General features: G+C 58.9%; 104 protein-coding genes, 1 tRNA gene, 1 rRNA gene, 1 other RNA gene and 2 pseudogenes (1 of these 109 running past the window's edge). 46 read left to right on the forward strand and 63 right to left on the reverse strand.

What is annotated here, in order from left to right; genetic code table 11:
• Positions 1 to 403: ribosomal RNA gene (locus HY308_18855) — 16S ribosomal RNA — on the reverse strand; the annotation flags it as partial.
• A gap of 379 nt (positions 404 to 782) precedes the next feature.
• Positions 783 to 2,000, reverse strand: a complete 1,218-nt coding sequence (locus HY308_18860; protein MBI3900324.1) for a tyrosine--tRNA ligase — start codon at positions 1,998 to 2,000, stop codon at positions 783 to 785.
• 281 nt (positions 2,001 to 2,281) lie between these two features.
• Here HY308_18860 and HY308_18865 point away from each other — a divergent pair, with 281 nt between their 5' ends.
• The gene (locus HY308_18865; GenBank protein MBI3900325.1) at positions 2,282 to 3,472 is read left to right on the forward strand and encodes a M23 family metallopeptidase; all 1,191 of its coding nucleotides are present in this window, start codon (positions 2,282 to 2,284) and stop codon (positions 3,470 to 3,472) included.
• A gap of 128 nt (positions 3,473 to 3,600) precedes the next feature.
• Here the strand turns inward: HY308_18865 and erpA are convergent, their stop codons facing one another.
• From erpA to HY308_18895, 6 genes are all read right to left on the reverse strand, one after another.
• The gene (gene erpA, locus HY308_18870; protein ID MBI3900326.1) at positions 3,601 to 3,942 is read right to left on the reverse strand and encodes an iron-sulfur cluster insertion protein ErpA; all 342 of its coding nucleotides are present in this window, start codon (positions 3,940 to 3,942) and stop codon (positions 3,601 to 3,603) included.
• A 78-nt stretch (positions 3,943 to 4,020) separates the two neighbouring features.
• Positions 4,021 to 4,470, reverse strand: coding sequence for a polymer-forming cytoskeletal protein (locus HY308_18875; GenBank protein ID MBI3900327.1), 450 nt, complete (start codon positions 4,468 to 4,470; stop codon positions 4,021 to 4,023).
• Between the two features lie 37 nt (positions 4,471 to 4,507).
• Positions 4,508 to 5,206 carry a hypothetical protein gene (locus HY308_18880; GenBank protein MBI3900328.1) on the reverse strand — a complete coding sequence of 233 codons (699 nt, stop codon included), beginning with the start codon at positions 5,204 to 5,206 and terminating at the stop codon, positions 4,508 to 4,510.
• Positions 5,207 to 5,289: 83 nt separating this feature from the next.
• Positions 5,290 to 6,321, reverse strand: coding sequence for an N-acetyl-gamma-glutamyl-phosphate reductase (locus tag HY308_18885; protein ID MBI3900329.1), 1,032 nt, complete (start codon positions 6,319 to 6,321; stop codon positions 5,290 to 5,292).
• Between the two features lie 133 nt (positions 6,322 to 6,454).
• The gene (locus tag HY308_18890) at positions 6,455 to 7,051 is read right to left on the reverse strand and encodes a response regulator transcription factor (GenBank protein ID MBI3900330.1); all 597 of its coding nucleotides are present in this window, start codon (positions 7,049 to 7,051) and stop codon (positions 6,455 to 6,457) included.
• On the reverse strand, positions 7,048 to 9,027 hold the full coding sequence (locus HY308_18895) for a PAS domain S-box protein (protein MBI3900331.1): 1,980 nt from the start codon (positions 9,025 to 9,027) through the stop codon (positions 7,048 to 7,050). The genes HY308_18890 and HY308_18895 overlap by 4 nt, the downstream gene beginning before the upstream one ends.
• A 147-nt stretch (positions 9,028 to 9,174) precedes the next feature.
• On the opposite strand from HY308_18895, the gene HY308_18900 reads away from it, so the two are divergent.
• The 4 genes from HY308_18900 to HY308_18915 all read left to right on the forward strand — a co-directional run bounded on the left by HY308_18900 (position 9,175) and on the right by HY308_18915 (position 12,644).
• A complete protein-coding gene (locus HY308_18900; protein MBI3900332.1) occupies positions 9,175 to 9,417 on the forward strand; it encodes a hypothetical protein in 243 nt (80 codons plus the stop codon).
• A 102-nt stretch (positions 9,418 to 9,519) separates the two neighbouring features.
• Positions 9,520 to 10,539, forward strand: a complete 1,020-nt coding sequence (locus HY308_18905; protein MBI3900333.1) for a TRAP transporter substrate-binding protein — start codon at positions 9,520 to 9,522, stop codon at positions 10,537 to 10,539.
• 75 nt (positions 10,540 to 10,614) lie between these two features.
• Positions 10,615 to 11,250 (forward strand): TRAP transporter small permease, encoded by a 636-nt coding sequence (locus HY308_18910; protein ID MBI3900334.1) that lies wholly within the window; start codon positions 10,615 to 10,617, stop codon positions 11,248 to 11,250.
• 41 nt (positions 11,251 to 11,291) lie between these two features.
• Positions 11,292 to 12,644 carry a TRAP transporter large permease subunit gene (locus tag HY308_18915; GenBank protein MBI3900335.1) on the forward strand — a complete coding sequence of 451 codons (1,353 nt, stop codon included), beginning with the start codon at positions 11,292 to 11,294 and terminating at the stop codon, positions 12,642 to 12,644.
• Positions 12,645 to 12,703: 59 nt separating this feature from the next.
• On the opposite strand, the gene HY308_18920 is transcribed toward HY308_18915, so the two are convergent.
• The 5 genes from HY308_18920 to HY308_18940 form a co-directional block, all read right to left on the reverse strand.
• A non-coding RNA gene (locus tag HY308_18920) (RtT sRNA) lies at positions 12,704 to 12,842 on the reverse strand.
• Positions 12,843 to 12,878: 36 nt separating this feature from the next.
• A tRNA-Gln gene (locus HY308_18925) sits at positions 12,879 to 12,952 on the reverse strand.
• A gap of 95 nt (positions 12,953 to 13,047) precedes the next feature.
• Positions 13,048 to 13,443, reverse strand: coding sequence for a 30S ribosomal protein S9 (gene rpsI, locus HY308_18930; GenBank protein MBI3900336.1), 396 nt, complete (start codon positions 13,441 to 13,443; stop codon positions 13,048 to 13,050).
• Between the two features lie 20 nt (positions 13,444 to 13,463).
• The gene (gene rplM, locus HY308_18935; protein MBI3900337.1) at positions 13,464 to 13,892 is read right to left on the reverse strand and encodes a 50S ribosomal protein L13; all 429 of its coding nucleotides are present in this window, start codon (positions 13,890 to 13,892) and stop codon (positions 13,464 to 13,466) included.
• A gap of 276 nt (positions 13,893 to 14,168) precedes the next feature.
• The gene (locus HY308_18940; protein MBI3900338.1) at positions 14,169 to 14,480 is read right to left on the reverse strand and encodes an NAD(P)H-dependent oxidoreductase subunit E; all 312 of its coding nucleotides are present in this window, start codon (positions 14,478 to 14,480) and stop codon (positions 14,169 to 14,171) included.
• 86 nt (positions 14,481 to 14,566) lie between these two features.
• Here HY308_18940 and coq7 point away from each other — a divergent pair, with 86 nt between their 5' ends.
• Positions 14,567 to 15,214 carry a 2-polyprenyl-3-methyl-6-methoxy-1,4-benzoquinone monooxygenase gene (coq7, locus tag HY308_18945; GenBank protein MBI3900339.1) on the forward strand — a complete coding sequence of 216 codons (648 nt, stop codon included), beginning with the start codon at positions 14,567 to 14,569 and terminating at the stop codon, positions 15,212 to 15,214.
• Here the strand turns inward: coq7 and HY308_18950 are convergent.
• Both HY308_18950 and HY308_18955 read right to left on the reverse strand, forming a co-directional pair.
• Positions 15,211 to 16,872 carry a DUF885 domain-containing protein gene (locus HY308_18950; protein MBI3900340.1) on the reverse strand — a complete coding sequence of 554 codons (1,662 nt, stop codon included), beginning with the start codon at positions 16,870 to 16,872 and terminating at the stop codon, positions 15,211 to 15,213. The two genes, coq7 and HY308_18950, sit on opposite strands and share 4 nt — an antisense overlap.
• Positions 16,869 to 17,288, reverse strand: a complete 420-nt coding sequence (locus tag HY308_18955; GenBank protein ID MBI3900341.1) for an OsmC family protein — start codon at positions 17,286 to 17,288, stop codon at positions 16,869 to 16,871. The genes HY308_18950 and HY308_18955 overlap by 4 nt, the downstream gene beginning before the upstream one ends.
• Before the next feature lie 99 nt (positions 17,289 to 17,387).
• On the opposite strand from HY308_18955, the gene HY308_18960 reads away from it, so the two are divergent.
• On the forward strand, positions 17,388 to 18,299 hold the full coding sequence (locus HY308_18960) for a tetratricopeptide repeat protein (GenBank protein MBI3900342.1): 912 nt from the start codon (positions 17,388 to 17,390) through the stop codon (positions 18,297 to 18,299).
• A 629-nt stretch (positions 18,300 to 18,928) separates the two neighbouring features.
• Here the strand turns inward: HY308_18960 and trpD are convergent.
• The 6 genes from trpD to rpe all read right to left on the reverse strand — a co-directional run bounded on the left by trpD (position 18,929) and on the right by rpe (position 24,921).
• Entirely contained in the window at positions 18,929 to 19,954 is a 1,026-nt protein-coding gene (trpD, locus tag HY308_18965) for an anthranilate phosphoribosyltransferase (GenBank protein ID MBI3900343.1), read from the reverse strand.
• A gap of 59 nt (positions 19,955 to 20,013) precedes the next feature.
• Positions 20,014 to 21,255 (reverse strand): multidrug effflux MFS transporter, encoded by a 1,242-nt coding sequence (locus HY308_18970; GenBank protein ID MBI3900344.1) that lies wholly within the window; start codon positions 21,253 to 21,255, stop codon positions 20,014 to 20,016.
• Between the two features lie 6 nt (positions 21,256 to 21,261).
• Positions 21,262 to 21,834: an aminodeoxychorismate/anthranilate synthase component II gene (locus HY308_18975; GenBank protein ID MBI3900345.1), complete on the reverse strand. Its 573-nt coding sequence runs from the start codon at positions 21,832 to 21,834 to the stop codon at positions 21,262 to 21,264.
• Positions 21,834 to 23,336, reverse strand: coding sequence for an anthranilate synthase component I (locus HY308_18980; protein MBI3900346.1), 1,503 nt, complete (start codon positions 23,334 to 23,336; stop codon positions 21,834 to 21,836). The genes HY308_18975 and HY308_18980 overlap by 1 nt, the downstream gene beginning before the upstream one ends.
• 103 nt (positions 23,337 to 23,439) lie before the next feature.
• The gene (locus tag HY308_18985) at positions 23,440 to 24,129 is read right to left on the reverse strand and encodes a phosphoglycolate phosphatase (GenBank protein ID MBI3900347.1); all 690 of its coding nucleotides are present in this window, start codon (positions 24,127 to 24,129) and stop codon (positions 23,440 to 23,442) included.
• 90 nt (positions 24,130 to 24,219) lie between these two features.
• Entirely contained in the window at positions 24,220 to 24,921 is a 702-nt protein-coding gene (gene rpe / locus HY308_18990) for a ribulose-phosphate 3-epimerase (protein ID MBI3900348.1), read from the reverse strand.
• Positions 24,922 to 25,076: 155 nt separating this feature from the next.
• Here rpe and HY308_18995 point away from each other — a divergent pair, with 155 nt between their 5' ends.
• Positions 25,077 to 25,676, forward strand: a complete 600-nt coding sequence (locus HY308_18995; GenBank protein ID MBI3900349.1) for an isoprenylcysteine carboxylmethyltransferase family protein — start codon at positions 25,077 to 25,079, stop codon at positions 25,674 to 25,676.
• A 10-nt stretch (positions 25,677 to 25,686) separates the two neighbouring features.
• Positions 25,687 to 26,361 carry a hypothetical protein gene (locus HY308_19000; protein MBI3900350.1) on the forward strand — a complete coding sequence of 225 codons (675 nt, stop codon included), beginning with the start codon at positions 25,687 to 25,689 and terminating at the stop codon, positions 26,359 to 26,361.
• On the opposite strand, the gene HY308_19005 is transcribed toward HY308_19000, so the two are convergent.
• From HY308_19005 to HY308_19030, 6 genes and pseudogenes are all read right to left on the reverse strand, one after another.
• Positions 26,362 to 26,574, reverse strand: a complete 213-nt coding sequence (locus HY308_19005; protein MBI3900351.1) for a nuclear receptor NHR-99 — start codon at positions 26,572 to 26,574, stop codon at positions 26,362 to 26,364.
• A 19-nt stretch (positions 26,575 to 26,593) separates the two neighbouring features.
• On the reverse strand, positions 26,594 to 27,379 hold the full coding sequence (locus HY308_19010) for a hypothetical protein (protein MBI3900352.1): 786 nt from the start codon (positions 27,377 to 27,379) through the stop codon (positions 26,594 to 26,596).
• Between the two features lie 65 nt (positions 27,380 to 27,444).
• Positions 27,445 to 28,942: pseudogene (locus tag HY308_19015) on the reverse strand (phosphoketolase family protein).
• Between the two features lie 257 nt (positions 28,943 to 29,199).
• On the reverse strand, positions 29,200 to 29,649 hold the full coding sequence (locus HY308_19020) for a cytochrome c (GenBank protein MBI3900353.1): 450 nt from the start codon (positions 29,647 to 29,649) through the stop codon (positions 29,200 to 29,202).
• Between the two features lie 70 nt (positions 29,650 to 29,719).
• A complete protein-coding gene (locus HY308_19025; GenBank protein ID MBI3900354.1) occupies positions 29,720 to 30,604 on the reverse strand; it encodes a phosphoribosylaminoimidazolesuccinocarboxamide synthase in 885 nt (294 codons plus the stop codon).
• Between the two features lie 92 nt (positions 30,605 to 30,696).
• Positions 30,697 to 31,641, reverse strand: coding sequence for an NADP-dependent oxidoreductase (locus tag HY308_19030; protein ID MBI3900355.1), 945 nt, complete (start codon positions 31,639 to 31,641; stop codon positions 30,697 to 30,699).
• A 162-nt stretch (positions 31,642 to 31,803) separates the two neighbouring features.
• On the opposite strand from HY308_19030, the gene cysC reads away from it, so the two are divergent.
• On the forward strand, positions 31,804 to 32,343 hold the full coding sequence (cysC, locus tag HY308_19035) for an adenylyl-sulfate kinase (GenBank protein ID MBI3900356.1): 540 nt from the start codon (positions 31,804 to 31,806) through the stop codon (positions 32,341 to 32,343).
• Positions 32,344 to 32,351: 8 nt separating this feature from the next.
• Positions 32,352 to 33,065, forward strand: coding sequence for a phosphoadenylyl-sulfate reductase (locus HY308_19040; GenBank protein ID MBI3900357.1), 714 nt, complete (start codon positions 32,352 to 32,354; stop codon positions 33,063 to 33,065).
• A gap of 11 nt (positions 33,066 to 33,076) precedes the next feature.
• On the opposite strand, the gene HY308_19045 is transcribed toward HY308_19040, so the two are convergent.
• Positions 33,077 to 33,646: a hypothetical protein gene (locus HY308_19045; protein ID MBI3900358.1), complete on the reverse strand. Its 570-nt coding sequence runs from the start codon at positions 33,644 to 33,646 to the stop codon at positions 33,077 to 33,079.
• Positions 33,647 to 33,844: 198 nt separating this feature from the next.
• Positions 33,845 to 34,912: a fructose-bisphosphate aldolase class II gene (locus tag HY308_19050; GenBank protein ID MBI3900359.1), complete on the reverse strand. Its 1,068-nt coding sequence runs from the start codon at positions 34,910 to 34,912 to the stop codon at positions 33,845 to 33,847.
• A 234-nt stretch (positions 34,913 to 35,146) separates the two neighbouring features.
• On the opposite strand from HY308_19050, the gene HY308_19055 reads away from it, so the two are divergent.
• Positions 35,147 to 36,172, forward strand: coding sequence for a fructose-bisphosphate aldolase class I (locus HY308_19055; GenBank protein ID MBI3900360.1), 1,026 nt, complete (start codon positions 35,147 to 35,149; stop codon positions 36,170 to 36,172).
• Positions 36,173 to 36,191: 19 nt separating this feature from the next.
• On the opposite strand, the gene HY308_19060 is transcribed toward HY308_19055, so the two are convergent.
• The 5 genes from HY308_19060 to tkt all read right to left on the reverse strand — a co-directional run bounded on the left by HY308_19060 (position 36,192) and on the right by tkt (position 42,664).
• On the reverse strand, positions 36,192 to 36,725 hold the full coding sequence (locus tag HY308_19060) for a hypothetical protein (protein MBI3900361.1): 534 nt from the start codon (positions 36,723 to 36,725) through the stop codon (positions 36,192 to 36,194).
• A complete protein-coding gene (pyk, locus tag HY308_19065; GenBank protein ID MBI3900362.1) occupies positions 36,700 to 38,139 on the reverse strand; it encodes a pyruvate kinase in 1,440 nt (479 codons plus the stop codon). Before pyk ends, HY308_19060 begins: the two co-directional genes overlap by 26 nt.
• A gap of 63 nt (positions 38,140 to 38,202) precedes the next feature.
• Positions 38,203 to 39,384, reverse strand: a complete 1,182-nt coding sequence (locus HY308_19070; protein MBI3900363.1) for a phosphoglycerate kinase — start codon at positions 39,382 to 39,384, stop codon at positions 38,203 to 38,205.
• A 212-nt stretch (positions 39,385 to 39,596) separates the two neighbouring features.
• Positions 39,597 to 40,595: a type I glyceraldehyde-3-phosphate dehydrogenase gene (gene gap / locus HY308_19075; protein ID MBI3900364.1), complete on the reverse strand. Its 999-nt coding sequence runs from the start codon at positions 40,593 to 40,595 to the stop codon at positions 39,597 to 39,599.
• A 32-nt stretch (positions 40,596 to 40,627) separates the two neighbouring features.
• Positions 40,628 to 42,664, reverse strand: coding sequence for a transketolase (tkt, locus tag HY308_19080; GenBank protein ID MBI3900365.1), 2,037 nt, complete (start codon positions 42,662 to 42,664; stop codon positions 40,628 to 40,630).
• Between the two features lie 252 nt (positions 42,665 to 42,916).
• Here tkt and hyfB point away from each other — a divergent pair, with 252 nt between their 5' ends.
• The 6 genes from hyfB to HY308_19110 all read left to right on the forward strand — a co-directional run bounded on the left by hyfB (position 42,917) and on the right by HY308_19110 (position 50,116).
• Complete coding sequence (gene hyfB / locus HY308_19085) at positions 42,917 to 44,920, forward strand: hydrogenase 4 subunit B (protein MBI3900366.1); 2,004 nt, start codon at positions 42,917 to 42,919, stop codon at positions 44,918 to 44,920.
• The gene (locus HY308_19090; protein ID MBI3900367.1) at positions 44,917 to 45,867 is read left to right on the forward strand and encodes an NADH-quinone oxidoreductase subunit H; all 951 of its coding nucleotides are present in this window, start codon (positions 44,917 to 44,919) and stop codon (positions 45,865 to 45,867) included. The genes hyfB and HY308_19090 overlap by 4 nt, the downstream gene beginning before the upstream one ends.
• A gap of 3 nt (positions 45,868 to 45,870) precedes the next feature.
• The gene (locus HY308_19095; protein MBI3900368.1) at positions 45,871 to 46,536 is read left to right on the forward strand and encodes a formate hydrogenlyase; all 666 of its coding nucleotides are present in this window, start codon (positions 45,871 to 45,873) and stop codon (positions 46,534 to 46,536) included.
• A gap of 1 nt (position 46,537) precedes the next feature.
• Positions 46,538 to 47,989, forward strand: a complete 1,452-nt coding sequence (locus HY308_19100) for a hydrogenase 4 subunit F (protein ID MBI3900369.1) — start codon at positions 46,538 to 46,540, stop codon at positions 47,987 to 47,989.
• Positions 47,990 to 48,052: 63 nt separating this feature from the next.
• Positions 48,053 to 49,594, forward strand: coding sequence for an NADH-quinone oxidoreductase subunit C (locus HY308_19105; protein ID MBI3900370.1), 1,542 nt, complete (start codon positions 48,053 to 48,055; stop codon positions 49,592 to 49,594).
• 6 nt (positions 49,595 to 49,600) lie between these two features.
• Entirely contained in the window at positions 49,601 to 50,116 is a 516-nt protein-coding gene (locus HY308_19110) for a formate hydrogenlyase (GenBank protein ID MBI3900371.1), read from the forward strand.
• A 115-nt stretch (positions 50,117 to 50,231) separates the two neighbouring features.
• On the opposite strand, the gene HY308_19115 is transcribed toward HY308_19110, so the two are convergent.
• Positions 50,232 to 50,786 carry a thioredoxin family protein gene (locus HY308_19115; protein MBI3900372.1) on the reverse strand — a complete coding sequence of 185 codons (555 nt, stop codon included), beginning with the start codon at positions 50,784 to 50,786 and terminating at the stop codon, positions 50,232 to 50,234.
• A 107-nt stretch (positions 50,787 to 50,893) separates the two neighbouring features.
• Here HY308_19115 and HY308_19120 point away from each other — a divergent pair, with 107 nt between their 5' ends.
• The 3 genes from HY308_19120 (at position 50,894) to choX (ending at position 54,202) form a co-directional block, all read left to right on the forward strand.
• Entirely contained in the window at positions 50,894 to 51,703 is an 810-nt protein-coding gene (locus HY308_19120) for a PhnD/SsuA/transferrin family substrate-binding protein (GenBank protein ID MBI3900373.1), read from the forward strand.
• Positions 51,704 to 51,733: 30 nt separating this feature from the next.
• Positions 51,734 to 53,086 (forward strand): adenosylmethionine--8-amino-7-oxononanoate transaminase, encoded by a 1,353-nt coding sequence (locus HY308_19125; GenBank protein ID MBI3900374.1) that lies wholly within the window; start codon positions 51,734 to 51,736, stop codon positions 53,084 to 53,086.
• Between the two features lie 231 nt (positions 53,087 to 53,317).
• A complete protein-coding gene (gene choX, locus HY308_19130; protein MBI3900375.1) occupies positions 53,318 to 54,202 on the forward strand; it encodes a choline ABC transporter substrate-binding protein in 885 nt (294 codons plus the stop codon).
• A 45-nt stretch (positions 54,203 to 54,247) separates the two neighbouring features.
• On the opposite strand, the gene HY308_19135 is transcribed toward choX, so the two are convergent.
• The 7 genes from HY308_19135 to HY308_19165 form a co-directional block, all read right to left on the reverse strand.
• The gene (locus HY308_19135) at positions 54,248 to 54,709 is read right to left on the reverse strand and encodes a chemotaxis protein CheW (GenBank protein ID MBI3900376.1); all 462 of its coding nucleotides are present in this window, start codon (positions 54,707 to 54,709) and stop codon (positions 54,248 to 54,250) included.
• Positions 54,710 to 54,836: 127 nt separating this feature from the next.
• On the reverse strand, positions 54,837 to 55,280 hold the full coding sequence (locus HY308_19140; GenBank protein ID MBI3900377.1) for a hypothetical protein: 444 nt from the start codon (positions 55,278 to 55,280) through the stop codon (positions 54,837 to 54,839).
• A 29-nt stretch (positions 55,281 to 55,309) separates the two neighbouring features.
• The gene (locus tag HY308_19145; protein MBI3900378.1) at positions 55,310 to 61,093 is read right to left on the reverse strand and encodes an Hpt domain-containing protein; all 5,784 of its coding nucleotides are present in this window, start codon (positions 61,091 to 61,093) and stop codon (positions 55,310 to 55,312) included.
• 145 nt (positions 61,094 to 61,238) lie between these two features.
• Complete coding sequence (locus HY308_19150) at positions 61,239 to 63,368, reverse strand: type IV pili methyl-accepting chemotaxis transducer N-terminal domain-containing protein (protein ID MBI3900379.1); 2,130 nt, start codon at positions 63,366 to 63,368, stop codon at positions 61,239 to 61,241.
• 28 nt (positions 63,369 to 63,396) lie between these two features.
• On the reverse strand, positions 63,397 to 63,939 hold the full coding sequence (locus tag HY308_19155) for a purine-binding chemotaxis protein CheW (GenBank protein ID MBI3900380.1): 543 nt from the start codon (positions 63,937 to 63,939) through the stop codon (positions 63,397 to 63,399).
• Positions 63,939 to 64,301, reverse strand: coding sequence for a response regulator (locus tag HY308_19160; protein MBI3900381.1), 363 nt, complete (start codon positions 64,299 to 64,301; stop codon positions 63,939 to 63,941). Before HY308_19160 ends, HY308_19155 begins: the two co-directional genes overlap by 1 nt.
• Before the next feature lie 99 nt (positions 64,302 to 64,400).
• Positions 64,401 to 64,751: a response regulator gene (locus HY308_19165; GenBank protein MBI3900382.1), complete on the reverse strand. Its 351-nt coding sequence runs from the start codon at positions 64,749 to 64,751 to the stop codon at positions 64,401 to 64,403.
• A gap of 369 nt (positions 64,752 to 65,120) precedes the next feature.
• Between HY308_19165 and gshA the strand changes: the two genes are divergently transcribed.
• The 3 genes from gshA to HY308_19180 all read left to right on the forward strand — a co-directional run bounded on the left by gshA (position 65,121) and on the right by HY308_19180 (position 68,399).
• Positions 65,121 to 66,401 carry a glutamate--cysteine ligase gene (gene gshA / locus HY308_19170; protein ID MBI3900383.1) on the forward strand — a complete coding sequence of 427 codons (1,281 nt, stop codon included), beginning with the start codon at positions 65,121 to 65,123 and terminating at the stop codon, positions 66,399 to 66,401.
• A complete protein-coding gene (gene gshB, locus HY308_19175; GenBank protein MBI3900384.1) occupies positions 66,391 to 67,380 on the forward strand; it encodes a glutathione synthase in 990 nt (329 codons plus the stop codon). The genes gshA and gshB overlap by 11 nt, the downstream gene beginning before the upstream one ends.
• 134 nt (positions 67,381 to 67,514) lie before the next feature.
• Positions 67,515 to 68,399 carry an energy transducer TonB gene (locus HY308_19180; protein MBI3900385.1) on the forward strand — a complete coding sequence of 295 codons (885 nt, stop codon included), beginning with the start codon at positions 67,515 to 67,517 and terminating at the stop codon, positions 68,397 to 68,399.
• A 237-nt stretch (positions 68,400 to 68,636) separates the two neighbouring features.
• Here the strand turns inward: HY308_19180 and HY308_19185 are convergent, their stop codons facing one another.
• A complete protein-coding gene (locus HY308_19185) occupies positions 68,637 to 70,907 on the reverse strand; it encodes a hypothetical protein (GenBank protein ID MBI3900386.1) in 2,271 nt (756 codons plus the stop codon).
• Between the two features lie 195 nt (positions 70,908 to 71,102).
• Here HY308_19185 and HY308_19190 point away from each other — a divergent pair, with 195 nt between their 5' ends.
• The 6 genes from HY308_19190 (at position 71,103) to HY308_19215 (ending at position 78,443) form a co-directional block, all read left to right on the forward strand.
• Positions 71,103 to 74,459: a carbohydrate-binding protein gene (locus HY308_19190; GenBank protein ID MBI3900387.1), complete on the forward strand. Its 3,357-nt coding sequence runs from the start codon at positions 71,103 to 71,105 to the stop codon at positions 74,457 to 74,459.
• A gap of 205 nt (positions 74,460 to 74,664) precedes the next feature.
• The gene (locus tag HY308_19195; GenBank protein MBI3900388.1) at positions 74,665 to 75,228 is read left to right on the forward strand and encodes a YqgE/AlgH family protein; all 564 of its coding nucleotides are present in this window, start codon (positions 74,665 to 74,667) and stop codon (positions 75,226 to 75,228) included.
• Positions 75,207 to 75,647, forward strand: a complete 441-nt coding sequence (gene ruvX, locus HY308_19200; protein ID MBI3900389.1) for a Holliday junction resolvase RuvX — start codon at positions 75,207 to 75,209, stop codon at positions 75,645 to 75,647. The genes HY308_19195 and ruvX overlap by 22 nt, the downstream gene beginning before the upstream one ends.
• On the forward strand, positions 75,644 to 76,144 hold the full coding sequence (gene pyrR, locus HY308_19205) for a bifunctional pyr operon transcriptional regulator/uracil phosphoribosyltransferase PyrR (protein ID MBI3900390.1): 501 nt from the start codon (positions 75,644 to 75,646) through the stop codon (positions 76,142 to 76,144). Before ruvX ends, pyrR begins: the two co-directional genes overlap by 4 nt.
• Positions 76,141 to 77,133: an aspartate carbamoyltransferase catalytic subunit gene (locus HY308_19210; protein ID MBI3900391.1), complete on the forward strand. Its 993-nt coding sequence runs from the start codon at positions 76,141 to 76,143 to the stop codon at positions 77,131 to 77,133. The genes pyrR and HY308_19210 overlap by 4 nt, the downstream gene beginning before the upstream one ends.
• Positions 77,130 to 78,443: a dihydroorotase gene (locus tag HY308_19215; protein ID MBI3900392.1), complete on the forward strand. Its 1,314-nt coding sequence runs from the start codon at positions 77,130 to 77,132 to the stop codon at positions 78,441 to 78,443. Before HY308_19210 ends, HY308_19215 begins: the two co-directional genes overlap by 4 nt.
• Positions 78,444 to 78,722: 279 nt before the next feature.
• On the opposite strand, the gene HY308_19220 is transcribed toward HY308_19215, so the two are convergent.
• The 3 genes from HY308_19220 to HY308_19230 form a co-directional block, all read right to left on the reverse strand.
• The gene (locus HY308_19220; GenBank protein ID MBI3900393.1) at positions 78,723 to 79,784 is read right to left on the reverse strand and encodes a hypothetical protein; all 1,062 of its coding nucleotides are present in this window, start codon (positions 79,782 to 79,784) and stop codon (positions 78,723 to 78,725) included.
• A 128-nt stretch (positions 79,785 to 79,912) separates the two neighbouring features.
• Positions 79,913 to 81,028 carry a PilT/PilU family type 4a pilus ATPase gene (locus tag HY308_19225; GenBank protein MBI3900394.1) on the reverse strand — a complete coding sequence of 372 codons (1,116 nt, stop codon included), beginning with the start codon at positions 81,026 to 81,028 and terminating at the stop codon, positions 79,913 to 79,915.
• A gap of 2 nt (positions 81,029 to 81,030) precedes the next feature.
• Positions 81,031 to 82,107, reverse strand: a complete 1,077-nt coding sequence (locus tag HY308_19230; protein ID MBI3900395.1) for a type IV pilus twitching motility protein PilT — start codon at positions 82,105 to 82,107, stop codon at positions 81,031 to 81,033.
• Positions 82,108 to 82,243: 136 nt separating this feature from the next.
• Here HY308_19230 and HY308_19235 point away from each other — a divergent pair, with 136 nt between their 5' ends.
• From HY308_19235 to HY308_19245, 3 genes are all read left to right on the forward strand, one after another.
• Entirely contained in the window at positions 82,244 to 83,164 is a 921-nt protein-coding gene (locus tag HY308_19235) for a pyrroline-5-carboxylate reductase (protein ID MBI3900396.1), read from the forward strand.
• Positions 83,164 to 83,760 carry a YggT family protein gene (locus HY308_19240; protein ID MBI3900397.1) on the forward strand — a complete coding sequence of 199 codons (597 nt, stop codon included), beginning with the start codon at positions 83,164 to 83,166 and terminating at the stop codon, positions 83,758 to 83,760. The genes HY308_19235 and HY308_19240 overlap by 1 nt, the downstream gene beginning before the upstream one ends.
• 68 nt (positions 83,761 to 83,828) lie before the next feature.
• Complete coding sequence (locus tag HY308_19245; protein ID MBI3900398.1) at positions 83,829 to 85,814, forward strand: dynamin family protein; 1,986 nt, start codon at positions 83,829 to 83,831, stop codon at positions 85,812 to 85,814.
• Positions 85,815 to 85,825: 11 nt separating this feature from the next.
• Here the strand turns inward: HY308_19245 and HY308_19250 are convergent, their stop codons facing one another.
• Positions 85,826 to 87,184 carry an alpha/beta hydrolase gene (locus HY308_19250; GenBank protein ID MBI3900399.1) on the reverse strand — a complete coding sequence of 453 codons (1,359 nt, stop codon included), beginning with the start codon at positions 87,182 to 87,184 and terminating at the stop codon, positions 85,826 to 85,828.
• Positions 87,185 to 87,363: 179 nt separating this feature from the next.
• On the opposite strand from HY308_19250, the gene HY308_19255 reads away from it, so the two are divergent.
• Positions 87,364 to 88,926 (forward strand): MFS transporter, encoded by a 1,563-nt coding sequence (locus tag HY308_19255; protein ID MBI3900400.1) that lies wholly within the window; start codon positions 87,364 to 87,366, stop codon positions 88,924 to 88,926.
• On the opposite strand, the gene HY308_19260 is transcribed toward HY308_19255, so the two are convergent.
• From HY308_19260 to HY308_19270, 3 genes are read right to left on the reverse strand one after another with little or no spacing between them, the layout of a single operon-like run.
• Complete coding sequence (locus HY308_19260; protein MBI3900401.1) at positions 88,923 to 89,723, reverse strand: ferritin-like domain-containing protein; 801 nt, start codon at positions 89,721 to 89,723, stop codon at positions 88,923 to 88,925. The two genes, HY308_19255 and HY308_19260, sit on opposite strands and share 4 nt — an antisense overlap.
• Positions 89,724 to 89,730: 7 nt before the next feature.
• Positions 89,731 to 92,220 (reverse strand): FtsX-like permease family protein, encoded by a 2,490-nt coding sequence (locus HY308_19265; GenBank protein MBI3900402.1) that lies wholly within the window; start codon positions 92,218 to 92,220, stop codon positions 89,731 to 89,733.
• Between the two features lies 1 nt (position 92,221).
• On the reverse strand, positions 92,222 to 92,908 hold the full coding sequence (locus HY308_19270) for an ABC transporter ATP-binding protein (GenBank protein ID MBI3900403.1): 687 nt from the start codon (positions 92,906 to 92,908) through the stop codon (positions 92,222 to 92,224).
• Here HY308_19270 and HY308_19275 point away from each other — a divergent pair.
• Positions 92,907 to 93,515, forward strand: a complete 609-nt coding sequence (locus tag HY308_19275; GenBank protein MBI3900404.1) for an arylesterase — start codon at positions 92,907 to 92,909, stop codon at positions 93,513 to 93,515. The genes HY308_19270 and HY308_19275 overlap by 2 nt on opposite strands.
• 33 nt (positions 93,516 to 93,548) lie before the next feature.
• Here the strand turns inward: HY308_19275 and xth are convergent, their stop codons facing one another.
• Entirely contained in the window at positions 93,549 to 94,322 is a 774-nt protein-coding gene (gene xth, locus HY308_19280; GenBank protein ID MBI3900405.1) for an exodeoxyribonuclease III, read from the reverse strand.
• Positions 94,323 to 94,369: 47 nt separating this feature from the next.
• Between xth and pyrE the strand changes: the two genes are divergently transcribed.
• Positions 94,370 to 95,029 carry an orotate phosphoribosyltransferase gene (gene pyrE / locus HY308_19285; GenBank protein ID MBI3900406.1) on the forward strand — a complete coding sequence of 220 codons (660 nt, stop codon included), beginning with the start codon at positions 94,370 to 94,372 and terminating at the stop codon, positions 95,027 to 95,029.
• On the opposite strand, the gene HY308_19290 is transcribed toward pyrE, so the two are convergent.
• Together HY308_19290 and HY308_19295 are read right to left on the reverse strand one after the other, a co-directional pair.
• A complete protein-coding gene (locus HY308_19290; GenBank protein ID MBI3900407.1) occupies positions 95,007 to 95,405 on the reverse strand; it encodes a polymer-forming cytoskeletal protein in 399 nt (132 codons plus the stop codon). The genes pyrE and HY308_19290 overlap by 23 nt on opposite strands.
• A 60-nt stretch (positions 95,406 to 95,465) precedes the next feature.
• Complete coding sequence (locus tag HY308_19295) at positions 95,466 to 96,221, reverse strand: sulfite exporter TauE/SafE family protein (GenBank protein ID MBI3900408.1); 756 nt, start codon at positions 96,219 to 96,221, stop codon at positions 95,466 to 95,468.
• Positions 96,222 to 96,353: 132 nt separating this feature from the next.
• On the opposite strand from HY308_19295, the gene HY308_19300 reads away from it, so the two are divergent.
• Both HY308_19300 and sat read left to right on the forward strand, forming a co-directional pair.
• Positions 96,354 to 97,004, forward strand: a complete 651-nt coding sequence (locus tag HY308_19300; protein MBI3900409.1) for a hypothetical protein — start codon at positions 96,354 to 96,356, stop codon at positions 97,002 to 97,004.
• 161 nt (positions 97,005 to 97,165) lie between these two features.
• Positions 97,166 to 98,377, forward strand: a complete 1,212-nt coding sequence (gene sat / locus HY308_19305; GenBank protein MBI3900410.1) for a sulfate adenylyltransferase — start codon at positions 97,166 to 97,168, stop codon at positions 98,375 to 98,377.
• Positions 98,378 to 98,445: 68 nt separating this feature from the next.
• Here the strand turns inward: sat and HY308_19310 are convergent, their stop codons facing one another.
• A complete protein-coding gene (locus HY308_19310) occupies positions 98,446 to 99,396 on the reverse strand; it encodes a DUF2183 domain-containing protein (GenBank protein ID MBI3900411.1) in 951 nt (316 codons plus the stop codon).
• A 200-nt stretch (positions 99,397 to 99,596) separates the two neighbouring features.
• Here HY308_19310 and HY308_19315 point away from each other — a divergent pair, with 200 nt between their 5' ends.
• The 6 genes and pseudogenes from HY308_19315 (at position 99,597) to HY308_19340 (ending at position 105,826) form a co-directional block, all read left to right on the forward strand.
• Positions 99,597 to 101,018 (forward strand): circularly permuted type 2 ATP-grasp protein, encoded by a 1,422-nt coding sequence (locus tag HY308_19315; protein ID MBI3900412.1) that lies wholly within the window; start codon positions 99,597 to 99,599, stop codon positions 101,016 to 101,018.
• Between the two features lie 10 nt (positions 101,019 to 101,028).
• A complete protein-coding gene (locus HY308_19320) occupies positions 101,029 to 102,009 on the forward strand; it encodes an alpha-E domain-containing protein (protein MBI3900413.1) in 981 nt (326 codons plus the stop codon).
• A gap of 11 nt (positions 102,010 to 102,020) precedes the next feature.
• The gene (locus HY308_19325) at positions 102,021 to 102,830 is read left to right on the forward strand and encodes a transglutaminase family protein (protein ID MBI3900414.1); all 810 of its coding nucleotides are present in this window, start codon (positions 102,021 to 102,023) and stop codon (positions 102,828 to 102,830) included.
• A 142-nt stretch (positions 102,831 to 102,972) separates the two neighbouring features.
• Positions 102,973 to 103,656: pseudogene (locus HY308_19330) on the forward strand (peptidase).
• Between the two features lie 345 nt (positions 103,657 to 104,001).
• A complete protein-coding gene (locus HY308_19335) occupies positions 104,002 to 104,703 on the forward strand; it encodes an AAA family ATPase (protein MBI3900415.1) in 702 nt (233 codons plus the stop codon).
• Positions 104,704 to 104,722: 19 nt separating this feature from the next.
• On the forward strand, positions 104,723 to 105,826 hold the full coding sequence (locus HY308_19340; protein ID MBI3900416.1) for a DUF2817 domain-containing protein: 1,104 nt from the start codon (positions 104,723 to 104,725) through the stop codon (positions 105,824 to 105,826).
• 1 nt (position 105,827) lies between these two features.
• Here the strand turns inward: HY308_19340 and rarD are convergent, their stop codons facing one another.
• The 4 genes from rarD to HY308_19360 form a co-directional block, all read right to left on the reverse strand.
• Positions 105,828 to 106,748 (reverse strand): EamA family transporter RarD, encoded by a 921-nt coding sequence (gene rarD / locus HY308_19345; GenBank protein ID MBI3900417.1) that lies wholly within the window; start codon positions 106,746 to 106,748, stop codon positions 105,828 to 105,830.
• Positions 106,729 to 106,875, reverse strand: a complete 147-nt coding sequence (locus HY308_19350) for an ectoine synthase (protein ID MBI3900418.1) — start codon at positions 106,873 to 106,875, stop codon at positions 106,729 to 106,731. Before HY308_19350 ends, rarD begins: the two co-directional genes overlap by 20 nt.
• Before the next feature lie 162 nt (positions 106,876 to 107,037).
• Positions 107,038 to 107,817 carry an SDR family oxidoreductase gene (locus tag HY308_19355; protein MBI3900419.1) on the reverse strand — a complete coding sequence of 260 codons (780 nt, stop codon included), beginning with the start codon at positions 107,815 to 107,817 and terminating at the stop codon, positions 107,038 to 107,040.
• A gap of 100 nt (positions 107,818 to 107,917) precedes the next feature.
• On the reverse strand, positions 107,918 to 108,334 hold the full coding sequence (locus HY308_19360; GenBank protein ID MBI3900420.1) for a VOC family protein: 417 nt from the start codon (positions 108,332 to 108,334) through the stop codon (positions 107,918 to 107,920).
• 276 nt (positions 108,335 to 108,610) lie between these two features.
• Between HY308_19360 and gcvA the strand changes: the two genes are divergently transcribed.
• Positions 108,611 to 109,501 (forward strand): transcriptional regulator GcvA, encoded by an 891-nt coding sequence (gcvA, locus tag HY308_19365; protein ID MBI3900421.1) that lies wholly within the window; start codon positions 108,611 to 108,613, stop codon positions 109,499 to 109,501.
• 276 nt (positions 109,502 to 109,777) lie between these two features.
• Here the strand turns inward: gcvA and HY308_19370 are convergent, their stop codons facing one another.
• From HY308_19370 to HY308_19385, 4 genes are all read right to left on the reverse strand, one after another.
• Positions 109,778 to 110,287 carry a transposase gene (locus tag HY308_19370; GenBank protein ID MBI3900422.1) on the reverse strand — a complete coding sequence of 170 codons (510 nt, stop codon included), beginning with the start codon at positions 110,285 to 110,287 and terminating at the stop codon, positions 109,778 to 109,780.
• Between the two features lie 265 nt (positions 110,288 to 110,552).
• A complete protein-coding gene (locus HY308_19375) occupies positions 110,553 to 111,563 on the reverse strand; it encodes an asparaginase (protein MBI3900423.1) in 1,011 nt (336 codons plus the stop codon).
• 240 nt (positions 111,564 to 111,803) lie between these two features.
• Positions 111,804 to 113,234, reverse strand: a complete 1,431-nt coding sequence (locus tag HY308_19380) for an aspartate ammonia-lyase (GenBank protein MBI3900424.1) — start codon at positions 113,232 to 113,234, stop codon at positions 111,804 to 111,806.
• A gap of 32 nt (positions 113,235 to 113,266) precedes the next feature.
• On the reverse strand, positions 113,267 to 113,686 hold the full coding sequence (locus HY308_19385) for a YkgJ family cysteine cluster protein (protein MBI3900425.1): 420 nt from the start codon (positions 113,684 to 113,686) through the stop codon (positions 113,267 to 113,269).
• 120 nt (positions 113,687 to 113,806) lie between these two features.
• Between HY308_19385 and HY308_19390 the strand changes: the two genes are divergently transcribed.
• Positions 113,807 to 114,349, forward strand: a complete 543-nt coding sequence (locus HY308_19390) for a bacterioferritin (GenBank protein ID MBI3900426.1) — start codon at positions 113,807 to 113,809, stop codon at positions 114,347 to 114,349.
• 328 nt (positions 114,350 to 114,677) lie between these two features.
• On the opposite strand, the gene HY308_19395 is transcribed toward HY308_19390, so the two are convergent.
• Positions 114,678 to 115,343 carry the 3' end of a protein kinase gene (locus HY308_19395; GenBank protein MBI3900427.1) on the reverse strand. 795 nt of this gene lie beyond the right edge of the window, so only the last 666 of its 1,461 coding nucleotides appear in the window; the start codon falls outside the window, past its right edge; it ends in the stop codon at positions 114,678 to 114,680.

A 115,343-nucleotide genomic window follows, 5' to 3' on the forward strand; every position in this document is an offset into this window, starting at 1 on the left:
ACGCGGCATTGCTGGATCAGGGTTGCCCCCATTGTCCAATATTCCCCACTGCTGCCTCCCGTAGGAGTCTGGGCCGTGTCTCAGTCCCAGTGTGGCTGGTCGTCCTCTCAGACCAGCTACGGATCGTAGCCTTGGTAGGCTTTTACCCTACCAACTAGCTAATCCGACGCAGGCTCATCTAATAGCGCCAGGCCTTGCGGTCCCCGGCTTTTACCCTTAGGTTGTATGCGGTATTAGCCCGGCTTTCGCCGGGTTGTCCCCCACTACTAGGTAGATTCCTACGTATTACGCACCCGTCCGCCACTCTACTCGGGGTTGCCCCCTTTCGCGTGCGACTTGCATGTGTTAGGCATGCCGCCAGCGTTCAATCTGAGCCAGGATCAAACTCTCCAATTAAAAACTTTGGAGTCTCTTTCGAGACAAAAAACTGCTAAATGACCGGCCGGTTTGCACCGACCAAGTCACCTTTCATTGGATGACCAAAGGCTCGACAAAGCGCCCACACAAATTACTTGATCCGAATTTTTAAAGAGCTGCCGGCTGATTCACTTACTTGCCGGCCTTGAAGGTCGCGCATTATACGCAGCCACTTAGCTGGGTCAATGCTTTTTTACAATTTCTTTTCTACGGGGAAGATTGCCAAAGCGGACAACCAAAGCCTTTAGAAAAAACGACTTACAAGGGTTCCTGACTGAGCAGGAGTAACTACATCGAGAAAGCGATTATAAGAAACTTCGCTACGAAGGAGAAGAGAAATATGTCACTTTTATAAAATATAAAAGTTAACGCACCAACACTTTTGCAAATTTGCGTTTGCCGACTTGGACAATGTGGGTTGTACCCGCAGGAATCTCGAGTGCTGGGTCAGATAACTTCTCGCCGTCCAACCGCACGCCCCCTTGGCGAACAAGGCGAATTGCCTCGGAAGTACTTGGTACGAGGCCCGCTTCTTTTAGTAATCGCGGCATTGCGAGCTTCCCATCGACTGCCTGCAGGATCACTTCCGGCATATCGTCGGGTAATTCGTCGCGCTGAAAACGCGCAATGAAATCGCGCATTGCGTTATTTCCCGCGGATGAGCCTTTGCCTCCGTGAAATCTATTAACTATTTCCTTAGCGAGCTCAAACTTTATGTCCCGCGGGTTAGTGCCCTCATTGATGCTGCACTTCATCGCGTCGATCATTTCCGACGTCTTCTCAGACAACAACTCAAAATATCTCCACATTAATGTGTCGGAAATCGACATGATTTTTCCGAACATTTCCCCCGGCGGCTCGGTAATGCCGATGTAATTCCCGAGGGATTTCGACATCTTGTTGACGCCATCGAGGCCTTCCAGCAGCGGCATCGTCATCACGACCTGCGGCCGCTGGCCGTAGTGTTTCTGCAGCTCGCGGCCGACGAGCAAGTTAAATTTCTGATCAGTGCCGCCGAGCTCAATGTCGGCGCGGAGCGCGACCGAGTCATACCCCTGAATTAACGGATATAGAAACTCGTGGATAGCGATTGGTTGACCCGAGCTGTAGCGTTTTTGAAAATCGTCGCGTTCCAGCATCCGCGCCACCGTATGTTTAGCGGCAAGCTGAACCAAATCTGCCGCCTTCATTTCGACCATCCAGCTCGAATTGAAAACTACCGATGTTTTAGCAGGATCAAGGACTTTATAAATTTGCGCTTCATACGTGCGTGCATTGGCCAATACGTCTTCGCGCGAGAGCGGCGGCCGAGTGATGCTCTTACCGGTCGGATCGCCAATCATGCCGGTGAAATCACCAATCAGAAAAAAAACCTGATGCCCGAGTTCCTGAAATACACGCATCTTCTGCAACAACACCGTATGTCCTAAGTGCAGGTCAGGTGCTGTTGGATCAAAACCGGCCTTCACTCGCAATGGCTTACCCATCGCCAACCGCTCAAGCAATTCGCTCTCGAGCAACAGTTCGTCGGTACCGCGTTTCAATATACGCAGGGTATTTTCAGTAGAAATAATTTGGGTCATAACGCAGAAACATCGGTGGAAGCACGGCCAAGCGTATCATCGCTAGCGTTATGCGCACCATAGCAACGCATTCGTGTCAGCGGAAATCCCACACTAGTAGCTTTTGACGAGGCTCGATGCGACCGATAAATTGGCGACTCGAACGGATTTCGTACTCTATGGCGTTGCTTCAACAATTAAGAAAAAACAGGACGGGGGCGGTAAGCAATAAGAGCTCAGCGATCGCAGAACGATCACGGTTCAGTACTAGCTCACGTAAGCTCTACGCGCGCCCGCGCAAAATGTGTTTAATCGGCGCCGGCCTGTTCGCGACGTCGGTCGCGCTCGCGTCAATCCCGCTGCCCGAACCTAATGCCTTGCCAGGTATATTCGCTGCGCCAACGCTTCAGCAGTTACTGGGGCTCAGCGATATCGGTGATCAAACGTCGACCACAACGACAGAACTGGCGGAGACAGACACGACGCGCAGCGATATTCCGGTCCTTCGCCGGCAATATTGGTATCAACTTTTCCAAAATCATTCATTGGCGGTGCGAATGGATGCGGTTGGCCAACTTCAAGAACTGGTCGGCCACAACGACGCGCTCCCCAATCTGCCATTCGTGCGCACCGCCAGCAACTTGGACGCTAACGAGAGCCAACATGTCGATGTGCGCCTGGCTTATGTAACCGGTCGCATCGAAGAATCCTTCTTCGATCGTGACGATGCCAACGAACCGACCGATCCTCTGGTTCTCGAGCTCGCGAAGATATTTGGCTGGGACATCGACTTTGCGCTCGACGTCAATGCCGGTGACCGTTTCGCCGTTATTCACGAAGAAAAATACTGGCGTGGGCAAAAAATCGCTAACGGCGAGATTCTCGCCGCCGAATTTGTGAACCGAGGACAAACGTACCGCGCCATCGGTTTCCGCGGCCCGGATGGCAAGATCGCTTACTACACTCCGAGTGGCAGCAGTCTACGGCGTGCGTTCCTACGCACGCCGGTCAAATTCAGTCGAGTCACGTCGCTTTTTTCACGCTTGCGATACCACCCACTGCTAAAAATGTGGCTAGCGCATAACGGCGTCGATTATGCCGCGCCCGAAGGAACGCCGATTCATGCCACGGCGTCAGGCCGCATTACAGCGCTTGGATGGCAAACGGGGTATGGCAAAACCATCACGATCGATCATGGAAACGCGTTCAGCACGGTATATGCGCACTTATCGCGCTTTCGTACCAATCTCAAAGTTGGGCAAGAAGTTACCCAAGCCACGATCATCGGCACTGTCGGCAGCACTGGGCTCGCCACTGGACCGCATCTGCATTACGAGTTGCGCGTCGATGGTCACTATCAAGACCCTCTTACTTTCGAGTTTCCTACGGGTGAGACGATCGCGCCGGAGCTACGTGCTGACTTTCAACGCACCACCACTACCGCGCTCACTCAGCTTGATTTTGTGAGCGGTCGCAGCGTGGCTATGCGTTAAGTGGGAGAAAGGTAGTGACTAAGCGGCATTAATCCCTTGGTCGCGCCGGTATCTCTGCACGATTTATCGAGCGCCAAAGAAAAAGGAGGCGACATGCCTCCTTCTTTTATCACTGCAAGCGATTTCGCTTAGGCGTTAAACGAAGAACCGCAGCCGCAGGTTGTTTTCGCATTCGGGTTCTTGATAACGAACTGCGCACCCTCTAAACCTTCCTGATAATCAATTTCCGCGCCTACCAAGTACTGAAAACTCACCGGATCGACTAAAAACGTTACATCGTTTTTGGTGACGCGAGTGTCGTCGTCGTTGGCGGTTTCTTCGAAAGTGAAACCATACTGAAATCCGGAACAGCCGCCGCCGGAAACAAAAACGCGCAGCATCAAGTCGGGATTGTTCTCCTCGGTGATCAACTCTTTCACTTTACTGGCAGCGCTGTCGGTAAAGGTCAGCGGATCAGGCATCACGGGCATAGCGGCGGTCATGGAACACCTCAACTCATACGGTATAAAACAAATTATCGACCTCGCGCCCCGCCGGGTCAACGCAAACTATGCCTCTTCCTCGTTCATCGCGCCGCTACCGATAGGTTTTAGTCGGGCGACAGGCGCTTTTTCCCGATTGGTATCGATCGATTCGCGCAGCAAATTACCGTTAATCGCTGCCCCGCTCGCCATCTCCATGACCTTGTAGTAGACATCGCCGGTGATCTCGGCTTTAGGCTGGAGTTCGATGCGTTCAGCCGCGCGCACGGTGCCCTTGATCGTTCCATTGATGATGATATGGGGCACAGTGACATTGCCGATAATTAAGGCGTTCTCGCTCAATATCAGCGTGCTATTGCCGTCGCCTTTGGCAGTCACATTGCCTTTCAACTTGCCATCGATCCGCAAACCACCGGAAAACGTCAGGTCGCCTTTGAGCTCAGTGCGCGCGCCTACCAACGTTTCGATGGTATTGCAGGGCTTTTCGTTGTGGCTCTTGCCGAGGGGGTTCAACATCGACATCGCTGATCTCCTTGATTGGTATGTCAGATTTTTAGGCCAGCGGCCAGGGCACGCTTTGCTCGACGGGCGCGCCACTGGTAGGTGTGACATTTACCTTGATCTGCCGCGGTTTGAAGTCTTTCGGAAGCTCGAACTGTCCTTCGATGTCCTGAAAATATTTCAGGTTCACTTTCGATCCCGGCACTGTTATTACCTTGTCTTCGGCACCCAGAGCGCCGCTGATTTGGAAATTGACCGAACCGTAAATCGTTTGGTCGTGCTTGAGCGCCTGAATCAACACTAGCTTATAGCGATATTGATTGGCGCCGTTGGCCGGTTGAATGTCCAAGCTCTGCACGCGCAAGCCGCTTTTTTTGTCGGCCGGCGAGATGATGTTGCGGTAAAAATTGAGCTCTTCGCGCAGTTTGACGATCTCTTGCGCCGACGCCTTCAACGAGCGGTCCAATTCCTGGAACGCGGTTTCATCCATTTGCAGGCTGCGTTCAGCGCGGGCCAACGACGCCCGCAGCTCGTCATTCTCGGCGTTTCGCCGTTGCAGCTCTTCTTCGAGTTTTTGTTGCGCCTGCGTGGCAAAAGAACGTTCGAAGCCGGCGGTGCTGAGGCCGTGGTTGTAAAACCAGCCCGCCGCCGACACCAGCACTGTTACGCCACCGACGATGAGCAATAGCTTGGTACGCGGCAAGAGTCGCGGCTTGACCACGAGCTCCCCCGTTGCCTGACGTTTGAACATGAACCCTAAAGCCTCCCGGCGGGCGTTGATGCGGTAGAACTATCGTGAATTATAGCGGCCGTACGGCCGCCCGCCGGGCAAGCTTAGGGTAAGAGCGGAGGAAGGCCAAGACCGGAGGTTTCGTCCAGGCCGAACATGATGTTCATATTTTGAATCGCCTGACCGGCGGCGCCTTTAGTCAGATTATCGATGACCGACAACACGACGATGGTATCGCTACCTTGCGGCCGATGAACTGCGAGTCGGCAGATATTGGCGCCACGTACCGAACGCGTCTCCGGATGGCTGCCGGCGGGCATAACATCAACGAACGGCTCGTTGGCGTAACGCTGTTGGTACAGCGCCTGCAGATCGATCTGGGGATTCGTCAGGCGTGCATACAGCGTCGCGTGAATGCCGCGGATCATCGGTGTGAGATGCGGCACGAAGGTCAAACCGACCGGCTTGCCACGGACGGCGTCCAGGCCTTGGCGAATTTCCGGCAGGTGGCGGTGGCCGGCCACGCCATAAGCCTTCATGGAATCGGCAGCCTCGGCAAAAAGCGTGTGCGTCTCCGCCTTGCGACCGGCGCCGCTGACGCCAGATTTAGCATCAGCGATGAGATACGCCGCATCGACACAGCCACTTTCCAACAGCGGTAAGAACCCCAGCTGGACGGCGGTCGGATAGCAGCCGGGATTCGCTACCAAGCGTGCTTTGCGGATCTGTTCGCGATTGACCTCGGGTAAGCCATAGACCGCTTCGGCAAGCAGCTCGGGACACGCGTGCGGCATCTTGTACCATTGCTCCCACAGCTTCGAATCGCGCAGCCGAAAATCGGCGGCCAGATCGATCAGCCGGGTACCAGCAGCGAGCAACTCGCGCGCCTGCGTCATGGCAATACCGTTCGGCGTCGCCGAGAAGACGACGTCACACGTGCTCAGCTGCTTGGGATCGGGCTCGCTGAACGCAAGATCGACGTAGCCGCGCAAGCTGCCGAAGAGATCGGCGACCTTCTTACCAGCCTCGCCACGTGAAGTGATGACGGCGAGCTTGACGTGCGGGTGCACCGCCAGCAAACGCAGCAGCTCGACGCCGGTATAACCTGTTCCACCAATAATTCCGACTTTGATCATTCTTCGACTGTAACAAAAACAGGCATAAAAAAAACGGGGCTTGAAAAGCTTAAGAATGAGCCCTGAGAGATAGCCTTTTATTCATAGCGTTGTGCAGCTCTGTTTCGTTACAACAACCGCCGCCATCGAAAATTTAGGACCGCCGCGCCAGTCGCTGCGCCAACTCGACCGCTGATTTTACGCCCATCTTCTCGAACAGACGTGCGCGATGAACCTCGACCGTACGCATGGCAATGCCGAGCTCGTCGGCAATGACCTTGTTCAGTTTGCCGGCGAGGATACGATCCATCACCGCGCGCTCACGTTCCGTCAGTTGCTGCAACCGCGCCTCGACCGACGCTAGGTCAGCGCGTTCGCGGCAATTGCGCGCGTCAAGCTCGAGCGCGATGAGCACGCGGTTGACCAGTTCGTTGTCGTTGAAGGGTTTCTCGATGAAGTCGTGGGCACCGCGCTTCAACGCTGAAACTGCCATCCCGACATCGCCATGGCCGGTCAGGAAGATCACCGGCAAGCGACAATCACGCGCTTGCAACTGCTCGAATAGCTCGAGACCGGTCATACCGTCCATGCGGATATCGAGCAACAGACAACCGGCCATGCGCGCGGAATAGTCCTCTATAAACTCCTCGGCCGACTGCCATGCCAGTGCCGGTACCGCGCGCGACTTGAACAACCATAACAACGCATCGCGGATGGCAGCGTCGTCGTCGACGATATAAGCGGTGCTCATTCGACCGGCAGCCACAGGCTGAAGGTAGTGCCATTACCGTTAGCCCGTTCCTCGAACCAAAGCCGTCCATGATGCAATTCAGCGATCGACCGACAGATGTTCAGCCCCATGCCCATCCCCTCTTGCTTGGTAGAAAAGAACGGTTCGTATAATTGTGCCGCCACTGCCGGCGCGATGCCGGGACCGCGGTCACTCACACTCACACAGACGCCGCGTTCGTGCGATACCGTCGCCACGACCAGCAGGCGCTGGTCAGCGACCGTCTGCGCCATGGCATCCATCCCGTTGCGAATTAGATTCAATAACAGCTGCTCGATCATCACCTTGTCGACCTGCACCGGTGGCAGATTCGGTGCCAAATCAAGCTGCAGCCGCACGCCGCGCCAACGCGCCGCGACCTCTATCAAACCGGTGGCATCTTCCACCACCGTGTTGATCGCACAGGGCTCTTGCATCGGTTCGCGCCGGCGCACGAATTCGTGTACCCGACGAATCACTTGGCCGGCACGTTGTGCCTGCGCCACCACCTTACGCAGGGTGTGTACAACGTCGCTTTCGGCGGCCGCGGCACCGTTGCTATCGTCGAGCAAATTGAGACAACCGGTGGCGTAACTGGAGATCGCCGACAGCGGCTGGTTCAACTCGTGCGCGAGCGTCGACGCCATTTCGCCCATGGTGACCAAACGTGCGGTGAACTGCAGCTTGTCTTGCTGTTGTCGGTAACGCTCTTCCGCACGCTTGCGTTCGGTGATGTCGAGCATCGACGCCATCCAACCGTGATGCACACCGTTGGCATCGATCAGCGGTGCTTCGTAGATCAGCGCGTCGAAGCGTTCACCGTTCTTACGTTGAAAGCGCAGCTCGACCGCCTCATGCGGTGCCGTACCGGCCATGATTTGTTCGTATACCGTCAACGTCTGCGCCATTTCTTCCGGCGCCCAGTACGGCATCGGTGGCTCACGGCCAATGAGTTCGTCAGCCGACCAACCGACCATCTGACAGAACGCCGGATTGACGTAGACGATGTACCCATCGAGATCGCGCGCTCGCAAACCGGTGAGCAACGAATCCTCCATGGCCTTGCGAAAGGCGTACTCCTCGCGCAGCGCCTTCTCGGCGACATGGCGTCGTTGCACGTGCCGCTTTACAGCCCACAGGCTGACCAAGATCGCCACCGTCAGCAGCACGATCGTCATCATCAGCAATGCTGGCAACAGGCGAGTGCCATGGTGGTACGCCACCACCGCCAACGTGTAGCCCTGACCCGGTGGATCGAACGCCACTTGGTACGACAAGTCCGAGTCGCTCGTCTGCACCCGTGATTTGGAAGATAAGGTCGCGCCATTGGCATCCATCACCGATACGCGGTACTTCTCGGTGAACCACCACGGCACCATCTGATACAACAGCGCGTGTACTGAATAGACGCCGACGATGACATCGGCCGGCCGATCGTTGTAATGCGGGACAAAAATTGCGAAGCAAGGATCGTCGACGTCGAGATTAAACGGCTTGCTATAGATCGGCTTGTCGAGCTGAACGGCGCGGCGCGATGCCTCGGTAAAGACGGCGAGCGAGCGTAGCCGCTGCCGTTGATCCGGCGCCGCCGCCGGGGTAACGGACCGCAACCTGCCGATACGATCGAGCCGAACGATTTGCACCAGCCCGCTGCCGTTTTGGATCAAGGCTTGGGCGCGCGCATCGTAAGTCGGCGTCGCGCGGGTCTCGACGGTGTCGATATTGAGCAGGCGTAACTGCTCAAGGTTGCGCTCCATTTGGAATCGCAGATTCTGCTCGAGCCAGAGCACATCGCTAATCATCGTTGTGCGCTGGTCGTCGAGGTCGTTGTGATGCAGCAACCACAATAGTGCGCCGATAACGATTGGCACCAGAATCGCGGCGAGTCGCGGCAATACCCATGCCCAGCGCGGGGCACGCGGTGGCAAATTTCCGTCTACGGCGATTGCCCGACGCATGAAGACCTTGTCGTTCATGGTGCCACCCTAGCGCGCGTCTGCGGTCGCCCGCAATGTGGGACTCCACAATGGCGCTGTCTCGAACGCTCACGGACAGTTACCGGCAAGATTGAGAGCAACCGACGATAAAACCTACACTCGCAGCAGATGTACGAAGTGCAAAGACATGTAACCGTACGAAATCGTGGCTATCTCGGTTCTGCCGTGATCGCTAACAAAAATTGGTCGGATTGCCGCAATTTTTCCACTGAAGAAGAAACCACAAAGCGCTCAGATGAGCGTGCGCTTCTAAATACAACCCAAGTTCATGAGCTAACGGCAGCCGAGCGCGACGCTTGGCGTAAGGCGCTGCTGCCGGTGCATAAGGAAATGGAATCGCGTTTTAGTTAAAGGAGCTAATCGAAGCAATCTACAAAAAAGGCAAGGGGCCAGACTTACAAATTTAAATTTTGAGCTAAGTATTTTTTTATCGCAAAAACTAGGAGAAAAAATATGAATACCAGAAGACGTTTACTAACCGCTTGCGCGGCGTTGATCACCACTGCTGCATTTTCCGGCGTCGCTATTGCCGATGAACCGATTGTCATCAAGTTCAGCCACGTCGTCGCCAACGACACACCGAAAGGCAAGGCAGCACTGAAGTTCAAGGAACTGGCCGAGCAACGCACCAACGGTAAGGTGAAGGTCGAAATCTATCCGAACAGCTCGCTGTACAAAGACAAGGAAGAGCTCGAAGCGCTACAGCTCGGCGCCGTACAGATGCTGGCACCATCCCTCGCAAAGTTCGGACCCCTCGGTGTGAAAGAGTTCGAAGTATTCGACCTGCCCTACCTGTTCGACGACTACGACCATCTCCACAAAATCACCAACGGTTCGATCGGTCAGGACTTGCTGAAGAAGCTCCAGCCCAAAGGCATCCTTGGTCTGGCTTACTGGGACAACGGCTTTAAGGTGATGAGCGCCAATAAACCGCTCAAGAAGCCGGAAGACTGCAAAGGTCTGAAGTTACGTATTCAATCGTCGAAGGTATTGGACGCGCAAATGCGTGCGCTCGGCGCGATTCCGCAAGTGATGGCGTTCTCCGAGGTCTATCAAGCGCTACAAACCGGCGTTGTCGACGGCACCGAGAACCCGCCGTCGAACTTGTACACCCAGAAAATGCATGAGGTACAGAAATACGTAACCCTATCGAACCACGGTTATCTCGGTTATGCCGTCATTACCAACAAGAAGTTCTGGGACAGTCTGCCGGCTGACGTGCGCACACAACTCGACAGCGCTATCAAAGACGCCACCCGTTACGCGAATGAGACCGCCAAACAGGAAAACGATGATTCCCTCGAAGCCGTGCGCAAGTCCGGCAAGAGTCAAATCATTAGCCTAACGACCGATGAAAAACGCGAATGGAAAAAAGCGCTGATCAAGGTCCACCACGAACAGGAAGAGCGTGTCGGCAAAGAGTTGGTGCAGTCGATTTACCAGGAAACCAGCTTCGATCCGAACAAGCTGTAACTCCGTAACCAGGCCACGGCGGGAGCGCGCCGTGGCCTTTTCTTTCTGTGCCGCCAGCCGGCGGGGATACTCAATATGAAATTACTTGATCATCTGGAAGAGTGGATCATCACGTTCCTCATGGGAGCGGCCACCCTCGTTATCTTCATTGCCGTGATCCATCGCGGCTTGGCCGGACACGCACTGCCATTCGGCATTCAGGATTGGTTGATCGCACTCAACATGAGCTGGGCACAGGAGCTCTGCATCTACATGTTCGTGTGGATGGCGAAGTTCGGCGCGGCGTATGGCGTTCGCACCGGCATCCACGTCGGTGTCGATGTGCTCGTCAACCGGCTGCCCGAGGAGTGGCGCAAAAAAGCCGTTCTGCTGGCGCTGCTCTGCGGCGCACTCTTCACCGGCATCATCGGTACGCTCGGCTTACGCTTCATTTGGGAGAACGGCATGCACTACGCCGTGTTCCACGCGCTGGGTATCGATACCGGCGACCTGCCGCAAGGCCCGACCACGCCTGACCTCGAGTGGCCGACTTGGGTGGTGTACTCAGCGGTGCCGCTTGGCTCGTACTTGATGTGTTTCCGCTTCTTGCAGGTCACCTGGCACTTCATTCATACCGGCGAACTACCGAGTCACGATCATGCCCACGTTGAAGGATTAGATGATGACGATCTAACAGTCGCCGCGACTGTCGCGAAAGGAGATGCGAAATGAGCACACCAGCCGCTGCCACTACCACCCTCGCCTTCCCGCCGATGACGAAAAAGCGCTCGGCCATCTGGCTTACGCTCATTGGCGCCGCCCTATTAGCCCTTTGTTTCATGGGCAAGGTCGGCATCGTGTTTGCGTTACTGATCGCGCTCATGCTCACCGGCATTCCGGTCTCGATTGCACTCGGCCTGACCGTGCTGGCGTTTTTATTCTTGCTGACGCACGTGCCCGTCGAAGCGGTGGCGCTGAAACTTTTCACCGGCATCGAAAAATTCGAGATCATGGCGATCCCGTTTTTTATTCTCGCCGGTACCTTCCTGACACACGGCGGTGTCGCCAAACGCATGGTCGCGTTCGCTACCAGCCTGGTGGGACATTGGCATGGGGGCCTGGCGCTCGCCGGCATCATCGCCTGCGCGATGTTCGCACTGGTGTGTGGTTCCAGCGTTGCCACGGTCGTGGCGATTGGCTCGATCATCCTGCCGGCAATGGTGAAGCAGGGTTACCCAAGGCACTTTGGCGCCGGCGTGATCATCACCGCCGGTTCACTCGGCATCCTCATGCTGCCGTCGATCCCGAAAGTGATCTACGCCATCTCGACCAACACATCGATCGGCGCGTTGTTTGTCGCCGGGTTGTTTCCCGGAATACTGCTGACCATCATGCTGTGCGGCGTGACGTGGTATCTGGCAAAAAGAAATAACTACCCGCGCCTGCCCAAAGCAAGCTGGCGCCAGCGCTGGAAAGCGTTTCGCGAAAGTGTTTGGGGCCTGATGCTGGTCGTGATCATCATCGGTGGAATCTACAGCGGTATCTTCACCGCCACCGAAGCGGCGGCAATGAGCGCGGTGTATGCATTCGTGATCTCGGTGTTCGTGTACAAGGACATGCCGCTCAAGAACATACCGAAGGTGCTGATGAATTCGGCGAATTTGAGCGCCATGCTGCTGTACATCATCACCAACGCCGCGCTGTTTTCGTTCCTGATGTCGCACGAGCACATTCCGCAGGCGATGGCTGATTGGATCTTGAGCAAAGACCTTGGTCAGACGATGTTCTTGTTGTTCACGAATCTAGTATTGCTACTCGCCGGCAACGTCATGGAGCCGTCGTCGATCATTCTCATCTTCGCGCCGATCCTATTTCCCGCTGCCATGCGCCTCGGCATCGATCCGGTACACTTCGGCATCTTGATCGACGCCAACATGGAAGTCGGCCTGTGTCATCCACCGGTCGGGCTCAACCTCTACGTCGCCAGCGGTATCTCCAAGCTCAGTATCACCGAGCTGACGATGGCGGTGCTGCCCTGGCTGACGACGATGCTTGTGTTTCTGGTTATCGTCACGTACTTCCCGACCCTATCCCTGTGGCTGCCTAGAGCGTTGGGAATGATGTAACGATACCTGCTGACTACGTACACCAAATAAAAAGGCCAGCTAACGCTGGCCTCTTTATTTGGCTGGGGGACTAGGATTACTCGGCGCGTCCTGCGCCTCGCCCTTCGGGCCGACGGCGCGTTGCGCCGTCGTTCGGGATCGCTCCCGGCGATCCTCGTCGAACCCAAGGGTTCTCATCCTAGTCCCCATTAATAGCGCAAATAAAAAAGGCCAGCATCGCTGGCCTTTTTTATTTGGCTGGGGGACTAGGATTCGAACCTAGATTGAAGGAGTCAGAGTCCTCCGTCCTACCGTTAGACGATCCCCCAAGAAGGATGAAAACGATTTTATCTGCAAAGACACGAAAGACCAAAAACAAAGAGCCGCATCGCGGCTCTTTGCATTCGTACCACTCGATTCGCGTTTAACGCTTCGAGTACTGTGGACGCTTACGGGCTTTGTGCAGACCCGGCTTCTTACGCTCAACAGCGCGTGAATCGCGGGTAACAAAACCGGCCTTGCGCAACGTGCGGCGCAATTCCTCGTCAAACTTCATCAGTGCACGGGTAATACCGTGGCGAATCGCGCCGGCTTGGCCGCTTGGGCCACCGCCGCTAACGTTCACGTTCACGTCGAACCGCTCCATCATGTCGACTGCCGCGAACGGCTGACGCACGATCATGCGCGCGGTCTCGCGACCGAAGTATTGGTCGAGCGGGCGATTGTTGACAGTGATGGCGCCTTTGCCGGCGGCCAAGTGGACGCGCGCGGTGGAAGATTTGCGACGTCCGGTTCCGTAATAGGTCTGCGTTTGAGCCATGGAGGAAGTGACTTAGTTCTTTAAAGTTCGATCGGCTTCGGACCCTGCGCCGCATGACCATGCTCGGCGCCGGCGTAAACCTTAAGCTTGCGGAACATCGCGCGCCCAAGGGGATTCTTCGGCAGCATACCTTTCACGGCGTGTTCGATCACGCGCTCGGGCTGTCTTGCCTGCAGGTCGGTGAAGTTAATGCGCTTCAAACCGCTCTGATAACCGGAGTAACGGTAGTAAAACTTGTCGCCACCCTTGTCACCGGTCAAGCGGATCTTTTCCGCATTGATCACGATGATGTAATCGCCGGTGTCGATATTCGGCGTGAACTCCGGCTTATGTTTGCCACGGAGACGGCGCGCTACCTCGGTCGCTACGCGACCCAAGACTTTGTCAGCGGCATCAATAACATACCACTGGCGCCGAATGTTGCTCGGCTTGGCCCAAAAGGTTTTCATGCGAGAACAATACCCCAAAGAAGGTCGCGCATAGTACAGAATGGATTTGGTCGCTTCAAGGGGCGGATAAGTAAAAAAATAGGCGTGGCCCTTGGGACCACGCCCGAACCACCACTAGGAGGATGGAGGAGCCGTTACAAGAACGTCGCTGCAATCTTGCCAAACAACAGAAACCTGTCTTGAGAATAGCAAAGAAGATTGCGCTTTCACGTCCATAATAGCGCCGGCTGACGAACGGAAATAAAATATGCAAGTAACTGTTTCAAAGGAAAAATATCAGATTTTTAGCCGGTCGACCACACGGCCATGGAGCAAATGCTGGTCAACGATTTCGTCGATATCGCTCTCGTCGACATAGGTGTACCAAACCCCTTCCGGATATACGACCATTGCCGGCCCTTCCGAACAGCGATCAAGGCAGCCGGCATTATTGATCCGAACCTTACCCTTGCCGGCTAATCCCAGAGACTTCACTTTGGCCTTGGCATAATCGCGCAACGCCTGGGCGTTGCCGTTGGCACAACAAGCGCTTCCGTCGTCGCGCTTGTTAGTGCAAAAGAAGACATGGCAGCGATAGTAAGAAGACATGATTGATCCACGCATAACGAAGAACGGCGAGTATAGGGCAGGACGGCAGTTGCGATGAATCCTGAACGCGAGCAATCTTCGTTGACATGAAAAATATCCGCACCGTCTCGGCCGTCGACCAAGTCGTCGGCAATCTCGATCAAGCCCTCCGCCTATTATTCGGTCCAGCACCGCACGCAACGCGTGCCAATCCAGCGGCGGCACTCGCCGAAAATAATCTCGATACCAGCGAGCGCGAGCTGACCGGGCGCTTAATGCGCGTCAACCATAGCGGTGAAATTTGCGCGCAAGCGCTCTATCAAGGACAAGCCTTAACGGCGCGGCGTGCAGAAATACGCGGGAAGATGGAACAATCGGCGGCGGAAGAAAACGACCATCTCGCCTGGACCGAGATGCGTATTAACGAGCTCGGCGGTCACACGAGCTATCTCAATCCACTGTGGTACACCGGCTCGTTAACGATCGGCGCGATCGCCGGTCTTGCCGGCGATCGCTGGAGCTTAGGATTCCTGGCGGAAACCGAGCGGCAAGTCGTGCAACACTTGGAAGGTCATCTCGATCGGCTCCCGGCCACGGATAACAAGAGCCGCGCCATCATCGAACAGATGCGCGCCGATGAAAGCCGTCACGCCACAGTCGCGGTTGACGCCGGCGCCGCTGAATTACCGACAGTCGTCAAAAAACTGATGCGTCTGACCGCAAAGGTCATGACGACCACTGCGTACCGAATCTAGCCGAATACCTTCCGCCGCACTTCGTTCCATGCCGGTTCGCCGAACACCTGGCGGATGACCATAGGCGCCGCCACCGACCCCACCGAAAGCAGGCGATCGTGGAATGAACGTAGCGATGTCTGCGGCTCGGCGGTATGAATGTGGTCGCGCAACGCATTGATCAACGCCCAGCCGGTGGCATAACCGAGCGGGACGGTCGGTGAGCGCGTATACCAAGCAAGATCGGCCAATGCCTGCGAGCGCGGAAAGCCGAGCGCCGCCACCATGCGATCGGCGGCAGCGTCGAGACTCAAGCCACGTGTGTGCAACTCGATATCGAGCAACACGCGCAACGCACGCCACAACCGGTCACGTAGCAATAACAAACGACTCTCCGGGCGATCGAGAAATCCTTGCTCGTGCATGAGCTGCTCGACATACAGCGCCCAGCCTTCGTAGAACGTCGCCGATGGGTGCAACAATCGCGACAAGGTACGCGCCGCTGGATTCGCGTTCGCCGTCGCGAACTGCAAATGATGGCCGGGATAGGCTTCGTGTACGCAGGTGTGCATCAACCCAACATCGTCATGCTCGGCGAGTTGCTCGGCATCCGTCGGTGGCGTGACGTAGTAATGACCGATTTGTGCTGGATCGTTCGGCGACGGCTCGCAGTAAGCGGCAAACGGAATTTCATGACGCAAAAAGATCGGCGTCTCGACAACCTTCAACTCCTCGGTCGCCGGCAACGTCACCAAGCCCCGCGCCTCGACAAACGCACGTGCCGAGCGCATACGCTCGGTATAAACCGAGAGTAAGTTTTCCGCTGACGGATGGCTCGTTTGGATCTCGCGCACAGCGCGTACGAAGTCGGTATGACCAAAGCGCTCGCGACAAACCGCCTCGAGTTGCTGGCGCGTGCTCTCGAACAGACGTTCGCCGAAGGCATGCAATTGATCGACGCCGACGTCTAAAAAATGCCGACGGCGCAATAAACCTTCAAAATATTCGCTACCACAAGCGAAATCGCCGTGCGCAATCGGCGCCACCATGCGCTCGAGGAAATCGGCGAAGTACACCAGCGCTTCGGCCGCTTTGCCGAGATCGGCCGCCAACGACTGCCGGTTAGCGAGTGCGGCGACTTTCGGATGCCGTTCCAACGCGCGAAGAAAATCGGCACCGTGTCGCGCCGCCAACACTGCCGAGCTCACCCATAGCGGTGGAATCGACGGCGCCCTGGCTTCTAAATTCACTTGCGCGGCACCCAAATGCTCCGGGATAGCTGCCAAGCGGGCGAGCAGCGCTGCTTCGAAATTTTCGACCGGCCGGATGGTGAGCTGATAGATCGCATCGACCGGCAACCAGCGTCGCGGATCCGGTCGGCGTGATTCGACGTCGAGCAAATATTGATTTTCGAGCTGAACTGCACCGCGCAGAATCCGGTAATCCAGAAAACGATCCGGATCGAGCGCGACCGCGTTCAACTCCTCGAGCTCGACGCGCAGCTCGTCATTGAGGCAAATCAACGCGCCTTTATCCTGTTCCGAGCACGGCGTCAGCAAATGAGCATAACCGGGCACACCGACCTCGACCGCCGCCTCCGGATGAAACCGGAACCAAGTCCGGAAATAGGTCCGAACGAGCGCGTCGAACTGCAAACCGACGTCGGCCGGCGTAGTCACGGTGCCTCGATGATTTCGAAATCGTGGGTGATGGCGGCAGTCTTGCCGATCATGATCGACGCCGAGCAATACTTGGTCGCCGATAGTTCAATGGCATGCGCGACCTTGCGCGCGTCCAGCTTGCGGCCGGTAATGCGGAATTTCACGTGAATGCGGGTAAAAACCTTAGGGTCAGCCTCGGCGCGCTCGGCGTCGATGTCGGCGACGCAATCGACAACGTCTTGGCGCTGCTTGCGCAAAATATGGACCACGTCGAATGCGGTACAGCCACCCATCCCCATCAATACCACTTCCATCGGCCGCGAGCCTTTATTCTGCCCGCCCACCTCCGGCGACCCGTCCATTACAACATCATGACCACTATCCGCGCGGCCGATAAAACTGACACCGCCGCCCCATCGAATACTCGCCTTCATGTTGGCTCCCGCGAATTTTGCTCAGTATATACGGCTTGCCGGCCGCTGCCTGCGGCGCGCACAATACACGTCAATACATAACTAATTTCCGAACGTCCGATGTTGATCGAAGAGATGCTAGACGCCGCCCTTCAGCACCATTCTTCCGGCAAGCTAGAGCGCGCCGAACAACTCTGTCGGGAAGTACTGGCATACGATGCGAAGAACGGCGACGCCCAGCATTTGCTCGGTATCATCGCCTACCAATCCGGTCACTACGACACCGCTATCCAGCTCATCAGCCGCGCGATCAAATCGAGTAGCTGCACGGCGCTGTACTACAACAGCCTCGGGCTCGCGTTCCACGCCCGGCATTACTACGACGAGGCGGTTCGCGCGTTTCGCCGAGCATTGGCCATGGACCCGAATTTCGCGGAAGCGTATTGCAACGCCGGACATTCGTTGCGCTGTTGCGGCCAACGCCATTCGGCGTTGACGAGCTATCGACGCGCGATCGAACTGCAGCCGCATCTGGTGGATGCGTACAGCGGTATGGGACAAGCGCTTTATGAGATGGACCGCTTGGAAGATGCGCTTGGGGCATTGCGTCAGGCGTTGGCACTGGATCCGGAATACGCCGCCGCCCATTACGGTCTCGGCCTGCTACGTCAGCAACAGGACCGACTGGATGACGCGATCACCCACTTGCAACGGGCGATCGATCTAAAGCCGGACCACGCCGAGGCACACCGCGATTTGGGAAAGATCTTTCAACAACAGGGTAAGCCGCGCGAAGCCATCGACTGCTATCGGCGCGCCTTGGCCATCGGCGCCCGCCAACCGACGGTGCTACGCGATGAAACCGGTGTGCCGGAACAGCTCAGCCAAACGAGCGCCGGGATCGTCGGCACGCATGAAAGCCTCGCCAACCAAGAACGCGTGCACGTTGTTGCCACGCATGAGAGCGACGTCCTGCGGGACCAAGATACCGCTCTCGGTAACCACCACACGATCCTTCGGGACCATCGGTAACAACCGCAGCGTCGTATCGAGCAGTGTCTCGAACGTGCGCAAGTTGCGGTTGTTGATGCCGATCAACGGCGTCGGCAGCGCCAACGCCCGTTGCAGCTCGTCGGCATCGTGCACTTCCACCAACACCCCCAGGCCGAGCGTTTGCGCCAACATCGACAGCTCGCGCAATTCGACGTCGTTGAGCGCGGCGACGATCAGCAGGATGCAATCGGCGCCCAACGCGCGCGCCTCGTACACCTGATAAGCATCGATCGTGAAATCCTTGCGCAATACCGGCAACTGACAGGCCGCTCGTGCCTGTTGCAAGTGCTCATCGGCGCCCTGAAAAAAATCGACGTCGGTTAGCACCGACAAACAAGCGGCACCATGACGCTCGTAACTGCGAGCGATGTCAGCCGGGCGAAAATCGGCGCGCAAAATACCTTTGCTGGGCGATGCTTTTTTTATCTCAGAAATGACCGCCGCTTGGCCGGCGGCGATACGGTCGCGAATCGAGCCGACGAAATTGCGCGGCGCCGGCATTGCGCCGGCGCGCGCTTGCAGTTGTGCCAGCGATATTCGCTGCGCGCGCTCGGCGATCTCTTCGTGCTTGCGCGCGAGGATGCGGCGCAAGATGTCCGGGGTCGCACTCATGCCGGCAACAACTGCTGCGACAAGCGCGTCAGCGCCTGCAACTTAGCGCGCGCGGCACCGCTGGCGATAATCGCGAGCGCGGTCTTTACACCAGCGTCGAGCGTTGCCGCCAAACCGGCTGCATAAATGGCGGCACCGGCGTTGAGCGCGACGATATCGCGTGCTGGGCCTGCTTTATTTGCAAAGACCGACTCGATCAGCGCCAAACTTTCGACAGCGTTGGTTACCGTCAGCGTTTTGATATCCGCGCGCTTAAAGCCAAATTGTTCAGGCGTCACGGTGTACTCATGAACGAGGCCGTTACGCAGCTCGGCAACGTGCGTCGGCGCACCGATGGAAATTTCATCCAAGCCATCGGCGGCATGAACCACGAGTACGTGTTCGCTGCCCAGCTGCTTCAACACATGCGCTAGCGGCTCGACCCAAGCCTGTGCAAACACACCGATCAATTGATTCGGCGCGCCCGCCGGATTGGTCAACGGCCCGAGTAGATTGAAGATCGTGCGCACCCCCATTTCGCGACGCGGACCGATGGCGTGCTTCATCGCCGCGTGATGGCTCAGCGCAAACATGAAGCCGACACCGACTTCGTTCACGCATTGCGCGACTTGCTCCGGCGCCAGCATAATCTTCACGCCGGCCGCTTCGAGCACATCGGCACTACCGCACTTGCTCGACGCCGAGCGATTGCCGTGTTTCGCCACCTTGGCGCCGGCAGCGGCGACGACAAATGCCGACGCGGTGGAGATATTAAAAGTATGGGCGCCGTCACCGCCGGTGCCGCAGGTGTCGACCAAATGCGGGCCGCTGACATGCACGCGCGTGCACAACTCACGCATCACTTCGACAGCAGCGGCAATCTCGTCGACCGTCTCGCCTTTCATACACAAACCGATCAAAAAGCCGCCGATCTGCGCCGGCGTCGCCTGCCCGGTCATGATCGTGCGCATAACGGCACGCATATCGGCCGACGACAGATGGCGGCGTTCGGTGACGGTGCGTAAGGCAGCGGGCATGTCCATAGCGGCTTTATCAGTTGTGTACGGGTTGATCGGATTCTGTCGTGGATCGCGAAAAACGGTCAAGCCGGCGGTGCGCCGTGCGCTACCGGCGTTGGCGTGCGCCGCCGGTAACTCGACCAAAACCACAGCGACAGCGCCGCCAACACCAATGTCCCGGCGGCGAGCGACCCTAAATGCATCGATAACGGCGGTACTAAAACACCGGCAACGATCGCCATCGTCACCATTTGCACGAAGCTTTGCACCGCTGCCGCCAATCCGCGTCGGTCCGGCAGACAATCGAGCGCGAGCAGGCTCAAGTTCGGCATAGAGATCGATAGGCCGGCGGAATAAATCATCATCGGTCCGGCGACGGTCCAGATCTGCGGTGACAACCACAGCGACGCGGCTAGATTAATCACGGCGGCGGACAACATGATGCCGAAACCGATATTCACTGCTTGCTCGTGTGTATAGCGCCCGGCCAACCGACCAGAAATGAATGCACCGAACATCAAACCGCTTACCAGCGGGACGAATAAATAGCCGAACTGATCGGCACCGAAACCGAGGTGCTGATAGAGCACCGCCGGCGAAGCGGCGACATACAAAAACAATCCGCCGAAATTAACCGCCGTGCTCATTACGAGCAACATGAAGCCCTTGTTCTTGAGTGCGTGCCAATAGGCGATGGCAATAGCACGCGGATGCGCCGTTTGCCGGCCGCCGCGCTTCAGCGTTTCTGGCAACATCGATGCAGTCCACACGCACAGCCCTAACCCGAGTACTGTGAGAAACCAGAACACCGAACGCCAGCCGAACGCATCGTGCAAATAACCACCAAGGATCGGCGCGATTGCCGGCGCCGCACCAAACAGCAACATGATCTGCGACATCACCTTTTGCGCGCGCGCGCCGGAAAACGCATCGCGCACGATGGCGCGGCCGATGACGATCGGTCCGCTCGCCGCCAACCCCTGACCGATGCGCGCCAACAGCAACCCATGAATATCGGTCGCGAACACGCAGCCGATGGAGCTGATGGTGTAGAACACGAGTGCCGTCAACACCACGCGGCGTCGGCCGAACGCGTCGGACAGCGGTCCATAGACCAGCGTCATAGCGGCAAACGCGAGCAGGTACAAACTCAGCGTCTGCTGTAATTGCCAATCGGCCGCGTTGAGCTCGCGGGCGATGTCGGGGAACGACGGCAAATAAGTGTCGATCGAGAACGGCGCCAGCATCGCCAGCACGGCAATGATCAACGACAAACGAAAGCCGCGGCCGTGCTCGTCGGCGGGCGCGGAAGCTTTTGCCGTCATCGCCGATCAGCGGTTGCCGACTTTTAAAAAGTTGGCGAGCAACTCGTGGCCGTGTTGCGTCAAGATCGATTCCGGATGGAACTGCACGCCCTCGACCGGCAAGGTCTTGTGGCGCACGCCCATGATCTCGCCGTCGTCGGTCCAGGCGGTGATCTCGAGACACGACGGTAGGCTGTCGCGCTCGATTACCAGCGAGTGATAACGGGTCGCCTCGTACGGGCTCGGCAGGCCAGCGAATACGCCCTCGCCTTTGTGCTGGATCATCGACGTCTTGCCGTGCATCAACTGCTTGGCGCGAACGATACGGCCGCCGTAAGCCTGGCCGATGCTCTGGTGGCCGAGGCAGACACCCAAGATCGGAATCTTGCCGGCGAGCTTTGCGATCGTCGGTACCGACACCCCGGCTTCATTCGGCGTACACGGGCCCGGCGAGATGACGATGTGCGTCGGCTGCAGGCGCGCGATCTCGTCAACCGTGATCTGGTCGTTGCGATAGACCTGTACGTCCTGGCCGAGCTCGCCCAAATACTGCACGAGGTTGTAAGTAAACGAATCGTAATTATCGATCATCAGGAGCATCACGCACCCCCATTTAAGCCGCTGACGGCGCGCGCGACCGAACGCAGAATGGCGCGCGCCTTATTCATGGTTTCTTCCCATTCGCTCGCTGGTACCGAGTCGGCAACAATGCCGGCGCCGGCCTGAACGTACAGCGTGCCGTCTTTGATGACGGCGGTGCGAATGGCGATGGCGGTATCCATGTTGCCGCTCCAGCCGATGTAACCGACGGCGCCGGAGTAGACGCCGCGCTTCACCGGCTCAAGCTCGTCGATGATCTCCATCGCCCGAATCTTCGGTGCACCGCTGACGGTTCCCGCTGGGAAAGTGGCGCGCAGCACGTCGATCGCGTCGAGTTTGTCTTTGAGCCGGCCGACGACGTTAGAGACGATGTGCATTACGTGCGAATAGCGCTCGATCACCATGCGATCGGTGACTTGTACACTGCCGGTTTGGGCGATACGGCCGGTGTCGTTGCGACCGAGATCGATCAACATCAAATGCTCAGCGCGTTCCTTCGGGTCGGCCAACAACTCCGCGGCCAGTGCTTGATCTTCAGTTTCGTCTTTGCCACGCCGGCGCGTGCCGGCGATCGGACGCACCGTCACTGTGCCGTCTTCCAGGCGCACAAGAATTTCCGGCGACGAGCCGACGATTTGGAAGTCGCCGAGATCGACGAAGTACATGTACGGCGACGGATTGAGCGTGCGCAACGCTCGATACAGATCGAGCGGCGGTGCCGTAAACGGAATCGACAACCGCTGCGACAGCACCACTTGCATGATGTCGCCAGCACGAATGTATTCGCGCGCTTGCTCGACCGCGGCTTCGTAACGCTCGCGCGGAAACTCGGAACGGAAATCGGCTTCGTTGACCGGCTTCGCCGGCACCTCGGCTTTCGGTAACGGTATGCCATTGCGCAAGCGGCCGATTAATTCATCGAGTCGCGCATTGGCTTTGCGATAAGCGTCGTCGATCTCGGGATTCACATGAATAACGACGTACAGCTTGCCGGCCAGGTTATCGAATACCACGACCTCGTCCGACACCATCAACAAGATGTCCGGCACGCCGAGCGCATCCGGCTTGGCCACGCCGGCGAGCCGCGGCTCCATGAAGCGCACGGTTTCATAGCCGAAGTAACCGACCAGACCGCCGGTGAAACGGGGCAATCCAGCGATTTGTGGCATGCGATAACGCGCCTTGAAGCGACGCACGTATTCCAGCGGATCGGTCACGCACTCACGCTCGACGATGTCGCCGTCGCGCGTCACCGACACGTCGTGATCGCGAATAGAAAGGATGGTGCGGCTCGGCAAACCGATGATCGAATAACGCCCCCACTTCTCGCCGCCTTGCACCGACTCGAACAAATACGAGTACGGACCGCCAGCGAGCTTTAAGTAAACGCTAAGGGGAGTATCGAGATCGGCTAACACTTCCCGCGCTAGCGGGATGCGGTTAAAGCCTTGATGACGGTACTGATCGAATTCAGCTTTGCTTAATGTTGCAGTGGCCGACATGAATCACCATGAGATTACGCGTTAAACGGACGAACACTTGCGATCGCGGCCAGCGGCCACCATCGCCAAGCATTCGCTCTCCGTTCCTCGTGTCTCATGGCTTTCATGCGGTCCATAGGCGTAGATATTGGGGCACTTCGGCGAGTGAATCAACCACTAAATCGGGATTGAGCTCGCGTACGTCCTGGCCGTGGTTGTAGCCGTAGGTCACGGCGATGGCAGGCATACCGGCGGCACGTGCTGCCATTACATCGTTCGCCGAGTCGCCGATCAACGTCGCCTGTGCCGGGGGAATGTCGAAATGGCGGCAGGCGTACTGCAGCGGCGCCGGGTCGGGCTTGAGCGCCGGCACCGTATCGCCGGCGACCACCAGACCGAAATATTTCGCCAAATCCAACTGCGCCAACAACGGCAAAGTAAACCGTTCCGCCTTGTTGGTCACGCACGCCAGCGCATACCCGCGCGCCGATAATTGCTCGAGCGTCTCGATCGTTCCTGGGAACGGCCGCGTGTGGACAACGAGATTGGCCGCGTAATGTTTCTTGAACAACGCCAGCGCCTGCTCGAACAACGACGGTTCCGGTTCGCCACCCATCTCGCTGGTCAACACGCGCTTGACCAAGCGCGGCATGCCATTGCCGACCCAATCGATGATTTGCGCCAGCGGTTGTTCGGCGCGCCCCAATTCCTTCAGCATGTTGTTGACCGCGCGCGCCAAATCCGGCGCGCTGTCGACGAGCGTGCCGTCGAGATCGAAAAGAACAGCTTTTACGCGTAGCGGGAGAATCGACAAGAAATAATCTCAGAAGAAAATTAAGTAGGGTCGGCTGATCACCCCCACCCTAGCCCTCCCCCGCTTCGCGGAGGAGGGAACCGGCGGGCGTTACGTCACGATGCCGTTGGCCTTAGCGAGTTCGGCGCGTAACGCGGCGATGACGGAATCGTAACGATGGGGGTCGCCGCTTTTCTTCGCGCCGAAGACTGCGGAACCGGCGACGAATGCATCGGCGCCGGCCTCAGCGATCTTACGGATGTTATCGACCTTCACGCCACCGTCGACTTCGAGGCGAATGTCGCGGCCGCTGGCATCGATCAAACGGCGCGCCTCGCGCAACTTGGTGAGGGTCGATGGGATGAAGCTCTGGCCGGCGAAGCCGGGGTTGACCGACATGATGAGGATCATATCGATCTTGTCCATGACGTAATTCAAGTAATCGAGCGGCGTTGCCGGATTGAATACGAGCCCAGCCTTGCAACCGTGTTCACGAATCAACGACAACGAACGGTCGACATGCTCGCTGGCCTCGGGATGAAACGTGATGTAACTCGCGCCGGCGGCGGCGAAATCGGGAATAAGGCGATCGACCGGCTTTACCATCAGGTGCACGTCGATGGGGGCGGTTACGCCATGCTTACGTAACGCTTCGCATACCAGCGGGCCGATCGTGAGATTCGGCACGTAGTGATTATCCATGACATCGAAGTGGACCCAGTCGGCGCCGGCGGCCAGCACTTGCGTGACTTCCTCGCCGAGCCGGGCGAAGTCGGCCGAAAGAATCGAAGGGGCAAGCTTGTAGTCGCGCATAGGGTCGGCTCGGGACAACGTCGGCATTGCACTTTAACCGATCGGTCTCGGGTTTTCAGCCGGGCGCCGGCCGCCGCCTCTCCCGCCAGATGCCCCTATGTTAAGATTCCGCGCCCTAAACGCCCAAGCCACGATCAGCAGAGCAACCATCACCGATGCAAGCAGAATCGAAAAGCGTTACCAAACGGACCGGTCTGAAGAAATTCCTGCACGATATCGTCCACCGGCGCCATCGCTTCCGTCAGTTCCTCGGCATCGCCATTCTCATCCTGCTGACCATCGTCGGTGCGCCGACTCATCGGCCGATGTTTATCGTCGGCGCGATCCTCGCCGTGCTCGGTGTGATCGTTCGGCTGTGGGCCTCGGGCCACGTGAAGAAAGACAAGGTGCTGGCGACTACCGGACCGTACGCTTATGTGCGCCATCCGCTGTATGTCGGCAATCATTTGCTGATGTTCGGCTTCTGTCTGGCCTCCGGCTGGTGGTGGAGCTTCATCCTCTTTGTCGCGTTCAATCTGTATTTCTACCCGCAAACCATCCGCCACGAAGATCAATTGCTGGCGCGTCTATTTCCCGGTCAGTGGGAAGCCTGGAACAAACAGACGCGGGCGCTGATCCCGCGACTGACGCCGTACCAATCCGGCCAGACGTCCGAGTGGTCGTTCACCCAGAGTCTGCGTAAAAACGGTGAGCCGATCATCGCCGCGCTGTTGGTGTGGTGCTTGTATCTGCTTTATATGCGTCTGCCTGCCTAACGCTTCGACCATGACTTCCCGCCTCGATGCGGCGACAGCGCAGGCGTTGGTCGAGTGGATCGAGCGGTACACGCGCACCGGCGGCACCGCCCATGCCCGCGGTTATCAAGGCCAGACTTATTTATATGAAGCAAACGGCCAGCGACTGATCGTTAAAGTCGCGTTGGGCACCGGTGTGCGTGGTTGGTTTTCGCGCTGGACGTTGCGGCGCGAGCACAATGCGTACCAACGGCTCGACGGCTTCGCCGGCAGCCCGCCGTGTCATGGATTGCTAGGCGGGCGCTACCTCGTGCTTGACTACATCGACGGCGTGCCGCTACGCGACGCGCCGATTGCGGATCGGCAGCTCTTCTTCGACACGCTGTTGGAATACATCAAGGAACTGCACCAACGCGGTGTGGCGCACGCCGATCTCAAGCGCAAAGACAACTTATTGGTCATCGACGGTCGTCGGCCGTGCCTGATCGACTACGGCGCCGCCATCGTCCAGAAACGCGGGTTCACGCCGTTCAATCGTTTTTTCTACGACCTGGCGCGGCAATTCGATTTCAACGCGTGGGTCAAACTAAAGCATCGTTACATCGAGCAGGCGCCCGCCGCCGACCTCGCCTATTACAAGCTGACGCGCATCGAGTGGCTGGCGCGGCGGATCAAGCGGGCGTATCTCGCGATCAAGCCGCGGTAGTCATGACTTGTCGGGATCGAGATCGGGATACTGCCGAATGATCGGCGTCATGAGCTCGGTGTAAATCCGCCCCATGACTTTCCCGATCTCGCGTCGAACGGCCGATTGTTCGTCCTTGTCGGCAATGTTGTTCGCCAGTGAGGTGGCAGCGTTCAACGGACCGGTCAGCGCAACGAAATTTTTCATCAGTTGCTCTGCCGTCTTCCGGTCCATTGCAGTTACCTCGTAAGGCTCAGCGGAAGTAGATCGTCGCGAACGCGCCGATGACATCCTGACGACTTTCCGGCTGCCAGACAATCACGGAATCATCGCGCTCTTGGTCGGAGGCATCGAAGCGATAGCTATCGTAGTAGAGACCGAAACCCCAACGCGGCCGGCCGCCGGCCAAAAAGTCCATGGAGGCACGGGCAAACAGCGAGAGCCGGCCTTTGGGTTCGAGCGTCACGTCATACGAGTCGGGCAGCTCTTCGGTATAAAGCGGATACTTGAGGCCGGTACGAACGCTGAAACGTGCGGTCGGCGCGGTCCAGTAACCGCCGGCGCCGCCAACCGCATAAAACACGGTCCAGTCCTCGGTCGCCCCAGAGACGGTATCGCTGCCGTCGATCTTGCGTTTCCAGGTATCGATGCCGCCACCGGCGAACAACTCGAAACCTGAGGTGCGACCGAACCGGCGCGCCATGGTGGCGCCAAGCTGGAGACCGCTGTATTTCGTTTCCGTCTGGTAAGGCGTGCAACTACCGCTGAGGGTACACGCCTGGCCGTCGTAATCGACCGTTCCAAAATAAAGCGTGCCTTGCGCTTCCAATAGCCAACGTTGTTCCGCGAACGGCGTCCGCCAGATCGCACCGAGGTGGTATCTCGGTCCGTCCTCCTTGAGCAGACGATCGCCGTCGGCGTCGTATTCTTTCCAGGTGAAGTCCTCACGGCGCAATTGCAGCGCCACTTCGGCGGATGCTTCACCGGCGATGCCAAACACGAGCAGCACCACGCTCGCCAACGGTTTCCAATTCAACATGCAACCTCCCAATTTTTGTTCATTACGGTAGACGGCTACCGCGTAATCCTAGCACTCACCGGCGGTTATTTGGTGGGCCACTTCCAGTCCCGTACCGCCGGCATATCTTCGCCGTGACGGGTGATGTAATCGTGGTGTTCGATCAAGCGATCGCGCAGGAATTGCTTGAAGTAGGCGGCGGTCGGACTCAGGCCGGGGACGCGGTCGACGACGTCGCCGGCCAGGTGATAACGGTCGAGCTCGTTGCGCACGGCCATGTCGAACGGCGTGGTCGTGCTGCCCTCTTCCTTGTAGCCGCGTACGTGCAAATTGTCGTGATTGGTGCGGCGGTAGGTCAACCGGTGAATCAGCCAGGGGTACCCGTGGTAGGCAAAAATGATCGGCCGGTTAGCGGTGAACAACAGGTCGAAATCGCGATTCGACAAACCGTGCGGATGCTCCTCGCGCGGTTGCAGCGTCATGAGGTCGACGACGTTGATCACGCGCACGCGCAATTCCGGCAAGTGCTGACGCAATAGATCGACCGCGGCCAGCGTCTCGATCGGACGACGTGATCGATGAAACCGGGATCTTGATGCGAGAAGCCGTTGTGATCCTGGCGCCAGACATGCGACGTCAGCAAATAATTGAACGACGCAATCGCCCGCCGCCACGGCACCGTCTTGCTCACTTTCAGCCACTTCGCATGCTGGTTGAACATCGAGTCGACGATGTGCACAAACGCCTCGTAACAAGTGAACAAACCGTGGCGGCCGGTCAAGAGATAACCCTCGAGCCAACCCTGGCACATGTGCTCGGACAAAATTTCCATGTGCGACCGTTGGCGCTGAGATGATCGTCATGTGGCGCAAGCTCCGCCTGCCAAACCCGATCGGTCACCTCATACATCGCGCTCAACCGATTGGATCCGGCCTCGTCAGGAGCAACGACGCGAAAATTGACACCGTCCAGATTGCGCGCCATCACGTCGCGCAGAAATTTACCTAACTCACGCGTCGCCTCGGCGTCGCTCGCGCCCGGCTGCTCGACCGCAACCGCATAGTCGCGAACATCCGGCAATTTCAGCTCGCGCAGCAATAAACCGCCGTTAGCATGCGGATTGGTGCCGAGCCGGCGCGCACCCTTCGGCACCAATGCCATAAGCTCGGGCCGCGGCCGGCCGGCGTCGGTGAACAATTGTTCCGGCCGATAACTCTTCAACCAATTTTCCAGCAGCGCCCGATGCGCCGGATTGGTTCGCACCTCACCGAATGGAACTTGATGCGAATGCCAATGCCCTTCGACCGGCCGGCCGTCGACCTCCTTCGGCCCAGTCCAACCCTTGGGGGTACGCAGCACGATCATCGGCCACAGCGGCCGCGCCGGCTTGCCGGTACGACGCGCGGCTTGCTGAAACGCTTGGATCTCGTCGACGATCGCATCGAGCGTCGCCGCCATCTGCTCGTGTACCGCTTCCGGCTGCGAGCCTTCGACGAAGTGCGGTCGATAGCCGCAACCGAGAAAATAATCTTCAAGCTCGGTGCGGCGGACACGTGGTTCCCGTATGACTTCGCTCATCGGCATTCCCTCCTTGGGTTTTGCACATACATTCCAGGGTTAAGGGAGCGCGGTCGCCCAGGCGTGTGCTCACGGTTCGACGGCGAGCGAGCGGTTGCGTTCCCTTATCAACTGACGTCAATGTGGGAACAGCAAGGAAGCTACGACCGACGTTACTTGCGGCGATCGCTCAGCAGGTATTTCACAAGTGCGGCAATGACCAGAATGATGATTACCCAGATAAAAATAGCGCGCATACCGTCCCCAACCGTCGTTAGAAGAAATTATCCGCCGCCAGCCGCCGTCTTTTGCCACTGGGCGTATACCTCGGGCGGCCAAAGCGTTTGACACCAGGCGATCACATCGGCGATCTGCGCGTCGGTTAGGCGACCGTTCCAGACGGGCATTACCAGCTCGCCATCGCGCTTCATGCCGTCCCTAACACTGGCCATGAGCTGCGCGCGCGAGCGCTTCCAGTCGTTGCCAGTCCCGTTTAGCGGCGGCGCCGCCACCACGCCCGGTGTTTGCCAATCGGGATGCCCTTCGGCCTCGGGTCCGTGGCACTGGGCGCAATGCTCTAGGTATAGCTGTGCACCGCCGTCGAGCGACGCTAGTGATTTCATATCGCCGACGGTTAGCACGGTCGACGACTCGGAGGATGTCGGCGTCGGGTCGCGGCTGCAGGCGCAAACCCACAACCCCAACCCCACCACCACCCATACCGTTTGCTTCATCGCCTGACCCCCGCTGTTCCGTTAATCATAGTGCGGGGATTAGGGGAATTAGAAGCGCTACTGCCGACCTTTACGTGGTCAATCGGCGCAGGGCCTCGCGGTATTTTTCCGCGGTCTTGGTCAGTACGTCGGCCGGCAACTTCGGCGCCGGCGGCTTCTTGCCCCAACCCAGGCTCTCCAAATAATCACGGACATATTGCTTGTCGAAGCTCGGTGGGTTCGCGCCCGGGCGGTACTGATCGACCGGCCAGAAACGTGACGAGTCGGGCGTCAGCACTTCGTCGATCAGCGTAATGTTGCCTGGCGCATCGAGGCCGAATTCGAATTTGGTATCGGCGATGATGATGCCGCGTGTCAGTGCAAACGAAGCCGCCTCTTTATAGAGGGCGATGCTGAGCGCACGCACGCGCTCGGCGATGTCGTTACCGATAATTTGCGCGGCTTTAGCGAAGTCGATGTTTTCGTCGTGGGCGCCGACGGCCGCCTTGGTCGACGGGGTAAAAATCGGCTCGGGCAAACGATCGGCCTCGCGCAATCCCGGCGGCAGAGCGATGCCGCAGACGGTGCCGGACTTCTGATATTCCTTCCAACCGGAGCCCACCAAATAACCGCGCACGATCGCTTCGATCGGCAACGCTTTCAGCTTGCGCACGACAACGGCGCGACCTTCGACTTGCTGGCGCTCGGCGGCGTCTTGCAGCACCTGCGCCAGTGACACATCGGTCAATTGATTCGGAATGAGATGGCGCGTCCGCTCAAACCAGAAGTTCGACATCGCCGTCAACACGGTGCCTTTGCCGGGAATCGGATCCGGCAATACGACGTCGAACGCCGATAACCTGTCGGTGGTAACGATCAACATGTGCTGGTCGTCGATGTCGTAAATATCGCGCACCTTGCCGCGATGCCGCAGCGGCAAACTTTTCAGGCTCGATTCGAACAGCGCGTCGGACATGGTATCTCCTCGTTAAATTTTTGGTCGCGGTGCTGGCGCACCCGCATGGCGATTGGCGCGCATTTTAACCGACGCTTCGAGCACGACCATACTTACTTAATCCGCAATACGATCTTGCCGGCAATGTGCCGGCCACGGCTGCGCTCCTGGGCAACCGCCGCCTCTTCCAGACGCATCTCTTCCAGCCGCGGCGGTTTGATAACGCCGCGTGCCAGCAGATCGGCAATCTGGCTAAGGCGCGTGCCGTCGGGCTGGGCCGACACATAGCCGGTGCGCATTTTTCCCGCTTCGACAATATCCGGTCGATCCACGACCGACACCAACGTACCGCCGCGCTTCAATGCCCGATAGCTCTCGCGTAACACCGGCCCACCGACCGTATCCAGCACGACATCGACGCCGCCGGGTTCGCTTTTGTGCAACGCCTGCAGGAAGTTCGTGGCGGAATAATCGATCGCCTGATAAGCACCGAGCCGGCACACATAGTCGTGATTGCGCTTGCACGCGGTGGTATAGACCTTAGCGCCGATCGACCGCGCCAGCTGAATCGCCATGCCACCGACACCGCCGGCACCGCCATGGATCAACACCGTTTGCCCCGCCTGGATCTCGGCAAAATCGATCAACGCCTGCCATGCCGTCAGACCGGTCAGCGGAATCGTCGCGGCTTGCGCCAGATTGATAGTTGCCGGTACGCGCGCGACTGCCGTCACCGGCACACTTACGTACTCGGCATAGGTGCCCCATTGCACCGTCGGCTTGCGCGCGTAGGCAAAGACCCGTTCGCCAACCTTGTAACCGGTCACACCGGCGCCGAGCTGGCGCACGATCCCAGCCGCATCCCAACCCGGGATCAGCGGGAACATATGCGGCGACGATTCTCGCAGATAACCTTCGCGGACTTTCCAGTCGCTCGGATTGATGCTGGTATAGGGGAGCTCGATCAGAATCTCGTCGGCGGTAGGCGGCGGCACCGGCCGGTTCACCAGGTGGAGTTGGCCCGGTCCGCCGAACGCGTCGATCACTATCGCCTTCATGGCAGACACCTCCTCGACAGCAACTGACTTTACTGCGATGTCTTTCACAGGTCGAGATTGGGGAGACAAAACGCCCACGGAAAAACTGACGGCGAGCTCGTCTTATAAGCTTATGCTCACGAAGCGATTGACAGCAGCGCCGCCGACCGCAATGATTGCGCCATGCGTAAGGGCTTAACTCTCTGGTTCACCGGCCTATCCGGTGCAGGCAAATCCACTCTCTCCGTACCGGTGGCGGCGTTGCTTGCCGAGCACGGTCATCAAGTCGAAGTACTCGACGGCGATGAAGTGCGCACCCATCTGTCGAAAGGCCTCAGCTTTTCGAAAGAAGACCGGGACACCAATATTCGCCGCATCGGCTGGGTCGCTAAGACACTGTCGAAACACGGTATCGTCGCTATCACTGCCGCTATTTCGCCTTACCGCGAAATTCGCGACGAGGTACGCACGTCGATCGAAAAAGCCGGTGCCGGCTTTGTCGAAGTGTTCGTGACCTGCCCGATCGACGTGCTGGCCGAACGCGACGTGAAAGGCCTCTACAAAAAAGCCATTGCCGGCGAAATCAAACACTTCACCGGCGTGTCGGATCCGTACGAGCCGCCAACAAATCCCGACGTCGTCGTCGACTCTTCCAAAGAGAGCATCGACCAGAGCATCCGCAAGATCGCCGATAAGCTCAAAACGCTCGGTTACCTCGGCTGAGCTAAGCAATGCTGTTCGACCCCGACACGCTCAAGCGCAAGAGCGGGGAGCTGGAGTCCGCTTCCCCGCAGGAAATCTTGCGCTTTGCATTCGACACCTACCCGAAGATTGCGATCTCCACCGCTTTCGGCCTCGATGGTTGCGCGCTGATCGATATCGCCACCAAGATCAAGCCGGACGTGCAGGTGTTTACGATCGACACCGATTATCTGTTCGCCGAATCGCTGGCGCTACGCGATCGACTGATCGAGAAGTACCAGCTGAACTTGACGGTGCTCAAGCCGTTGTTAACGATCGAACAGCAGGCGCAGCAACACGGCGCCGATCTGTATAAATCCGATCCCGACAAGTGCTGCTCGATCCGCAAGATCGAACCCAATATACGAGCCATCGCCGGACTCGACGCCTGGATCGCTGGCCTAAGACGCGATCAGGCGAGAACGCGCGTCGACATCGACATTCTTGAACGCTACGATCATGACGACGGCACGCCGTATGTGAAGATACATCCGTTCGCCAACTGGGATCGCAAAACCATGTGGGCATATGTCATCGTCAACGAGGTTCCTTACAACCCGTTGCTCGATCAAGGCTACAAGAGTATCGGTTGCTGGCCATGCACAAAGCCGGTAGCCGAGGATGGCAACGAACGTGACGGCCGCTGGGCTGGTCAGGATAAGCTCGAGTGCGGCATACACACCTTCGCTAAACGAAAAGCATAACGTCGGGTTTACTAACCCGACGTCTCTTCTTCTGCTTTTGGCTCACCCTGCTCCTCGGTGGGCGCTGTCGGTGAATTATTTTCAGACGGCGACGTCGATGGCGACTTTGCCGATTTGACCAGCCAACCGGTAATGTCCTTGCCCAATGCTTTCGCACAACGCTCAAAAATTGAGCAAGTGCCGAACTGCATCGGATGACCTTTAGACTGGCGATTTTTGACGACCGAGCTCAGGACTTTTCCGTCGCGCTTCAATTCAGCGCGCACCGTGATCGATTTCGCGCCGGTCCACGGACCACCGCCGATACCGCCGACGTTGAGAATCGTTATAGAAAGGACCTGCCCGCTGGGAACCGGCGCGGCGCTGTCCAACCGCTCGCTCGCGGGAAACCGTTGCTTCACCTGCTCGAGGACGTGCGTATCCAATAATCCTTCGATACCACATTCCGTCCGCACTCGACCCATAACATGGGCGGTGGCGTCATATTCAGCCGCTTGGAGGTAGTACTTATCATCGGCATGGGCCAACGCAATCGACCCAAACGCCAACATCAACACTACTAAAAGCCGAAAGATCTTCAATTTCCCAACCCCTACTTAACCACCATTAGTGATGAAGCGCGTCGCCGCTGCGCGCACTATTTCAGCGCTATGTCGCCTACAAGATTTTCGACAGCGCACCACTCGTTAATTTTCAATTAATAATTGATTTGGTCAAAAAACAAGGAGCGTTGCGCGCTCCTTGTCCTTGCTGACGAACAAAAACATCGCCGACTAATTCTAATTAGTGACACGCGGATCGAGCTCGCCTTTGTCGTAGCGCTTGGTCATCGATTCCAAACCGATCGGCTTAACCTTCGGTGCCTGCCCGGCGCAACCGAACGCTTCATAACGGGCCTTGCAAATTTCCTTCATGCCCTTGGTAGCGACAGCAAGCCACTTGCGCGGATCGAACTCTTTTTTGTTCTCGTGGAAAAATTTACGCACCGCACCCGTCGATGCCATGCGTAGATCGGTGTCGATGTTGATCTTGCGCACGCCATGCTTGATGCCTTCGACGATCTCTTCCACCGGCACGCCATAGGTCTGGCCCATGTCGCCGCCGTAGGTGTTAATGATTTTGAGCCATTCCTGCGGCACCGAGCTCGAGCCATGCATCACCAGATGCGTGCTCGGAATGCGCTTATGAATTTCTTTGACGCGCTCGATCGCCAGAATGTCACCCGTCGGCGGGCGCGTGAATTTGTAAGCGCCGTGCGAGGTACCGATGGCGATGGCAAGCGCGTCGACGCGAGTCTTGCGCACGAAATCGGCAGCTTCTTGCGGATCGGTCAGCAACTGCGAGTGATCGAGCTTACCTTCGGCGCCGACACCGTCTTCTTCGCCGGCCATGCCGCTTTCGAGCGAGCCGAGACAACCGAGCTCACCTTCGACCGACACACCGCAGGCGTGCGCCATGTCGACCACGCGCCGCGTCACTTCGACGTTGTAGTCGTACACCGACGGCGTCTTGCCATCTTCTTTCAGCGAACCGTCCATCATCACCGACGAGAAACCGAGCTGAATCGAACGCTGGCATACCGCCGGCGAGGTGCCGTGGTCTTGGTGCATAACGACGGGGATCTCGGGCCACTCTTCGATCGCGGCGAGAATAAGATGGCGCAGAAACGGCGCACCGGCGTATTTGCGCGCACCGGCCGAAGCCTGCACGATCACTGGGCTTTGCGTTTCGGCGGCGGCCTCCATGATCGCGCGCATCTGCTCGAGGTTATTTACGTTAAACGCCGGCACACCGTAACCATGCTCAGCGGCATGGTCTAACAGTTGGCGCATCGATACTAAGGCCATAATTTCTCCTTCACTTAATCGACAATAGGTTTTCGAATTCGGCCCCGGGGACAAATGAACGCGCCGATAACGAGATTTTGGGCTTTCCGGGAGGGGCGACGGCGCGTAGCCTACCAACCCATATTTGCTTCTTCAAGAAATCCGCTTGCCTGGACGGCGGCGGACCGCTCTGGCTAAATCAGATTGCTCCGTAACCGACCTATTTCCCGCGTAAACCGACATGGAGGGTAGCGTATGAACATTTCCGAACTGCAGGCGACCGCTAAGGCGCTGGTTGCCAAAGGCAAGGGTCTGATCGCGATGGACGAGAGTGCGCCCACTATCGCCAAGCGCTTCCAAAAAGTCGGCATCGACGACAACGTCAACAACCGCCGGGCGTATCGCGAATTGCTGCTCAGCACGCCCGACTTAAATAAATATATCAGCGGTGCGATCCTGTTCGATGAGACTATCCGTCAATCCATGAGCGACGGTGTGCCGTTCGCTAAATATATGGAACGCCTCGGCATAATTCCCGGCATCAAGGTCGATAAAGGCACGAAGGACCTCGCTAACTTTCCCGGCGAGAAGGTGACCGAAGGCCTCGATGGGCTACGCGAGCGATTGAAGGAGTACCGTGAGATGGGTGCGCGCTTTGCCAAGTGGCGCGCCGTGATCGACATCGGTCCGGGATTGCCGACCCATTTTTGTTTGGAAGCGAACGCACATGCATTGGCGCGCTACTCGGCACTGTGCCAGGAAGCGAACATTGTGCCGATCGTCGAGCCGGAAGTGTTAATCGACGGCAATCACACCCTCGAACAATGCTACGACGCGACCTTGCATATGCTGCGTTTGACGTTCCAACAACTCGCCGAACACCACGTCGCTTTTGAAGGCGTCATTCTGAAAGCGAGCATGGTGATCTCCGGCTTAGAAGCGCCGAAGCGCGCAAGCGTCGATGAAGTCGCCGATGCAACCGTGCGCTGTCTACTCAACTCGGTACCGGCATCGCTACCCGGAATCGTGTTTCTCTCCGGTGGTCAAGGCACGGAGGAAGCAACCGCGCACTTGAACGCCATGAACGCGCGCCATCCCAATCTTCCGTGGCCGTTGACGTTCTCGTATTCGCGCGCGCTGCAACAACCGGTGATGGAAACCTGGCGCGGCAATACGGCGAACGCGGCGGCGGCACAGAAGCAGTTGCAGCGACGAACGAAATTCAATTCGTTGGCGGCTACCGGGAAGTATCAATCGCAGATGGAACGAGAAGCGGCGTAAGCGAAACAGCGGGATGAAATTATATTTTTGCTTTTAGATGCTTGCCTTTACTCGGACTGCCCACCGGGCCACGCACAAAGCGTGCGTGGCCCGGCAAAAAAGACTCTAGTCGTTTTAGCAAGTAATTAATAGCCGGACCGACCGACACAACCGGCGCTGGATCGTTGACGATGCTCCGATACCGATACGGATAGTAAACACCCGGATTCGCCGACCCGTAAGGATACTTGACGACGTGATAAGCGGTGTTGTTGCCGCTGGCGAGCTCATAGGCGTAGTAGTTGTTGTGTCCCGCGTCCGCCCACTGGTCGAAGATAAGAACATGACCGTTGTCGCCGCCGGTGCCTGGGCCGATCACGCCGAGAATATCGCCCGCCTGTAGATCTTCTTTGTTAATCCGACTGACGACGTTCGCCAAATCGATGGTGTTCATACTGCTGGCCAAATGCCACGCCATCGGTACGTAGCCGGAACAATCCGCGCAGTAATTTCTTCCCTGCGAATGCGGCAGGAATTTTTCGAAGCGATTACTCGTCGTGCAAATCGGCAACACGAATAATCTTCATCGTATTTGTACCGCCCGATTTCGACATCGGCTCGCCGATGGTGAGGATCACGAGATCGTTGTCATCGACCGCGTGACGCCGGCGCAGTTTACTGATGGCCGCCTTCATCACCGCCGCCGGATCGTCGCTACGCTCGTTGAACGACACCGGATAGACGCCGCGATACAGCGTGACCTTGCCTAGCGTATGCGGCTGCGGCGTCATCGCGTAGATAGGCACAGCCGAGCTGATGCGCGACATCCACAAAGCGGTGTTACCTGACTCCGTCAGCGCCGCGATTGCTTTTACCGGCAAATGGTTAGCAACGTACATCACCGCCATAGCAATGCCCTCATCGACCCGCTTGAACGGAACATCGCGCCGCTGGCGCAATAAATGCGCTTCTTCTTCGTGTTCGGCAACGCGGCACACACGATCCATCGCCGCTACCGCCGCCACCGGGTGCTTGCCGCTGGCCGTTTCGGCCGACAACATCACCGCGTCAGTGCCATCGAGCACGGCGTTGGCAACGTCGGAGACCTCGGCACGCGTCGGGATCGCGTTTTCGATCATCGACTCCATCATCTGCGTAGCCGTGATGGCGATCTTGTTCATGCGACGAGCCATGCGAATGATGCGCTTTTGAATCGGCGGCACAGCAGCGTCGCCAACTTCAACGGCGAGATCGCCGCGCGCGATCATGACGGCGTCGGCCGCATTGACGATTTCGGCGAGCGCGGTAACGGCCTCGGCGCGCTCGATCTTGGCGATGATGCCGCCGTGACCGCCGGCGGCGCGCAGCAACTCGCGTGCCTCGTGCACATCGGCGGCGCTACGTGGAAACGAGATCGCCAAGTAATCGGCGCCGAGAGCGGCGGCCGACTTGATGTCTTCACGATCTTTCTCGGTTAGCGCCTTCGCCGATAAGCCGCCGCCTTTGCGATTGATGCCTTTGTTGTTGCTCAGCGGGCCGCCGACGACGACATGACAGATCACGCGGTTACCGTCGACTTGATCGACCTTGAGCTCAATGCGGCCATCGTCGAGCAGCAGTGTTGCGTCCTGCTCGACGTCTTGCGGTAATGTCTTGTACGTCACACCGACGCACTCGGACGTGCCGGCATCGAGCGACATATCGGCGTCGAGCACGAACCGGCTACCTTCGACGAGTTCGATCGGGCTCTGCTGGAATTTACCGATGCGAATCTTTGGCCCCTGCAGATCGACGACGACACCGATGTAACGACCGTGCGCGTGCGCACGTTCGCGCGCGAGCTGGGCGCGGAAGGCGTGGACCGTCGGCGTGCCGTGCGAGAAATTAAGGCGGACGACGTCAACACCGGCCTCGACCAGCTTTTCCATCACCTTCGGATCGTCGGTCGCGGGACCAAGTGTGGCAACGATTTTTGTGCGTCGAAACATGGGTGCACCTTCGGGTCTTTTTCTTATATGCGGATACGCCAGCGATGCCGGCGCGTGAACGTGCTACTTCTGCGCGCGCGTCTCGAGCATCGCTACCGCCGGCAACTTCTTGCCTTCGAGAAATTCGAGAAACGCGCCGCCGCCGGTGGAGATGTACGACACTTTGTCGGCAATCTGGTATTTATCGACCGCCGCCAGCGTATCGCCGCCGCCGGCGATCGAGAACGCCGGGCTCTCGGCAATGGCGTGCGCCAATACTTTCGTACCTTCGCCAAACTGATCGAACTCGAACACGCCGACCGGACCGTTCCAGACGATGGTACCGGCGCGCTTCAACATATCGGCCAAGCGTTTCGCCGTCTCCGGGCCGATGTCGAGAATGAGCTCGTCGTCGGCCACGTCGTTCACTTTCTTAACGATAGCTCTCGCCGTCTCGCTAAACTCCTTGGCGACCACCACATCGGTCGGCACCGGAATATCGGCACCGCGCGCCTTCGCCTGGCGCATCAACTTCTTGGCGGTGTCGACCAAATCAGCTTCGCACAGCGACTTGCCGACGTTGTAACCAGCGGCGGCGATAAATGTATTGGCGATACCGCCGCCCACAATCAGTTGATCGACGACGTTCGCCAGATTTTCGAGCACAGTGAGCTTAGTCGACACCTTCGAGCCGGCGACGATCGCCACCAACGGCCGCTTCGGATTCGCCAGCGCTTTGCCGAGCGCTTCGAGCTCGTTGGCTAACAGAATGCCGGCGCTCGCCACCGGCGCATACATGCCGACGCCGTGGGTCGAGCCTTCGGCGCGATGCGCGGTGCCGAACGCGTCCATCACATACACATCGGCCAGTGCGGCGTATTTCTTCGCCAACGCTTCGTTGTTCTTCTTCTCGCCTTTGTTAAAGCGCACGTTCTCGAATAACACGACGTCGCCATTGTTGATTGCCGGTGCCTTGTCGAGATAATCCTTCACCAGCGGCACCTTCTTGCCGAGCAACTCCGACAACACATCGGCCACCGGCTGCAACGAGTTCTCCTCGCTGTATACACCCTCTTCCGGTCGCCCGAGGTGCGACATGAGCATAACCTTGGCGCCCTGCTTCATCGCGAACTCGACCGACGGCAACGACGCACGAATGCGTTGAGCGCTCGTCACTTTACCGTCTTTGACCGGCACGTTGAGGTCGGCGCGGATTAACACGCGTTTACCGGCGAGATTTAAATCAACTAATTTGATTACCGACATAAACGACCCTTTGCGAAAAGAATTACTGACACAGTTGCGCCTTACACTCTTTTTCCATGTCGGCGATAGTCTGTTTCATCTGCGCGCACTCGCCTTGTTGCGATTGCGGCGTCGGAACTGACCACAATCAAGCCCGACACTCCGACAGCCCACCAGCCAATGCGTATCCCTCCCTTCTTTGTTATTAAGCTCATCGCTGGTGGGTCCCTTTATTACTTGGCGATAACGCGCGCCATTTCCAACACTTTGCAGGAGTAGGCCCACTCGTTGTCGTACCACGACACGACTTTGACGAAGGTGCCGTCAAGCGCAATGCCGGCCTCGGCGTCGAAGATCGACGTCCGTGAATCGTCGCGGAAATCGGTCGACACGACTTTGTCTTCGGTGTAACCAAGCACGCCCTTCATCGGGCCCTCGGACGCCGCCTTCATCGCCGCACAAATCTCGGCGTAGGTCGCGTCTTTCTTCAGCTCGACGGTCAGGTCGACCACCGACACGTCTGAGGTCGGTACGCGGAACGCCATGCCGGTGAGCTTCTTGTTCAGTTCCGGAATAACGACGCCAACGGCCTTAGCGGCGCCGGTCGATGACGGGATGATGTTCTCGAGAATACCGCGGCCGCCGCGCCAATCTTTATTGGACGGACCATCGACGGTTTTCTGGGTGGCAGTCGCCGCGTGCACGGTGGTCATTAAGCCGCGCTTGATGCCGAAGTTATCGTTCAATACCTTGGCAATCGGCGCCAGGCAGTTGGTGGTGCAGGACGCATTGGAGATGATCTTCTGGCCGGCGTAGGTCTTGTCGTTCACGCCGTAGACGAACATTGCGGTGTCGTCCTTCGACGGCGCCGACATGATGACTTTCTTGGCACCGGCGGCAAGATGCGGTTCGCAGGTTTCTTTGGTCAGGAACAGGCCGGTCGATTCGACGACAACATCGGCGCCGACCTCGCCCCACTTGAGCTCGGCCGGATTTTTCACGGCGGTCAGGCGGATCTTCTTGCCGTTGACCACCAGCGTGTTGCCGTCGACCGAGACATTACCCTTGAAGCGGCCGTGTACCGAGTCGTGCGACAGCATGTAGGCCAGGTAATCCGGTTCCAGCAAGTCGTTGATGCCGACGATCTCGACATCGGGGAAATTCTGCACCGCCGCGCGGAACACCATACGGCCGATGCGGCCGAAACCATTAATGCCGACCTTGATGGTCATCTTCGTTCTCCGGAAAGTTAAGCTGTTAAACGTTACAAAATTTGTTCGACGATCTTGGCGACATGCTCGCCAGTGAAACCGAATTCCTTCATGACCGCGCCGCCCGGCGCCGATTCGCCGAAACGATCGACACCAACGACCCGGCCGGCCAAACCGACGTATTTCCACCAGAAATCGCTGATGCCGGCTTCGACCGCAACGCGCTGGGTCAGTGCCGCCGGCAATACCGATTCGCGATAGGCCGCGTCTTGCGCGTCGAACAGCGAGGTACACGGCATGGAAACCAGGCGCACTTGTCGACCTTTCGCCGTTAGCAACTTGTGCGCTTCCATCGCCACGCCGACTTCCGAGCCGGTGGCGATGATGACGACTTCCGGTTTGCCGTTCGCGGCATCGGTCAATACATAACCGCCGCGGGCGACGTTGGCGAGCGCCGCTTCGCTGCGCGCTTGGTGCGGCGTGTTCTGCCGCGTCAGGGCCAGCGCCGTCGGGCCTTTATGCTCGATCGCCGCCTGCCAAGCAGCGGCGGTCTCGACCGTATCGCACGGACGCCAAACCGTTAGGTTCGGGATGTAACGCAAGCTGGCGAGGTGCTCGACCGGCTGATGCGTCGGACCGTCTTCGCCGAGGCCGATGGAATCGTGGGTGTAAACGAAAATGCTGTGCGCCTTCATGATCGCGGCGACGCGCACTGCATTGCGTGCATAGTCGGAGAACACCAAGAACGTACCGCCAAACGGGATGAAGCCGCCGTGCAACGCCAAGCCGTTCATAATGGCCGACATGCCGAATTCGCGCACACCGTAGTAGAGATAATTACCGTCGGCGTTTTCCGAGGTGATGCCCTTAGCGCCCTTCCAGATTGTCAAATTCGATTCGGCCAAGTCGGCAGAGCCGCCGATCAGCTCGGGCAGCGCCGGTGCGTACGCATTGAGCGACTGCAGCGATGCCTTACGCGTGGCGATGGTCTCGCCCTTGCTGACGGTCGCTGTCAGATATTCCTGTGCGCGCTTGGTCCAATCGGCCGGCAACGTACCCTGCATGCGCCGTTCGAACTCGGCGGCCAATTCCGGATGGGTCTTTTTATAAGCGGCAAATTTCTCGTTCCAGGCGCGCTCAGCGGCAGCGCCGTCGGCACGCGCGTCCCACGCGCGATAAATTTCCGGCGGCACGGCGAATGGCTCGTGCGACCAGCCGAGTTGCTTGCGCGCTAAGGCGATTTCGTCCGGACCGAGCGGCGCACCGTGCGCCGACTCTTTGCCCTGCTTATTCGGCGAACCGAAACCGATGACGGTCTTGCAGCAGATCAATGTTGGCCGGCTGGTCTCGGCACGGGCATCGACGACTGCCTTCTTCACCGCATCGGCGTTATGACCATCGACATTCGGAATGACATGCCAACCGTAGGCCTCGAACCGCTTCGGTGTGTTATCGGTGAACCAGCCGACGACATGGCCGTCGATGGAAATACCGTTGTCGTCGTAGAAAGCGATGAGCTTACCGAGCTTCAAGTGTCCGGCGAGCGAACCGGCTTCGTGCGAGATGCCTTCCATCAAGCAGCCGTCACCCAAGAAAACATACGTATGATGATCGACGACGGTATGACCGTCGCGATTGAAATGCGCTGCCAGCGTCTTCTCGGCGATCGCCATACCGACCGCGTTAGCGAGACCTTGGCCGAGCGGGCCGGTGGTGGTCTCGACGCCGGGCGCAAAACCGTATTCCGGATGACCCGGGGTCCGCGAATGCAGCTGGCGGAAATTCTTGAGATCGTCGATCGACAGATCGTAACCGGTGAGGTGCAACAGACTATATAGGAGCATCGACCCATGACCGTTCGACAACACGAAGCGGTCGCGATCGGCCCACTGCGGATTCGCCGGGTTGTGCTTCAGGAATTCGTTCCACAACACTTCGGCGATGTCGGCCATGCCCATCGGCGCTCCCGGATGACCCGAGTTGGCCTTTTGCACGGCATCCATCGAGAGCGCACGAACAGCGTTGGCGATGGTACGGCGACTGATCGGGGCTTGCGCCTCGCCGGTCACGGCTTCAGATTTCACGGTCATGAGGTGTGAGTTGCCAGGTATGCCAAGGATTATTGACGGACCGACGTCGCCGCAGGCGCCGTCGAACCCAGGCCGCGAATTCTCGCTCACGGGGCTTTAGGGGGCAAGGTTCGCCACAGGCAAATGACAGTCGGACGACAGGTCGACCGACGCTCACGACTAAAGATGCGCTCGAGGGCGCGAAGCCACTAGAATGGGAGTCAATTCCATGACCGCTATTGCAGAAGCTTACTGCCGGGGCAGCGTCTATTGATGGCCGCATTGGGCTCGCCGATCGTCTGGTTTTTGGCCGTCGCCCTCTTTTGGTTCGCACTCGGCGTGCTCGGGTTGGCACGCTCGCGCAGCATTCTCTATATCGGGCGCATGCTGTTTCCGCTCGGTGCGGTCGGCGGGCTGGTGCTGGCGGCGGTGGCGTTCGGTGCGATCGCTAGTACGCCGGAAACCTTGGTTCTCCCTATCGGCCTGCCGGATCTACCGTTTCACCTACGCGCCGACGCGCTCACCTGCTTCTTCCTACTATTACTCGGCACTGTCGCCGCCGGCATCTCGATCTTCGCCGCCGGCTATTTTCGCGCCGGCACCGGTTCGACACCGGGCCTGTTGTGCCTGCAATATCATATGTTCCTGGCGAGCATGACGTTGGTGCTGTTGGCTGACGACGCCTATGCGTTCATGGTAGCGTGGGAAACGATGGCGTTGTCATCGTATTTTCTGGTGACGTCGCAGCATCGCGTGCCGGAGATCCGCCGCGCCGGATTCCTTTATTTACTCATCGCCCACGTCGGCGCTATCGCCATTCTGTTGTGCTTCGGCGTGCTCCAAGGCGGCAGCTGGCAATTCACGTTCGACGCCATGCGCACCGCTAATTTGTCGTCGACATGGGCGACGATAGCGTTCCTACTCGCCACCTTCGGCTTCGGCGCCAAGGCCGGGCTCGTGCCGCTGCACGTGTGGTTACCGGAAGCGCACCCAGCGGCGCCGTCGCCGGTGTCAGCGCTCATGAGCGGCGTGATGCTGAAGACCGCGGTTTACGGTTTATTGCGCGTCACCTTCGATCTCTTGCACGTACAGACCTGGTGGTGGGGCCTGCTACTGGTCGGGCTCGGCCTGTTTACGGCGTTGTACGGCGTTGTCTTCGCCGCCGTGCAGACCGACATGAAACGGCTGCTGGCGCACTCGTCGATCGAGAACATCGGCATCATCTTCGCCGCCGTCGGTTTGGCAATCGCGTTCGATGCCTATCAGATGCCGGAGTTGGCGGCGATCGCGCTCGCCGCCGGCCTGTTGCACTGTTTGAACCACGCTTACTTCAAGAGCCTGCTGTTCCTGGCCACCGGTTCGGTGTTGCATGCGACCGGCGAACGCAACCTCGGCAAGCTCGGCGGTCTGGCGCGGCGCATGCCATGGGTCGCCGGGCTTGCGCTCATCGGCACAGCGGCGATCGCTGGCCTGCCGCCGCTCAACGGCTTTGTGTCGGAGTGGTTGCTACTGCAGGCGTTTCTGTTTACGCCGACGGTTCCACAGCCATTTGTGAACATGCTGCTGCCGCTCGGCGCGGCGCTGCTGGTACTGACGGCGGCGCTCGCCGGCTACGTCATGGTCAAATTCTATGGCGTCATCTTCCTCGGCCAACCGCGCGAACCGAAACTGGAGCAGGCGCACGACGCCGGCCGGCTCGAACGGCTCGGGCTGTTGTGGCTCGCTGCCGGCTGCGTGCTACTTGGCGTCCTGCCGGTGCCGGTGTTCGCGCTGCTGAGCCATGTCAGCGAATTTCTTTTAGACACGCCGCTCGCGAACCACACGCCGAGCCTGTGGTTGCTGGCGCCGATATCGGCCGCGCGCGCGAGCTACAGCCCGCTGATTTTCTTCGTCAGTATCCTGCTCGTGGTGGCGATCGCATTCGTTGTCGTGCGCCGGTTGTATCACGGGCGCGTGCGCCGGGCGCCGCCGTGGGATTGCGGCTATCCGGCGCTGACGGCGCGCATGCAGGACACCGCCGAAGGATTCGGCCAGCCGATCCGGCAAATCTTCGAATCGTTCTTCCGCATGACGCGCGAGCTGCCGTCGCCGTTCGACGCACGCCCACACTATCGCGTGCAGGTCGCCGACCGCCTGTGGCACGCGCTCTATCTGCCGCTCGCCACCGCCGTGCAGCGCACCGCCGAGCTGGTCGGCAAACTACAGCACGGCCGTATCGCCACCTACCTGCTGTACAGCTTCGTGACGCTGCTGGTGTTATTGATGATCGTCCTATGAACGCGATCGATGTGCTCACGCAGGTGGTCGAGGTGCTGATCGCGATTGCGGTCGCGCCGCTGTACTTGGGCTGGGTCAATCAATGCCGCGCGTGGTTGCAGAATCGCAACGCGCCGCCGCTGCTACAGACATACCGCCTGATCCGCAAGCTGCTGCACAAAGACGCGGTGCTGGCGACACACGCGTCACCGATCTTTCGCGGCGTGCCCTATGTCCTGTTCGGCACGATGGTGCTGGTCGCCGCCATTATCCCGACGATCAGCGTCGACCTGCCGTTTGGCCGAGTGGCCGATGCCATCGCCCTGGTCGGGTTGTTCGCCACCGCCCGCGTCGCCATTGCCCTGGCGGCGATGGATATCGGCACCGCATTCGGCTCGTTAGGGGCGCGCCGCGAAATGCTGATCGGCTTCCTGGCGGAGCCGGCGTTGCTGATGGTGTTCTTCACCACCTCGTTGCTGGTCGGCAGCACGGCGCTGCCGGCGACGGTGGCGGCGCTGGTGCAACACGAACTCGCCATCTATCCGAGCCTCGCGTTCGCGGCGGTAGCCTTCCTGATGGTGCTGCTCGCCGAGAACGCGCGCATTCCGATCGACAATCCGGCGACCCACCTCGAGCTCACCATGATTCACGAGGCGATGGTGCTCGAATACTCCGCGCGCCACCTGGCACTGATCGAGTGGGCGTCAGCGCTGAAGTTATTCAACTACGCCTGCATCGGCTTCGCGCTGTTCGTACCGTGGGGTATCGCCGGTGGCGACGCGCCGGTGACGGCGTTGTTGCCGGCGACGGTATTATTGGCAGCCAAGCTGCTGGTCGCCGGCAGCGGTCTGGCGCTGATCGAGACCGTGAGTGCCAAGCTGCGTATCTTCCGCGCGCCGGAATTTCTGGCGACCGCCTTTCTGCTGGCGGTGCTGGGAATGCTCATTCGGTTGTTACTGGGGAGCTGACACATGAACCCGCTACCACTGTCGTCCCAACTCATCAACCTGCTGGCGGCGCTGCTGCTGTTGCTGTCATTCGCCATGCTAGCACAGCGGCGGATCGCGCTGCTGGTGCAATTGCTGGCGTTGCAGGGCCTGGTGCTGTTTATCTCTACGGTCGTCGTCGCCATCCGCGCCGACCAGCATCATCTTTATTATTCCGCGGCGCTGACGCTCATGCTCAAAGTTATCGTGCTGCCGTGGATCCTCTATCGCCTGATCCGGCGGCTGCACGTGCAGTGGGACATCGAGACGCTGGTGAAGATACCGACGACGATGTTGCTCGGCCTCATGCTGGTGGTGTTCGCCTTCGGCCTGGCGCAGCCAATCTCGGCGTTGGCAGTAACGGTTACGCGCAGCACGCTCGGTATCGCGTTGGCGGTGGTGCTGCTGGCGTTCCTGATGATGATCACCCGGCGCAAGGCGATCGCCCAGGTGATCGGCTTCCTGGCGATGGAAAACGGCCTGTTCTTCGCCGCCACCAGCGCCACCTACGGCATGCCGATGGTGGTCGAACTCGGTGTCGCGCTCGACGTGCTGGTCGGCGTGCTGGTGCTCGGCATCTTTCTGTTCCACATTCGCGAGCAGTTCGACAGTCTCGACCTGCAGCACCTCGAATCGCTGAAGGAACGCTGACATGGAATTACTGGTTCTGCTCGGTGTACCGTTGACCGGGGCGTTGCTGCTGCTCTTGATCGGCGGGCGCGAACACGCTCCTGAGGTCAACGTACTGGCGAGTACGGCGACGTTGGTCGCGGCGGCGGTACTGACCGTGCGCGTCATTCGCGACGGGCCGATGTTGGTGTGGAACGATCAGCTGTTCGTCGACTCGTTCAACGTTTTTCTGGTGTCACTCACCGCCCTTGTTGGCTTAACGACGGCGTTGTTCTCACGACCGTACATGCGCATTGAAGCCCTTCACGGGCGCGTCACCCACAAACGGCTGCGCCTGTATCACGGCATGTTCCAACTGTTCATGTTCACCATGCTGCTGGCGCTGCTCACCAACAACCTCGGCATCCTGTGGGTGGCGATGGAAGCGGCGACACTGTCGACGGTGCTGCTGGTATCGCTGTACCGCACGCCGCAAAGTTTAGAAGCGGCGTGGAAATATTTCATCCTGTGCGGCGTCGGTATCGCGCAAGCGCTGTTCGGCACGATCCTGCTGTACTTCGCCGCCGAGCAGCTGCCCGGCATCGAAGGCATGAGCGCGCTGCTGTGGACCCACCTGAACGACGTCAAAGGTCAACTCGAGCCGCAGATCCTCGGGCTCGCGTTCGTATTTCTGCTGGTTGGTTACGGGACCAAGGTCGGACTCGCACCGGTACACAACTGGCTGCCCGATGCGCACGCCGAAGGTCCGACACCGATCTCGGCGGTGCTGTCCGGGCTGCTGCTCAACGTCGCGTTGTACGCGGTGATCCGCTGCAAAGTGCTGGTCGAAGGCGCGTTGCAGTCGACGTTGCCGAGCCAGATGCTGATGGCCTTCGGCTTATTATCGGTGGTGCTGGCGGCGTTCTTCCTCTGGCGCCAACGCGATATCAAGCGACTGTTTGCCTACTCGTCGATCGAGCATATGGGCATCATCACCTTCGCCTTCGGTCTCGGCGGGCCGGTGGCAAACTTCGCTGGCCTGCTGCACATGACGGTGCACTCGCTCACCAAGTCGGCGATCTTCTTCGCCGTCGGTCATGCCGCACAAAAAGCCGGCACCCAAATCATGGACGACATCCGCGGCTTGGTGACGGTGAGCCCGACGGTCGGCTGGGGCTTGATGTTAGGCACACTGGCGATCCTCGGCATGCCGCCGTTCGGCGTATTCGCCAGTGAATTTCTGATTCTGACGACGGCGATGCGCGAGCAACCGTGGGCGACGCCGCTGTTGCTGCTCGCGCTCGGCGTCGCCTTTGCCGCCATCTTCAGTCGTGTGCAACCGATGGTGTTCGGCGAAACCAACGTCGCCCGGTTGCCGCACGCGCCGGCGCTGATTCCGGTGTTCGTGCATCTGGCGATCGTACTGCTGCTCGGCTTGTATATTCCGCCTTACTTGGCCGATTGGTATCGACAGGCGGCCGAGTTGATCCAATAGTGAGTCGCGCGATGGAATATTAGGTTCCTTCCCCTGAGGGGAGGAAGAATACAGGAGCAAATTCTGAATAAGACAATAGACCGTATCGCCTGGGAATCGCTGACGACCGCCGTGCCGGTGCGGCGGGCACGCGTCGACGCAGCACAATGGCGCGCATTCACCGCCGCGGTGCGCGACGCCGGCGGCCGGTTGTTAACCCTGTGGGCCAGCGATGTACGCGATCTCGCCGGCGGCTTTCTCGTGCGAGCAACGCTGCAGGATCAACAAGGATTGGCGGTGCTGGAATTGCCGCTAACCGAGTCGGCGCCGGAATATCCGACGCTCACCCCGACGTTTCCGAACACCGCGCGCATGCAGCGTGCCGCTTATGACATGATCGGTGTACGCGCTGCCGGCGACGATGCGCGTCCATGGTTGCGGCACGAAGCTTGGCCGACGAACACGTTTCCGCTACGCCGCGATTTTCCAGCAGCGCACCGTTACGACATCGGTACGCCCGCCTATCCGTTCGTGCCGGTCGAAGGCGACGGCGTGCACGAGATTCCGGTCGGGCCGGTGCATGCGGGCATCATCGAATCCGGGCATTTTCGTTTTTCGATTGTCGGCGAGAAAGTGCTGCGCCTCGAGCAGCGCTTGGGCTACGTGCACAAAGGCATCGAAAAGCGCTTCGAGTCAATGACGCTCGGCGACGGCCAGCGACTGGCGGCGCGCGTGTCCGGCGATTCGGCAGTGGCGTTTTCCTGGGCCTACTGCATGGCACTGGAAAGCCTCTGCCACACGACCCTGTCAGCACGCGCACTGTGGTTGCGCGCGTTCTGCCTCGAACGCGAGCGCATCGCCAATCATCTCGGCGATCTCGGCGCGCTCGGCAACGACGCCGGCTTCGCTGTCGGTCTGACGCAGTTCTCTTTGCTGAAGGAAAACGTATTGCAGTCGAACGTCGCCGCTTTCGGCTACCGTTACCCGATGGACTATGTCATCCCCGGCGGCGTCGCTCTCGATCTCGCCGACGATGTGCGGACGGCGCTGCTCCGTGAGGGCGAAGCGCTAGCGCGTGATGTCGCCTCGTTGCGCCGAATTTATGACGATCATACCGGCCTACAGGATCGTTTCATCGGTGCCGGCCGCGTCGAGCCGGCACTGGCGGCGCGACTCGGTCTCACCGGCCTCGCCGGTCGCGCCAGCAGTCAACTATGGGACCTGCGCTGCGATCATCCATCGGCGCCGTATAACACGCTCGGCGTACACATGGTGTCGCACCGAAGCGGCGATGTTGCCGCGCGCGTCATTGTCCGCTTCGACGAGGTCGTCGAGTCGCTGCGGTTGTGCCAGCAACTCCTGGAACAGCTTCCCGGCGGCCCGATCCACAGCGAGCTCGGTGCCACACCGGAAACCGGCTTCGGCACCGGCTGCGTCGAAGGCTGGCGCGGACCGGTTTTGATCGCACTCGACAATGCCGGCAATATTATCCGCCGCTGTCACGCGCACGATCCATCGTGGCACAACTGGCCGGTACTCGAACACGCGGTGATCGACAACATCGTTCCGGATTTCCCGTTGATCAACAAATCCTTCAACCTGTCGTACAGCGGTCACGACCTCTAGGCTGCCATGCTGCGCACACTATTTCGAATTGTCCGAACCGGAGTGGTCAGCGAACCGGCGCCGCCACCGGCGCAAGCGCTGCGTCAACGCGAGGCGCTGCAACAGGACATCCTGCGGATCATGGGTCGGGCCCTCTGTATCCGCCACGTCGATGCCGGCTCGTGCAACGGCTGTGAGCTCGAGATCCATGCGCTCAACAATCCGCGCTATAACATCGAAGGACTTGGCATTAAATTCGTCGCCAGCCCGAGACATGCGGATATGTTGCTGGTAACAGGACCGGTATCAGTCCATATGGAAGTTGCGCTGAAGCGCACTTATGAAGCGACCGCCGACCCTAAGTTGGTCATCGCCATCGGCGATTGCGGTGCCGATGGCGGCGTCTTCGGCGAGTGCTACGCCAGCCGCGGGCGCATCGCCAACGTGATTCCGGTCGACGTTGTCGTTCCCGGTTGCCCGCCAACGCCGACGGCGATACTGCAGGGCATCATTACCGCAATTACCGCTCGCGTCGGCGACTGACGCGGCTCGCCGCTGGCGACAGCGACGCCGAGTTTCCGCACTGTGTCATAAAATTTCCCGCCGCCACTAGTGTTGCGGGTCAAATGAATTAATGGCTCGCGACACTAGCGCGCGGCTACCCGCCCTTCCACTTAATCGAGCACCCCATGCTCGCCACTTGCTCCGTCGGACCACGTCCGGTCTGGGCGATCTGCTGCAGCGCTTCATATAAGTCACGCCGCGCATTCGCCACCGGTTCTTTACGCGACGCGTCGAGCCGACCGCGGTACTGCAGCTTTAGCTCTTTGTTGTAACCGAAGAAGTCCGGCGTACAAACGGCGCCGTAAGCCTTGGCGACTTCCTGCGTTTCGTCGAACACATACGGAAACGGATAGCTGTATTCGTGCGCGACTTTTTTCATTTTGTCGAACGAATCTTCCGGATAGTCCGCTGGATCGTTCGAGCTGATCGCGATCACGCCGATACCGAGCGCTTTGAGATCGTGCGTCTCGCGAATCAACCGCGCGCGCACCGCCTTCACGTACGGGCAGTGATTGCAGATGAACATCACTAGCAAACCATTGGCGCCGCGCGCGTCGTTGAGCGTCCACGTACGACCATCGACACCGGGCAGCTTGAAATCGATCGCCGGCAGGCCAAAATCGCAAATCGGTGTCTCCATCAACGCCATAACTGCTTCTCCCATCGCTGTTTCAGAACGACCTATTATGCGACTCGTCGCTACGCCGGGTCACTCGGCGTCCGCCCTCCTACCGCGGGACCGTCTATTCTTTGGTCATGGCCTTTAAAAATAGACGCCGACGGTGGGCATTTTTGCTCGCCGCGGTATTGCTGCCGGTAACGACGTTCGCCGATGAGCCGCTGGTACTGTTGCTGCAACCGCTCATGCATCACCCCGCCGAGCAAGGTTATCGCCCACTGACCCAACATTTAAAAGCACTAACCGGACACGACTGGGTCGTGCAGGCGCCGACCGAATTCGTCGTTTACTGGGAGACGCTGCGCCGCAACGCCTACGACTTGGCGCTCGATGCACCGCACTTCACCGATTATCGTGCGCGCAAATTCGGTTTTACCGTGCTCGCCAAAGTGCCGGACACGTTGAGCTACAGCCTGCTCGTGCGCGCCGACCAACGCATCGCCGACCCGACCACGCTCGCCAACAAACGCATCGTTACGCTCGGCTTCCCGCACATGGGCCCGGCGCGATTGCAGGCGATATTTCCCAATCCGCTACGACAACCTGTCGTCATCGAAACCGCCGACGCCGTTGCCGCCATCGAATCGCTGCTCAGCCAAAAAGCCGATGCCGCGCTGTTACCGGCGACCTTCGTCAGCGAACGTATGGAGCAAGGCGGCCTAACGGTTGTGTTGAGCACCGAACCGTTGCCACAGCTGGCGCTGTCAGCATCACCGCGGCTATCGAGCGCTATGCAAAACGCCATCCGCGATGGCTTTCTCGAAGCCCACAAAAACATGGGTGGCCGCAAGATGTTGCAAATCCTCGGCGTCGACCGCTTCGAACCCGCTACCGCCGAGCTCTTTTTAAATCAAGGAAACATTCTTAAAAGTTACTGGGGGTACTAACATGTCACCCGGAAACTCCGGGAACAGGCAATGAACCACCAGCAACTGATCGAGCGCGACCTGCGCGTCCTCTGGCACCCCTGTACGCAAATGCGCGACCACGAAGAAACGGCGCCGATCGCGATTCGGCGTGGTTACGGGGTGTGGCTCGAAGATTACGACGGTCGGCGTTATCTCGATGCTGTCAGCTCGTGGTGGGTAAATTTGTTCGGCCATGCAAACCCACGCATCAACAACGCCATTACCGCCCAGCTCGAACAGCTCGAACACGTCATCCTCGCCGGCTTTACGCACGAACCGGTGGTACAACTCTCCGAGCAATTAATCGAGCTGGCACCGTCGGGCTTGGCGCGCTGCTTCTATGCCTCCGACGGTTCCGGCGCGATCGAGATTGCGCTCAAGATGAGCTTCCACTACTGGCGCAATCGCGGCGAGTCGCAACGCACGCGTTACATCAACTTGAGCAACAGTTATCACGGTGAAACTCTCGGCGCGCTGGCCATGGGCGACGTGCAGCTCTACAAAGAAACTTACGAACCGCTGCTGCTCAAACCGATCACCGTACGTTCGCCCGATTGCTATTACCGCGAAGCCGGTGAATCGTGGGAGTCGTATTCGCAGCGGACGTTCGCCGAGATGGAAGCAACGTTGGCACAGCACGCGCACGAAGTTTGCGCCGTGATCATCGAACCGCTGGTGCAATGCGCCGGTTCGATGCGCATGTACCACCCGATATATCTGCAACTGCTGCGCGCTGCCTGCGATCGTTACGGTGTGCACATGATCGCCGACGAAATTGCGGTCGGCTTCGGCCGCACCGGCACCCTGTTCGCGTGCGAGCAGGCGGCGATCACTCCCGATTTTTTGTGCCTCGGCAAAGGCCTCACCGGCGGTTATCTGCCGCTATCGGTATGCCTGACCACCGACAAGATTTATCAGGCGTTCTATGCCGAATACACCGCGCGGCGCGCGTTCCTACACTCGCACTCGTACACCGGTAACCCGCTCGCTTGCGCCGCGGCGTTGGCAACGCTCTCGATCTTTCGCGACGACGATATCGTAACGCGTAACTGCATGTTGGCGGCGCACATGACGCAAGCGACAGCGCCGTTGCAAGACCATCCGCATATTGCCGAGGTGCGACAAACCGGCATGATCGTCGCCATCGAGATGGTGCAGAATAAAAAGACCGGCGAACCGTTCCCGTGGCACCAACGACGCGGGCGTGCGGTTCATCGTTATGCATTGGAACACGGCGCACTACTACGGCCGCTGGGCGACGTTGTTTACTTCATGCCACCGTACGTCATTACGCCAGAGCAAATCGATCAGCTAGCGAGAATTGCGCATGATGGGATTGAACAGACAACAAAACCGCTGTGATTCGCCACGACGGCTCAACAGCGCTCACCACCGACCGCCGCAAAGTATCAACCTCATTGCCGGCGGCGCTGTACTATTAATCGAGCAATCAGGCCGAACGAAGTGGATATCGACACACGGACAGACAGCTATCGATCAGCTGCACAACTCATAGGAGGAGATAACGATGATTTTGTTCACGCATCAGCGGTTGTCGGCAATAGGTTCGAGCATTGGTAGCCGGTGCGCGCTATGACGGAATCTCCTCAATGTCGCAAAGTGAACTTCGCCGACGTTCGTTGGGCCGATATCACGGCAACTACCTCGCTTGCATCGATCGTGCTCAAAGGGCTCGGTTATACGCCCAGCAAAACCCTCGTCTTGGTGCCGAAGGTTTTCGAGCACCTCAAGCATAAAACCTTCGACATCTTCCTCGGCTACTGGAATCCCACCATGACGCCGATCATTGAGCCTTATTTGCAAGAGGGTTCGGTGAAGCTGTTGGACATACCTAATCTGACCGGCGCCAAGTTTACGCTGGCGGTACCGACCTACGCGGTCGGTGTCGGGCTCAAAGATTTTGCCGATATCCATAAGTTCCGCGATCAGCTCGACAACAAGATATATGGGCTCGAGCCCGGTAACGACGGCAACGCGCTCCTTCGGAAAATGATCAACCACAACGATTTTGGACTGAAGGGCTTCGAGCTTGTCGAATCGAGCGAAAACTTTCTGCTGCCGACAGTAGATCGTGCCATTCAGCAAAAGAAGTTGATTGTGTTTCTCGGCTGGGCGCCGCACCCGATGAACGAGCTATTCAAGATCACCTATTTATCGGGCGGCGACAAAATCTTCGGCGCCAACTACGGCGGCGCATCGATCTACACCGTGGTATCGGCCGATTTTCTCGATCGCTGCCCGAATGTCGGGAGCTTTATGAAAAATCTGCGATTCACGGTGCCCATGGAAAACCAAGTCATGGCACTCATCGTCGACGGATACGATCCGATGGCGGCGGCTAAAGAATGGCTTAAGCAACATCACGATGTGCTGAGCCGATGGCTGAAAGGAGTGAATACCGTCGACGGCAAAAACGGACTCGTTGCCGTCAAAAGCTTTCTCGGGATAACGGGATAACGGATTCACCAACAAAGGGTCCAACAGGAAGAACAACAACGACAGCTACGGATAAAACGCCTTCCGCAATGCGTCGAAATCGGGGATCAGTAGCGTGCGCTCTTTCAGCTTGAGGCCGCTGGCGATAAAGGGCGAATCGAGCAACGCATCGTTGTCCAACGATTCGATCGATTCAGCGGTAATCGATTGTGGACGCGGTTCGCCAGCGGACAGCAGTCCGAAGAATTCCATGTCTTTAGCGCCGCGTAGCGGATAGAACACGACGATCTTGGCGCCCTCGACGTGCGACGCCACCGTTTGCCCCATCAATACCTCGAGCGACACGATCGGGACCGTCTGCAGGCGCCAACCGAATACACCGAGCAACCACGGCGGGCCACCAGGTACCGGCGATAGTGCCGCTGGATTAGTGACCTCGGCCACCGCTGCGCTCGGCAACAATAACGAAATGCCCTTCAGCGGAATCTCCAAGCTATGAATGCGCTCTTGTGTCGTACGCCGGCTCATTGGCCCACCCTTAGAAGCGCGAAGCGAACCAACTCCCCCTCTCCCCTTGCGGGAGAGGGTAAGGGGAGAGAGAGCGTAGTGCGAAGACGAAATCGCTTCAGAGGCACAGCTCGTAATATCAGTGCGCTCATACAGCCTCCCCCAGACTGCGCAAATAGGCTGCCAATACCAGCGGATCGAATATCAAGGTCACGACACTACCGTCCACCCATGCCGCGTTAAAGAAATGACCGAAGCGCGACGACTTCGGGCCGAGCGGCGTAAACGGCGCTACGTGGATGTCATTACGATTGAGCAACTGAATTTCGTCGGCGACTAAACCGACGGCTTGCGGCTTGGCTTCGATGAAGACCGCGCGCTGCCATTGCTGCGTGCGCAGCGGCTTCAGTGTCGAATCCAAGGCAAACGCCGGCCAACGCCCCTGCCGTGCCGGCCGCCAAGCGGTGACCAAGCTATCGCTATCATCGGTAACAAGCGCGTCGCGCTGCTCGATGGCCAAGCTCGCACTACCCGGCAGCAAAAAGTTGACGCCTTGAAAAGCAATGCGCAGAAATTGATTGGCGTCGGCCACCGTCGGTTATCTCGTGCGCCAGGTCGACGTCACTTTATCCGGCCTTTCGCCAGCAGCGCGTCGATGTTCTTGAACAACTCTTCTTCTTGGTACGGCTTGCTCATGTACATGTCGACGCCGAGCTCGAAGGCCTTCTGCCGATGTTTAGCGCCGGCACGCGAAGTGATCATGATGATCGGGATATGTTTCAAGCGTGCTTCCGAGCGCACGCGGCCGGTGAGCTCGTAACCGTCCATGCGCGGCATTTCGATGTCGACCAGCATGAGATCGGGCTCGGCGTTGCGCAATTGCTCGACCGCGTCGACACCGTCCTTCGCCACCATGACGTCGAAACCGCGCTTTTGCAGATGCTTGCCGGTGACTTTGCGCACAGTAAGCGAGTCGTCGACCACCATGACGATCGGACGTTCGCGAACCGGCGCCGCCGGCTCGACTGCCTGCAGCCGGCTGTGCTCGACGCGCAGCAGCATGTCTTCCGAATGCCATAAGCCGGCGATGTCCAAGATCAGCACCACGCGGCCGTCGCCCATGATGGTGGCGCCGGATACGCCTTTGATCTCTACCAGCTGCGGCCCGAGGGCTTTGATGACGATTTCGCGCGTGCCGCCGAGACCGTCGACGTGCAGTGCAACGTCGCGCGTACCGGCGCGGGCCAACAATACCGGCACTTTACGACTGCTGCGACCGCTCGGCGTGGAAGTTATGCCGAGGCGCGCACCTAAGTTCATGTACGAGTACAGCTGATCGTTATGATTCAGCAGCGGATGCTTACCCACCGACATCTTGGTGAGTTGCTCGACCGGGCACTCGATGATGTTGGCGACCGACGCGATCGGGATCGCGTACTGATGCTCACCGACATAAACCATTAGCGCCTGCGCGATCGACAACGTCAGCGGCAGGCGAATGTGGAAGGTCGTACCTTTGCCCGGCTCGGTCTTGACCACCATGCTGCCACCAAGCTGTTTCACTTCGCTATGGACGACGTCCATACCGACGCCACGGCCGGACACTTGCGTAATGGTAGCGGCGGTCGAGAAGCCGGACAGCAGCACGAACTGCAAGATGTCTTCTTCCGTAAGATTCGCGTCGACGGTAACGAGACCGCGCTCGATCGCCTTAGCGCGAATGCGGTCGAGGTTCATGCCGGCACCGTCGTCGCCGAAGCGGATGACGATTTCGCTGCCTTCTTGCGCAGTGTGGATCGTAATGCGGCCGGCCGGCGGCTTGCCGAGACTGACACGATCGGCCTCGGATTCGATGCCGTGATCCAAGCTGTTGCGGATCATGTGCTCGAACGGGCCGATCATGCGCTCCAACACTGTACGATCGATCTGCACGTCGGCGCCGGCGATATCGAGTTCGCAGCGTTTGCCGAGATCACGCGCCGTTTGCCGCACGATGTGACGCAGTCGCGCCGCTTGGGTCGAGAACTCGACCATGCGCGTGCGCATCAAGCCTTCTTGCAAATCGGTGTTGAGGCGCGCTTGTTGTTGCAAGACGGTCTCGGCCTCGCCGACGAAAGCGCCCATGTTCAATTGGATCGTCGTCAAGTCGTGCAAGCTTTCGGTCAAGCTGCGCGTCAGTTGTTGCAACTTCGAGAACCGGTCGAACTCGAGCGGATCGAAATCGACCCCCGACGTCTCGCCACTCTCGACGCGATAAAGAATTTGCGACTCGGATTGGATTTCGAGCTCGCGCAGCTGCTCGCGGAAACGCGTGACGTTGCGCCGCAGCTCGGCTAAGTTGTCGCGGAAGCCATAGATCTGCTGCTCCATGCGCGCGCGTGAGATCGACACTTCACCGGCGTAATTAACGAGGTTGTTGAGCAGGTCGGTGCGAACACGAATTTGGCCTTGCCCCTGCCCTTGGCGATCGGCACCGCGCCGATCGGCGATGCCTTCGCCTTCGGCCGGCGGCGGCGTGATGTCTTGTGCCTCGGCGGCAATTCGTACGGGTGCGGCGACTTTGGGCGTCGACGTCGGAACGGGCGTAATCGGCGCTACCGGTCGCGGCGTTGGTTCCGGCGGGCGCGCGACAACCGGCGGGGCAACAGGAGCGGCCGGAATGACCGGCGGCGGCGAGCTACGCTCGATCACCGGCTCCGGCACATCGATCAACATTTCCGGCTCGAATTCCGCGACCGGTTCGAGATCGATCTCCGACTCAGGTTCCGATGTGGATTCCGACTCGGGCTCGGTGGCGGCGGTCGGTGCCGGTTCTTCGGCCATTGGCGGTGCGGGTGCGAACACCGGCGGTTCCGCGGCACGCTCGGCGACCATAGGGCGACCGGCAGCAACGGCGTTTAACCGCTCGGTCAGCGCGTCCAAGCCAGGTTGCGGCTCGCCACTACCGATATGGCCCAACATCGACACTAATAGATCGTGCGACTCCTCTAGCAGGTCGAACAGTACCGGCCCTGGGGTAAGGGTGCGGCTTTCTACCTGCATGAGCAATGATTCGGTGATATGGCTCAGGTTACCCATATCGAGCGCCCCGGCCATGCGCGCGCCGCCTTTCAGGGTATGCAACGCGCGCTTAAGCTCCGGCAACGGGCTCATATTGTCCGGCTGTGCCCGCCACGCGCCGACCATTTGCTCGACCGTATTGAGGATGTCTGCCGCCTCTTCGCGGAAGATTTCCAATAATTCCTGGTCGATCACCGATTCGGGAACGGCGCTTATCGGCGCTGCCGGCGGCGGCGGTGCAATCGGTGTGGCAGCGATCGGCGGTGGCGCTGGTGCGACCTCGACCACTTCGTACGCCGATTCGTCATCGACTGTCGGCTCAGAGGCGCCGATCAACTCGATGCCATCGTCGGCATTATCGGCAACGACGATGTCGTCGATCTCGGCGGCGTTGATCTCCGGCGCTTCCGGCAATTCGATCGATTCGTGCTCGGCTTTCGCCGAGCGCGCAATTTGGTCGAAGCGCCCGGTCAAATCATCCGACGCCCCCATTCCGCTCGCGACCGCATCGACTAGGTCATTGACCGAACCGGTAAAACTCTCGAAGTAACCAAGATGCGCATCGACCAGCGGTAAGTGCCGCGCTTGCAGCGCGTGCAACAGTTTTTCCAGCTCGGCGCAAGCGTCGGCCATCATCGGAATGCCAAGCGAGCGTGCGTTACCTTGTAAGGTATGAATCGAACGCATCAGGCTGCCGGTCGGCAGGCCGGTGCCACCGGCGCCGCGGAATCCGGCGATTTCGGTTTGAATGCTGCGAACGTGGCCGCGCGCTTCGTTGGTGAAAATTTCCAGCAGCGGCCCATCGAGCTTGGGCAACGGCTTACTTGTCGGCGTCGCCGGCTTGGTCGAAGCACCGCGATTCTCTACTAGGTCGTGCGCACGCCGTTCCAGCGCGGCGATGTCGACATCGGGCGCCGGTCCGCCTTCGAGCTGCGCCACCATCAACGGCAGCACTGCCAGCGATTGATCGATGATTTCGAACATCATTGGCGACGTTTGGATCTTGCCGTCGCGCACGTGGTTCAGCATGTTCTCGACCGACCAGGCGAACTCGGCGATGACCGTCGCGCCGACCATGCGGCCGCTGCCTTTTAACGTGTGATAGCCACGACGCACGTCGGCGAGGGCAGTATGATTGTCCGGCTTAGCGCGCCAGCCGGGATACTCGCGACCGATATTGCCGAGCACGTCGCGCGCGTCTTCGATAAAAATCTGCAGAATTTCTTCGTCGAAATCGTCGGCCGGTGCAGCGGGCGTCGGCTTTGCGGGCGGTGGCGACGCTGGTGCGGCAGCCGGAACTGACGACGGTACCGACGCACGCTGACCGAGAGCATCGCACGAGGCACGCAGCGTAAGCCGCACTTCAGCCGACAACGCCGACGGATCTTCGGCAACCAACTCAAGCAACCGATCCATCTCCGCAACAATCTGCCGGGTACGCTCCGGATCGTGGGTCAATTGCGTCGACACGTCGGTCAGTGCATTTTGTACCGCAGCAAATGCATCGGCGGCACTCGGCTCGGCCAGCCAAGCATCGAGGGACATACGCAACGTCGTTAACGGATCGTTGCCGGCAGCACTGTGGCCACCCATCTTGCTCTGCACCGCCACACGCATTTCGCGCAGCGCGGATTCGATAAGCGGATCGAGATTCTTGCGGCCGGCACGCAGACCATCGACGTAGGCGCCGATGGTGCCGATACAAACGGCGAGGCCGTCGAGAATCGCCGAATCCGCCGTCAGCGTCTTGCGGCGGATATCTTCGACGTGTTGTCGCGTCGCCGACGTCAGCTCGACCACGCGTTCGACGCCGAGCAATACTTCCAACGCGCCTTGAATCTGGCCCAACTGCTTTGGCACGTCGTCCAAACGCTCCAACTGCGTGTTGTGCGTCGCAAAACCTTCGAGCGCTTCTTCGATCTTGGTGAGGTTCACGCCGACTTCAGTCGCGACCACACCCAGTAACTGCTTGTAGTCGCTCTCGGTCAGCTCGGCCTCGCTGACATCGATGTCCTCGACCGGTGGACCTTCGCTCGGGATGTACAACGACCGTAGCGCCACGATCGCTTGATCGATCTGGTGCTTCCAGTCGGCAACCGAACCATGGACATCGCGCGCACCGGCTTCGATCAGCACCAACGTTTCCGCCATCGGCATTGACGCCGCCGGCGGATTCTCGATCTGACCTTCGCCCAACGCCTCGCACGTCGCCAAGAATTCTTCGACCAGCCGCCGCAACAGCGGCATGCCCATCATTTCGAGCGTGCCGGCCATCTTGCGCAGCAACTCGCGTAACGGCGCGAGCGACGCTGCGTCGGTCTGTCCCGAGTCGAACGCGCTCGCCAACAAGTCTTGTGCCTGCTCGATCTCTTTGGCGAGCACGCGCGACACCGATTCCATAACCTCGGGCGAGGATTGATCATCGCCCGCGTTCGGTTCGTCGTCGATGCGACCAAGCAGCGCATCCAGGCCAAACGCCTGCTTGAGTTGACGAACCTTAGGACTGTCGGAGCCTACCTGCGCCAAGTCGAACAACACCGAACGCACCAACGCCTCGGACGAGCTACGTAACATCGACTTCTCGGCGCCGTCGACAATCTTTTTAATCTGTTGATCGACGCGCGCCAACAGCTTCTTACGTTCGGCGGTGGGTTCGAGATCGCCATCGATCATGCCCGCCAGCAAACCGCCGGCAACCCAGAATAATTGCTCGAGCACGCCCATGCCGGCCTGAAGCTGCAGCTCATCGAGCGCGCCGGCGATAGTCTGCAACGGCGGCTTGTCGTTGGTGTCGCGCAACCAGCTGAGCAACGCTCCTTGGAAGCTCGGGCGCAGTTGCCGCGCCAACGCCGCATAGTCGGCGTCGGTTAGACGCTCGCGTGGCGCCGCCGGTGTTGGCGGTCGCACGGAAAGATCGGGTTGAAAAAATTCGAGCTCGGACACCGGCTCCGCTTTGCGGGCGGCGCGCAACTCATTAAGTAAGGGTAAGTGCTTGAGCGGAACGTCGGGATAACCGACCTGCAACCGCGCCAAGTAATCGGGCAGGATGAGAATGCCGCGGGTCAGCGCTTCGAGAACTTCGTGCGACGGCTCGACCTTCTCGTCGAACACCGACTCGGCCAGCGCTTCGACCTCGCGCGCCATCATGGCGGCGCCGTCGAGTTCGACCATCAACAACGTACCGACGACTTGATGCAAATGCGTAATACAAAAGCGCAGGCGAGCGCGATCGACCGGGTTCTCGACGAATTCCTCCAAGGCGACACGCGCCTGCTTGAGGGTCTCGTCGATTTCGTTTTTGACCCAGCCGAGTGTGCTGGGGTCGACCTTTCTGAACGTGCTCATGGCAATTAGTTAAGGATCCGCATCAGCGCACCAACTCCCCCTCTCCCTCCGGGAGAGGGATGGGGTGAGGGATGCGAATGATCTTCCCGTGCCCAATTTCCCTCACCCCCAACCCCTCTCCCGGCGGGAGAGGGGAGCGAATGGCTTAAGCCGGCAGCTTGAAGCCGGCGACCGACGCCTGCAATTCGCGCGCGAGGTCGGACAACTTACCGATGGACTCGGCCGTCTGCCGCGTACCGGTCGACGTGAGACTCGTCGTCTCTTGAATCTTCGCCATACTGGTCGACACGCCGGTCGCTGCTGCCGACTGTTGATGCGCGTCGCGCGAGATCGACACAATCAGGCTCGAGAGCTGTTCCGACACCGATTCGATTTCGCCGAGCGATTGACCGGCGGCATCGGCGAGGCGCGTTGTTTCGACCACGCCGTTGGTGGCTTGCTCCATCGACGCCACCGCTTCGTTGGTGTCCGCTTGAATCGTCTTAACGAGGTCGGCGATCTGCTTGGTCGCTTCCGCCGAGCGTTCCGCGAGTCGTTGAACTTCGTCCGCGACCACCGCGAAGCCGCGGCCCGCTTCACCGGCCATGGCCGCTTGAATCGCCGCGTTCAGCGACAAGATGTTGGTTTGTTCGGCGATGTCGTTGATCAGCTCGACGATTTCACCGATCTGTTGCGACGACTCACCAAGACGCTTAATACGTTTCGCGGTCTCTTGAATCTGCTCGCGCATCGAGTCCATACCGCGGATCGTGTTCTGCACCGCCTCGGTTCCGCGCTTCGCCGTGTCGACCGAGCCGCGCGCCACTTCGGCCGCGGTTTCCGCCGACATCGCCACCTCGTTCATCGAGGTCGCCATTTCTTTCATCTTCACCGTCTGCTCGGTGATCTGCGCCGCTTGCCGCAGCGCCGCTTCGGTCAGCTCGGTCGCCGTTTGCCGCGCGTGCTCGGATGACACCGCCACCTGTTGCGACGCGTTTTTGATACGCGTTACTAGGTTGCGCATTTCGCGCACGGCGTAATTGATAGAGTCGGCGATCGCACCGGTGATTTGTTCGGTCACCTCCGGCTGAATCGTCAAGTCACCGTCGGCCAAGTCGCCCATTTCGTCGAGCAGCTTGAGAATGGCGTCCTGCGTCTGGCGGTTCTGCTCCATCGATTGTTTGGCACGTTCGCGGGCGTCGACAACCAACTTGAACGCCAACATGATCATGAACGCCAAGGAGAAGACGGCGGCGACGATCGTCGCAATCTGCAGACCGATACGGGCTTGCGCCAAAGCGGTATAGGCATCGACCAACGAGCGCGAACGCGCCAGCATCGGATCGGATAATTGGAACACCTGTTGGCTCGCGCGTTGCGACACGAACAACTCGGCGGCGCTGCCCAAAATGCCTTCGATGTGGGTATTAATTTCACCGAACACGGTCGACGCTTCGTCTAACTTCGGCTCCAACGCCTTCGGAATCGACGTGCGCAACTTGGTCTCGGTTTCTTTAAAGAGTTTGGCGTCGCGACCGAACTGGGCCGCGGCGACACCGGATTCGACACCGCCTTGCGCGTACAAGTTAACGTCCTTGGCGATACGTTGCGACAACATGCCTTGGCGGCCGGCGAGGTACAGGTTGTCCTGCTTCATGCCGGATTCGGCGCCGAGCTCGACGATTTCGTCGGAGATCGATAGCAGCAGCGGCGCCATTTGGTTAATCGCGACCACGTGATCGTGCATCGCGAACAACGCTTTTTCTTGCGACAGAATTTGGTCGACTTCGACGCGCAGGCCTTCGGTCGGGCTCGGCGTCCACATGGTGATAACTTCTTTGAGCTCGGCGTCTTGGATAGCCTGCGGGCTCGACGTGATGTTTCTGGCCGGGTCGCCGGTACTCAAGGTGTTAATGATTTGATCGAACAAGTCGCGCGACTCTTTCAGCGTCTTGAACGCGATCGGCTGACCGAGCACCGCTTCGCGCGCGTCCTTGGCGAGGCGTTGCGACAACATCAGCAGCTGCGACGATTGCTCGATGTATTTGGCTTCGAGCTCGGCTTGGCGACCGTTGGAGATCAACAACCAAACCAGGGCGAAGATCGAGAACGAGAAACCACCCAAGATGAATGGGAAGCCGGTGAATATGCTTTTGATTCGACCCAGCAGCGACGGACCGCTCTCTGCCGCCGCTTCGAATTCGGTGCTTGCCGGATCGGCAATGCGCGCATCGGCGAGGTCAATGATGTCCTCGGACGGTTGGTCGATTAAATTTTCTTTGGTTACTTTTGCCATTGTCATCTACCTCTACTCGTTATCTCTCCTACGCCGCCACATGCTTGAATGTGACGCTCTCCGCTAGCGACCTCATGTCGAACACGCTCCATAGTTGGTCGTCCCTAATGAACGCCCCGTTCAAATGCGCCATCACCGGATCTTCCATGTCAGGGAGTTTTTGCCGCTCGACGTCCTGGTCGAAGTGACGCAACCCCAATACCTCATGGACCAACAGACCGGCGTGAAGCTCGGGTATGTTCATCACCAACAAGCGGGCCTCATCATCTAAATGCACCGGCGGCTTGCCGAAGTATTCCGGCAAGTCGACGATCGTGATGAGATTCCCGCGGATGTTCGCCACCCCCTTAATCCACGGCTTGGTGCTCGGCACCCAGGTAAATTCTGGGAACGGCAGCACTTCCAACACCTCGTCGAGCTGCGTAACTAACCGCAAATCGGCAATACGAAACGCAACGCCAGACCATAAGGTCGCCGCCTGCACTTCTTGCGGCAATCCCGGAGCGTTTTGGATGCTCTCCTGTTGGATCTTGCGCAGTAGCGCAATGGGGTCTTGGCGGGTACGAGCCATTAAAGGGCCTTTAATTTCTCGATCAACACTTTTTCGTTGATCGGTTTGACCAGATAGTCCTTGGCGCCCTGACGTAGGCCCCAAGCTTTATCGGTTTCCTGTCCCTTGGTGGAACAGATGATGATCGGGATGTTCGAGGTGTCCGGGTCGCGCGTGATCGAGCGCGTGGCTTCGAAACCGCTCATGCCGGGCATAACGATGTCCATTAGAATCAGGTCGGGCTTTTCTTTCTTCGCCTTGACGATACCTTCTTCCCCGCTGGATGCCGTCGACACGGCATAGCCGTTCTTTTTGAGTAGTTCAGTTAATAGATGCGTGTCGGTCGCAGAATCGTCGACAACGAGTACGTTTTTAATGGCCATTTTCCAGCTCCACTTATTGCTGCGTTAACAGAGCGCCGCGCTCATCCGCGGTTCGCTTCGGCGCGCCTCGCGCCTGTGCACCTGCAGGTGCACATACTTCTAATGCACATACTTATTGATAACGTCGATTAATTCTTCCTGAGTGAACGGCTTATTGACGTGCTCTTGCGAGCCGGCAATGCGTCCACGCGCCCGATCGAACAAGCCATCCTTGCTGGAAAGCATGATGACCGGCGTGTCCTTGAACCGCTTATTGTTCTTGATCAATTGGCATGTCTGATAACCGTCCAACCGCGGCATCATAATGTCGACAAAAATGATGTCGGGCTGGTTGTCGGTAATCATCGACATGGCCTCAAATCCATCGGCCGCGGTAAATACCTCGAACCCGGCCTTCTTCAGCAACGCCTCCGCTGTTCGGCGAATTGTATTGCTGTCATCGATAATCATTACCTTGATACCCACGCGAGCGCACCCTTAACGAAAAATTTCCGCGGTCTCAGGCAGTCCCGACACGCAGGCCATGGGTAGGATACTGCCTGTGAAAGTAAATTCTGCAAAATTCTTCTAGACGAATGATCTTTCTAGTACAAATGCCGTGTTAAAGCTATCCCTAATTGCCCATCCCTCTACGGCACCCACAAAAACTATAGACCATGCATCGTCTTGTGCTTCGCGCAACTTCCTCCGAGACTGGATTAACTCTCTCCCGTTTCCGGTAGCGCATTTAACTGCACGAAGTATGCCACCGTTTGGTCTGCTGGTTTCGTCTCAGGCATGCAGATATCCTCTGCGCCTCTCACAGCGCGGGAAGTAATAATGGTTAAGGAATCTCATCCAGCAGTCGCGCGACTAACTAATACCGCGATTCATAGCGCCATGATCAATATCGATACCCTGCTACACGCCCAGCAAACCGTCATTGAACAGTGGTTCCACCGGCAATGGCAACGCTTACCGGCCCCTTTTTATGCGTCGGTCGACCTACGGTACGCCGACTTCAAGCTCGCGCCGATCGACACTAACCTATTTCCGGCCGGGTTCAATAATCTGCCGCTGTCGGTCTATCCGCGGGCAGCCGACGCCGTACGGGCGGAAGTGGAGAGACTCTGCCCGTCGGCACGCGGCACGGTATTAGTCCCGGAAAATCATACGCGCAATCTGTTTTACTTCGAAAATCTGGCCGCTTTGAGCGCGATCTTCACCGCCGCCGGCCTTAAGGTGCGGATGGGCTCTATGCTGCCGGAAATCACGGCGCCAATGCCGATGGCCCTGCCGTCCGGACGCGCGTTGGTATTGGAACCGCTAAAACGCACCGACAATAAGGTCCGGGTCGACGATTTTGAACCCTGCTTCGTGCTGCTCAACAACGATCTTTCGGGTGGCCGACCGGCGATTCTGGAAAACATCGACCAACCGATCGTTCCGCCGTTGGCGCTCGGTTGGAGCAGCCGGCGTAAATCCGATCATTTCGCCCATTATCGTGATATCGCTGCCGAATTCGGCAACTTGGTGGGTATCGACCCTTGGCTAATCGACCCGATCTTCCGCAATTGCGGCCAAATCGACTTTCAAAACCGCGAAGGTGAGGACTGCCTCAGCTACAACGTCGAGGCGGTACTACAGGAAGTCGGCGAGAAATACCGGCAATACGGCATCGACCGGCAACCGTTCGTGATCGTCAAAGCCGATGCCGGCACCTACGGCATGGCGATCATGACTATCACTCACCCCGATCAAGTCCGCGAGCTCAATCGTAAGCAACGAACGAAAATGGCCCATTCCAAAGAAGGACGGGCCGTTACGCAGGTGCTGGTACAGGAGGGCGTCTATACCTCCGAGACCAAAGGCACGCCGCCCGCCACCTCCGAACCGGTGATTTATATGATCGGCCCACGGGTGATCGGCGGCTTTTACCGGCTGCATGGCGAACGCGGCCCGACTGAAAATCTCAACGCCCCCGGCATGCGCTTCGAGCCGATGCCGGCCGAGCCGTCGGCCGGCGAGGCCGGTTTGTTCTATGCCTACGGCGTAACCGCGCGTCTGGCACTGCTCGCCGCCGCCCGCGAAATGCAAGCCGCCGACCGTGATGCCGCTTAAGCTCGGCGTGGTGATGGACCCGATCGGATCCATCAATTACGCCAAAGACTCCACCCTCGCCATGCTGCTCGAAGCGCAGACGCGCGGCTGGGAGCTGCATTACATCGAGCAGACCGATCTGTTTCTGCGCGGCGCCGAACCTTGCGCACGTACACGGCCGTTGACGGTACAAGCGAACGAAAAACGTTGGTACGCGCTCGGCGACGAAAAAATCCGGCCGCTGGCCGAGCTCGACGTTATTCTCATGCGCAAGGACCCGCCGTTCGACATGGAGTATGTCTACAGCACGTACCTGCTGGAGCTGGCCGAGGCGCGCGGCGTGCTCGTGGTCAATCGCCCACGAAGCTTGCGCGACGCCAACGAAAAACTGTTCGCCCTCTGGTTTCCGCAGTGCCTGCCGCCGACGTTAGTCGCGCGCGAGCCGAAACGTCTGCGCGAATTTTTGGCCGAACACAGCGACATCGTCGTCAAACCGCTCGACGGCATGGGCGGCACCTCGGTCTTTCGGTTACGTGTCGGCGACCCGAATATTTCGGTAGTACTGGAAACGATGACCGAACGCGGCCACCGGCTCGCCATGGCACAACGTTTCTTGCCGGAGATTGCCGCCGGCGATAAACGCATTCTGCTGGTCGACGGTGAACCGATTCCTTACGCGCTAGCGCGCGTTCCGGCAGCGGGCGAATTGCGCGGCAATCTTGCCGCCGGCGCTACCGGCGAAGGCCGGCCGCTGACTGAACGTGACCGCTGGCTGTGTCAGCAAGTCGGCCCGACACTGCGCGAACGCGGGCTATTGTTCGTCGGTCTCGATGTCATCGGCGACTACCTAACCGAGATCAATGTCACCAGCCCGACTTGTATTCGCGAGCTCGACAAACTTTACGGGCTTAATATCAGCGGTCGATTACTCGACGCGATAGAAACAAAAACGCATCAGCGCACCAACTCTCCCTCTCCCACCGGGAGAGGGATGGGGTGAGGGATGTTCGTATCAGTCATCTGCCAAACTTCGCATCCCTCACCCTATTTCCCTCTCGCGGTGGGAGAGGGAAATAATCGACTATTGTCTTCCCTAAGAACCCCGAAGCCGCCCAGACGGCACCCAATTCTGTAATGGAACTCGTTCACGTTCGTTCCCGCCTGTCCGACAACGACCGCCTGGGCGTCACCGCCTTCGGTTCGCTGCTGCTGCACATGCTGGTGATCATGGGTGTCACCTTCACCGTGCCCAAACTGCGCGAGATGAACGCGATGCCGAACATCGACATCACGCTGGTTCAGGCCAGCAGCGATCGCGCACCGGACAAAGCCGATTTCCTGGCGCAAGCGAATCAAGATGGCGGCGGCGAGAGCAACACGCGCGACTTCGCCCGCAATCCATTGCCGCTGTTCGAAGTCAGCGAGCAACGTGCCGCGCCGGCCGCACGCCCGTCGCCGCAAACGGCGGTACCAACCAAACGCGATACGCGCGAGCTGATGACCCAGGCAACTTCAGACAAGCGCATTGCCACGCCGCAACCGGAACCGCAACGCAAAGAGGCGCATACCGATCCGGCGAAGCTCGGTGTGCCGTCGAAGAACCTGCAAGAGGAGCGCGCACAACTCAACGCTGCCGTTGCGCTCAGCATGAACACGTTGTCGAACTGGCCGAAGCGTAAATTTTTGACCGCGCGCACGCAGGAATACAAATACGCGGTATACCTCGAAGGCTGGCGCGCAAAAACCGAACGCATCGGCAATTTGCATTACCCCGAAGAAGCTAAGCGACGCGGTATTCGCGGTGAAGTCTTGCTGAATGTCACGATCCGTCACGACGGCTCGTTCATCGACGCCGTGGTCGCGCGCTCGTCGGGACATGAAATTCTCGACAATGCCGCGCTCAACTGCGCGCGCTTAGCCGCCCCTTATGCACCCTTCACTCCCGAGCTGCGCGCGGAAGCGGACGAGATCACGATCTCGCGCTCGTGGCGTTATGGCGAAACGCTGACGACGCAGTAGTGTCCTGAGTCGAATGGCACTCACTTAACTCGACTACGTTACTAAACTGACCTGCCCCAAACTTATTAGCAGGTTCCTTCCCCTTCAGGGGGAAGGACAGGATGGGGGTGGGTTGTAGTCGCTACTGCAAAAAACCCGCCCCACCCCGGCCCTCTCCCGCAAGGGGAGAGGGAGTGGCGGCGGATATGTTTCGGCTTTTGCTTAAGTTAAGTGCCATTCATCACTGACGCGTAAATATCATTCGCCGCCGGTGAGTGTCTTGATGATGATCCCAAGATCACCCACCGCCCACGCCGTGTCCTTATCCAGTGCGACGACGTCGATTAAATTGCGCCCCAACCCGGAACTTTGCGGCACCCATGTGGCACCTTCATCCGTGGTCTTGAAGATCTCGCCGGTTAATCCGTCAACCACCCACGCCGTTTTTTTATCCACGGCAGCGATGGCGGCAAACCAGCCGGTGCCGGCATTCTGTCGCACCCAGTTATTACCGCCGTCCGTAGTTTTGAAGATTTTGCCATTGCTTCCCACCACCCACGCGGTGTTCGCGTCGAGTGCGACAACTCCATCAAAAAACTCCGAGGTGTCGGTTTGTGGAAGGATTTTCCGCGGACGTTGCTCTACCCAGCTTTGACCGCCATTCGTTGTCTTAAGAATCGAACCCTCGTGCCCAACTACCCATGCCGTGTTGGCATCCACCATCGCGATGGTGCCCATCCATTCGATCGGCGTGTTGGGAACCTGCACTTGCCCGGTAGATTGGGCTTGCCAGGTATATTCGCCGGCGGCGTTTTTGAAGACCTTCAGGATCGCGCTTTCGCTCCCGACCACCCACGCGGTATCCGCGTCCAGTAAGACGATTGCCGACAACCAATTCTCGATCGATGGCGTACCACTCGCCCAAGGCAGGCTCTGCCACGTGGCGCCGCCGTTCGTGGTCTTAAGGATCGTGCCCCTACCGCCGACGGCCCACGCTACGTTCGCGTTCAACGCGGTGACCGCATACAAAGGAAAAGGTGTACCGGAGTTTTGCGCACCCCACGTCGCACCACCGTTAGTAGTCTTCAAGATCGTACCGCGCAGCCCGACTGCCCACGCGGTGTTCGCGTCCAAGGCGAACATGCCGGCAAGACGATTGGTCGACCCGGCGCTTTCCAACATCCAGGTGTTACCGCCGTCCGTGGTTTTTAGGACGGTTCCGTAAATTTTTGCTTCGTCATAGACACCGGCGAAACCCACTACCCACGCCGTTTTATCGTCGACGACGACAATCGACGACAAGTTGCTGGCAGTGCCGGAAGTCCGCGGCTGCCAGTTGGCGCCACCGTTCGAAGTCTTGAGAATCGTGCCGTCATCACCAATGGCCCAAGCGGTAGTCGCATCCGCCGCGGCAATGGATTGCAAATGAGTGCTGGTGCCCGAGGTCTGCACATCCCACTTATCGCCGCCGTTGATCGTCTTGAGGACCGTGCCGTTATTACCGACCGCCCAAGCGGTATCCGCATTCACCGCCGCCAGCGACATTAAAGGGCTGGTCGTGCCCGACGTCTGCGTCGTCCACTTGTCACCGCCGTTAGTGGTTCTGAGGATCGTGCCGTCGTTGCCCACCACCCACAGCGTGTCGCCATTCACCCCAGCAATGTCTATTAAGTTCTTACTGACACCGGACGTCTGCAGCTTCCAGTCGGCACCGCCATTCGTCGTCTTAAGGATCGTGCCACCATCGCCCACGGCCCACGCGGTAGTCGCGTTCACGGCGGTGACGGAGGTTAAGTTGCTACCGGTGCCGGCGATCTGCGACTTCCACTCGGCACCACCATTGCTGGTTATGAGAATGGTGCCGCCGTCGCCAACTATCCACGCCGTATTCGCATCCACCACTGCAACGGACAACAGATTACGATTCGTTCCGGAGCTCTGTGCCTTCCAGGTGCCGCCAGCATCGGCGGTTTTCACGACCGCGCCGTGGCTGCCAACCATCCAAGCCGTCACCCGATTTACCACGGCGATATCTTTAAGGTCCGCCGCCGTTGGCGATGGATTTTGCGCACACCATCCTTGACCGAGCTTGCCGCTGCCACAGGTACGGTTGGCGATCGGCGTGATGTCGAGCCGATTAACTTTGACGTGACGAGTAACGCTCGTGCTCTGTCCGGTGGCATCGGTACACGTCACGCTGACGGGATAGTCATCGCTTCCTTCGCTGTAAGCATGCGCAAACTGATTCGGCGGAACCTGATCAGGCGCCGTCGTAAAGTCATCGCTCGTCCGGCGGCGAGTGCCGTCGCCAAAATCCCAATCGTAAGTGAGCGTGCCGGAACCTAGGCAGTTGGTTTCGAAAGTAACGACGCCATTCTTCCACGGCTCAGATGGCGTAACGCTGATCGGTGCCATCGTTGGCGATGGATTGGTCCGAGAGCTGCTATCGCTGTTGCCACCACCACCACAAGCGGCAAAAACGAGCAGCGCAAAAACAGGCGCAAGAAAGCGGAGAAATTTCTTATTCATTATGACTCCACGCGGACAAAGGCTCCCCCTTCGGAAATTACCATGTGTCGTTAAGTGATGCTACGGACACGACCGGCAACGAACAGACGCGATCAGCTACGAGCAGACATGAATACAACTTTGATTGAACCACCTTCGCTAGGATGGCCCGCGTTGGACACTACCCGTAACAACAAACAAGTAGGGAGGCTACTCATGTCATCGCTAGTGGAAAGTTGGTTTCGTCATTCCGTTTTTTCAATTCTCTTGATTATTCCCTCTGTGATCCCGCCGGCCAATGCGGCGGACATTAACAACTACTCATCCCAGTACGAATGCCGCGCTGGCGGACCGAACTGTAATGTGGATGTCGCCGCACTCTCGGCGCGGCCGTGTGATCAAACCATCACACCCGACATGTCCTGGGACAAAATCGATTGGTCGCGCAACACAATCTGCATCGCTCCCGGCGATCACACGGGGAAGCAAACGCTGCTGATACCACCCACGGCCAATGGCACTGCCAGCAACTACAAAGTGCTGCGTTATACCGGCAATAACGAAGTGCCGTGGCGCCAAGGCACGAATCAGACGAAGCTTTTTCAGCTGGCCATCCAAGGCAACTATTGGCTGGTTGATCGCCTGACGTTCCCAGGACTGAGCGGACAACATTTCATGCAACGGATCCAATTCCGCGCAACAAAAACGAAAAACTTACATGATGTCATCATCAATCGGGTGCTGATCGAGGGCGGCGGCAAGGGCGCGATCTATGGCGGTATCGGCCAAACCGACAGCGCCGACTCCACATCTGATTATCAAAGCCTGACAATTCAAAACAGCGTGCTGCGCAATTCCGGACCGTTTGGAGCCAATGCGGAAGCAATAGGTATCGATATGGCCGTCGGCCTCGACAACCGCGACAGCGGATACCATATCGTTAATAACGAAATTTACGATTGGGTGTCGCATCCGATTCAAATCGGCCACAACCTTGGAACGCAAATTCCCGGCATTGTCGTCGAGAACAATGACCTATATGTAACGCCGGCGCTCTACGCAACCGTTCCTGGCGGTCAGCAGGCAATCGCCGAATCGCCACTGTCGGTGAAAGTCAAAGGAACACAGCAATTCCCCGTGCGGATTTTGCACAATCGTATGTGGGGTGCCCGCGTTACCGATCTGACCCAATGCTGCAACGGTGAGTCCGGCAACAACATAACGATGTACGGCAACAACGACTATGTGCTGATACAAAACAATGTTCTTGCCGATAGCCAGCTTGGCCTCAGCAACTCTGCCAGTCGCAACTCCTATATCGGCAATATTTTTTACGATTTACAGCGGCACTTTCTCGGCTATCCCGACCGGCCGGACCGTCCCTACAACAGCATTGTCTTCAACACTTGGGATGATGGGAGTTACCGCCACGCCTACGAGCTGTATCTAAATACCATCATCGGCGCCCAACAGGAATCATTTTCGGCACTGGACGAGGCCGACGTGGACGTGCGCTGCAATGCCACTATTTCTTCAGGTCCGAAGCATTCCGGTATCTCGCCGACCAACACGATTGCCGACCGTAACGTCTTCTACGGTTCGACCAGTTTTGGTACCACTAGCATCGACAATCCGATCTCCTTGCGCACCAATTCGTTCTATAACACCGGAACGATTCTGCGGACGGCGGACATGGCGAGCTGCAAGAACGCCAGCGACTCCGCTTGTTTCCTATATAAAGTCATTCAGCCTGGCACATCGACAGGAGCGACGAGCTACTGCACGACATTGGGTTGCACGACCACCGACAACACGCTGAAAGTGCAAGCCATCCGCGGTCCCTATGTCGTCTACCGCCAATTGCAGACCAATCCGAAGCCGTACGTTATTCCCTACGCTAGCGTGCATACCTCCGCCGAGGAAGCGGCGTCGTGCCCGTCGACCATGGCGACCCGAACCGGCATCGGCATCAACGACGATAATGGTTGGAATGGAATTCTCGCTGTCGACTTAAATGGACGTTCGCGCACGGGTACCGCCGGCGCACTGCAGGCAGCGAGCACGCCGCCGCCACCGCCACCGACGGAAACCCCGTATCCCGGCCCGAATCCCGCGTCCATTCCCGCCGCGAACCTGAACGTGGCGACGATCGAAGCCGAAAATTTCGATGAAGGCGGCGAAGGCGTTGCCTATCACGATGTTGACACCACGAGCTGCGGTTCGCCCTCTGGTTATCGTCCAACAACGGTCGGCCTCGAGGCGGCAGGGAACGCGAGCAATGGCTATTTGATCGGTTGCGCGCGCAAGGATGAATACCTGAAGTACATGGTCGACGTGACTCGCGCCGGCAACTACGTCTTGGAAGTGCCAGTGGCCTCCAAAGGCCTGGGCGGCAGCTTCCATATCGAGTTCAACGGCGTCAACAAAACGGGGGCTATCTCTATACCGGACACCGGCGACTGGAACATATGGCGGACGTTGAAACTGCCGGCGGTCGCCTTGAGCACCGGCAAGCAGATCATGCGCATTGTCATGGAAACCAATGGCGGTACCACGGGAGCAGTCGGAAATTTGGACTACGTTCGCTTGACGGCGCAGGCAGTACCGGTATCGCCTTACCCGGGACCGAATCCGGCGGCGATTCCTGGAACGGTTGAAGCTGAGTACTTCGACAATGGTAGCGAGGGCGTTTCTTACCATGAAGTCGATACATGGGACCCGGACAACTACTTCCGCGTTTCGCCGGTCGATATTGAAGCGAACTCAACCGCAAGCAAAGGCAATGCGCTTGTCATTACCCGTGGTGGTGAATGGTTAAATTACGCGGTCAATGTTGCCGCCGCCGGCAACTACATCCTCGAGGTCGGTGTGGCGGCTGCCAGCGATAACGGAAGTTTTCATATCGAATTCGCTGGCGCCAACAAAACCGGCAGCATCGTCGTTCCCAATACCGGCAATTGGTACAACTGGCGCAACGTCGCCCGTATCGTGAATCTCGCGGCGGGACCGCAAACGTTGCGGCTGGTGATGGAGGCAAACGGCTCGAGTGGTGCAGTAGCGAATTTCGACTACATTCGCCTACGTCGCGCCGAACCGTATCCGACCGCAACGCCGGCGGCGCTTCCGGGTCTGGTCGAAGCCGAGGATTTTGACAACGGCGGCCCGGAAGTGAGCTATCACGAAACGGACACCTGGAATGTGGCGAATAACTATCGGACCGTATCAGAGGTCGATATCGAACCGACGGCTGGCGCCAATAACAGCTATGCCGTTGTCATCACTCACGCCGGCGAATGGCTGAACTACACGGTCAATGTGACCGCGGCCGGTACTTACAACCTCGACATCCGCGTTGCCTCCAAAGGGAGTAGCGGTAAGTTCCACGTCGAAGTCGACGGCCTCGACAAAACCGGATCGATCACGATTCCTAATACCGGTGATTGGGCGAATTGGCAGACGTTGACGGTGCCGGTGAGTCTCGCTGCGGGTCCACAAATTATGCGCATCGTCATGGATGCGGACGACCCGCTAACCAAAGCCGTTGGAAACTTCGACTTTATCCGCGTGCGTTAATGTGAGTACGGACAGCAACCAGCACGAGTGTGCTGGTTGCTGTCTCCCCGCCGACGCTCTAGGTTTCTCGCTGTTGAGTTAGAACACACCAATACCTCACACAGCGGATGGAAATACACCTCTCTTTTTCATGAGTGAACGTCGCATCACTATGTAGATCCTTTGCGTCCTTGCGCACACTTCGGCCGTGCCAGATACTACGGCCATGAACGGCACCGTCTCTCTTTCCAATCACTTCCTCATCGCCATGCCGACGCTCGCGGACGCGAATTTTTCGCGCACCGTCACTTTCCTGTGCGAGCACTCGAGCGAAGGCGCCATGGGGATCGTCATCAACCGACCGACCGATCTGAAGCTGCGCGATATTTTGGAGCAGCTCGAGATTACCGCCGTCGATGAGGCCGTCGCCTCACAGCCGGTGTATCTCGGTGGACCGGTGCAGAACAATCGCGGCTTCGTCATCCACGAGCCGATCGGCAACTGGGAGTCGACACTACCGGTCACTGAGACCATCGGTATCTCCACGTCGCGCGATATCCTGGCGGCGATCGCTTCTCAGAAAGGGCCCAACCGTTATTTGATCGCACTCGGTTATGCCGGCTGGGGTGCTGGACAACTGGAGCGCGAGCTGGTCGAGAACTCCTGGCTGTCGGGACCGGCGAGTCGCGAAATTCTCTTCGAGCTACCGCTCGAACGGCGCTGGAACGCGGCCGCTGAGCTGCTCGGCGTCAACCTGACGATGCTGTCATCGCAGGCCGGTCACGCTTGACGGTCGGAACATTTCTCGGCTTCGACTACGGTAAAAGGCATACGGGCGTTGCGGTCGGCAGCCACCATACCCACTTAGCGCAGCCGCTCACCATTCTTGTCGCCCATGGCGACAACCCTGACTGGGACGGTATTACCCGCCTAATTAAAGAGTGGGAACCCGAGGCGCTGGTCGTCGGACTGCCGCTTAATATGGACGGCAGTGACAACCCGATAACACGTGCTGCCCGAGCCTTTGGTGAAGCGCTGCGGGCCCGGTACAATCTGCCCATACATATGGTCGATGAACGCCTCTCCACGTGCGCTGCCACGGACGCCCTGCTCGACGCCGGCGTGCCGTTGAAACGTCATAAAACGCAAATCGACAAACTCGCCGCACAAACGATACTTCAAGCATTTCTGAACGAAAGCCCACGATGAGCCAATCCTTCGACATCAACGCCGCCATCGACCGCATGGCGCAGCAACTGCGAGAGTTGAATAAAAAGCAGGCGGTAATGGTGGGGATTCACACCGGCGGCGCCTGGATCGCCGAGCGGTTGCACAAACAACTGGCGCTGACCGATCCTCTCGGCACGCTCGACATCTCGTTTTATCGCGACGACTTCACTCGCATCGGCATGAACCCGCAGGTTAAAGCGTCGAATCTGCCGGTGAACCTCGAAGATCGGCACGTCATCTTGGTCGACGATGTCCTGCATACCGGTCGCACCATTCGCGCCGCCCTCAATGAAATCTTCGACTACGGCCGGCCGGCCTCGGTCACGCTCGCGGTGTTGATCGTGCGCGAAGGCCGCGAGTTGCCGATCGAAGCGCAAGTCGCCGGGGAACACATGCAACTCAACAAACGACTACAAGCGAAGCTGATCGGCGGCCCCGATCACTTGGAGCTGAAAATTCAGGAGAGCCACGCTTGACGGAGAACCTCCAGTTCGACAGCCAAGGACGACTGCGTCATTTCCTCACTATTGAAGGCCTCCGCCGCCAGACCCTCCTCGAAATTCTCGATACCGCCAAATCGTTTATCTCGGTCGGTCAGCGCGAAATCAAAAAAGTCCCGCTGGCGCGCGGCAAGACCGTCGTCAATCTGTTCTTCGAAGCGAGCACGCGCACGCGCACCACGTTCGAGATCGCGGCCAAACGGTTGTCGGCCGACGTCATCAATCTGAATATCGCCACGTCGAGCGCGAATAAGGGCGAGACGCTACTCGACACTGTGCGCAATCTCGAAGCGATGCATACCGATTTGTTCGTCGTGCGCCACAATCGCAGCGGCGCCGCCCATTTGATCGCGGCGCACGTACCGGCGCACGTCCATATCATCAACGCCGGCGACGGTGCGCACGCGCATCCGACGCAAGCGATGCTCGACGCCTTCACCATCCGCGAGCACAAAGGTTCGTTCGACAAGCTCAAGGTGGCGATTGTCGGCGACATTCAGCATTCACGCGTCGCCCGCTCGCAGATTCACGCGCTCAACACGCTCGGCGTCGCCGAAGTTCGCGTGATCGCACCGAAGACATTGTTGCCGACCGCGGTCGAGCGGCTAGGCGTTGTGCCTTACACGGACATGAAAGCGGGGCTTGACGGCGTCGACGTCGTCATCATGCTGCGGCTGCAACTGGAGCGCATGCGTGGCGCGTTTCTGCCGAGCGAGCAGGAATACTTCAATCTCTACGGCCTAACGCCGGAAAAACTGGGCTATGCCAAAAAGGATGCGATCGTGATGCACCCGGGGCCGATGAATCGTGGACTCGAGATCGATTCGATCGTCGCTGACGGACCGCAATCAGTGATCCTGCCGCAAGTCACCAATGGCATCGCCGTACGCATGGCGATCATGGCGTTGATCCTCGGCGGCTCGCCGAACGAGAGCCGCAGCCGCGCGCCGAGGGCGTCCGAATGAGCCTGCTAATCAAAGGCGGTCACTTAGTCGACCCCGCCAACCGTATCAACGGCGCACGCGACCTCTATATCGATACCGACGGCTTCATCGTCGGTGTCGGCCGCGCGCCCACAGGGTTCAAGCCGAAACGTACACTCGACGCCAGTGGCAAAGTCGTCTGCCCGGGGCTGATCGATCTGCGCGCACGATTACGCGAACCCGGACTCGAATACAAAGCCACGCTCGAAAGCGAGCTCAAAGCCGCGGTCGCCGCTGGCATCACCACGTTGTGTTGTCCGCCGGACACCGATCCGGTGATCGATACGCCAGCGATGACGCAGATGATTCAGTCGCGTGCCTGGCGCTTCGGTATGTCGTTCGTCCATCCGCTCGGTGCGCTGACCAAAGATCTAAAAGGCGAGCTGCTGGCCGACATGGAAGCGCTCGATGAAGCCGGCTGCGTCGCTTTCACCAATGCGTTGGCACCGATCACCGACACGCTGGTGATGCGCCGAGCGATGGAATATGCGGCCAGCTTCGATCTGCTGGTCCTGCTGCATTCGGAAGATCCGTGGCTACGCGGCGTCGGCTGCGTGCATGAAGGCGAGGTCGGCATGCGCTTGGGCTTGCCCGGCATTCCCGAAGCCGCCGAAACCGTCGCTGTCGCCCGCGATTTAGCACTGATCGATCAAACCCGCGTACGCGCCCACTTCTGCGGCCTGTCGAGCGCGCGCGCTGTCCAAATGGTCGCCGAAGCGCAACGCCGCGGATTGCCCGTGAGCGCCGACGTCACCGCGCATCAATTGCACCTGACTGAGCACGACATCGGCTACTTCAACACCCAATGCCATGTACAACCGCCGCTGCGCAGCAAGCGCGACCGCGAAGCGTTGAGACGCGCACTGAAGAACGGCGTCATCGGCGCGATCTGCTCCGATCACCAACCGCACCAACCGGACGCCAAGCTCGCGCCATTCAGCGACTCCGAACCTGGCATCTCTGCACTCGAAACGCTATTGCCGCTAACGCTGCGCCTGGTCCACGAAAAAGTGCTGACGTTGCCTGAAGCGATTGCCCTGGTCACAAGCCGGCCCGCGGACATTCTTGGGCTAGAGTCCGGTCGTCTCAATGTAGGCGCAACCGCCGATATTTGTATCTTCGATCTCAAGCAACGCTGGACGCTGACGGAAGATCAAATCGTGTCGCGTGGTCACAACACGCCGTTCCTGGGACAAGAATTCGAGGGCCGCGTCGGTTACACCCTCGTCGGTGGACACATCGTCTATGAAGCAGCAGCCCGCCCCAAGCTGCGCCGGGCACATAATCAATGAGTTAAGTTGTAGAACCACCGCTCGACGTATTTCGCCACCTGGCAGATGCCGCCACGATAGCTATATTGCAAATACGTTCTACGCAAACGGAGGTGTGTATGGTAAGGGTACTCGTGCGGGAGAAACGGAAATTCAACTACTGGGTGCTGGGCCTACTCGCCTTAACCATTGCCACCATGACGCTCCGGCAATTGGGTCTCGGATAACACGGTCGAACTAACTTCTTCGAGTACTGATGACCCGCCTTCAGCGGGTCATCTGGTCGTTCATTCATCTGGTTCAATTCGGCAGACGCTTTTCGACGTATTTAACATCGAAGGCAATTACACGAGCTGCCAATGAATCAATAGCGTGCACATTTTTAGCGTTGCCTTGGGGATTACTTTCATCATCCCATCCCTCCTTTTCTATATCGGGATAATTTTTTTGCATGAGAACGAATGCCTCATGTAGATGATCGCGCGCCAACTTTATACTCTTATGTCGAATAGCTTCAGCGGCCGCTTGGAGTAAACGATCGAGTTGCGAAGCCAATGTTGATTCAATTACTTTCATATCGACCATGTCTTTAGTGACATGTATCCGCAATGCGTCGAGCACAACAGCACCATCGAAGGAACTAGGAATAGTTATCCGAGGAACAGCAGCAATACATGGCACAAAGTTGCTCGACTCTAACTGAGCAATTTGTTGTCCGAGCGGACTTTCAAATTCCGGCGCGCTACCCAACCATGCGGCTGTCGTTCGACGGCCGCGTATTTCCATTACAGCTACGCCTGGCAAGTCGTCGCTCTCTAATACAAAACCACTTTGCTTTTTCCCCGGTGCAATACCCAATTGACTAGCACTCATCATTTCATTCGCATTCTTTCCTGCATAAGACCAATCCAACTTGAGGGAAGAAGATTTTGTGTCTGGAAAAGTGGTGCCATGCCACCCCGTAGGGTCTATGGGACTACCAGAATTTAAATTACTTATCGCTGTGGTCAGAGCGGCAATTGACTGCTTTGCAGTTTTGCCATTTTCAAGTTGGTATTGATAGCGGATCGCTTCCGTATTTTCGACAAAGTCATACTTGGGCTTCAGCACTGGCTTAACTTTTGTTGCGGGTTCGAAAATAACTTCGTAATACGAATTGTTATCGCCTTTGTAAGTGACAATGTAGTTGCCGCTATTAGCGTCAAAGACAATGCCCTCTTTCCAATCCCGATACACTTCTTTAAAGCGACCAGTTTGAGGATCCATCTCGGCACCGATAAATCCCCTTCCATACTCAGCTTGTGCTGAAAAAGTGGCTCCGCAATTGGCGACGAGAAGTAAAAACCAAATTTTCATTTTCATAGCGAGTCTACCGGCGTATGACTCGGCGTCAATTGACGTTTTTTGTCAGATTAGAGAGCCATGAAGCCTTACAGCAACTTAGCAATAATTGTAAGTACGCATGTCTCGATCTTTTAACGACTTACAAATTATTTGTAAGTAATATTCCGCAAGGTATCGCCCAACTCGCGGCCCTTCGAATCCTTGCCTTCGAGCTTGATACGCAGGCGAACGTCGTTCACCGAGTCAGCGTTACGCAACGCGTCGTCATAGGTGATGAGATCGGCGTCGTACAGGCTGAACAGCGATTGGTCGAACGTCTGCATGCCGGCCTCGGCTGACTTGGCCATCAAATCTTTCAAACCGGGGATATTGCCTTCCATGATCATGTCGGAAATGAGCGGCGTGTTGATCATAACCTCGACCGCCGGCACGCGGCCCTTGCCAGTCTTCATGGGGATCAGGCGCTGCGAGACGATCCCCTTCAGGTTAAGCGCCAGGTCCATGAGCAATTGGTTCTTCTTCTCTTCTGGAAAGAAGTTGATGACGCGATCGAGCGCCTGGTTGGCGTTGTTGGCATGGAGTGTCGACAGACACAAGTGGCCGGTCTCGGCGAACTGAACGGCGAGATCCATGGTTTCGCGCGAGCGGATTTCGCCGATCAAGATCACGTCTGGTGCCTGGCGCATGGCGTTCTTCAGCGCCACGTCGTACGAGTCGGTATCAACGCCGACCTCGCGCTGCGTAACGATGCAATTCTTGTGTTGGTGCACGTACTCGATCGGATCTTCGATCGTGAGGATGTGGCCGTAGCTGTACTCGTTGCGATAACCGATTAGCGCCGCCAACGACGTCGATTTGCCTGAGCCGGTACCACCGACGAACAACACCAGGCCGCGCTTGGTCAACGCCACCTCGGTCAAAATCTTCGGCAAGTTGAGATCGTCGAACCGCGGGATATCGGTGTTGATCGTACGCAGCACCATACCGACACGCTGCTGCTGCAGAAATACGTTCACGCGAAAGCGGCCGATCTCTTGCGGTGCGATCGCGAAATTACATTCGTTGTGCGCTTCGAACTGACGGCGCTGCTCTTCGTTCATGATGCCGTAAACGAACGCGCGCGATTGTTCCGGCGTCAGCGACTGCTTGGTCACCGGCACGAGCTTGCCGTCGACCTTGATGGACGGCGGCACACCGGCGGTAATGAATAAGTCGGATGCCTTCTTGTGCTTCATCAACTTCAGCAGGTCAGTGAAGTTCATCGTTATTTCGCCCCCGCTTTAGGCGCCCCGCCGCTTGGCACCGGCTGAAACATTTCCTTGTTGACCGCAGAAGAGCGCGCCTCGTCGATATGGATCTGCCGCGCCTTCACTAAATCCATTAAACATTGATCGAGCGTCTGCATGCCCATGTTCTGACCGGTCTGAATGGCGGAATACATCTGCGCCACCTTGCCTTCGCGAATTAAGTTTCGAATCGCCGGCGTGCCGATCATGATCTCGTGCACCGCGCAGCGTCCGCCGCCGACCTTCTTCAACAACGACTGCGAGATCACCGCGCGCAGCGATTCCGACAACATCGCCCGCACCATGTCTTTCTCCGCTGCCGGGAACACATCGATGATACGGTCGATGGTCTTGGCGGCCGACGACGTATGCAGGGTGCCAAACACCAAGTGACCGGTCTCGGCGCCAGTCAGCGCCAGGCGAATGGTCTCAAGATCGCGCATTTCGCCGACCAGGATGATGTCTGGGTCTTCACGCAAGGACGCGCGCAGCGCATTGTTGAAGCTCAAGGTGTCGCGCCCGACTTCACGCTGGTTCACCAAACAGTTCTTGCTGGTGTGCACGAACTCGATCGGATCTTCGATCGTCAGAATATGTTCATGACGGCTTTCATTAACGTAATTGATCATCGCCGCCAACGTGGTCGATTTACCGGAGCCAGTGGGCCCGGTCACCAACACCAGACCCCGCGGCTGGTCGGAAATTTTCTTGAAGATCTCCGGTGCGTTCAGCTGTTCGAGCGTCAACACCTTCGATGGAATAGTTCGGAATACAGCCGCTGGCCCGCGTTCCTGGTTATAAGCATTAACGCGAAAGCGCGATATGTTCGGCAGGTCGAAAGAAAAGTCGCACTCGAGGAACTCCTCGTAATCTTTTTGCTGTTTATCCGACATAATGTCGTAGACCATGTTGTGGACGGTGCGATCGTCCAACGGGTCGACATTGATGCGTTTAATGTCGCCATCGACGCGAATCATCGGCGGCAAACCCGCGGATAAGTGCAGGTCGGAGGCGTTCTGTTTGTAAGCAAACGCCAGTAGTTCGGCGATATCCATGGGGCTCCCGGCGTTTTCGTTCTAGGAAAGCGTGCAATTAGAAGGAGTTTCGCTTCTTGTCTAATTTTTAGTCTAAGCCGTGCAGCGATGCAACGCGCGTTGCGCCGTGCGCACTTAGGGTTTTAAACTGCCCGCCATGGCCGCAAAGAAAAAAACCAAGCGCCGGCAGCCCACCGCGCGATCAAAACAATCGACCGCCCGCAACGTCGCCCGCCGCCCCGTTCGCCAACAACGGCCGCTGGTCGGCTTCCTCGGTGCCGGCAACATGGCGCGCAGCTTGGCCGGCGGCTTGATTGCTAACGGTTGGCCTAGCCAACGCGTCATTCTTTCCGACCCCAATGCCGAGCAACGCGCCACGGTCGCGACACTGTTTCGCGTTAAAACCTACGCTACGAATGCCGACATCGCCGGCCGTGCGCAAATCTTGGTGATCGCCGTCAAACCGCAAGTATTACAAGCTGTAGCCCGCGAGATCGCCGATGTTGCACAAAAACAGCGGCCGCTAGTGATCTCGATTGCCGCCGGTGTGCGTGCCGATGACATTCAACGCTGGCTCGGCGGCGGACTGCCGATCGTGCGTGCCATGCCGAATACGCCGGCACTGGTCGGCTCCGGTGCTACCGGGCTCTATGCCAACGACCGGGTCGATGCGTCGATGCGGGCCCAAGCCGAGTCGATTTTGCGCGCTGTCGGCGTTACCTCCTGGCTCAACGACGAGGAATCGTTGGATGTCGTCACTGCCCTATCTGGCAGTGGCCCGGCGTATTTCTTCTTAGTGATGGAAGCTTTGGAACGTGCCGCCATCGACGAAGGTCTCGACCCGGCAACGGCGCGGCTATTAACCTTAGAAACCGCATTCGGCGCCGCCAAGATCGCACTCGAAGACGCCGAGCCGCCAGCGACGCTGCGCGCACGCGTCACCTCTCCCGGCGGTACCACCGAACGGGCCCTGACCGTATTGCGCGAAGGTGGCTTGGAACGGCTGTTCCAAGAAGCGATCCGCGCCGCCGCCCACCGCGCCCGCGAACTCGCCGACCTGTTTGGCAAGGAGCTGTAATGCCCTATTTCAGCCAAGCGGCGCTGTTTCTGATTCAAGTCGTCTTTGGGTTCTATACCCTGCTGGTGCTGCTGCGCTTCTTGTTTCAGCTGGCGCGCGCCAGCTTTTATAACCCGATCTCGCAGTTCATCGTCGCCCTGACCAACCCACTACTGAAGCCACTGCGCCGCCTGATCCCTGGAATGCTTGGCATCGACTGGGCAGCAGTGGTCCTGCTGGTTGCGCTGATGGTGTTGGAAATTTATCTAACGAGTTGGTTGTACGGCTTCACACCGGCGATCACCGCCGTCATCGTCCTAACGGTGGCACGGCTGATTCGGCTGACGGTGTATGTCTATCTAGTGGCCATCTTCGCGCGCGCCGTTATGTCGTGGATCAATCCATACGGCGAACGCCATCCGCTCGGTGACCTGTTAGCCGGGCTCACGGAGCCGCTGCTGTTCCCGGCGCGGCGAATGATCCCGTCGCCGCAAGGCATCGACTTATCGCCCCTGGTCGTCAGCGTCCTACTGATTCTGACCTTAATGTTGATCGTGCAACCGATCATGGATCTGAGCTTTACACTCGATCCGCGCCTAGCCAGCGTCATCCATTAACCCCGCCGATTATTTCCCACACAAAGCTCTAGCTTTTTCTGAAGTTCCATAGGTAAACTGCCGTCCCGATGGCCTTACCAATCATCGGCATTCCTCAACCGCTAGTCCGTCCCCCGACGGCGACGATTAATGCCTTTGGCCGACGACTCAGTGACTATAAGAATTGGCGCGACGAGCTAGCGGTAATCATTAGCGATTACCAGAGCTGGGTCGAAACCCAAGGTCTGGGCCACGGCGAAGACGACCTCCGCGTCTACGAATTAATCGACGCCCTCAAGTACGACAAGCTCACGGTGGCCTTGGTCGCCGAGTTCTCCCGCGGCAAGACCGAGCTCATCAACGCCATCTTCTTCGCCGACTATAAGCAACGCCTGCTACCGTCCGACGCCGGCCGCACGACTATGTGCCCAACCGAGCTGCTGTACGAAGAGCGGGAACCACCGTGCGTGAAGCTATTGCCGATCGAAACCCGTAAGTCATCGCTCACTATCGCTGAATACAAGCATATGGCGGCATCGTGGTCGATGATGTCGCTCGATTTGCAACATCCAAAGGCAATGGCCGAGGCGCTGCAGCAGATCGTACAAACCAAAATGGTGAGCGTGCGCGAAGCCGAGGAACTCGGTCTTTATAATCGCTTGGCACCCGGGGTCATGCCGCCGAGCGATGGCAAGATACAGATCCCGCTGTGGCGCCACGCCATTATCAATTTCCCGCACCCGCTGTTGAAACAGGGCCTGGTCGTGCTCGATACGCCGGGCCTCAACTCGCTCGGCACCGAACCCGAACTCACTATGAGCATGCTGCCGTCGGCACACGCGGTGCTGTTCGTGCTGGCGGCCGATACCGGCGTCACCAAATCGGATCTCGATGTCTGGGTCAATCACGTGTGCATCGCCCGGCGCGGGCCGAGCGATGCACAGCTGGTCGTGTTGAATAAAGTCGATGCGCTGTGGGATGAGCTGCGCACCGCCGACACCATTGCCACGACTCTTACACGCCAAATCGACGAGACCTCGAAGACTCTCGGCGTCAATCCGCGATCGATTTTCCCGGTGTCAGCGCAGAAAGGTCTAGTCGGCAAAATCAAGGCCGATCGTGCGTTGATCGAGCGCAGCGGCCTCATCGCGCTCGAGACCAAACTGTCGACCGACATCATCGCCGCCAAGCAGGCGCTAATGCGCGACAAAATCGCCCGCGAAATCGGCAGCATTGTCGACCACACCCGCGCCATGATCGAGGCACGCTTGGCCTCGGTGAAAACGCAACTGGCCGAGTTGCAGAGCGTTTCGGGTAAAAGCCAGGCGGCGATCCAGCAAATGATCAGCCATATGCGCGGCGAAAAGCAGGCATACGATCAGACGCTGAATAATTTTCAGCACACCCGCGCGGCGCTGTCGGAAGCCAGCAAAATACTGCTCGACTATTTGAGCGTCGAAAGCTTCGATGCGCTGCTTATCCGCACCCGCAACGCCATGCAGGAATCGTGGACGACACCGGGACTACAAGTGGGTATGAAATTGTTGTTCGACGGCGCCATCGAAACCATGGAAAAAGCCGACCGGCAGGCACAGCAAATCCTGACACAAGTGCAGTCGATTCATCATAAATTCCTCGGTGACCGCGGTCTGGCCCGCCTCCAGCCGACAGCGCTTTCGCTAGCAATTTGCAAGGCGCGCATGCAGCGCTTGCGCGAAGAGGCGGAAGCATTCCGCAAGAGTCCGGTCACGCTCATGACCGAGCAGCACTTCGTTATCAAAAAATTCTTCATCACTTTAGGCAGCCGCGCGCGCGTCATCTGCGCCGACTGCAACACCGCCGCGCGCCACTGGAGCAAGGCGATCATGGCGCCGATCCTGGCGCAGGTACGCGAGCAGAAGATGATGATGGACCACCGGCTGGAAAACCTAAAACGCATTCACCAGAACTTGGGCAACTTGAGCGGCCGTATCGCCGATCTCGAAGCGAACAAGCAGAACCTCGAAAACCAGTTACTCATCATCGACAACATGCTGCGCAAGATCGGGCCGCCGAACACTTCGCTCCACTCCTAACGCCGTCCGCACTACATCGGGTTGTCCGGCGCCAACGCATAATAGCCGTGCACTTCGCCTTTGGTGTGCGGACTTTGCATACGACAGATCGAGAAAACGACCGACGAGGATTGCGGCGCCTTTATCGCCGCGTCCTTGCCGTCGATATCGACGCCGGCAAGATCCAAACGACTGCCGATTGCGGTGATCGCGGTATCGCCTTCGATGCGGCCGCCGGTCATGACCACCACCGCGCTGTGTACCAGTAAACCGACATCGCCGCCGCCGATATAGCTCTGTTCGATGGTGACGCGCGAGTGCACCGCCTTGAGCTGGTGCACGCGGGCATTGCGGATGATGACTTGCTGGCAACCATTGAGATTAAGCGACTCGTAGTCACCTTCGTACACCACATCGCGCCGACGCGTACAGCTGACGTTGCCGTATTTTTTTAGCGGCGCCGACGCGCTCAGCGGCACCGGCGTATCGTCGAGGAACGATGCCAGCGTCGAGCGGAACCGCTCCGGCGCTTCGCGCATCGGCACATGCGCGGCGGTATCGAACACCACTAGGCGCGCATGCGGCATCACATGCTCCAGCAATTTGCCGGTACGTACCGGCGTGACCAAATCGTCCTTACCCCAGATGACCAGCGTATCGGTCGACAGCTTGCGTAATTGCTTACTAAAATCTTCGATCGCGACCGCGAGGCCGGCGATGGCGCTGGGATCGCCGCTGAACATCGTCTCGCGCAATTTCGGGCTCGCCAGCACGACCTCCGGGTCGAACGAGCTTTGCTCCAAGCTGCCGAGAATTTTGCGAATAACCTTAGCAAAACCCGACGCCGGATCGACCTCGTCCGTCGTTCCTTCGAGACCGATTTGCGCCAAATGATGGGTGGCATAGGCATAACGATGCAAAATGCCGGGCGCATCGATGACGACGAGCTTGGCGACGTCATCCGGATAGGTCGCGGCATAACGCAACGACACCACCGCCCCCATGGAGTGACCGACCAGCACAAACGGCCGATGCGCGAAACGCTCGGCGACGCGCTTTAAGAAAATGACATAGTTAGTCGGCGAGTAAGCGACATTCGCCTTGCTCGAACGACCGAAGCCCGGTAGATCGACGGCGACCACATGATACGAACGCGCCAGCCAAGTAATGGTTTCGGCATAATCTTCCGCCCCCGGACCGATGCCGTGCACCAGCACTATCGTGAGTGCATGTTCCTTTCCGGCCTCATAGACATAACCGAAACCTTCCAATGCCGGCTCATCGACGCGATACGCCTGCGTCCCCGCCGGGCCGCCGATGGGCGCGGCTGAAACCGTAGCAACCCAAGCCAACAGAACGAGAACCGCCACCGCCATAGATTTTCGCTGCAACGCAAACTCCGCAATCTTAAGTGGTCGACGACTTAATCTACCACGAAGCGAAAGTGGCAAGACCGAAGCGGTATTGCACTAGGCGGCGCAATCGACACGTTCCTCATTCGCGACCTCTGAAAACGACATGATCACGCTATACTTCGCCGGCCGCACTTTCGTAAAAGGAACTTCCGCTGATGACTACTAAGATGCCGGCCTGGCGTGCTGTCTGGCTGGCACTGAAGAGCTGGCGCACCGCCGCCGTCAGCCTGCTGTCGTTTTCCTCCGGACTACCGCTTGGGCTCGTTTGGATCGCAATCCCGACTTGGCTCGCTGACCAGGGCGTCGATATCAAGATCATCGGCCTGTTCACGCTGGCGCAAGCGCCATGGAGCTTCAAGTTCTTGTGGTCGCCGCTAATGGATCGTTACGCACTGCCGATCCCGCGTGTGGGTCGCAAGGTCGGCTGGGCACTGATCGCACAAATTTTATTGCTCGCACTTACGTTCGCCCTCGGCAATGTCGCTACCCATCCCGATGCCATCTGGATCATCGGCACGCTGACAATCAGCATCGCGCTGGCATCGGCAACACAAGACATCGCCGTCGACGCCTACACCGTCGAGGTACTGGAACCGCACGAACAAAGCGTCGCCGTCGGCTTGCGGACGGCGCTCTATCGCACGGCGATGTACGTCGCCGGCGGTGTCGCCATTACGCTTGCCGGCATGTGGTCGTGGCCCATGGTATTTACGCTGCTGGCCCTGCTGTACGTGCCGATGCTGCTGGTGACCCTACTCGCACCGCGTCCCGCCGTCGATCAGCTACCGCCGCCAACCTCGTTACGTGCCGCCGTGTGGGAACCCTTCGTCGGTTTCCTCGCCAAAGCGCGCGCGCTCGAACTGCTCGCGTTCGTAGTCCTGTACAAGCTCGCCGATAATCTCGCCGGCGCACTGCTACGGCCGTTCTTAGTGCAGGTGGGTTTCGATCACGTCGACGTCGGCATCGCCACCGCCTCCATCGGTCTGGTCGCAACGCTGTTCGGTACTTTTCTCGGCGGCATGCTGACGACGGCGATGGGTCTCGGTCACGCCCTATGGGCGTTCGGCGTGCTGCAGTTATTGTCGAACCTGGGCTACGTGTTGATCGCGATGGTCGGTGTCGACCGACCGCTCATGTATGCCGCCATGGGTTTCGAGAGTCTCACCAGCGGCATGGGCACCGGCGCTTTCGGCGTGCTGCTGCTACGCATGACCATGAAGCAATTCTCGGCAACGCAGTACGCGCTGTTCTCGAGCCTGTTCGCACTACCGCGCATTTTTGCCGGGCCGGTCACCGGCGTGATGGTCGATGCCATGGGCTGGTTCGATTTCTTTTTGTTCACGATCGCTGTCGGCGTACCCGGCTTGATCATGCTGCATCGGTTTTCGCCGTTTGGCGTGCGCGAACCGAGACTCGAGGGATTGGCCGATATCGTGCCACGGCAGTACACCCGCGCCGACCTGCTAAAACGGGGACTCGTCAGCGGCATCATCGGCTTCGCGGTCGCGATCGTCTCGGTGGCGGCACTACAAGCGGTGAAGCAACGTCAACTCGTCGGTGGTTTCAATCTGCTGCCGCCGCTGCAAGCCATGACCACACCGAGCACCGTCACCGACTGGTTGACGCTGTTCGGAGCACTGCTCTTTAGCCTCACCATCGCCCTAGCCGCGGCGGCCACCGCCGCGGCACGCTCACAACGACCCGCGAAAAACGTTTAAGTTTTAGTCGCCAACATTTCCAACAACGCCATCTCGTCGTCGCTAAACCCCGCCTGCCGCCGCGCCGCCTCGGCGAACGGCGGCCGCAGTCGCGGCGCGTTGTACTCCACCAGCAAACGTCGAAACGTTTCGAGCGGGTCGAGCGCGCGCTGCTCGCATAAATAGTGGTACCAGCGATTGCCGATACGCACGTGACCGATCTCGTCGCGCTGGATGATTTCCAAAATCTCGACCGCGCGCCGATCACCGCACGATTTGAACTTGTTGATCAGTGTCGGCGATACATCTAACCCGCGTGCTTCGAGGACACGCGGCACCAGCGCCATACGTACCAGTGGATCGTGCGCCGTCTGCAACGCCATTTGCCACAAACCATTGTGCGCACTGAAGTCGCCGTAGTCGAAACCGAGCGAACGTAGATGATCGCGCAACAACGTGAAGTGATACGCCTCCTCCGCCGCCACTTGTAGCCAATCGCCATAATAAGCGCGTGGCAGGCCACGGAAGCGATAGATCGCATCGAGCGCGAGATTGATGGCGTTGAATTCGATATGGGCGATCGAATGAATCAGCGCTGCCCGACCTTCGAGGGTCGACACCTGTCGACGCTCGACGTCGCGCGGCGATACTAGCAACGGCCGTTCCGGCCGACCGGGTTGATCGACGACATCGATCGCACTGTCACCGTCTTGATCGAGCTCGCCGGCATCCCACGCGCGCTTCAACGCCTGCATCGCGGCGCACTTGCTGGCACCATCCGCCTGCAGCAAGGCTTCACGAACCGGAAGAAAATTCATCGTCATATCAGAGCTCGCGCAACACCGTTAGTGGACTACGCTCGACGACGCGACGCGTGCCGACATAACCGGCGACGCCGATGAGCGCGCCGCCAAGCAACGGCGCCGCGATCCACACCGGCCACTTCACGCTGTACTCGAGTCCGAACGCGCGTGCATATAAAAAGTAAGCGCTGATCTCGGTACCGATTGCCGCCAGCAAGCCGGCGAGCACGCCGAGCGCGGTGAACTCAGCAATGTGGCCGAGACGCAATTGCCGGCGGCTGGCGCCAAGCGTGCGCAGCAACGCACCTTCGTACAAACGCTCGTCGAGGCTGGTGGCGAGCGTCGCGTATAGCACGGCAAAGCCGGCAGCGAGCACGAACAGCAACACCAGCTCAATCGCCAGCGATGCTTGCCGAACGATACTGCGCACCTGATTCAGAAACTGATCGAGCTCCAATACCGTCACCGCCGGGAACGATCGCACGAGCGCGGCCAAGGCCGGCTTCTGCTTTTCCGGCAAATAGAAACTCGTCATATAAGTCGCCGGAAAATCATTGAGCACACCGGGAGCGAAAATCATAAAGAAATTGGGATGGAACGAATCCCATTCGACCGTGCGCAAGCTGGTCACGCGGGCAGCGAGCGCGGAGCCGCCGATGACAAAGCTGAGCGTATCGCCGAGCTTAATACCGAGCCGCTCCGCCAACTTCGCTTCGACCGACACGCCGGCAACGTTGCCGTGCCACCACGCGCCGCTGATGAGGCGATTATCCGGCGGCACCGTCGCCGCCCACGTTAAATTAAGATCGCGTTGCAACGCGTTATCGGTGCTCTCGTCTTTGCTAACCGCCTGCTGCACGATATTACCGTTGATCGAGGTCAGGCGACCACGCACTACCGGATACAACGCCTGCGTGCGAATCTGGTGTGTCGCCAAAAACTTTTCCACGCCGGTCACGTCGTCGGGCAAGATGTTGAACGCGAAGTGGTTCGGCGTTTGCGCCGGTAATTGCGCTTGCCAGGTCGACAACAAATCGGTGCGCACTAACGCGATCAGCGCCATCGCCATCAGCGTCAAACCGAACGCCAAAATCTGGCCGACGCTGGCGCGCGTACGCCGCCAAAGATTGTTGAGGCCGAAACGCCAGGCGACACCGACATGTCGATGCCAGCGCCGACCAAAGCGCAGTAATGCCCACGCCAGCGCACCGAGCACGATTACCGCCGCCGAGGCGCCGCCGAGCACACCCAGCGTCAACGTCCAATCGCCGGTGTAACGCCACATCAAGCCAACGATAGCGACCGCGGCGGAACCGTACACTGCCCAAGCACTCGCCGGCAGCGGTATCAACTCACGCCGCAACACCCGCAGCGGCGGTACACGCTTCAACCGCAGCACCGGTGCGACCGCAAAGCCGGCAAGCGTAATGAGGCCCGTCGATAAACCGAGCAACAGCGGCGCCAAACCGGCACCAGGCAACTTCACCGGGAACAAATCTTTGACAACGAAATAAATCGCTTCTTGCGCGACGAAGCCGAACGCACAACCGACCAAGCTCGCACCGACGCCGAGCACCAGCAACTGCGGCAAATAAATCTGGGCGATGTCGCGCTGGCTACTGCCGAGACAACGCAACATCGCGCTCATGTCGTAGTGCCGTGCGCTGTAACGCCGCGCTGCCATGGCGATAGCGACACCGGCGAGCAACACCGCTAGCAAACTGGTGAGGCCGATGTAACGCTCGACGCGCTCGATGGCGCGGCCGATGGCGGCGCCGCTATCGAGCGGGTCACGCACGCGCTGGCTCGGATCGAGTTGCGGCGTCAGCCATCGGCGATACGTATCGACGGCGATTTCGCCACCGGCCAATCCGATCGCGTAGGTCACGCGACTGCCCGGCTGAATGACACCGGTGCGCGGCACGTCAGCGATGTTGATCAGCGCCCGCGGTGCGAACGCCAGAAAGTTACCGCCGCGTCCCGGCTCATCGGTGAGCAGGCGCGTGACGGTGAAGGTCGCCGAACCAATGTCGACACGATCGCCGACTGCCATTGCCAGCGCAGGCAGGAGTCGTGCTTCGACCCATACCGTACCTACCGCCGGCGTATCGGCAGCAGCCGTATCCGATGCATACAACGCTGACGCAGTGCGCACTACACCCCGAACTGGATAACCGGCGCCGGCGGCGCGCACGCCGGTCAGCTGCAAGCGTTCACCGCGCACGACAACACTGGAGAAGTCGACCGTTTCGGTTACAGCTAACCCGTTCGTTCGGGCTCGCTCGATCCATGTGCGCGCGATTGGCTCCGGTCCCTGCACCACAAGATCGGCACCGAGCAACTCGGCCGAGCGCCGCGTCATACCACGCTCGACGCGATCGTTGAAGAAACCGACAGCAGTGACGGCGCCGACGGCGATCGCCAGTGCAATCGCGAACAACCGCAGCTCACCGGCACGCCAGTCGCGCGCTAACAACCGCAGTGACAGCTTGAGATTACGCGCGAAACGCATGTCAGCCCGGCTCGACGATACGACCGGCATCGAGTTGAATGCGCCGATCGCAACGCGAAGCGATACCGTCGTCGTGCGTCACCAATACCAGCGTGGTATTGCGCTCGTGGTTCAATGCAAACAACAACTCGATCACACGCGCACCGGTCACGCTGTCGAGGTTGCCGGTCGGCTCATCGGCGAACAACACCGTCGGCCGCGACGCGAAAGCGCGAGCGATGGCGACGCGCTGCTGCTCACCGCCGGATAACGCCCGTGGATAGTGCGTGAGCCGCGCCGCCAAACCGACGCGCGTTAACAGCTCGCGCGCTTGCGGCTCGGCATCGGCGTGCCCGGCCAGCTCGAGCGGTAACATTACGTTTTCGAGCGCGGTCAGCTCCGGTAATAATTGAAAACTTTGAAACACGAAACCGACGGCACCGGCGCGCACCTTGGCGCGCCCGTCTTCGTCGAGCTGGGTCAACGACGCACCGGCCAACATCACCTCACCTTCCGTGGGCGTATCGAGACCGGCGAGCAATCCGAGCAGCGTCGATTTGCCCGAGCCGGAGACACCGACGACGGCGACGCTTTCGCCGGCCTTGATATCGAGATTCACGCCCGACAAGATGTCGAGCGGTCCTTCGGCGGTGACAACGCGTTTACTGAGGCGGGTGGTGGCGATGATGGTTTCGGTGGCAGATGGCATGCGTAGATTCTTAGTCGTCATAGTGCTGCTCGGGTTCAGCGCGCTGCCGGCCACGGCGTTTGCGCGAACGATTCTCGTGCTCGGCGATAGCCTGAGCGCCGCTTACCAGATGGATGTACGCGCCGGCTGGGTCGCGCTACTTGAACAACGGCTCGCGCAACAGAAGCTCGATTACCAAATCGTCAATGCCAGCATCAGTGGCGATACCACCGCCAACGGCCTGGCGCGCTTGCCGCCATTGTTGAAGAAACATCATCCGGCGATCGTCGTCATCGAGCTCGGCGGCAACGACGGCCTGCGCGGACTGCCGCTGGAGCAAATGAAACATAACATCCGCACCTTGGCCGCAAAAGCGAAGTCGGCCGGCGCCAAGGTTTTGCTGCTCGGCATTCGCCTGCCGCCCAACTATGGCAGTCGCTATACCGAAAGGTTTCAGCAGGTTTATAAAGAAGTGGCGGCCGAGCAGCGCGTGGCGCTGTTGCCGTTTATTCTCGATGGGGTTGGCGGCGATCGGGCGTTGATGCAGCAGGATGGAATTCATCCGAGCGCGGAAGCACAGCCGCGGGTGTTGGAGAATGTTTGGGGGGAGTTGAGGAAGTTGCTGTAGGGGAGGAATCGCCCCAACGGGGCGATTCAACTCCTACACCTCGTAATCGTAATCCACAATCAACGGTGCATGATCCGAAAAGCGCCGACGCTTGTAGATCGACTCATCGGTCGCCTTCGCCGCAATCCCCGGCGTCGCGATCTGATAGTCGATGCGCCAACCGACGTTCTTCGCCCACGCCTGACCGCGATTCGACCACCAGGTGTACTGCTCGGGTTTGTCATTCAAGCGGCGAAACACATCGACATAGCTCAACTCATCGAACACTTTCGTCAACCACGCCCGCTCCTCCGGCAGGAACCCGGAGTTCTTCTGATTCGAGCGCCAATTCTTCAAGTCGATCTCTTTGTGGGCAATGTTCCAATCGCCGCAAATGATGTACTCACGACCGCTGCCCGCGAGCTTTTTCATGAACGGATAAAACTCGTCCATGAAATGAAACTTCATCGCCTGCCGCGCCGGGCCGCTGGAGCCGGACGGCAGATACAGCGAGATCACGCTCAACTTGCCGAAGTCGACCTGTAAGTAACGGCCCTCGACGTCGAAGTCCGGCACGCCGATGCCGAGCTTCACGTTGTCCGGCTGCTTCTTGGTATAGATCGCGACGCCGGCATAACCCTTCTTCTCGGCGCAGTGAAAATAGCCGTAGTAATTCTTCGGCCCGAGCATCTGCTTGGTGCAATCCGCCTCCTGCGCGCGCACTTCCTGCAAGCAGACGACGTCCGCCTCTTGGCGACGCATCCAATCGAAAAAGCCTTTGCTGGCAGCGGAGCGGATGCCATTTAAATTGACGGTAATGACGCGCATGGGAGTCCTCGATGTGCCGGCGCATGATAGCCGGTAGAATGCGGCGCATGAAATCCTATCAACGCGAATTTCTCGATATCGCCCTCGCCTGCCAGGCGCTGCGCTTCGGTACGTTTACCCTGAAGTCCGGTCGCATCAGCCCGTACTTCTTTAACAGCGGGTTGTTCAACACCGGTGCGCGGCTGGCGGCACTCAGCCGGTTTTACGCCGCCGCGATCACCGACAGCGGCATCGCTATCGACCTGCTGTACGGGCCGGCCTACAAAGGTATCCCATTGGTAGCGGCGACCGCGACCGCGCTGGCGCAAGAATTTCAACGCGACCTGCCGTACGCGTTCAATCGCAAAGAGGCCAAGGATCACGGCGAGGGCGGCAACATCGTCGGCAGCGCACTCGGCGGACGCGTGTTGATCGTCGACGATGTCATCTCGGCCGGTACATCGGTGCGCGAATCGATCGACATCATCAAACGCGCCGGTGCGACGCCGGTCGCGGTGGCGATTGCACTCGATCGACAGGAACGCGGTCAAGGGACGCTATCGGCGGTACAGGAAGTGGAACAGAACTTCGGCCTGCGGGTCATCCACATTGCCGATCTGACGACGCTGTTGGCGTATCTAAAAGGAAAATCGGGCGTCGACGACCACCTGGCGGCGGTGACAGCCTATCAACAGCAATACGGAACTACGACGACCGCCGCTCGTTGAAACGCACGAGCTGCGGCAACGGCCGCATATGAATTTCACCGTCGTACACTGCGCCTTCGGCCATGGCGATCACCGGTGCCATGATATTGCCGCGAATTCGTGCGCTCGCTTTGAGCTCCAATTTCTCGCTGGCATTGACGTCGCCGATTACCTCGCCGGCGATAACGACGTGCTTGGCGTTGATGCTGCCATGCCAATGACTACTCGCACTTAACACCAAATGGCCGTCGGTCTCGCATATGCCATTTACCTGACCATGCACCAAGTAGTTGTCACCACCGGAAAAATTGCCGCGGTAAACGGCGCCCTCGCCGATCACGGTCGCGAATTCAATGTGATCGAGCGTGCGCCGTTGTCGACGACGGAAAAATTGCATCGTGCCTCCTAAACTAGTGCGCGTACCTTAAGCCCCAGGTTCGGATTCGCGCAACCCGCATCAGATCCACAGCAGCTTCAGACCAACGAGCACCGTCAGACACTCGTAGGCACGCTTGATCCACTGGTTACCTTTGACGATCGCCCAATGCGCGCCGAGATAACCGCCAAGTAACGAGCCGGCGAGCAGTGCCGGCAGCCAGCTCCACTTGATCTCACCGAGTAGCCCGAGCGTTACCGCGCCGGCGCCATTCCAGAATAGACCGACCAGCACCAATGTGTGCGCTACCGCCCGCCGGTAGTCGAGACCGAACCAGCGGATCAACCAGATGGTGCAGAACAGTCCGGTACCGGAAGTTAGCGAACCGTTCAAAATACCGATGACGAACAGCACGAAACCGCCGAACCAATAACGCCGGCCCTCGCGGTTGGCCGGTAGGTGTTCGAGGCCGAGACGTTTGTTGAAAAAGGAATAAAGACCGAGACCGATCGTGAGTACGCCAAGGGCAATGCGCGCGCCGGTCTCCGGTACATCCAGGATGAAAGCGGCGCCGATAGCGACACCGGGCAGGCCGGCGGCGAGAATGTAGAGCGTCAGCCGGCGTTCGAGCGATTTCTCGCGTAAATGCCGCAGCGTCGCGCCGACGCCGAGAGCGACGCTGGCCACTTTGTGCGTTGCCAGCGCCACCGCGAACGGCAGCCCGAGAAAAATCAGCATCGGGAACTGAATTAGGCCGGCGCCACCGCCGGAAAACGCCGAAAAGACGTTGGCCGTCAACGAAATCGTTAATAGCAGGAGTTGGTCGGCAAGCTGCACGCGTCACGATGAGCTAAAGTTAAGGATCGGCGCGAATTATGCACTAACCATCGCCGCCATCGGTGATGGTTTGACAGAACGGCGCCGCTGCCTATCTTTTGACTAACAAACCTAATAGCTATCGCTACTTACATGAAACGATCCCTCGTCTATCTCGCTGCCGGCATTGCCGCGTTGTCGGCTGTCGCCGCTCTCGGCGAAAGCACCAGCAGCGGTGGCAAAATTAAAAAATGCCAGGACGAAACCGGCAAATGGTACTACGGCGATACCGCCGCTGAATCGTGTGCTAAGTCCAAAGTCACGATCCTGAACGATAAAGGCTTGAAGACGAAAGAAATTGCCGCGCCGCCGACGCTCGATGAGTTAAAAAAAGTCGAAGAACAGCACGCCGAGCAACAACAAGCCGCCGACCAGGTAAAAAAGGACGAGTTACTGTTGGCCACCTACTCGCATGAGGAAGACATTATTTATGTCCGCGACCGGCGAATTGAACAGCTGGAAACCGCTATCCGCACTAGCGAGGAAACGCTGAACTCGCTGCGCGCTACCATGATACGGTTAGAAACGCAGGCAGCCAATGAGAAAAAGGCCAACTCCGTGTCGGAACACACCACGCAGACGATGAATCGGACGCGCCAGCAGATAAACAATCACGAGGTACTGATTGCGCAGCATCGTAAGGAAGAGGAAGTGGTACGCCAGCGTACCGACGCCGAGCTTAAACGCTTCCGTGAGCTCAAGACCAAACCGGTGCTGTTGCAAGAACCTGCCAAAGCGCCGTAATCCGATACCAACGCTTCCTAGCGACCGTCATATCGTTATGTCGAAAAATTATGGAAGGCACGGCTGCGCGCCGGCCTCCGTGGTTTAGTATCTCCCGCTGACAATCTCTCCTGACGGCCGATCGGCCGCAGGCACCCAAGCAAGCATAAGGTAAACACACCATGGCAAAGCTGGTTAATCCCCACGGCGGCGGCGAACTGAAACCGTTGCTGCTCGAAGGCGCCGCGCGCACGCAGGAACTGGCGCACGCCAAATCGCTAAAGCAAATCCGCATCAGCTCGCGCGAGGCCGGCGATCTCATCATGCTCGGTATCGGCGGCTTCACCCCGCTCGACGGCTTCATGACCCGCGCCGACTGGGAAGGCGTGTGTGACGGCATGAAAACCATGAGCGGCCTGTTCTGGCCGATCCCGATCACGCTCTCGACCGATAACGCCACCGCCGACACGATCAAGACCGGCGTCGAAGTCGCGCTAGTCGACGGCGAATCGAACGAGATTCTCGCGACCATGAAGGTCACCGAGAAGTACACGATCGACAAAGCGCACGAGTGCATGATGGTCTACAAGACCACCGACGCCGAGCATCCGGGCGTGAAAATGGTGCTGGAACAAGGTGAGGTAAACCTCGCCGGTCCGGTAAAGGTGCTGTCGCAAGGCGGTTTCCCGGAAAAATACCGCGATCAATTCTTAACGCCGGCGCAAACGCGCGAGCTGTTCAAGCAAAAAGGCTGGAGCACGATCGCCGCGTTCCAGACGCGCAACCCGATGCATCGTTCGCACGAATACTTAGCGAAGATCGCCATCGAAATCACTGACGGCGTGCTGGTGCATTCGCTGCTGGGTAAGCTCAAACCCGGCGATATCCCGGCCGATGTGCGCTCCAAGTCGATCGCGGTGCTGATCGACAAATATTTTGTGAAGAACACCGTAGTGCAAGCCGGTTATCCGCTCGACATGCGCTACGCCGGTCCGCGTGAAGCATTGCTACACGCCGTATTCCGCCAAAACTACGGCTGCTCGCATTTGATCGTCGGTCGCGATCATGCCGGTGTTGGCAGCTATTACGGCCCGTTTGACGCGCAGCACATCTTCGACGAGATCCCGAAGGACGCGCTCGAGACCAAGCCGCTCAAGATCGATTGGACCTTCTGGTGCTTCCAGTGCGGCGGTATGGCCAGCAGCCGCACCTGCCCGCATGACGAAAAGGATCGGCTGCTGTTGTCCGGCACTAAACTGCGCAAAATGTTGTCCGAAGGCACACCGGTGCCGGTCGAGTTCTCGCGCGCGGAAGTGCTCGAGGTATTGCAGGAGTACTACGCGACACTCGACGAGAAAGTCGAGATCAAACTCACCGGTCACTCGGCGCGTTAATAAATGTGGGGTGGGCAGAAAAACACTGCCCACCCTACCCCATAAAAAGCCGCCCGCGGGCGGCTTTTCTATTTGAGTAACGCCTGCGCCAGATCCTTCTGTTCGGGGAACACCACACGCTCGGGATCCGGATGTACCCGTCGAATCCATACCGCCTCGACCCGCTGCGGATGACGTTTACGAATCGCATTATAAATTTCCGGATCGCGCTCACCGTCGTCGCCGATCAGCACAAATCGCACATGCGGCAAGCGCGCAAAGATCTCCTCGATCTTCGTCGTTTTATACGCCACCTGGTCGGTCAGCGGTTCCGTGGTCGAGTCGTTCGTCACTCGCTTCGTCAGTAACACGCCACGCGGGAAGGCATTGTGCTGCAGGAACATTTGCAACGATGTTTGTAGCTGATGCGGCGAAGCGGAAAGATAGAACACCGGTGCCGCCGCTGGCCGGCGATTGCGCGCTGCTAGCGAATCGTAGAACCGCGCAACGCCGGCCACCGGCTGTCGTTGCAGCGGATTCTTGAGCACCGTGTTCTTGAACAGCTTGGTTTTGTCGGTAACATCGGATACTTGAATCGTGTCGTCAACGTCGGAAATGATGCCGACGGTATTTTCGGCCGGCACGATCAAGAGCGCGCCATCGGTGGTAGCGCCTTCGACGTAGCCGGCGACTACATGCCAACCCGGCATCAAAGGTTCAGTCGCGGCGATAGCAATCTTGAAGTAACCCTCGTCATCAGTGACGTCACTGAATACGCGCTCGAAAACTTGCACGTTCACTGTCACGCCCTTGCGTTCGTCGTTAAAGAACGTTCGCACGCTGCGCTTGAGGTTACTCCACCGCGAGTCGGTGATTTGCGGTTCGGCAACGTCGTGATGCTCGATAACGCGCCCTTCGACCACTGCCGCACGCGTGTCGCCGTAACCCGCATACAATGCTATCGCATCACGCTCGGCGTGTGCCGCCAACGGCATCAGCACCAATCCAAGCAGCAAGAGGCGCTGCACAATATTCACCATCGATACATTCCTCACCGGTATCCGGCACCACTATAGCGCGGGTACTACGCCAGCTGCACCGAAGTAGAATCCGAGAAATTCAACGCGATATACCGTAGGCGGTAGCGCCCGACTTGGGACATAATCCGCTACGAGCTGCGCAAACTACGCTGCGCGGTGACTTTTTTAGATAAGCGCGAGCAACGATACAACTAAGAACCATGCCGACGCCGATCTATAACGAGATGCTGCTGGACGGCGACGATTCCGCTGTCCGCGCGCACTACCAAGAATTCCACGCGTGGCTCGCCCGCCAAAGCGCCGAGTCGATCGCTTTCAAACGTGCCGAAGCCGATCTCATCTTCCATCGTGTCGGCATCACCTTCGCTGTCTACGGCGACGATCAAGGCACCGAGCGGCTAATTCCGTTCGACATCATTCCGCGGGTCATTCCAGCGGCGGAGTGGAAACAGCTCGAAGCCGGCCTGCGTCAGCGCACCCAAGCACTCAATCTTTTTATCCACGACATCTACCACGAGCAGGCGATCGTGAAGAGCGGTGTGATTCCGGCCGAACAGATTTTTTGTAATACCCAATATCGGCCGGAGATGCAGGGCATCGATGTTCCCGGCGGCATCTATGCCCACATCGCCGGTATCGATCTGGTACGTACCGGTGAAGGCGAGTTCTACGTGCTCGAAGATAATTTGCGCGTGCCGTCCGGTGTGTCGTACATGCTCGAGAACCGCAAAATGATGATGCGGCTGTTCCCCGAGTTGTTCGCGCGCAACAAGGTGGCGCCGGTGGCGCACTATCCCGACTTGCTGTTGGAAAACTTACGCGCCGTCGCCCCGCGCGACGTCGCCGAGCCGACGATCGTGGTGATGACACCGGGCATGCACAACTCGGCGTACTTCGAACATGCGTTCCTGGCGCAGCAAATGGGCATCGAATTGGTCGAGGGCCAAGACCTGTTCGTCGACAACGAAGCGGTCTACATGCGCACGACCCGCGGCGCCCGCCGGGTCGACGTGATTTATCGGCGCGTCGATGACGACTTCCTCGATCCGCTCGCGTTCCGCCCCGACTCGAGCCTCGGCGTACCGGGGTTGCTGTCGGTGTATCGCGCCGGCGGGGTCACGCTGGCGAATGCCATCGGCACCGGCGTCGCCGACGACAAATCGATTTATCCGTACGTGCCGGACATCATTAATTTCTACCTCGGTGAAAAGCCGCTGTTGAACAACGTGCCGACGTGGCAATGCCGCAAGCAAGACGATCTCGAATACGTGCTGGCGCATCTGCCGGAGCTGGTCGTCAAAGAAGTCCACGGTGCCGGCGGTTACGGCATGCTCATCGGCCCGGCGGCGACGCAACAGGAAATCGCCGACTTCCGCCTGCGCCTACGTGCGCGACCCGACGGTTACATCGCCCAACCGACGTTGGCGCTATCGGCCTGCCCGACGTTCGTCGAGCGCGGCATCGCGCCGCGCCACATCGACCTGCGACCGTTCGTGCTGTCCGGCAAAGGCATCGGCATGGTGCCCGGCGGACTCACGCGGGTGGCGCTGCGCGAAGGCTCGCTAGTGGTGAACTCGTCACAGGGCGGCGGCACGAAAGACACATGGGTGGTGGAACAGTGAGGCGACAATCATGCTAAGCCGCACCGCCGACCATTTGTTCTGGATGGCGCGTTACACCGAGCGCGCCGAGAATACCGCGCGCATGCTCGACGTAACGATGCAGACCTCGCTATTGCCGCAGTTCGATTCCAATGCGGAGTCGTTGTGGCACGGCATGCTCGGCATTTCCGAGCTGCAACAATCGTACGAGAAGCGCTACGGCGCGATCGCGCCGGCGCAGGTGCTCGACTTCATGGTGTGCGATCCGGCGAACCCGTCGAGCATTTACTCGTGCGTGCAAGCGGCACGCGAAAACGCCCGTGCCGTACGCGGCGTGTTGACGACCGAAGTCTGGGAAACGGTCAACACGACTTGGCTCGACCTGCCGAATCGGCTGAACCACGAGACCCTCGAGCAAAACCCGTCGAAGTTCTTCGAGTGGATTAAGTACCGCTCACATCTGACGCGCGGCGTTCTCGTCGGCACGATGCTGCATGACGAAGGGTTCCACTTCACGCGTCTCGGTAACTTTCTCGAACGCGCCGACAACACCGCGCGACTGCTCGACGTTAAATACCATGCGCTGGCAGAACAAGGTGCCAATGGTTGCAACGGCGTGCAAAACGGAAATGCCGATAACCACCAACTGGAGTTCTATCACTGGGCAGCGGTGTTGCGTTCGGTATCGGCGTTCGAGGTGTATCGCAAAGTTTATAGCGACGTGATCATGCCGGCGCGCGTCGCCGAACTGTTGATGTTACGCGCCGACATGCCGCGCTCGTTGTTGCACTGCCTGAACGAAGTGCTGGCTAATCTGGAACAGGTACGCAACAACCAATCCGGCGAGACCGAACGCCGCACCTGCATCCTGCGCACCGATCTGCACTACGGCCGCATCGACGACATTTTGCAAACCGGATTGCACGCATACCTGACGAATTTCCTCGAACGCGTCAACGATCTCGGCGTTCGCATCAGTCGTGATTTTCTCGTGCCACCCGCGACTCCGTGAGCAACGACACCATGCGCTTCACGATCCAGCACGAAACGATCTACTCGTACACATCGCCGGTGCATTACAGCATCCAGCAATTGCGCCTGACACCGCGCATCGACCAAAACCAGCGCGCGCTGTCGTGGCAGATCACCGCGCCGGGGCCGCTGCAACGTTCGATCGACGCCTACGGCAACATCACCCACACGATGGTGCTGCGCGCGCCGCACAACGAGATTCGGATGCTGGTCAACGGCTCGCTCGAGATCGAACCGCTGCGCGACGGCCACGTGCCAACCACGAACGACATGCCCGGTTCTGAACTATCGCCACTCGTGTACACCGTCGCCACTCCGCTCACGACCGCCGACGACAGCGTGCGCGCGTTCGCCGCCCGCCATTTAGCGCGCGATCGGCGTGCCACGAATTTTGTGGCGCTGGCGGAGGCAATCTGCGATGCCGTGCAATACCAAAGCGGCATCACTGAGGTGACCAGCACCGCCGCGCAAGCGCTCGCGATCGGCCAAGGCGTATGCCAAGACCATGCGCACTTGTTCCTCGCCTGCTGCCGCGCCAACAACGTGCCGGCACGCTACGTCAGCGGTTACATCCACCCCGGCGATACGACCCACGCCGCGAGTCATGCGTGGGCCGACGTTTGGGTCGAGGACAAGGGTTGGATCAGCATCGATATCACCCATCGCCAATACGCTGGCGAACGTCACTGCCGGCTGGCACTCGGCCGCGACTATATGTCGGCGGCACCGATACGCGGCGTGCGTACCGGCGGCGGCGACGAATCGTTGGAAGTGCGGGTGGCAGTACGTACGGATCAGTAACAAAGTTAGTTTTAGTTAAGGAAACGCTGAATTAATCAGAGGTTCCTTACATTTAGACGGTATCGCCGCACATTCACCGTACCCCGGCGCCGTTCCGCATCCTGTTAAACTCGCCTCCCTCTAACGCTCGCGAATCTTCCCTATGACCTACTGCGTCGCTATGCGGCTTAACGCCGGCCTTGTATTCCTGTCCGACTCGCGCACCAACGCCGGCGTCGACCAGATCGGCACGTTTCGCAAGATGACCGTGTTCGAGCAACCGGGCGAGCGCGTCATGACGCTGATGACAGCGGGCAACCTCAGCATCAGCCAAGCAGTCCGGCAAATACTGATGGAACGCACCGGCGACGGCCCAAGCCTGTGGAACGCGCCGACGCTGGTCGACGCCGCCAAGCTCGTCGGCGATGCCGTGCGCCAAGTCTACGAGCGCGATGCCAAGCATTTGCGCGAACTCGGCATCGACTTCACGTTGACGATGATCTTCGGCGGACAAATCGGCGGCGAGCGCTGCCGGCTGTTCCAGATTTACGCCGCCGGCAACTTCATCGAAGCCACCGACGAAAATCTCTACTTCCAGATCGGCGAATCGAAATACGGCAAACCGATCCTCGACCGCGTAGTGACACCGGCGATGACGCTGGACGAGGCCGCTAAGTGCGGGCTGATCTCGATGGACTCGACACTGCGCAGCAATCTGTCGGTCGGCCTGCCACTCGATCTGCTGTGTTACGAAACCGGTGCCTTGCGGGTCACGCGCTTTGCGACCATCGGCGCTGACGATTCTTATTTTCAACTACTGCGCCGCACATGGGCACAACGTCTCAAACAGGCGTTCGCGGACTTGCCCGATGCAAACTCGAAGGCGAACACGGATGCGTCAGCGAATGAACCGGTGCGCGCGCCGATACCAACCGTCCTACCGAAAAGCGCCGCTAAAATACCCGACTGACCAAAAAAATATGCGCAAACTCATACTCTACATCGCCTGCCGATCCGGCGGTTGCAGCTGATCGATTCGCGCCGCTTCGACTCCGGGTTGGTGCAGCTGACATACCACCGGAGTTAACGCGCTGCCGAGTGGAGCTTTTGCGCGCGCTGGCCTACACTTTCGCCGATTTAGCACTGGTTGTGAACATCAGCAAAAGCACCCCAAACCATCAAAGGAGTGACAATGCGCACGATCATGCTGTTGAACACCAAGGGCGGTTGCGGCAAAAGCACATTGGCGACCAATCTTGCCAGCTACTACGCCACCCAGAACGCGTCCGTCGTCCTCGCCGATTTCGACCCTCAAAGTTCTGCGCTCGAGTGGCTCGCCGCCCGGGCCGAAGGCCGGCCGCCGATTAAAGGTATCGCCGCCTGGAAAGAACCGTTACGCGTAGCGCGCACGACCGATGTCGTCATCCTCGACGTGCCGGCCGGCATACACGGCGCCGAGCTGACAGCGCTGGTGCGCCGGTCGCAGACACTGCTGGTGCCGGTGCTGCCGTCGCCGACCGACATCCGCGCCGCCGCCCGCTTTGTCCATGAGCTGCTGCTGGTCGGCAGAGTCGTGCGCAAGGAAAGCCGCGTGGCGGTGATCGCCAATCGCGTGCGCGAAAATACCCAGCTGCAAAATCAAACCGAACGGGTGCTCGGTATGTTCAACTATGCGACAGTGAACACGCAGATCTATCGCAATCTCGAACGCTTTTTGTCGCGCCTTAAGATTCCGTTCGTCGCTACCCTGCGCGACACCCCGAACTATCAGCTCGCCGACCAGCAAGGCATCGGCGTGTTCGAACTCGGCAGCCGCGCGGCGTACGATGTCGAACAATGGCAACCGCTGCTCAAGTGGCTCGACAGCCGCAAGAGCCTGCCGGTAGCCGCATGAATATTATCGGCGGGTCAGGATGTCAGCAGACACGCCGATAGCACCCGAACGTTACTTCGCGCCCGATTACTTCACGGCGCGCGATCAATTTCTCAACATCGCTCAGCGCTGCGGCGCCCGACTCGCTCGTTATCCGATCAGCGCACCCGGCCCCGGCGAGCACCCCCTCAGCATCGACACCGCCTACGTTGGCGCCATGCAACCACGCCGGCTCATCCTCGTCGTCTCCGGCACGCACGGAGCGGAAGGCTTCTTCGGCAGTGCCTTGCAGCAGCGTTGGCTGGCACAGCTGGATCCGACCACCCTACCCGCCGACGCCGGTTGGCTATTCGTTCATGCGCTGAATCCGTGGGGCTTCGCCTGGCGGCGACGCACGAACGAACATAACGTCGACTTGAACCGCAACTCGCTCGAGCAATTTCCTGGGCCAGCCAATCCGGCGTATGGCCGGCTCAATAATTGGCTCAACCCAGCGTCGCCGCCGGGCATGATCGACGGCTTCTGGGCGTACGCGCTGTGGTACACGTTGACCCAGGGCATGGCGACGATGAAGCAAGCTATTGCCGGCGGCCAATACGAATTCCCACGCGGTATTTTTTATGGCGGCGCCCAAACCGAGCAATCGACAGCACATCTACGTACCATTCTGTGCGATCCGCGACTCGGATCGGTCGAGCGTTTGATCGCGTTCGATCTGCATACTGGCTTAGGACGTTCGGGGACTTACAAACTGCTGGTGGATGCCGACGAAGGCACGCCGCGCTTTCAGCTGATGCGGCGTTGGTTCGGTGCCGAAGTCAGCGGCGATCAACCGGACCGCTCGGTGTCGTATCACGTGAGCGGCGGCGTTACCGAGCACATCAGCCGTTTGTTTGCCGGTGCCGACAACTACACCACGGTGCTCGAATTCGGCACGGTTGCGCTAGGACAAATGATCGCGACATTGTACCGTGAAAACCGCGCTTACTTTCACGCCGGCATCGATAGCGCCGCCTACCGGCGGGCGCGGGCGGCGCTATGTGCAGTTTTTTGTCCGGCCGACGATAAATGGCGCAGCACTGTGCTCGAACGCGGCGAGCGCGTGCTGCGGCAGGCTCAGCAAGCGCTGTTCGGCGCCGGTTGAATTACTCGAACGGCGGACAGGCTCGACTGGCATCGCTTTGCGATTGATGTTGCCGCCCGCTCCACAAGCCTTCAGCGGTGTAGATCGCCAATGCCAACCAGATCAACGCGTAGCCCAGCAACTTCGGCCCGCTAAGCGGCTCGTGATACAACCAAACGCCAACCAGCAGCTGCAGCGTCGGCGCGATGTATTGCAACAGCCCGATCATCGATAGCGGCAAGCGCCGCGCACCGGCGGCGAATAACAGCAATGGAATTGCCGTGATCGGACCCACCGTGACCAGCAACGCCTGCGTCGTGATCGAGCCCGACACCAGAGCACTGCGATCGCCTAAGTACAATAAAAAGGCGAGCGCCACCGGAAACAACAGCAGCGTTTCCAGCGACAACCCTTCGAGCGTGCCAAGCGATGCCGTCTTGCGTAATAAACCGTACAGACTGAACGATGTTGCCAACACTAGGCCGATCCACGGCAACTGCGCCGTCTGCCACGTCAACCAAATCACGCCGAGCGCTGCCGTCGCCAGCGCTAACCACTGGCCGGCGCGTAGCCGCTCATGCAGCACGATCAGGCCGAGCATCACCGAGAACAGCGGCGTGATGAAGTAACCGAGGCTGGCGTCGACGACCCGGCCGACACCGACGGACCAGATATAAACCAGCCAGTTGACCGACAACGCCACCGCGCTCAACGCGAATCGCGCCAGCAGCCGCGGTTGCTGCCAAACCGTGCGCAGCCAGCCAAAATGCCGCTGCCATGCCAACACGATCAACAAGAAGCCGAGCGACCACAGCACGCGGTGTACCAACACTTCGAGCGGCGCTACTTCTTGCAGCGCCTTGAAGTAGATCGGGAACACACCCCAGGCGAGATAAGCGAGCGTGGCATAAACAACGCCGGCCTTATCGATTCGGTTTGTCATATACGAGCGTTTCGGCAACGGCGAAACCCATCCCGTCGCTTTTAACGAGGAGCCGGCGGCTCTCGCCGTTGCCCCAGGCAACGTCTCGGACCGTAGCGGCAATTTCATCAATCGATCGAACAATCATGGGCGTCATTCCTTCAATCAGAGGGTGGCCCGCCCCCGAGGACAACCTTCGCTCGGTGGCTCGCGGTGAAGGGATTCGGTTTTGTCGTTCAGTCGATACTTCGCGGATACCGCGATACCGACACTACGCGACTTGGCCTGTTCGGCGTGTTCGGTGGTTGTCCTAGCGCGCGAGCGAGCCGCCGTCGACGGACAGGATCGCGCCGGTCACATACCGATTGCCGGGCAGCGCGAAATAGAGCGCGGCCTCGGCGACGTCGTCCGGTGTGCCGAGATAGGGCGTGAGGCGGCGCTGCAGAAACTCGTCCTTCATTGCTTGCGGATCGACATGTGTGTCGATGAGGCGGCTGACCATCGGTGTCTCGATCGTGCCGGGGCAGATGCAGTTGATGCGCACGCCGTGGCCCGAATGGTCGACCGCCATCGCCTTCGTCAGGCCGACGAGCGCCGCCTTGGCCGCGCAATAGGCCGCCCGATCCTTCAGGCCTTTCAGGCCCGCCTCGGAGGAGATGTTGATCACCGCGCCGTCGCCGCGTGTCAACAGGTGCAGCATCGCGTGGTGGCTCACGAGGTACGCGGAGCTGACGTTGATACGGAACACCTCGTCCCATTGCGCAGGCGTGATGTCGACGACGCTGCCGGGCACCGAAAGCCCCGCGTTGTTCACGACGATGCTGAGCGTGTCGAAGCGCTCACGCACCTCGTACACGAGGCTTTGCACGGCGTGGTCGGAGGTCACGTCGGCCGCGAAGAATTGCGCCATGCCGCCGGCCTTGGTGATCGAGCGCACGACTGCGTCGCCCCGCTCGCGGTTGCGGCCGACGACGGCGACGCACGCGCCCTCTGCGGCGAAGCGGCGCGCGATCGCTTCGCCGATGCCCGAGGTCGCACCGGTCACGAGCGCGACCTGGTTCTGCAGCCGCGGTTGTGTCGTCGCGGTCATGACAACGCCTCGCGCAGTAACCGAACCAGATCGTTGCGCACCGGTGCGCGCGGGTTGAGGCGGTTCAGGCGTTCGATGGTCAGCATGGTGCACCGCGGCGTCATTTGGCGAACAGCGACTCCATGTCGCGGAAGGCCTTGAACTCGAGGGCGTTGCCGGCGTAGTCGAGGAAGAACATCGTCGCCTGCTCGCCTACCTGGCCTTTGAAGCGGATCGTCGGTTCGATCACGAATTCGACACCGGCGGCGCGGATGCGCTCGGCAAAGCCGTGGAATTCGTCCCACTCCAGCAACACGCCGAAGTGCGGCACCGGCACGTCGTGCTTGTCGACCGGGTTGTGGTGCTTGGGCGCCACGGGCGCGAGGTGGGTCACGATCTGGTGGCCGAATAAATCGAAGTCGATCCAGGTATCGCTGGCGCGGCCCTCGTGGCAACTCAGGACCTGGCCGTAAAAGGTGCGTGCTTTGTTCAGGTCGTCGACCGGGAAGGCGAGGTGAAATGGCGTAAGTTTTCTCATACTGATCTCCTGAATGAGGAAGGCCGAAATGGCTTTTCTACCGCACCATCGTGTCCATGATGAGGATGCGCTTGGCCGGCTTCTTCTCGACGACGGTGACCTCGACTCCTAATTTAAAGCCAAAATGGTCCACGCTCACAAACGAGAAATGTGCGTTGTTTTATGAGTTAAACTCATGGACATGTCATCGAGCGAAACCTGAATGGGCTGCGGCATCCGCCATCTCACCTCCCTTTCCCCATCCCGCTTCGATAAAAAGCGCGGGGCGTTCAGCGCATGAGCCGGCGCCTGCCTTCGCTCAACGCCGTGCGCAGCTTCGAGGCGGCGGCGCGCTCGCTGAGCTTCACCAAAGCGGCGCAGGAGCTGCACGTTACACAGGGCGCGGTCAGCCGCATGGTGCAGACGCTGGAACAGGAACTCGGCATGCCGCTCTTCAAGCGCGTCGGTCGCAGCATCGAGCTGACGCCCGCGGGCAGCGCCTACTATGCGCAGGTCGGCGAGGCGTTGGACCGCATCGCCGCGGCCACGCGCGCACTGCAACGCGCGCAAGACGGCGGCATGCTGTCGATCAGCGTGCTGCCCACCTTCGCCATGCGCTGGCTGGTGCCGCGGCTGTCCAGCTTCCAGCAGCTGTACCCGGACATCCTGGTCGACGTGACTGCGAGCGAGCACGCGGTGAACTTCGCCACCGAATCGATCGACGTCGCGATACGCTACGGCCTCGGCCAATGGCCCGACACCGAGGCGACGCGGGTGATGCACGACACCGTCGGCGTATTCTGCGCGCCGGCATTGTTGCAGGGCGGCACGCCGCTGCGCACGCCAGCCGACCTGCCCAAGCATCGGTTGTTGCAACACACCACGCGCCCGGAGGCATGGTCGGAGTTCTTCGCCGCCTGCGGCCTGCCGTCGCCGAATATGCGCCACGCGCCCGGCTTCGAGCACTTCTTCATGATCATCGAAGCAGCCGCGACCGGCATGGGCGCGGCGATCCTGCCGTTGTTCCTGGCGCACGACGAGCTCGCGTCCGGGCGGCTGGTGCAGGCGTTCGCGCAGACGCACAAGCGCAAGCACGGCTACTACCTCGTGCACGCGCGCGCGGCGGCGAGCGTGCGCAAGATAAAAGTGTTCAAGGAATGGTTGATCGCGGAAGCGAAAAAATCATGACGACCAGGCGGCAGCCGTTAGACTGGATTCCCGCCTACGCGGGAATGACGGCTAAGCTTGTAGAATGGGTCAAGCGCAGCGGACCCATCGAAATAATATTTCGTCGGGTCCGCCGCGTTGCGGCTTGATCCGACCTACATAGGTTGGATGAACTCCCAAACGAATTTCCGACTCAAGTGCTCAGCACCACCTTCGCGCATCCATCCAACTTGTCGCGAAACATGCGAGATACGCCTCCGGCGCATCGTCGAGCGTCAGGCGTAACCGCTCAGCAGTTTAGCCATGTGATCTCCCAATATCATACAGATCGGCGCGCAACGGCTTGCCCGCGAATAATTGCTTCCACACCCATGGCATCAATTGATGGACCCGCGACGCCGGATACTGCCCAACCCGTTGCAGCACATCGACGAGGTAGTCGTAGGAATCGATAGCATGCAGCCGACATGTGGTCAGCAAGCTTTGTACGATGCCGACCTGTTTGGCGCCGAGTTCCGTCCAACAGAAGAGCCCATTCTTTTTGCCCATCGGAATGACGCGTAGGGCACGTTCCAGGTGATTGGTGTCGATCGTCACGTCCGGATCGTCCAGATATATAGATAGGCCGACACGGCGCTCGCGGATGTACGCGAGCGCACTGAGGAACGGGCTGCTCGGCAGGAACCCTTGCCGGTCGAACTGACGGTCGATCCATTGGAAGAGTTGTTCGACGATGGGTTTGGCCTGTTCCTGTCGTCGCGCCCGCTTGCGATCTCCCGTCAGCCCGGATCTTGGTCTCGATCGCATATAACGCGCCGATCCAGTCTAAATACCTGGTCGGCGGGCTCGGGTTCCATAGTCTTGGTCTCGAAGATCTTCCGCCGGCTGTGCGCCCAACATTGCGCGTGTGGTCTGCTGGAAGGATTTGCGCGCATTCATGCGGCGGTGGAAGGTGTTGCCCATCCGGTGCGAAGCAAGCGGTTGACGGTGGCGTGCCTGCCCTCCGTAGCAGCACGTTGGATGGTGCCGATTTTTCCGCCCTCCATGTATTTAACGGAGAGCTGGGGCAAAACTATGCAGTTAACTCACCGGCGCGGGCCAGCAACAACTCACGCCGTACCGCGTCGGGCTTCAAACCCAACGCCAGCAAATGATGCAACTTGGCGTAAACGCTCTCGAACGTTAAATCGCGCGCGCCAATAACACCGGCTGTCGCATACGCGCGACCGGTCGCGTATAACGCGAGATCGACTTCGCTCCACGGACATTGACTGATAGCCACACATATACTGCCGTCGGCAACAGCGTGAGCAATAGCGCGCAACAACGCCGGATCGCGCGTCGGACCGGTACCGGCACCATAGCTCTCTAGAATCAGCGCTCGCGGCGGGCGCGCCAGCCGTTCGATCAACGCATCGCCGGCCGCGCCCGGCATCAAACGCCAGCTCAGTACTGCGCCCGCGCGATAATCGACCAACTCGAAACGCTCTTTGTCCGGACACGGCAACAGCGATTCGGCATTCCAAGAAATGGACTCGCCAATCTCGGCGAGCCGCGGAAAATTTGGACTGTCGAACGCGTCGAAGCGATGAGCATTTAACTTACGACTACGATTACCGCGCAACACATAGCGACCAAAGCAGACGACGACTTCGTGTACCTGCGCGCTCGCGGCGACGCGATAGGCCGCGATCAAATTCGCCGGACCGTCGCTTGTCGATTGCGCCAATGGAATCTGCGCACCCGTGAGTACGACCGGCTTCTTCAAACCACGCAGCAGAAACGACAGCGCCGAAGCGGTGTAGGCCATCGTGTCGGTACCGTGCAACACGATGAAGCCGTCGTAGTCGTTGTAGAGCTCGGCGATGCGGCGGGCGATGCGCGTCCAATCCGCCGGTGTGGCGTCGGCACTGTCGATGGGATTACCCAAGGCGACGATCGACAGGCCGGAAGTATCGATGGCGGCCATCTGCAGCAACTGCATGATGCCGTCGCCATCAACCTTCGACGGCACGAGCCCACCGGCGGAGGCGGACATGCCGATGGTGCCACCCACGTACAACACGCAAATCCGCTGGCTCATTCGTACCTCTGCATTAGTATCCCGTCTCATCAATTTGGTAAATAACGTAACCGTAAGCTACTCCCCTCTCCCCTTGCGGGAGAGAGGCCGGGGGGGAGAGGGGTAGTCATACAAAATAGTCCGTCAGTTTTCCCCTCTCCCTTGTTCCTTCTCCCGCGAGGGGAGAGGGAGACGCACAAATAAGCTTCTGGATGAGTTTTTTTGGTGATGTAACGGACCGGACACTAGTCATCCTAATTATTAACGTCTATTCACCGGCTTCAAATCGCGTACCGAAAACGGTGCCGTCAATGTCTCCGGCCGCATCAACTGATCGAGCTCTTCTTGGCTCAAGTAACCCATCTCCAACACCAGTTCGGCCACCGGCCGACCCGTGCGCTGCGCTTCTTTGGCGACACGCGATGCCTTCTCGTAACCGATGTAAGGATTGAGCGCGGTGGCGAGCGCGGCCGACATGCGAACATTGTTCTCTAATTTTTCGCGATTGGCGGTGATGCCGGCGACGCAATTGTTGGCCAGCGTGAAGCACGCCTCGCGCAAGTGTTGCAGGCTCTTGAACAAGCTATGCGCAATGATCGGCTCGAACGCATTGAGCTGCAGTTGCCCGGCCTCGGCCGCCATGGTGACGGTGATGTCGTTGCCGATCACTTCGAACGCGACTTGATTGACCACTTCCGGAATGATCGGATTAACTTTGCCGGGCATGATGCTGGAGCCGGCAGCACGCGGCGGTAAATTGATTTCGCCCAAGCCGGTCTGTGGGCCGCTCGACAGCAACCGCAAATCGTTGCAGGTCTTCGACAGTTTGACGGCGATGCGCTTGAGCACGCCGGAGAGTTGTACGAACCCGCCGACGTCTTGCGTTGCCTCGATCAAGTTAGGCGCGGAGATAAGTGGCAAACCGGTCAGTGTCGAGAGATTGCCGCAGGCGAGCGCCGCGTAGCGCGGGTCGGTATTGATACCGGTACCGATTGCCGTAGCGCCCAAATTGATTTCGTACATCAAGCGCACCGCTTCCGACAAGCGCTGCTCGTCTTCGCCGAGCATGACGGAGTACGTGCTGAACTCTTGGCCCAAAGTCATCGGCACCGCATCTTGCAACTGCGTGCGACCGAGCTTCAACACGTTGCGGAATTCCGCCGACTTTTTCTCGAAGGCGACGCGCAGCTCGGTCATCGCTTGCAACAATCGCTCGATCGCGAAACAAGTCGCAACTCGGATGGCGGTGGGATACACATCGTTCGTGCTTTGCGATTTGTTGACGTGCTCGATCGGATGTAAATAATCGTAATCGCCTTTCTGCCGATCGAGCAGCTCGAGTGCACGATTGGCGATGACTTCATTGGCATTCATGTTGGTCGACGTACCGGCACCCCCTTGAATGACGTCGACGACGAACTCATCGTGCCAGCGGCCGGCGACGATTTCGCGGCAGGCGCCGACGATGGCGTCGCACAACACCGGCTCAAGCACACTGAGCTCGCGATTGGCTTCGGCCGCGGCTTGCTTGACCAGCGCCAATGCGCGCAGCAAATCGGGATAACCGGCGATCTTCTGGCCGGAGATCGGAAAATTTTCGAGCGCGCGCAGCGTGTGAATGCCCCAATAAGCAGTGGCCGGCACTTCGCGTTCACCCAGCAGATCGTGTTCCAGTCGGGTCGGGTTATTCATGCGGTTGTTATCCATCCCAGTCAGTAATCGTGTTAGTCACCGCGACGCAATTGCGCCTGCACCTGTTCCAGCGGAATCACCGTACCACGACCGATGCCCTCGCAACGCCGTGCTTCCGCCTGCCAATGACGAGCGCTTTGCGTGACATCGGACCAAAAAGGATAAGTACGGCACTGCGACGGTCGTACGGCGTAAATGCGGCAACGACGCTCACCGTCGAGAAACACGCAACGGTCATGCTCCCAGCGCAGGCTCTCGGTGCCGTCCTCATAAACCGTAAGGTATCGCTGTCGAAACCAGCGCCAGGAGATACCGAGGAATCGTTGGATGCCACGCTGCTCGGCCGATGTCGTCGCGATGTAGTGTTCGCCGCGGCCGGTGCAACAACCACCACAACCGGTGCATTCGAACCGCAAACGGCTTAACGCAAGTTTTTTTAATTTCAATTTCATCGCACCCGATTATAGGCGAGGGTAAACACTGACTACGAATTGGCGACGGCGCCGCCTTTGCATATGATGACTGGCATCGTGCTGGGAAGGAATCCCACGCAAACAACAGGAGCAGCCGCTATGAGCGAGATCCACTCTCCTTTTCTGACGGATATCAAGACACTGCGCGAACGTGCGCGCGAACATATCGAACAAGGCGCCGTGACGCCAGGCTATCAGGCCGATCGCGACACCGTCGTCAAATTGTTGAACGAGGCGCTCGCGACCGAAATCGTCTGCGTGCTGCGCTACAAGCGCCACTACTTCATGGCCAGCGGCATCAATGCGCAAAGTGTCGCCGCCGAATTTCTCGAGCACGCTAACGAAGAACAGGCCCATGCCGATCAAATCGCCGAACGTATCGTCCAGCTCGGCGGCGAGCCCAATCTGTCGCCCGAGGGAATGTTGTCACGCAGTCATTCGGAATACATCGAAGGCGAATCGCTGATCGGCATGGTTAAAGAAGACCTGGTGGCCGAGCGTATCGCTATCGACAGCTATCGCGAAATGGTGAATTACATCGGCGAGAACGACCCGACCACGCGTCGTATGCTGGAACAGATCCTGGCGGTGGAAGAAGAGCACGCCGACGATTTGGTGAGCCTGCTCGAAGAGTTTCGCTAAGCGGCCGTATGCCGGCGGCGGCACGGGCACTCTTGCTAGCGAGCCTCTGCTGAGCGGGAGTCACCGCGACACAGACCGGCGACCGGGGCGCGCAAAACGTCAATGTGCGCCGGTTGTCACGGCATCGGCGGCCGGCAAAGAAAAATCGCAGATGTGCCAAGGTTGTCATGGCGCCGACGGTAGCGGCAGCACGGCGCAGTTCCCGCGACTCGCTGGTCAATATCCGGACTATCTGGTGCAAGCGCTAACCGATTACAAAAGTGGTAACCGCAAAAATCCGATCGTGGCGCCGTTCGCCGCCGCGCTATCGCGGCAAGACATGGAAAATTTAGCGGCTTTGCTGCCGTGCGCTAGTACGCTGGCGCAAACGCAGCAGCGCGTTGCGTGCATCGTTGTGGCCGGCTTCGGCGGCGCGCTGGTACCAGCCGGCCGCGGTGCGTACGTCGTTACGGCGCTCGTAAAAAGAACCGAGCGCGAATTGTGCATCCCGATGCCCCTGCTCGGCTGCGCGCTCCATCCAATCGCGCGCTTGCGTCTCGTCGCGGGTGCCAGCGGTACCGTCCCACAGCATGTGGGCTAAGCGGAATTGCGCGTTGGCGTCGCCGGCTTCGGCAGCGGCTTTGACCCGATCGAATTCCGGAAGTGGCGATCCGAACGACGGCTCGTTTAACGGGGGCATGCGTGGTGTATCGAATGACGGCGATGGCGCTTCTGCCGGCAGGGGCGGCGGCGGATTGACCGGCGCTGGTGGCGCTGGTCTGATGGCCGGCATCGATGGCGCAGTTGCGACCGGCATCGGCGGCATGACCGGTGCGTTCGATTTTTTATGCCAAATCCCGCCAATCACGATCGCCAGTAGCGTTAATGCCACCCAGCGCCAAGTGTTCGACGGTGCCGGCGTTACCGATGTCGTCGCCGTCGGGCGACGACTGCCAGCGGTAGTATGGGTGAGTGCAGCAGTGAGCACGTCGATCGAGGCGAAGCGTTGCTCGCG

The organism is Gammaproteobacteria bacterium (genome assembly GCA_016199745.1).
Lineage (GTDB): Bacteria > Pseudomonadota > Gammaproteobacteria > Acidiferrobacterales > Sulfurifustaceae > JACQFZ01.

What these genes read in the sequence shown, in the direction of transcription:
- HY308_18860 (MBI3900324.1), bottom strand. Translation starts at nt 2,000, where the DNA reads ATGACCCAAATTATTTCTACTGAAAATACCCTGCGTATATTGAAACGC.
- HY308_18865 (MBI3900325.1), top strand. Translation starts at nt 2,282, where the DNA reads ATGTGTTTAATCGGCGCCGGCCTGTTCGCGACGTCGGTCGCGCTCGCG.
- erpA (MBI3900326.1), bottom strand. Translation starts at nt 3,942, where the DNA reads ATGCCCGTGATGCCTGATCCGCTGACCTTTACCGACAGCGCTGCCAGT.
- HY308_18875 (MBI3900327.1), bottom strand. Translation starts at nt 4,470, where the DNA reads ATGTTGAACCCCCTCGGCAAGAGCCACAACGAAAAGCCCTGCAATACC.
- HY308_18880 (MBI3900328.1), bottom strand. Translation starts at nt 5,206, where the DNA reads ATGTTCAAACGTCAGGCAACGGGGGAGCTCGTGGTCAAGCCGCGACTC.
- HY308_18885 (MBI3900329.1), bottom strand. Translation starts at nt 6,321, where the DNA reads ATGATCAAAGTCGGAATTATTGGTGGAACAGGTTATACCGGCGTCGAG.
- HY308_18890 (MBI3900330.1), bottom strand. Translation starts at nt 7,051, where the DNA reads ATGAGCACCGCTTATATCGTCGACGACGACGCTGCCATCCGCGATGCG.
- HY308_18895 (MBI3900331.1), bottom strand. Translation starts at nt 9,027, where the DNA reads ATGCGTCGGGCAATCGCCGTAGACGGAAATTTGCCACCGCGTGCCCCG.
- HY308_18900 (MBI3900332.1), top strand. Translation starts at nt 9,175, where the DNA reads ATGTACGAAGTGCAAAGACATGTAACCGTACGAAATCGTGGCTATCTC.
- HY308_18905 (MBI3900333.1), top strand. Translation starts at nt 9,520, where the DNA reads ATGAATACCAGAAGACGTTTACTAACCGCTTGCGCGGCGTTGATCACC.
- HY308_18910 (MBI3900334.1), top strand. Translation starts at nt 10,615, where the DNA reads ATGAAATTACTTGATCATCTGGAAGAGTGGATCATCACGTTCCTCATG.
- HY308_18915 (MBI3900335.1), top strand. Translation starts at nt 11,292, where the DNA reads ATGACGAAAAAGCGCTCGGCCATCTGGCTTACGCTCATTGGCGCCGCC.
- rpsI (MBI3900336.1), bottom strand. Translation starts at nt 13,443, where the DNA reads ATGGCTCAAACGCAGACCTATTACGGAACCGGACGTCGCAAATCTTCC.
- rplM (MBI3900337.1), bottom strand. Translation starts at nt 13,892, where the DNA reads ATGAAAACCTTTTGGGCCAAGCCGAGCAACATTCGGCGCCAGTGGTAT.
- HY308_18940 (MBI3900338.1), bottom strand. Translation starts at nt 14,480, where the DNA reads ATGTCTTCTTACTATCGCTGCCATGTCTTCTTTTGCACTAACAAGCGC.
- coq7 (MBI3900339.1), top strand. Translation starts at nt 14,567, where the DNA reads ATGAAAAATATCCGCACCGTCTCGGCCGTCGACCAAGTCGTCGGCAAT.
- HY308_18955 (MBI3900341.1), bottom strand. Translation starts at nt 17,288, where the DNA reads ATGAAGGCGAGTATTCGATGGGGCGGCGGTGTCAGTTTTATCGGCCGC.
- HY308_18960 (MBI3900342.1), top strand. Translation starts at nt 17,388, where the DNA reads ATGTTGATCGAAGAGATGCTAGACGCCGCCCTTCAGCACCATTCTTCC.
- trpD (MBI3900343.1), bottom strand. Translation starts at nt 19,954, where the DNA reads ATGGACATGCCCGCTGCCTTACGCACCGTCACCGAACGCCGCCATCTG.
- HY308_18970 (MBI3900344.1), bottom strand. Translation starts at nt 21,255, where the DNA reads ATGACGGCAAAAGCTTCCGCGCCCGCCGACGAGCACGGCCGCGGCTTT.
- HY308_18975 (MBI3900345.1), bottom strand. Translation starts at nt 21,834, where the DNA reads ATGCTCCTGATGATCGATAATTACGATTCGTTTACTTACAACCTCGTG.
- HY308_18980 (MBI3900346.1), bottom strand. Translation starts at nt 23,336, where the DNA reads ATGTCGGCCACTGCAACATTAAGCAAAGCTGAATTCGATCAGTACCGT.
- rpe (MBI3900348.1), bottom strand. Translation starts at nt 24,921, where the DNA reads ATGCGCGACTACAAGCTTGCCCCTTCGATTCTTTCGGCCGACTTCGCC.
- HY308_18995 (MBI3900349.1), top strand. Translation starts at nt 25,077, where the DNA reads ATGCAAGCAGAATCGAAAAGCGTTACCAAACGGACCGGTCTGAAGAAA.
- HY308_19000 (MBI3900350.1), top strand. Translation starts at nt 25,687, where the DNA reads ATGACTTCCCGCCTCGATGCGGCGACAGCGCAGGCGTTGGTCGAGTGG.
- HY308_19005 (MBI3900351.1), bottom strand. Translation starts at nt 26,574, where the DNA reads ATGGACCGGAAGACGGCAGAGCAACTGATGAAAAATTTCGTTGCGCTG.
- HY308_19010 (MBI3900352.1), bottom strand. Translation starts at nt 27,379, where the DNA reads ATGTTGAATTGGAAACCGTTGGCGAGCGTGGTGCTGCTCGTGTTTGGC.
- HY308_19020 (MBI3900353.1), bottom strand. Translation starts at nt 29,649, where the DNA reads ATGAAGCAAACGGTATGGGTGGTGGTGGGGTTGGGGTTGTGGGTTTGC.
- HY308_19025 (MBI3900354.1), bottom strand. Translation starts at nt 30,604, where the DNA reads ATGTCCGACGCGCTGTTCGAATCGAGCCTGAAAAGTTTGCCGCTGCGG.
- HY308_19030 (MBI3900355.1), bottom strand. Translation starts at nt 31,641, where the DNA reads ATGAAGGCGATAGTGATCGACGCGTTCGGCGGACCGGGCCAACTCCAC.
- cysC (MBI3900356.1), top strand. Translation starts at nt 31,804, where the DNA reads ATGCGTAAGGGCTTAACTCTCTGGTTCACCGGCCTATCCGGTGCAGGC.
- HY308_19040 (MBI3900357.1), top strand. Translation starts at nt 32,352, where the DNA reads ATGCTGTTCGACCCCGACACGCTCAAGCGCAAGAGCGGGGAGCTGGAG.
- HY308_19050 (MBI3900359.1), bottom strand. Translation starts at nt 34,912, where the DNA reads ATGGCCTTAGTATCGATGCGCCAACTGTTAGACCATGCCGCTGAGCAT.
- HY308_19055 (MBI3900360.1), top strand. Translation starts at nt 35,147, where the DNA reads ATGAACATTTCCGAACTGCAGGCGACCGCTAAGGCGCTGGTTGCCAAA.
- pyk (MBI3900362.1), bottom strand. Translation starts at nt 38,139, where the DNA reads ATGTTTCGACGCACAAAAATCGTTGCCACACTTGGTCCCGCGACCGAC.
- HY308_19070 (MBI3900363.1), bottom strand. Translation starts at nt 39,384, where the DNA reads ATGTCGGTAATCAAATTAGTTGATTTAAATCTCGCCGGTAAACGCGTG.
- gap (MBI3900364.1), bottom strand. Translation starts at nt 40,595, where the DNA reads ATGACCATCAAGGTCGGCATTAATGGTTTCGGCCGCATCGGCCGTATG.
- tkt (MBI3900365.1), bottom strand. Translation starts at nt 42,664, where the DNA reads ATGACCGTGAAATCTGAAGCCGTGACCGGCGAGGCGCAAGCCCCGATC.
- hyfB (MBI3900366.1), top strand. Translation starts at nt 42,917, where the DNA reads ATGGCCGCATTGGGCTCGCCGATCGTCTGGTTTTTGGCCGTCGCCCTC.
- HY308_19090 (MBI3900367.1), top strand. Translation starts at nt 44,917, where the DNA reads ATGAACGCGATCGATGTGCTCACGCAGGTGGTCGAGGTGCTGATCGCG.
- HY308_19095 (MBI3900368.1), top strand. Translation starts at nt 45,871, where the DNA reads ATGAACCCGCTACCACTGTCGTCCCAACTCATCAACCTGCTGGCGGCG.
- HY308_19100 (MBI3900369.1), top strand. Translation starts at nt 46,538, where the DNA reads ATGGAATTACTGGTTCTGCTCGGTGTACCGTTGACCGGGGCGTTGCTG.
- HY308_19110 (MBI3900371.1), top strand. Translation starts at nt 49,601, where the DNA reads ATGCTGCGCACACTATTTCGAATTGTCCGAACCGGAGTGGTCAGCGAA.
- HY308_19115 (MBI3900372.1), bottom strand. Translation starts at nt 50,786, where the DNA reads ATGGCGTTGATGGAGACACCGATTTGCGATTTTGGCCTGCCGGCGATC.
- HY308_19120 (MBI3900373.1), top strand. Translation starts at nt 50,894, where the DNA reads ATGGCCTTTAAAAATAGACGCCGACGGTGGGCATTTTTGCTCGCCGCG.
- HY308_19125 (MBI3900374.1), top strand. Translation starts at nt 51,734, where the DNA reads ATGAACCACCAGCAACTGATCGAGCGCGACCTGCGCGTCCTCTGGCAC.
- choX (MBI3900375.1), top strand. Translation starts at nt 53,318, where the DNA reads ATGACGGAATCTCCTCAATGTCGCAAAGTGAACTTCGCCGACGTTCGT.
- HY308_19135 (MBI3900376.1), bottom strand. Translation starts at nt 54,709, where the DNA reads ATGAGCCGGCGTACGACACAAGAGCGCATTCATAGCTTGGAGATTCCG.
- HY308_19145 (MBI3900378.1), bottom strand. Translation starts at nt 61,093, where the DNA reads ATGAGCACGTTCAGAAAGGTCGACCCCAGCACACTCGGCTGGGTCAAA.
- HY308_19150 (MBI3900379.1), bottom strand. Translation starts at nt 63,368, where the DNA reads ATGGCAAAAGTAACCAAAGAAAATTTAATCGACCAACCGTCCGAGGAC.
- HY308_19155 (MBI3900380.1), bottom strand. Translation starts at nt 63,939, where the DNA reads ATGGCTCGTACCCGCCAAGACCCCATTGCGCTACTGCGCAAGATCCAA.
- HY308_19160 (MBI3900381.1), bottom strand. Translation starts at nt 64,301, where the DNA reads ATGGCCATTAAAAACGTACTCGTTGTCGACGATTCTGCGACCGACACG.
- HY308_19165 (MBI3900382.1), bottom strand. Translation starts at nt 64,751, where the DNA reads ATGATTATCGATGACAGCAATACAATTCGCCGAACAGCGGAGGCGTTG.
- gshA (MBI3900383.1), top strand. Translation starts at nt 65,121, where the DNA reads ATGGTTAAGGAATCTCATCCAGCAGTCGCGCGACTAACTAATACCGCG.
- gshB (MBI3900384.1), top strand. Translation starts at nt 66,391, where the DNA reads ATGCCGCTTAAGCTCGGCGTGGTGATGGACCCGATCGGATCCATCAAT.
- HY308_19180 (MBI3900385.1), top strand. Translation starts at nt 67,515, where the DNA reads ATGGAACTCGTTCACGTTCGTTCCCGCCTGTCCGACAACGACCGCCTG.
- HY308_19185 (MBI3900386.1), bottom strand. Translation starts at nt 70,907, where the DNA reads ATGAATAAGAAATTTCTCCGCTTTCTTGCGCCTGTTTTTGCGCTGCTC.
- HY308_19190 (MBI3900387.1), top strand. Translation starts at nt 71,103, where the DNA reads ATGTCATCGCTAGTGGAAAGTTGGTTTCGTCATTCCGTTTTTTCAATT.
- HY308_19195 (MBI3900388.1), top strand. Translation starts at nt 74,665, where the DNA reads ATGAACGGCACCGTCTCTCTTTCCAATCACTTCCTCATCGCCATGCCG.
- pyrR (MBI3900390.1), top strand. Translation starts at nt 75,644, where the DNA reads ATGAGCCAATCCTTCGACATCAACGCCGCCATCGACCGCATGGCGCAG.
- HY308_19215 (MBI3900392.1), top strand. Translation starts at nt 77,130, where the DNA reads ATGAGCCTGCTAATCAAAGGCGGTCACTTAGTCGACCCCGCCAACCGT.
- HY308_19220 (MBI3900393.1), bottom strand. Translation starts at nt 79,784, where the DNA reads ATGAAAATGAAAATTTGGTTTTTACTTCTCGTCGCCAATTGCGGAGCC.
- HY308_19225 (MBI3900394.1), bottom strand. Translation starts at nt 81,028, where the DNA reads ATGAACTTCACTGACCTGCTGAAGTTGATGAAGCACAAGAAGGCATCC.
- HY308_19230 (MBI3900395.1), bottom strand. Translation starts at nt 82,107, where the DNA reads ATGGATATCGCCGAACTACTGGCGTTTGCTTACAAACAGAACGCCTCC.
- HY308_19235 (MBI3900396.1), top strand. Translation starts at nt 82,244, where the DNA reads ATGGCCGCAAAGAAAAAAACCAAGCGCCGGCAGCCCACCGCGCGATCA.
- HY308_19240 (MBI3900397.1), top strand. Translation starts at nt 83,164, where the DNA reads ATGCCCTATTTCAGCCAAGCGGCGCTGTTTCTGATTCAAGTCGTCTTT.
- HY308_19245 (MBI3900398.1), top strand. Translation starts at nt 83,829, where the DNA reads ATGGCCTTACCAATCATCGGCATTCCTCAACCGCTAGTCCGTCCCCCG.
- HY308_19255 (MBI3900400.1), top strand. Translation starts at nt 87,364, where the DNA reads ATGACTACTAAGATGCCGGCCTGGCGTGCTGTCTGGCTGGCACTGAAG.
- HY308_19260 (MBI3900401.1), bottom strand. Translation starts at nt 89,723, where the DNA reads ATGAATTTTCTTCCGGTTCGTGAAGCCTTGCTGCAGGCGGATGGTGCC.
- HY308_19265 (MBI3900402.1), bottom strand. Translation starts at nt 92,220, where the DNA reads ATGCGTTTCGCGCGTAATCTCAAGCTGTCACTGCGGTTGTTAGCGCGC.
- HY308_19275 (MBI3900404.1), top strand. Translation starts at nt 92,907, where the DNA reads ATGCGTAGATTCTTAGTCGTCATAGTGCTGCTCGGGTTCAGCGCGCTG.
- HY308_19270 (MBI3900403.1), bottom strand. Translation starts at nt 92,908, where the DNA reads ATGCCATCTGCCACCGAAACCATCATCGCCACCACCCGCCTCAGTAAA.
- xth (MBI3900405.1), bottom strand. Translation starts at nt 94,322, where the DNA reads ATGCGCGTCATTACCGTCAATTTAAATGGCATCCGCTCCGCTGCCAGC.
- pyrE (MBI3900406.1), top strand. Translation starts at nt 94,370, where the DNA reads ATGAAATCCTATCAACGCGAATTTCTCGATATCGCCCTCGCCTGCCAG.
- HY308_19290 (MBI3900407.1), bottom strand. Translation starts at nt 95,405, where the DNA reads ATGCAATTTTTCCGTCGTCGACAACGGCGCACGCTCGATCACATTGAA.
- HY308_19300 (MBI3900409.1), top strand. Translation starts at nt 96,354, where the DNA reads ATGAAACGATCCCTCGTCTATCTCGCTGCCGGCATTGCCGCGTTGTCG.
- sat (MBI3900410.1), top strand. Translation starts at nt 97,166, where the DNA reads ATGGCAAAGCTGGTTAATCCCCACGGCGGCGGCGAACTGAAACCGTTG.
- HY308_19310 (MBI3900411.1), bottom strand. Translation starts at nt 99,396, where the DNA reads ATGGTGAATATTGTGCAGCGCCTCTTGCTGCTTGGATTGGTGCTGATG.
- HY308_19315 (MBI3900412.1), top strand. Translation starts at nt 99,597, where the DNA reads ATGCCGACGCCGATCTATAACGAGATGCTGCTGGACGGCGACGATTCC.
- HY308_19320 (MBI3900413.1), top strand. Translation starts at nt 101,029, where the DNA reads ATGCTAAGCCGCACCGCCGACCATTTGTTCTGGATGGCGCGTTACACC.
- HY308_19325 (MBI3900414.1), top strand. Translation starts at nt 102,021, where the DNA reads ATGCGCTTCACGATCCAGCACGAAACGATCTACTCGTACACATCGCCG.
- HY308_19335 (MBI3900415.1), top strand. Translation starts at nt 104,002, where the DNA reads ATGCGCACGATCATGCTGTTGAACACCAAGGGCGGTTGCGGCAAAAGC.
- HY308_19340 (MBI3900416.1), top strand. Translation starts at nt 104,723, where the DNA reads ATGTCAGCAGACACGCCGATAGCACCCGAACGTTACTTCGCGCCCGAT.
- rarD (MBI3900417.1), bottom strand. Translation starts at nt 106,748, where the DNA reads ATGACAAACCGAATCGATAAGGCCGGCGTTGTTTATGCCACGCTCGCT.
- HY308_19350 (MBI3900418.1), bottom strand. Translation starts at nt 106,875, where the DNA reads ATGATTGTTCGATCGATTGATGAAATTGCCGCTACGGTCCGAGACGTT.
- HY308_19355 (MBI3900419.1), bottom strand. Translation starts at nt 107,817, where the DNA reads ATGACCGCGACGACACAACCGCGGCTGCAGAACCAGGTCGCGCTCGTG.
- HY308_19360 (MBI3900420.1), bottom strand. Translation starts at nt 108,334, where the DNA reads ATGAGAAAACTTACGCCATTTCACCTCGCCTTCCCGGTCGACGACCTG.
- gcvA (MBI3900421.1), top strand. Translation starts at nt 108,611, where the DNA reads ATGAGCCGGCGCCTGCCTTCGCTCAACGCCGTGCGCAGCTTCGAGGCG.
- HY308_19370 (MBI3900422.1), bottom strand. Translation starts at nt 110,287, where the DNA reads ATGCGATCGAGACCAAGATCCGGGCTGACGGGAGATCGCAAGCGGGCG.
- HY308_19375 (MBI3900423.1), bottom strand. Translation starts at nt 111,563, where the DNA reads ATGAGCCAGCGGATTTGCGTGTTGTACGTGGGTGGCACCATCGGCATG.
- HY308_19380 (MBI3900424.1), bottom strand. Translation starts at nt 113,234, where the DNA reads ATGAATAACCCGACCCGACTGGAACACGATCTGCTGGGTGAACGCGAA.
- HY308_19385 (MBI3900425.1), bottom strand. Translation starts at nt 113,686, where the DNA reads ATGAAATTGAAATTAAAAAAACTTGCGTTAAGCCGTTTGCGGTTCGAA.
- HY308_19390 (MBI3900426.1), top strand. Translation starts at nt 113,807, where the DNA reads ATGAGCGAGATCCACTCTCCTTTTCTGACGGATATCAAGACACTGCGC.